The 111,514-nt window shown below is 73.3% G+C and carries 99 protein-coding genes (1 of these 99 cut by a window edge); 48 read left to right on the top strand and 51 right to left on the bottom strand.

The features are described from left to right. Positions 1-264, bottom strand: the beginning of a protein-coding gene (locus FGE12_RS24060) for a M18 family aminopeptidase (RefSeq protein ID WP_153868918.1). The gene continues 1,086 nt to the left of window position 1, outside the view; 264 of the gene's 1,350 nt are visible here — the first part of the coding sequence; its start codon is at positions 262-264; the stop codon falls past the left edge of the window. A 111-nt stretch (positions 265-375) separates the two neighbouring features. Here FGE12_RS24060 and FGE12_RS24055 point away from each other — a divergent pair, with 111 nt between their 5' ends. Beyond that, positions 376-1,842 carry a TIGR02996 domain-containing protein gene (locus FGE12_RS24055; protein ID WP_194798212.1) on the top strand — a complete coding sequence of 489 codons (1,467 nt, stop codon included), beginning with the start codon at positions 376-378 and terminating at the stop codon, positions 1,840-1,842. 106 nt (positions 1,843-1,948) lie between these two features. Then, on the top strand, positions 1,949-3,223 hold the full coding sequence (locus FGE12_RS24050) for an ATP-binding protein (protein ID WP_370459128.1): 1,275 nt from the start codon (positions 1,949-1,951) through the stop codon (positions 3,221-3,223). A gap of 16 nt (positions 3,224-3,239) precedes the next feature. Here FGE12_RS24050 and FGE12_RS24045 read toward each other — a convergent pair whose 3' ends face one another. The 7 genes from FGE12_RS24045 to FGE12_RS24015 all read right to left on the bottom strand — a co-directional run bounded on the left by FGE12_RS24045 (position 3,240) and on the right by FGE12_RS24015 (position 20,543). Beyond that, on the bottom strand, positions 3,240-4,352 hold the full coding sequence (locus FGE12_RS24045; RefSeq protein ID WP_153868916.1) for a HAMP domain-containing sensor histidine kinase: 1,113 nt from the start codon (positions 4,350-4,352) through the stop codon (positions 3,240-3,242). Next, the gene (locus tag FGE12_RS24040; RefSeq protein ID WP_194798211.1) at positions 4,345-6,369 is read right to left on the bottom strand and encodes a PAS domain S-box protein; all 2,025 of its coding nucleotides are present in this window, start codon (positions 6,367-6,369) and stop codon (positions 4,345-4,347) included. The genes FGE12_RS24045 and FGE12_RS24040 overlap by 8 nt, the downstream gene beginning before the upstream one ends. Positions 6,370-6,381: 12 nt before the next feature. Continuing rightward, positions 6,382-13,521 (bottom strand): HAMP domain-containing protein, encoded by a 7,140-nt coding sequence (locus tag FGE12_RS24035; RefSeq protein WP_228531051.1) that lies wholly within the window; start codon positions 13,519-13,521, stop codon positions 6,382-6,384. Positions 13,522-14,050: 529 nt separating this feature from the next. Then, positions 14,051-15,517, bottom strand: a complete 1,467-nt coding sequence (locus FGE12_RS24030) for a PAS domain S-box protein (protein ID WP_153868914.1) — start codon at positions 15,515-15,517, stop codon at positions 14,051-14,053. 3 nt (positions 15,518-15,520) lie between these two features. Beyond that, entirely contained in the window at positions 15,521-17,560 is a 2,040-nt protein-coding gene (locus FGE12_RS24025; RefSeq protein ID WP_153868913.1) for a response regulator, read from the bottom strand. Next, positions 17,557-20,160 carry a response regulator gene (locus FGE12_RS24020; RefSeq protein WP_153868912.1) on the bottom strand — a complete coding sequence of 868 codons (2,604 nt, stop codon included), beginning with the start codon at positions 20,158-20,160 and terminating at the stop codon, positions 17,557-17,559. The genes FGE12_RS24025 and FGE12_RS24020 overlap by 4 nt, the downstream gene beginning before the upstream one ends. Further along, the gene (locus FGE12_RS24015; RefSeq protein WP_153868911.1) at positions 20,157-20,543 is read right to left on the bottom strand and encodes a response regulator; all 387 of its coding nucleotides are present in this window, start codon (positions 20,541-20,543) and stop codon (positions 20,157-20,159) included. The genes FGE12_RS24020 and FGE12_RS24015 overlap by 4 nt, the downstream gene beginning before the upstream one ends. A gap of 167 nt (positions 20,544-20,710) precedes the next feature. Between FGE12_RS24015 and FGE12_RS24010 the strand changes: the two genes are divergently transcribed. Beyond that, the gene (locus FGE12_RS24010) at positions 20,711-21,865 is read left to right on the top strand and encodes a glycosyltransferase family 9 protein (RefSeq protein WP_153868910.1); all 1,155 of its coding nucleotides are present in this window, start codon (positions 20,711-20,713) and stop codon (positions 21,863-21,865) included. A 19-nt stretch (positions 21,866-21,884) separates the two neighbouring features. Here the strand turns inward: FGE12_RS24010 and FGE12_RS24005 are convergent, their stop codons facing one another. Beyond that, positions 21,885-22,289: a hypothetical protein gene (locus FGE12_RS24005; RefSeq protein ID WP_153868909.1), complete on the bottom strand. Its 405-nt coding sequence runs from the start codon at positions 22,287-22,289 to the stop codon at positions 21,885-21,887. 350 nt (positions 22,290-22,639) lie between these two features. Here FGE12_RS24005 and FGE12_RS24000 point away from each other — a divergent pair, with 350 nt between their 5' ends. Continuing rightward, a complete protein-coding gene (locus FGE12_RS24000) occupies positions 22,640-24,010 on the top strand; it encodes an RtcB family protein (protein ID WP_153868908.1) in 1,371 nt (456 codons plus the stop codon). A 55-nt stretch (positions 24,011-24,065) separates the two neighbouring features. Here FGE12_RS24000 and FGE12_RS23995 read toward each other — a convergent pair whose 3' ends face one another. The 7 genes from FGE12_RS23995 to FGE12_RS23965 all read right to left on the bottom strand — a co-directional run bounded on the left by FGE12_RS23995 (position 24,066) and on the right by FGE12_RS23965 (position 30,577). After that, on the bottom strand, positions 24,066-24,959 hold the full coding sequence (locus FGE12_RS23995; RefSeq protein ID WP_228531037.1) for a DUF4142 domain-containing protein: 894 nt from the start codon (positions 24,957-24,959) through the stop codon (positions 24,066-24,068). 182 nt (positions 24,960-25,141) lie between these two features. Next, positions 25,142-26,023, bottom strand: a complete 882-nt coding sequence (locus FGE12_RS23990; protein ID WP_153868907.1) for a formate/nitrite transporter family protein — start codon at positions 26,021-26,023, stop codon at positions 25,142-25,144. Positions 26,024-26,059: 36 nt separating this feature from the next. Further along, positions 26,060-26,326 (bottom strand): hypothetical protein, encoded by a 267-nt coding sequence (locus tag FGE12_RS23985; RefSeq protein ID WP_153868906.1) that lies wholly within the window; start codon positions 26,324-26,326, stop codon positions 26,060-26,062. 8 nt (positions 26,327-26,334) lie between these two features. Further along, positions 26,335-26,739 carry a DUF1622 domain-containing protein gene (locus FGE12_RS23980; RefSeq protein WP_153868905.1) on the bottom strand — a complete coding sequence of 135 codons (405 nt, stop codon included), beginning with the start codon at positions 26,737-26,739 and terminating at the stop codon, positions 26,335-26,337. A 146-nt stretch (positions 26,740-26,885) separates the two neighbouring features. After that, positions 26,886-27,848: a DUF4382 domain-containing protein gene (locus FGE12_RS23975; protein WP_228531036.1), complete on the bottom strand. Its 963-nt coding sequence runs from the start codon at positions 27,846-27,848 to the stop codon at positions 26,886-26,888. 559 nt (positions 27,849-28,407) lie between these two features. Next, positions 28,408-29,973, bottom strand: coding sequence for a M4 family metallopeptidase (locus FGE12_RS23970; protein WP_153868904.1), 1,566 nt, complete (start codon positions 29,971-29,973; stop codon positions 28,408-28,410). A 211-nt stretch (positions 29,974-30,184) separates the two neighbouring features. Beyond that, positions 30,185-30,577, bottom strand: coding sequence for a response regulator (locus FGE12_RS23965; protein WP_153868903.1), 393 nt, complete (start codon positions 30,575-30,577; stop codon positions 30,185-30,187). Between the two features lie 187 nt (positions 30,578-30,764). Here FGE12_RS23965 and FGE12_RS23960 point away from each other — a divergent pair, with 187 nt between their 5' ends. Continuing rightward, complete coding sequence (locus tag FGE12_RS23960; RefSeq protein ID WP_153868902.1) at positions 30,765-31,676, top strand: MBL fold metallo-hydrolase; 912 nt, start codon at positions 30,765-30,767, stop codon at positions 31,674-31,676. 6 nt (positions 31,677-31,682) lie between these two features. On the opposite strand, the gene FGE12_RS23955 is transcribed toward FGE12_RS23960, so the two are convergent. Continuing rightward, positions 31,683-32,030 (bottom strand): hypothetical protein, encoded by a 348-nt coding sequence (locus FGE12_RS23955; RefSeq protein WP_153868901.1) that lies wholly within the window; start codon positions 32,028-32,030, stop codon positions 31,683-31,685. 117 nt (positions 32,031-32,147) lie between these two features. On the opposite strand from FGE12_RS23955, the gene FGE12_RS23950 reads away from it, so the two are divergent. The 3 genes from FGE12_RS23950 to FGE12_RS23940 are packed head-to-tail and all read left to right on the top strand — an operon-like array spanning position 32,148 to position 34,512. Further along, the gene (locus FGE12_RS23950) at positions 32,148-32,909 is read left to right on the top strand and encodes an energy transducer TonB (RefSeq protein ID WP_194798210.1); all 762 of its coding nucleotides are present in this window, start codon (positions 32,148-32,150) and stop codon (positions 32,907-32,909) included. Further along, positions 32,906-33,691, top strand: coding sequence for an energy transducer TonB (locus FGE12_RS23945; RefSeq protein WP_153868899.1), 786 nt, complete (start codon positions 32,906-32,908; stop codon positions 33,689-33,691). The genes FGE12_RS23950 and FGE12_RS23945 overlap by 4 nt, the downstream gene beginning before the upstream one ends. Positions 33,692-33,699: 8 nt before the next feature. Further along, the gene (locus FGE12_RS23940; RefSeq protein ID WP_153868898.1) at positions 33,700-34,512 is read left to right on the top strand and encodes a TonB family protein; all 813 of its coding nucleotides are present in this window, start codon (positions 33,700-33,702) and stop codon (positions 34,510-34,512) included. A 13-nt stretch (positions 34,513-34,525) separates the two neighbouring features. On the opposite strand, the gene FGE12_RS23935 is transcribed toward FGE12_RS23940, so the two are convergent. The 3 genes from FGE12_RS23935 to FGE12_RS23925 are packed head-to-tail and all read right to left on the bottom strand — an operon-like array spanning position 34,526 to position 38,183. Next, on the bottom strand, positions 34,526-36,412 hold the full coding sequence (locus tag FGE12_RS23935; protein ID WP_153868897.1) for a glycoside hydrolase family 15 protein: 1,887 nt from the start codon (positions 36,410-36,412) through the stop codon (positions 34,526-34,528). Beyond that, positions 36,412-37,077 carry a cyclase family protein gene (locus tag FGE12_RS23930; protein ID WP_153868896.1) on the bottom strand — a complete coding sequence of 222 codons (666 nt, stop codon included), beginning with the start codon at positions 37,075-37,077 and terminating at the stop codon, positions 36,412-36,414. Before FGE12_RS23930 ends, FGE12_RS23935 begins: the two co-directional genes overlap by 1 nt. Continuing rightward, complete coding sequence (locus FGE12_RS23925; protein ID WP_153868895.1) at positions 37,074-38,183, bottom strand: glucose 1-dehydrogenase; 1,110 nt, start codon at positions 38,181-38,183, stop codon at positions 37,074-37,076. The genes FGE12_RS23930 and FGE12_RS23925 overlap by 4 nt, the downstream gene beginning before the upstream one ends. 522 nt (positions 38,184-38,705) lie before the next feature. Between FGE12_RS23925 and FGE12_RS23920 the strand changes: the two genes are divergently transcribed. The 3 genes from FGE12_RS23920 (at position 38,706) to FGE12_RS23910 (ending at position 41,972) form a co-directional block, all read left to right on the top strand. Continuing rightward, positions 38,706-39,041: a hypothetical protein gene (locus FGE12_RS23920; RefSeq protein WP_153868894.1), complete on the top strand. Its 336-nt coding sequence runs from the start codon at positions 38,706-38,708 to the stop codon at positions 39,039-39,041. A 481-nt stretch (positions 39,042-39,522) separates the two neighbouring features. Continuing rightward, a complete protein-coding gene (locus FGE12_RS23915) occupies positions 39,523-40,065 on the top strand; it encodes a hypothetical protein (protein WP_153868893.1) in 543 nt (180 codons plus the stop codon). A 953-nt stretch (positions 40,066-41,018) separates the two neighbouring features. After that, the gene (locus FGE12_RS23910; protein ID WP_228531035.1) at positions 41,019-41,972 is read left to right on the top strand and encodes an NYN domain-containing protein; all 954 of its coding nucleotides are present in this window, start codon (positions 41,019-41,021) and stop codon (positions 41,970-41,972) included. Positions 41,973-41,982: 10 nt separating this feature from the next. Here the strand turns inward: FGE12_RS23910 and FGE12_RS23905 are convergent, their stop codons facing one another. The 4 genes from FGE12_RS23905 to FGE12_RS23890 form a co-directional block, all read right to left on the bottom strand. Further along, the gene (locus FGE12_RS23905) at positions 41,983-43,071 is read right to left on the bottom strand and encodes a PAS domain-containing sensor histidine kinase (RefSeq protein WP_153868892.1); all 1,089 of its coding nucleotides are present in this window, start codon (positions 43,069-43,071) and stop codon (positions 41,983-41,985) included. 25 nt (positions 43,072-43,096) lie between these two features. Further along, complete coding sequence (locus FGE12_RS23900; RefSeq protein ID WP_153868891.1) at positions 43,097-43,399, bottom strand: PRC-barrel domain-containing protein; 303 nt, start codon at positions 43,397-43,399, stop codon at positions 43,097-43,099. 124 nt (positions 43,400-43,523) lie between these two features. Beyond that, a complete protein-coding gene (locus FGE12_RS23895) occupies positions 43,524-43,772 on the bottom strand; it encodes a hypothetical protein (protein WP_153868890.1) in 249 nt (82 codons plus the stop codon). After that, a complete protein-coding gene (locus tag FGE12_RS23890; protein ID WP_153868889.1) occupies positions 43,762-44,175 on the bottom strand; it encodes a hypothetical protein in 414 nt (137 codons plus the stop codon). The genes FGE12_RS23895 and FGE12_RS23890 overlap by 11 nt, the downstream gene beginning before the upstream one ends. 531 nt (positions 44,176-44,706) lie before the next feature. On the opposite strand from FGE12_RS23890, the gene FGE12_RS23885 reads away from it, so the two are divergent. From FGE12_RS23885 to FGE12_RS23865, 5 genes are all read left to right on the top strand, one after another. Next, positions 44,707-45,792 (top strand): aldo/keto reductase, encoded by a 1,086-nt coding sequence (locus FGE12_RS23885; protein WP_153868888.1) that lies wholly within the window; start codon positions 44,707-44,709, stop codon positions 45,790-45,792. A 123-nt stretch (positions 45,793-45,915) separates the two neighbouring features. After that, positions 45,916-46,257, top strand: coding sequence for a hypothetical protein (locus tag FGE12_RS23880; RefSeq protein WP_153868887.1), 342 nt, complete (start codon positions 45,916-45,918; stop codon positions 46,255-46,257). 59 nt (positions 46,258-46,316) lie between these two features. Then, positions 46,317-46,634 (top strand): hypothetical protein, encoded by a 318-nt coding sequence (locus FGE12_RS23875; protein WP_153868886.1) that lies wholly within the window; start codon positions 46,317-46,319, stop codon positions 46,632-46,634. A 284-nt stretch (positions 46,635-46,918) separates the two neighbouring features. Beyond that, positions 46,919-47,842 carry a DMT family transporter gene (locus FGE12_RS23870; RefSeq protein ID WP_194798209.1) on the top strand — a complete coding sequence of 308 codons (924 nt, stop codon included), beginning with the start codon at positions 46,919-46,921 and terminating at the stop codon, positions 47,840-47,842. A 105-nt stretch (positions 47,843-47,947) separates the two neighbouring features. Next, positions 47,948-50,206, top strand: a complete 2,259-nt coding sequence (locus FGE12_RS23865; protein ID WP_153868884.1) for a M3 family metallopeptidase — start codon at positions 47,948-47,950, stop codon at positions 50,204-50,206. A gap of 141 nt (positions 50,207-50,347) precedes the next feature. Here the strand turns inward: FGE12_RS23865 and FGE12_RS23860 are convergent, their stop codons facing one another. Beyond that, positions 50,348-51,286, bottom strand: coding sequence for a patatin-like phospholipase family protein (locus FGE12_RS23860; RefSeq protein ID WP_153868883.1), 939 nt, complete (start codon positions 51,284-51,286; stop codon positions 50,348-50,350). Between the two features lie 246 nt (positions 51,287-51,532). On the opposite strand from FGE12_RS23860, the gene gshB reads away from it, so the two are divergent. From gshB to FGE12_RS23825, 7 genes are all read left to right on the top strand, one after another. Then, positions 51,533-52,495, top strand: a complete 963-nt coding sequence (gene gshB / locus FGE12_RS23855) for a glutathione synthase (RefSeq protein WP_153868882.1) — start codon at positions 51,533-51,535, stop codon at positions 52,493-52,495. Positions 52,496-52,505: 10 nt separating this feature from the next. After that, entirely contained in the window at positions 52,506-53,129 is a 624-nt protein-coding gene (locus FGE12_RS23850; RefSeq protein ID WP_153868881.1) for a GNAT family N-acetyltransferase, read from the top strand. Positions 53,130-53,200: 71 nt separating this feature from the next. Further along, positions 53,201-53,971 carry a methyltransferase gene (locus tag FGE12_RS23845; RefSeq protein WP_194798207.1) on the top strand — a complete coding sequence of 257 codons (771 nt, stop codon included), beginning with the start codon at positions 53,201-53,203 and terminating at the stop codon, positions 53,969-53,971. A 53-nt stretch (positions 53,972-54,024) separates the two neighbouring features. Further along, positions 54,025-54,765, top strand: coding sequence for an SDR family NAD(P)-dependent oxidoreductase (locus FGE12_RS23840; RefSeq protein ID WP_153868880.1), 741 nt, complete (start codon positions 54,025-54,027; stop codon positions 54,763-54,765). A 150-nt stretch (positions 54,766-54,915) separates the two neighbouring features. After that, on the top strand, positions 54,916-56,187 hold the full coding sequence (locus tag FGE12_RS23835; RefSeq protein ID WP_194798206.1) for an MFS transporter: 1,272 nt from the start codon (positions 54,916-54,918) through the stop codon (positions 56,185-56,187). 98 nt (positions 56,188-56,285) lie between these two features. After that, on the top strand, positions 56,286-57,083 hold the full coding sequence (locus FGE12_RS23830; RefSeq protein WP_153868879.1) for an SDR family oxidoreductase: 798 nt from the start codon (positions 56,286-56,288) through the stop codon (positions 57,081-57,083). After that, complete coding sequence (locus FGE12_RS23825) at positions 57,083-57,895, top strand: SDR family NAD(P)-dependent oxidoreductase (RefSeq protein ID WP_194798205.1); 813 nt, start codon at positions 57,083-57,085, stop codon at positions 57,893-57,895. Before FGE12_RS23830 ends, FGE12_RS23825 begins: the two co-directional genes overlap by 1 nt. A gap of 477 nt (positions 57,896-58,372) precedes the next feature. Here the strand turns inward: FGE12_RS23825 and FGE12_RS23820 are convergent, their stop codons facing one another. Then, positions 58,373-59,188 carry a hypothetical protein gene (locus FGE12_RS23820; RefSeq protein WP_153868878.1) on the bottom strand — a complete coding sequence of 272 codons (816 nt, stop codon included), beginning with the start codon at positions 59,186-59,188 and terminating at the stop codon, positions 58,373-58,375. A gap of 179 nt (positions 59,189-59,367) precedes the next feature. Here FGE12_RS23820 and FGE12_RS23815 point away from each other — a divergent pair, with 179 nt between their 5' ends. After that, a complete protein-coding gene (locus FGE12_RS23815) occupies positions 59,368-59,718 on the top strand; it encodes a hypothetical protein (protein ID WP_194798204.1) in 351 nt (116 codons plus the stop codon). 49 nt (positions 59,719-59,767) lie between these two features. Here the strand turns inward: FGE12_RS23815 and FGE12_RS23810 are convergent, their stop codons facing one another. Then, positions 59,768-60,181, bottom strand: coding sequence for a hypothetical protein (locus FGE12_RS23810; RefSeq protein ID WP_153868877.1), 414 nt, complete (start codon positions 60,179-60,181; stop codon positions 59,768-59,770). 236 nt (positions 60,182-60,417) lie between these two features. On the opposite strand from FGE12_RS23810, the gene FGE12_RS30100 reads away from it, so the two are divergent. Beyond that, positions 60,418-61,140 (top strand): hypothetical protein, encoded by a 723-nt coding sequence (locus tag FGE12_RS30100; RefSeq protein ID WP_194798203.1) that lies wholly within the window; start codon positions 60,418-60,420, stop codon positions 61,138-61,140. A 143-nt stretch (positions 61,141-61,283) separates the two neighbouring features. Further along, the gene (locus FGE12_RS23805; RefSeq protein WP_153868876.1) at positions 61,284-61,841 is read left to right on the top strand and encodes a DUF2378 family protein; all 558 of its coding nucleotides are present in this window, start codon (positions 61,284-61,286) and stop codon (positions 61,839-61,841) included. Positions 61,842-61,852: 11 nt separating this feature from the next. Here the strand turns inward: FGE12_RS23805 and grxC are convergent, their stop codons facing one another. The 7 genes from grxC to dnaA form a co-directional block, all read right to left on the bottom strand. Beyond that, a complete protein-coding gene (gene grxC / locus FGE12_RS23800; RefSeq protein WP_153868875.1) occupies positions 61,853-62,137 on the bottom strand; it encodes a glutaredoxin 3 in 285 nt (94 codons plus the stop codon). A 171-nt stretch (positions 62,138-62,308) separates the two neighbouring features. Continuing rightward, positions 62,309-63,892, bottom strand: a complete 1,584-nt coding sequence (locus FGE12_RS23795) for a pitrilysin family protein (RefSeq protein ID WP_153868874.1) — start codon at positions 63,890-63,892, stop codon at positions 62,309-62,311. Beyond that, complete coding sequence (locus FGE12_RS23790) at positions 63,892-65,307, bottom strand: pitrilysin family protein (protein ID WP_153868873.1); 1,416 nt, start codon at positions 65,305-65,307, stop codon at positions 63,892-63,894. Before FGE12_RS23790 ends, FGE12_RS23795 begins: the two co-directional genes overlap by 1 nt. Before the next feature lie 175 nt (positions 65,308-65,482). Next, positions 65,483-66,442, bottom strand: coding sequence for a DUF6328 family protein (locus tag FGE12_RS23785; protein ID WP_153868872.1), 960 nt, complete (start codon positions 66,440-66,442; stop codon positions 65,483-65,485). A 125-nt stretch (positions 66,443-66,567) separates the two neighbouring features. Further along, complete coding sequence (locus tag FGE12_RS23780) at positions 66,568-67,740, bottom strand: PD40 domain-containing protein (RefSeq protein ID WP_153868871.1); 1,173 nt, start codon at positions 67,738-67,740, stop codon at positions 66,568-66,570. 7 nt (positions 67,741-67,747) lie between these two features. Further along, entirely contained in the window at positions 67,748-69,352 is a 1,605-nt protein-coding gene (locus tag FGE12_RS23775) for an N-acetylmuramoyl-L-alanine amidase (RefSeq protein ID WP_153868870.1), read from the bottom strand. Positions 69,353-69,789: 437 nt separating this feature from the next. Continuing rightward, positions 69,790-71,157, bottom strand: coding sequence for a chromosomal replication initiator protein DnaA (gene dnaA / locus FGE12_RS23770; protein ID WP_194798202.1), 1,368 nt, complete (start codon positions 71,155-71,157; stop codon positions 69,790-69,792). Between the two features lie 394 nt (positions 71,158-71,551). Here dnaA and rpmH point away from each other — a divergent pair, with 394 nt between their 5' ends. The 7 genes from rpmH (at position 71,552) to FGE12_RS23735 (ending at position 76,734) form a co-directional block, all read left to right on the top strand. Further along, positions 71,552-71,704 carry a 50S ribosomal protein L34 gene (rpmH, locus tag FGE12_RS23765; protein WP_194798201.1) on the top strand — a complete coding sequence of 51 codons (153 nt, stop codon included), beginning with the start codon at positions 71,552-71,554 and terminating at the stop codon, positions 71,702-71,704. A gap of 9 nt (positions 71,705-71,713) precedes the next feature. After that, on the top strand, positions 71,714-72,202 hold the full coding sequence (gene rnpA / locus FGE12_RS23760) for a ribonuclease P protein component (protein WP_194798200.1): 489 nt from the start codon (positions 71,714-71,716) through the stop codon (positions 72,200-72,202). Between the two features lie 25 nt (positions 72,203-72,227). Further along, positions 72,228-72,449, top strand: a complete 222-nt coding sequence (gene yidD / locus FGE12_RS23755; protein WP_153868867.1) for a membrane protein insertion efficiency factor YidD — start codon at positions 72,228-72,230, stop codon at positions 72,447-72,449. A gap of 79 nt (positions 72,450-72,528) precedes the next feature. Further along, complete coding sequence (gene yidC, locus FGE12_RS23750) at positions 72,529-74,307, top strand: membrane protein insertase YidC (protein ID WP_153868866.1); 1,779 nt, start codon at positions 72,529-72,531, stop codon at positions 74,305-74,307. Then, positions 74,304-75,101, top strand: coding sequence for a hypothetical protein (locus FGE12_RS23745; RefSeq protein WP_153868865.1), 798 nt, complete (start codon positions 74,304-74,306; stop codon positions 75,099-75,101). Before yidC ends, FGE12_RS23745 begins: the two co-directional genes overlap by 4 nt. 12 nt (positions 75,102-75,113) lie before the next feature. After that, positions 75,114-75,347, top strand: coding sequence for a hypothetical protein (locus FGE12_RS23740; protein ID WP_153868864.1), 234 nt, complete (start codon positions 75,114-75,116; stop codon positions 75,345-75,347). A 55-nt stretch (positions 75,348-75,402) separates the two neighbouring features. Beyond that, complete coding sequence (locus tag FGE12_RS23735; RefSeq protein WP_153868863.1) at positions 75,403-76,734, top strand: tRNA modification GTPase; 1,332 nt, start codon at positions 75,403-75,405, stop codon at positions 76,732-76,734. Between the two features lie 153 nt (positions 76,735-76,887). Here the strand turns inward: FGE12_RS23735 and FGE12_RS23730 are convergent, their stop codons facing one another. Both FGE12_RS23730 and FGE12_RS23725 read right to left on the bottom strand, forming a co-directional pair. Further along, entirely contained in the window at positions 76,888-77,388 is a 501-nt protein-coding gene (locus FGE12_RS23730; RefSeq protein WP_153868862.1) for a hypothetical protein, read from the bottom strand. Beyond that, complete coding sequence (locus tag FGE12_RS23725) at positions 77,376-77,558, bottom strand: hypothetical protein (protein WP_153868861.1); 183 nt, start codon at positions 77,556-77,558, stop codon at positions 77,376-77,378. Before FGE12_RS23725 ends, FGE12_RS23730 begins: the two co-directional genes overlap by 13 nt. An 84-nt stretch (positions 77,559-77,642) precedes the next feature. On the opposite strand from FGE12_RS23725, the gene FGE12_RS23720 reads away from it, so the two are divergent. Further along, the gene (locus tag FGE12_RS23720) at positions 77,643-78,218 is read left to right on the top strand and encodes a Uma2 family endonuclease (protein ID WP_153868860.1); all 576 of its coding nucleotides are present in this window, start codon (positions 77,643-77,645) and stop codon (positions 78,216-78,218) included. Positions 78,219-78,223: 5 nt separating this feature from the next. On the opposite strand, the gene FGE12_RS23715 is transcribed toward FGE12_RS23720, so the two are convergent. Next, positions 78,224-79,603: a general secretion pathway protein GspE gene (locus FGE12_RS23715; protein ID WP_153868859.1), complete on the bottom strand. Its 1,380-nt coding sequence runs from the start codon at positions 79,601-79,603 to the stop codon at positions 78,224-78,226. 247 nt (positions 79,604-79,850) lie between these two features. Here FGE12_RS23715 and FGE12_RS23710 point away from each other — a divergent pair, with 247 nt between their 5' ends. Together FGE12_RS23710 and FGE12_RS23705 are read left to right on the top strand one after the other, a co-directional pair. Next, positions 79,851-80,462, top strand: coding sequence for a cysteine dioxygenase family protein (locus FGE12_RS23710; protein WP_153868858.1), 612 nt, complete (start codon positions 79,851-79,853; stop codon positions 80,460-80,462). 148 nt (positions 80,463-80,610) lie between these two features. Continuing rightward, positions 80,611-81,771: a VWA domain-containing protein gene (locus tag FGE12_RS23705; RefSeq protein ID WP_153868857.1), complete on the top strand. Its 1,161-nt coding sequence runs from the start codon at positions 80,611-80,613 to the stop codon at positions 81,769-81,771. A 43-nt stretch (positions 81,772-81,814) separates the two neighbouring features. Here FGE12_RS23705 and sppA read toward each other — a convergent pair whose 3' ends face one another. Then, a complete protein-coding gene (sppA, locus tag FGE12_RS23700) occupies positions 81,815-83,608 on the bottom strand; it encodes a signal peptide peptidase SppA (RefSeq protein WP_153868856.1) in 1,794 nt (597 codons plus the stop codon). A gap of 116 nt (positions 83,609-83,724) precedes the next feature. Here sppA and FGE12_RS23695 point away from each other — a divergent pair, with 116 nt between their 5' ends. Further along, the gene (locus tag FGE12_RS23695) at positions 83,725-86,535 is read left to right on the top strand and encodes a pitrilysin family protein (RefSeq protein WP_228531034.1); all 2,811 of its coding nucleotides are present in this window, start codon (positions 83,725-83,727) and stop codon (positions 86,533-86,535) included. Between the two features lie 77 nt (positions 86,536-86,612). On the opposite strand, the gene FGE12_RS23690 is transcribed toward FGE12_RS23695, so the two are convergent. The 3 genes from FGE12_RS23690 to FGE12_RS23680 form a co-directional block, all read right to left on the bottom strand. Further along, entirely contained in the window at positions 86,613-88,307 is a 1,695-nt protein-coding gene (locus FGE12_RS23690; protein ID WP_153868854.1) for a PQQ-binding-like beta-propeller repeat protein, read from the bottom strand. Positions 88,308-88,465: 158 nt separating this feature from the next. Beyond that, positions 88,466-90,418 carry an AAA family ATPase gene (locus tag FGE12_RS23685; RefSeq protein ID WP_194798199.1) on the bottom strand — a complete coding sequence of 651 codons (1,953 nt, stop codon included), beginning with the start codon at positions 90,416-90,418 and terminating at the stop codon, positions 88,466-88,468. A gap of 58 nt (positions 90,419-90,476) precedes the next feature. Continuing rightward, positions 90,477-90,938 (bottom strand): hypothetical protein, encoded by a 462-nt coding sequence (locus tag FGE12_RS23680; RefSeq protein WP_153868852.1) that lies wholly within the window; start codon positions 90,936-90,938, stop codon positions 90,477-90,479. Between the two features lie 428 nt (positions 90,939-91,366). Here FGE12_RS23680 and FGE12_RS23675 point away from each other — a divergent pair, with 428 nt between their 5' ends. From FGE12_RS23675 to FGE12_RS23665, 3 genes are all read left to right on the top strand, one after another. Further along, positions 91,367-93,100: a hypothetical protein gene (locus tag FGE12_RS23675; RefSeq protein ID WP_153868851.1), complete on the top strand. Its 1,734-nt coding sequence runs from the start codon at positions 91,367-91,369 to the stop codon at positions 93,098-93,100. Between the two features lie 81 nt (positions 93,101-93,181). Continuing rightward, entirely contained in the window at positions 93,182-93,811 is a 630-nt protein-coding gene (locus FGE12_RS23670; protein ID WP_153868850.1) for a glutathione S-transferase family protein, read from the top strand. A 65-nt stretch (positions 93,812-93,876) separates the two neighbouring features. Further along, on the top strand, positions 93,877-94,434 hold the full coding sequence (locus FGE12_RS23665; RefSeq protein WP_153868849.1) for a hypothetical protein: 558 nt from the start codon (positions 93,877-93,879) through the stop codon (positions 94,432-94,434). Between the two features lie 17 nt (positions 94,435-94,451). Here FGE12_RS23665 and FGE12_RS23660 read toward each other — a convergent pair whose 3' ends face one another. The 3 genes from FGE12_RS23660 to FGE12_RS23650 form a co-directional block, all read right to left on the bottom strand. Next, entirely contained in the window at positions 94,452-95,240 is a 789-nt protein-coding gene (locus FGE12_RS23660; protein WP_153868848.1) for a DUF4846 domain-containing protein, read from the bottom strand. 52 nt (positions 95,241-95,292) lie between these two features. Next, positions 95,293-95,691 (bottom strand): DUF5063 domain-containing protein, encoded by a 399-nt coding sequence (locus FGE12_RS23655; RefSeq protein ID WP_153868847.1) that lies wholly within the window; start codon positions 95,689-95,691, stop codon positions 95,293-95,295. 76 nt (positions 95,692-95,767) lie between these two features. Beyond that, positions 95,768-96,547 carry an SDR family NAD(P)-dependent oxidoreductase gene (locus tag FGE12_RS23650; RefSeq protein WP_153868846.1) on the bottom strand — a complete coding sequence of 260 codons (780 nt, stop codon included), beginning with the start codon at positions 96,545-96,547 and terminating at the stop codon, positions 95,768-95,770. 141 nt (positions 96,548-96,688) lie between these two features. Here FGE12_RS23650 and FGE12_RS23645 point away from each other — a divergent pair, with 141 nt between their 5' ends. Further along, the gene (locus tag FGE12_RS23645) at positions 96,689-97,747 is read left to right on the top strand and encodes a hypothetical protein (protein ID WP_153868845.1); all 1,059 of its coding nucleotides are present in this window, start codon (positions 96,689-96,691) and stop codon (positions 97,745-97,747) included. Between the two features lie 6 nt (positions 97,748-97,753). Here the strand turns inward: FGE12_RS23645 and FGE12_RS23640 are convergent, their stop codons facing one another. After that, positions 97,754-98,875, bottom strand: coding sequence for a hypothetical protein (locus FGE12_RS23640; protein WP_153868844.1), 1,122 nt, complete (start codon positions 98,873-98,875; stop codon positions 97,754-97,756). A 386-nt stretch (positions 98,876-99,261) separates the two neighbouring features. Here FGE12_RS23640 and FGE12_RS23635 point away from each other — a divergent pair, with 386 nt between their 5' ends. The 3 genes from FGE12_RS23635 to FGE12_RS30465 all read left to right on the top strand — a co-directional run bounded on the left by FGE12_RS23635 (position 99,262) and on the right by FGE12_RS30465 (position 101,378). After that, positions 99,262-99,660 carry a hypothetical protein gene (locus tag FGE12_RS23635; protein ID WP_153868843.1) on the top strand — a complete coding sequence of 133 codons (399 nt, stop codon included), beginning with the start codon at positions 99,262-99,264 and terminating at the stop codon, positions 99,658-99,660. 778 nt (positions 99,661-100,438) lie between these two features. After that, positions 100,439-101,005 (top strand): hypothetical protein, encoded by a 567-nt coding sequence (locus FGE12_RS30470; protein ID WP_228531033.1) that lies wholly within the window; start codon positions 100,439-100,441, stop codon positions 101,003-101,005. Further along, on the top strand, positions 100,998-101,378 hold the full coding sequence (locus FGE12_RS30465) for a GIY-YIG nuclease family protein (RefSeq protein WP_228531032.1): 381 nt from the start codon (positions 100,998-101,000) through the stop codon (positions 101,376-101,378). Before FGE12_RS30470 ends, FGE12_RS30465 begins: the two co-directional genes overlap by 8 nt. A 17-nt stretch (positions 101,379-101,395) precedes the next feature. On the opposite strand, the gene FGE12_RS23625 is transcribed toward FGE12_RS30465, so the two are convergent. After that, entirely contained in the window at positions 101,396-102,172 is a 777-nt protein-coding gene (locus FGE12_RS23625) for an alpha/beta fold hydrolase (RefSeq protein ID WP_194798198.1), read from the bottom strand. 90 nt (positions 102,173-102,262) lie between these two features. On the opposite strand from FGE12_RS23625, the gene FGE12_RS23620 reads away from it, so the two are divergent. After that, complete coding sequence (locus FGE12_RS23620) at positions 102,263-102,991, top strand: phosphatase PAP2 family protein (RefSeq protein ID WP_370459123.1); 729 nt, start codon at positions 102,263-102,265, stop codon at positions 102,989-102,991. A 15-nt stretch (positions 102,992-103,006) separates the two neighbouring features. Here FGE12_RS23620 and FGE12_RS23615 read toward each other — a convergent pair whose 3' ends face one another. Continuing rightward, on the bottom strand, positions 103,007-104,041 hold the full coding sequence (locus FGE12_RS23615; protein ID WP_153868841.1) for a hypothetical protein: 1,035 nt from the start codon (positions 104,039-104,041) through the stop codon (positions 103,007-103,009). Between the two features lie 181 nt (positions 104,042-104,222). Between FGE12_RS23615 and FGE12_RS23610 the strand changes: the two genes are divergently transcribed. The 3 genes from FGE12_RS23610 to rsmG all read left to right on the top strand — a co-directional run bounded on the left by FGE12_RS23610 (position 104,223) and on the right by rsmG (position 107,300). After that, complete coding sequence (locus FGE12_RS23610; RefSeq protein WP_153868840.1) at positions 104,223-104,531, top strand: hypothetical protein; 309 nt, start codon at positions 104,223-104,225, stop codon at positions 104,529-104,531. A gap of 106 nt (positions 104,532-104,637) precedes the next feature. Next, on the top strand, positions 104,638-106,476 hold the full coding sequence (gene mnmG / locus FGE12_RS23605) for a tRNA uridine-5-carboxymethylaminomethyl(34) synthesis enzyme MnmG (protein WP_153868839.1): 1,839 nt from the start codon (positions 104,638-104,640) through the stop codon (positions 106,474-106,476). A 167-nt stretch (positions 106,477-106,643) separates the two neighbouring features. Continuing rightward, positions 106,644-107,300, top strand: a complete 657-nt coding sequence (gene rsmG / locus FGE12_RS23600; protein WP_194798197.1) for a 16S rRNA (guanine(527)-N(7))-methyltransferase RsmG — start codon at positions 106,644-106,646, stop codon at positions 107,298-107,300. A gap of 124 nt (positions 107,301-107,424) precedes the next feature. Here the strand turns inward: rsmG and FGE12_RS23595 are convergent, their stop codons facing one another. The 4 genes from FGE12_RS23595 to FGE12_RS23585 all read right to left on the bottom strand — a co-directional run bounded on the left by FGE12_RS23595 (position 107,425) and on the right by FGE12_RS23585 (position 110,756). After that, positions 107,425-108,333 (bottom strand): hypothetical protein, encoded by a 909-nt coding sequence (locus FGE12_RS23595; protein ID WP_153868838.1) that lies wholly within the window; start codon positions 108,331-108,333, stop codon positions 107,425-107,427. A gap of 252 nt (positions 108,334-108,585) precedes the next feature. Continuing rightward, positions 108,586-108,930 carry an antibiotic biosynthesis monooxygenase gene (locus FGE12_RS30725; protein ID WP_194798196.1) on the bottom strand — a complete coding sequence of 115 codons (345 nt, stop codon included), beginning with the start codon at positions 108,928-108,930 and terminating at the stop codon, positions 108,586-108,588. Beyond that, positions 108,927-110,330, bottom strand: a complete 1,404-nt coding sequence (locus FGE12_RS31050) for a hypothetical protein (RefSeq protein WP_194798195.1) — start codon at positions 110,328-110,330, stop codon at positions 108,927-108,929. The genes FGE12_RS30725 and FGE12_RS31050 overlap by 4 nt, the downstream gene beginning before the upstream one ends. Positions 110,331-110,426: 96 nt before the next feature. Next, positions 110,427-110,756, bottom strand: coding sequence for a hypothetical protein (locus tag FGE12_RS23585; protein ID WP_153868837.1), 330 nt, complete (start codon positions 110,754-110,756; stop codon positions 110,427-110,429). Positions 110,757-111,514 lie beyond the last annotated feature (758 nt).

Genomic DNA, 111,514 nt, shown 5'->3' with positions numbered 1-111,514 from the left:
GAAGCCCGCCCGGGTGAGCGGAGAACGGCCCAGGTGGAATGCGACCACGCTGGTGCCGCCGCGCACCACGTACACCTTGTCTCCTGCGCGCAGCTGCCAAGGTTCACGCTCGTCGAGGTGGCGGTAGCCCTGCAGCTCCAGGCGCCGGACAGTCTCGTTCACCGCGTGGTACGGCGTGGGCGAGGCGTCGATATACCGGAGGAGATCGTCGGCGACGGAGGCCGGAGCGCCCGGAGCAGCCGGGGCAGAAGACGAGGAAGTCATGGCGGCGCAGGCTAGCGCCCACGGGGCGCGGTGGCTCTCAGGATGTGCGGGGGCGCGACGGCTGCGCCCCACCGCTGCCCGCCTGCCCTGCGGCCGGGAGGGCGCGCTGCCGTGAGCCTGCTCCCCCTGCCTCCGCCGCTGCTCTCGGCCGTGCTCGCCGCCCCGGGCGAGGATGCGCCGCGGCTCGCCTGCGCCGCGTGGCTCGAGGCGCACGCGGGGGCGGCGGGGCGCGCGCGCGCGGAGTTCATCCGGGTGCAGCTCGCGCTCGCAGGGGGCGCGGGGCGGCTGGGCGTGCGCGAGCGGCGGGCGCTGGAGGCGCGCGAGGCGCGGCTGCTGCACGCGCACGAGGAGGCGTGGCTCGAGGACGTGCCCGAGCCCCTGCGCTCGGCGGGCTTTCGCCGCGGCTTCGTGGACTTCGTGCTGGCGAGCGGCCGCGCGCTGCTCGCGCACGCGGAGGCGCTGTTCGCGCGCCACCCGGTGCGCCGGCTGCAGCTCGCGGAGATGACGCCCGCGCTCGCGGTGGAGCTCGCCGCCCTGCCCTTCCTCGCGCGCCTCACCCACCTGGAGCTGAGCGACTGGATGGGCACCTACCACAACCGCATCGGGCCGGAGGGCGCGGCGGCGCTCGCGGCGAGCCCGCACATCGGGGGGCTGCGCTCGCTCGAGCTGGACGGCAACCGGGTGGGGCCCGAGGGGGCGCGCGCGCTCGCCGAGAGCCCGGCGCTCGGGCGGCTGGAGGCGCTGCGCCTGCGCGCGAACCGCCTGGGGCCCGCGGGGCTGCGCGCGCTGGTGCAGAGCCGCCCGCTGCGCCGGCTGAAGCGGCTGTGGGTGGGGGACAACGGGCTGGGGGCGGACGGGGTGGCGGCGCTCTCGGGGGCGGGGCGCCCGCTGCCCCTGTGCGACCTCGAGGTGGGCGACAACGCGCTGCCGGTGGAGGCGGTGCGCGCGCTGGTGGAGAGCCCCGCGCTGCCGCGGCTGCGCCTCTTCTGGAGCAGCGGCAACGCGCTGGGCCCGGCGGGGGCGCGCGCGCTCGCGGCGAGCCCGCAGCTGGGACGGCTGCGGGAGCTGGGCCTCGCGCGCTGCGAGCTGGGCCCCGAGGGGGCGCGGGCGCTCTTGCGCTGGGGGCGGCTCGAGCAGCTGCGCTACCTCTTCCTCGGGGAGAACGCGATGGGGCCTGCGGGCGCGCGCGCGCTCGCCGAGAGCCGGCACCTGCTGCGGCTGCGCGCGCTCAACCTGCAGGGCAACGCGCTGGGCCCGGCCGGGGCGCACGCGCTCGCGGCCGCCGCGCCCGAGGTGCTGGGGGGCCTCCTGCGCCTGGACCTCTCCAGCAACGCGCTGGGCCCCGCGGGGCTGCGCGCGCTGCTCGTGAGCCCTGCCGTGCGGCGGGTGAGCGAGCTGGACCTGAGCAACAACGCGCTCGGCGAGGAGGGCGCCCTGCTGCTCGCCCGCTGGCCGAGGCTCGCGCGCGTCGCCCGGCTCTTCGTGGAGGAGAACCACTTCGGGGCGGCGGGCGAGCAGCTGCTCGCGCGCGCCCTGCAGCCCGCCGCGCCCCGCGGCCACCTGCACGCGGTGGAGTAGCAGGCGGGCAGGCGGGCCCGCGGGTGCGGCGTCCTCTCGGGAAGGGTGTGGGCAGGGGTGGGGTTTCTCCCGGCCCCCTTCACCCCGAGAGGATGGAATCCCCAAGGTGCCCAACACGCTCTCCCGCCTGTGGCCGGACCTGACGCTGCCGGGCGACGCGGCGAACGCCGCCCCGCTGCCGCGCGCGCGCATCCTGGTGGTGGACGACGTGCCGAGCAACCTGCTGGCGATGCAGGCGGTGCTCGAGCCGCTGGGCCAGGAGCTGGTGCTCGCGCACTCGGGCGCCGAGGCGCTGAAGCACCTGCTGCAGGGCGACTTCGCGCTCATCGTGATGGACGTGCAGATGCCGGGGCTGGACGGCCTGGAGACGGCCGCGCTCATCCGCTCGCGCGAGCGCACGCGCCACATCCCCATCATCTTCGTCACCGCGCTCAGCCGCGAGGCGGCGCACGTGATGAAGGGCTACCGCCAGGGCGCGGTGGACTACCTGCTCAAGCCGGTGGACCCGGAGATCCTGCGCTCCAAGGTGCAGGTGTTCGTGGACCTGTTCCAGCGCGGGCGCGCGCTCGAGCGCCAGGCGGCGGAGCTCGCCGAGCGGCGCCGCCACGAGGCGGAGCTCACGCGCGCGGCCGAGCTGGAGCAGCAGCTGGTGGCGATCGTGGGGCACGACATCCGCAACCCCCTCTCCGCCATCCTCGCCACCGCGAAGACGCAGCTGGGCGCGGCGCCGCTCGCCCCTGCGCAGCAGAAGGCCTTCGAGCGGGTGGAGCGCTGCGGCGAGCGCATCGAGCAGATCGTCGCGCTGCTGCTGGACTTCACCCGCGCGCGCATCGGCGGCGGGCTGCCGGTGGTGCGCAGCGAGGGCGACCTGCGCGAGCTGGTGCAGCGGGTGATGGACGAGTTCCACGCCTCGCACCCGGCGCGCGCGCTGGTGGCGGAGCTGCCGGCGGCGCCCCTGCGGGGCGCGTGGGACTTCGACCGGCTCGCCCAGGTGCTCGCGAACCTGGTGGACAACGCGCTCAAGTACAGCCCTGCGGACGGCGCCGTGCGGGTGCGGCTGGAGCCCGGGGTGGGCGGCACCGCGCTGCTCGAGGTGCACAACGGCGGAGACCCCATCGCGCCCGCGCTGCTGCCGCAGCTCTTCGAGCCCTTCCGGCTCGGCGAGCAGACGGAGGCCACGGTGAAGAAGAGCCTGGGGCTCGGGCTCTACATCGCGAAGGAGATCGTGCGCGCGCACGCGGGCAGCCTGCAGGTGCGCTCCAGCGCGCAGGAGGGCACCACCTTCCGCGTGTGCCTTCCCTGCGCCGAGCTCCCGGCGAGCGAGGCGAGCCCCTGCGCGGGCACTGGCAGCGCGGACCCGGGCCTGCCGCTCTCGGCCTGAGGGGCCGCGCGCGCCCCTAGCCGCCGGCGAGCACGCTGTGCGAGCCGGTGGCCGCGAGCGGCTCGAGCGGCAGCGCCACGGTGAAGGTGGCGCCCTGTCCGGGGACGCTGTGCGCCTCGAGGCTGCCGCCCATGGCCTCCACCAGCTGGCGGCTGATGTGGAGCCCGAGGCCCAGGCCCCCGTAGTGGCGCACCGGCACCCCGCGCTCGAAGCGGCCGAAGAGGCGCGGCAGCACCTCGGGCGAGATGCCCGGCCCCTCGTCGCGCACCGTCACCAGCGCCCGCAGGCCCTCGCGCCGCACGCCCACGTGCACCGGGCGGCCCGCGCCGTACTTCGCCGCGTTGGCGAGCAGGTTCACCAGCACCTGCTCCACGCGCGCCGCGTCCCACACCCCCTCGAGCGGCTCCGCGGGCAGCGAGAGCCGCACGCTGCTGCCCGCCTCGGTGAACAGGGGCTCGAGCCGCGCGAGCACGTCCTTCAGCAGGGGCCCCAGCTCCAGCCGGCTCGCGGCGAGCTCCAGGCGCCCGGACTCCAGGCGCGCCACGTCCAGCAGGCTCTCCACCAGCGCCTGCAGCCGCAGCGCGGAGCGCTCGGCGGCCGCCACCCGCCCCGCGCCGTGCGCGTCCTCCTCCATCCCGCGCGCGAGGCTGCGCAGCTGCAGGCGCAGCGCGGTGAGCGGGGTGCGCAGCTCGTGCGCCGCCACCTGGAGGAACTCGTCGCGCAGCACCACCGCGGCGCGCGCCTGGGCGAGCAGCGCGTCGCGCTCGCGGTCGCGCCCGCGCAGGCTCGCGTTGAGCAGGCACAGCAGGGTGGACACCGTGAGGAAGAGCCCCAGCGGCAGCAGCGCCCGCAGGGTGAGCCCGAAGGAGGTGACGGGCGTGAGGAAGAAGTAGTCGCCCAGCGCGGCGCTGAGCACCATGGCGACCAGCCCCGGCCGCAAGCCGCCCACCCACGAGGCCGCCGCCACCGCGAGGAAGAAGAGGGTGAAGGGGACCGTGTACACGGCGGGGCCCAGCAGCAGCTGCCCGGCCAGCGCGCAGAGCGGCGCGGCGAGGGCGAAGGCGTAGGCGCCCCGCGCTCCCACGCGCGGGGTGTGCGGCAGGCGGATGTTGCGCAGGCCCTCAGGCACGCTCCGGCACCTCCGGCGGCAACCCCAGCGGAAGCTCCAGGGTGAAGGTGGAGCCCCTGCCCGCCTCGCTCTGCACGGCGATGCTCCCGCCCATGGCCTCGGCGAGCTGGCGGCTGATGTAGAGCCCCAGGCCCAGGCCTCCGTAGTTCCGGTCGGAGACGCCGCGCTCGAAGCGGCCGAAGAGGCGCGGCAGCACCTCGGGCGCGATGCCGATGCCCCCGTCCGTCACGCTCACGCGCACCCGCTCCGCCTCGCACTCGCCCACCCGGTCGATGCGCACCTGCACGGGGCTGCCCGCGCCGTACTTCGCCGCGTTGGAGAGCAGGTTCACCAGCACCTGGTCCACGCGCTGCACGTCCCAGAGGCCCTGCACGGGCCCGGGCGGCAGCTGCAGCTCCACCGGGCAGCCGGCCTCCGCGAACACGGGGGCGAGCCGCTCGAGCGCCTCGCGCACCAGGGCCGAGAGGTCCGCGGGGGCGCGCTGCAATTCGAGCCTTCCCCCGGCGATGCGGCTCACGTCCAGCAGGCTGCCGATGAGCGCCGCGAGGCGCGCCACCTGGCGCTGCGCGGTGCCCAGCCGCTCGGCCTCGGGCGAGCCTGCGACGAGCGCGCGGGCGAGCAGCTGCAGCTGCAGCTGCAGGGAGGTGACGGGCGTGCGCAGCTCGTGGCTCGCCACGCTGAGGAACTCGTCGCGCAGCCGTACGCCCGCCTGCGCCTCCTCCAGCAGCCGCGTGCGCTCCTTCGCGTGGCGCGCCTGCTCGGAGATGTCCGTCACCAGCACGAAGAAGCCCTCCACCGCGCCGGTGGGGGTGCGGTGCGGGATGTACATCGCGCGCACCGTGCGCGAGCCCTGGCGGTAGGGCAGCTCCTGCTCGTACAGCTGAGGCTCGCCCCGCAGCGCCGCCTCGATGTGGTGGCGCACGCGCAGGTAGACCTCGTCCCCGAGCACCTCCTGCATGGTGCGGCCGATGAGGGACGCCGGGTCCAGCCCGAACCAGGCCTCGTAGGTGCGGTTGGCGAGCCGGTAGCGCTGCTCCGCGTCGATGAAGGCCACCACCACCGGCAGCGCGTCCGTGAGCAGGCGCAGCTGCCGCTCGCCCTCCTCGCGCGCCGCCTCGGCCGCCTTGCGCTCGGTGAGGTCCTGCACCACGGCGGCCACGCGCGTGACGCGCCCCTCGGGGTCTCGCAGCAGGTTCGCCGTCACCTCGCCCCACCACGCGCTGCCGTCCTTGCGCAGGTAGCGCTTCTCGGCGGAGTAGGCGGGAATCTCCTCGCGGGCGAGCCGCTCGAAGCGCTGCTGGTCCTGCGCGCGCGCCTCCGGCGGGCTCAGCTCCCAGATGGCGCGGCCCACCAGCTCCTCCTCGCGGTAGCCCAGCGCGCGGCAGAAGGCGGCGTTCACCGCGAGCATGCGCCCGGTGGCCGGCTCCGCCTGCACCAGGGGCACGCCGGCGCCGCCGAAGAAGGAGCGGAACAGCGCCTCGCTCTGGTGCAGCTCCGCCTTGAGCGCCTCGGCGAGTGCGCGCTCCTGGCGCTGGATGACCTCGGCCTGGCGGCGCACCTCCTCGCGCGCCCGGTACAGGTCCACGAAGACGGACACCTTCGAGCGCAGCGCGTGCGGGTCCACCGGCTTGAGCAGGTAGTCCACCGCGCCGTGCGTGTAGCCCTGCGCCACCGACTCCGGCGCGAGCTCCTTGCCGGTGACGAAGATGAGCGGCAGGTGCCGGGTGCGCTCGCGCTCGCGCAGCAGGCGCGCCACCTCGAAGCCGCTCACCCCGCCCGGCATGTGCACATCCAGCACCACCACCGCGAAGTCCTGGTGCAGCAGCAGGCGCAGCGCCTCCAGCCCGTTGGCGGCCGTCTCCAGCTGCACCCCCAGCGGCTCGAGCACCGCCGAGAGCGCGAGCAGATTCGCCGGGCTGTCGTCGACCAGCAGCACGCGCGCCGCCACCGCCCCGTCCCCCGCCTGGGGGCCGGAGTCGGGCGGGACGGCGGTCCTCGCGAGCGAGCTGTCCGTCACGGGAGAGGGCAACTAGCGGCGCCAGAGGCGCAGCAGCTCCGCGAGCCGGTCGGTGTCCACCGGCTTGGGCATGTAGTCGCTGGCGCCGGCCGCGAGGCAGCGCTCGCGGTCGTCCTTCAGCGCCTTGGCGGTGACGGCGATGATCGGCAGGGCGCCGAAGCGCGCGTCCTGGCGGATGGCGCGCATGGTCTCGTAGCCGTCCATCTCCGGCATCATCACGTCCATCAGGATGGCGTCCACGTCCGGGTGGGCGCCGAGCACCTCGATGCCCGCCTTGCCGTTCTCCGCGGTGAGCACCTCCATGCCCTTGCCCTCGAGCGCGCTGGTGAGGGCGAAGATGTTGCGGATGTCGTCGTCCACCACCAGCACCTTGAGGCCGTTGAGGTTCATGGTGGGCGCGGGCACCTGCGGCAGCAGGCGGCGGTCGCCCGCAGTGCTCTCCACCTTGCCGAGGAACAGCGCGGTGTCCGCGGCGAGCTTCTCCGGGCTGCGCAGCCCGCTCTTCACGATGACGCTCTCCGCGTGGCGCTTGAGCTCGCGCTCCTCGGCGAGGCTCAGGTCCTTGCTCGTGTAGACGATGACCGGCAGGTTCTTGAACTTCGGGTCCGCCTTGATGTTCTCGAGCAGCTTGAAGCCGTCCTGGTCCGGCAGGAGCAGGTCGAAGACCATGCAGTCGAACTCCTTCTCCTCGAGCGCCTGGCGCGCCTCGATGCCGGTGGAGACCGCGGTGATCTCCACGCCGGCGTCGTTGCCCAGCAGCTCGCTGATGCTGCTGCGCTGGGCGGCGTCGTCCTCCACCACCAGCAAGAGCTTCACCGGGCGGTCGAGGAAGCTGGAGATGTGGCTGAAGGCCCCCTCGAGCGCCTCCTTGCTCACGGGCTTCTCCAGGTAGGCGAAGGCGCCCATGGTGGCGCCGCGCTGGTGGCGGTCCATCACGCTGATCACGTGCACCGGGATGTGGCGGGTGCGCGGGTTGCGCTTGATGCGGTCCAGCACGCTCCAGCCGTCGAGCACCGGCAGCTGGATGTCCAGGGTGATGGCGTCCGGCAGCAGCTGGCTCGCGAGGCTCAGGCCGGTGTCGCCGCGGTTGGCCACCACCGCCTTGAAGCCGCGCTCGCGCGCCATGTCCACGAGGATGCGCGCGAACTTCGCGTCGTCCTCGATGACCAGCAGCACGCGGTCGCCCTCGCGCAGGTTGTCGTGGTCGTCCTCCACCGCCTCCGGCACCAGGGTGCTGGGCGCGGCGGGCATGTCCAGCAGCGCAGGGCCCCGCTCGTTCAGCGCGCGCAGCCCCTCCTCGATGGTGGGCTCGGGGCTGCGATGGCCGCCGCCGTTGCCGCCACCGCCGTTGCCGTTGCCGCCGCCCTCGTCGCCGTCCGGGCTCACGTACTTCTTGGGCAGGTAGAGGGTGAAGGTGCTGCCCTTGTTCGGCTGGCTCTCCACGCGGATCTCACCGCCCAGCAGGCGCGTGATCTCGCGGCTGATGGACAGGCCCAGGCCGGTGCCGCCGTACTTGCGGCTGGTGCTGCCGTCCGCCTGCTGGAAGGCCTCGAAGATGATCTTCTGCTTCGACTGCGGGATGCCGATGCCCGTGTCGGTGACGCTGAAGGCGAGCACGCGGTCGGCGCGGTTGAGCGCCTCGTTCTCGAAGCGCATGCGCTTGTTGTCCACCGGCAGCACGCGCAGCTCCACGCGGCCCGTGTCGGTGAACTTGAACGCGTTGCTGAGCAGGTTCTTGAGCACCTGCTGCAGGCGCTGCGGGTCCGTGCGGATGCCGTAGGGCAGGCCGCCCGCGAGCGTCACGCTGAAGCCCAGCCCCTTCTGCTCCGCCATGTGCTGGAAGCTGCGCTCCACGAACTCCTTCACCTCGGTGAGGGGCACGTCGCGCGGCTCCACCTGCATCTTGCCGGCCTCCACCTTGCTCAGGTCGAGGATCTCGTTGATGAGGCTGAGCAGGTCCGAGCCCGAGGCCTGGATGGTCTTCGCGAACTCGACCTCCTTGGCGCTCAGGTGCTGCTCCTTGTTCTCGGCCAGCAGCTTCGCGAGGATGAGCAGGCTGTTGAGCGGCGTGCGCAGCTCGTGGCTCATGTTGGCGAGGAACTCGCTCTTGTACTTGGACGCGAGCGCCAGCTGCTCCGCCTTGTCCTCGAGGCTCGCGCGGGCGAGCTCCACCTCGCGGTTCTTCTCTTCCACCTGCTGGTTCTGCTCGGCGAGCAGCTTCGCCTTCTCCTCCAGCTCCACGGCCTGCTTCGCCAGGGCGCTGTTGGTGCGGCGCAGCTCGTCCTGCTGCTGGGTGAGCTCCTTGGACTGGCTCTGCAGCTCCTGCGTGAGGCTCTGCGACTGCTGCAGCAGCTCCTCCGTACGCATGTTCGCGCTGATCATGTTCAGCACGACGCCGATGCTCTCCATCAGCTGGTCGAGGAAGAGCTGGTGGATGGCGCTGAAGGGGTGGAACGAGGCGAGCTCGATCACCGCCATCACCTGGCCCTCGAAGAGCACGGGGAGGACGATGATGTTGAGCGGCGCCGCCTCGCCGAGGCCCGAGTTGATGGTGATGTAGTCGCTCGGGACCTTGGTGAGGAGAATCGTCTTCTTCTCCAGCGCGCACTGGCCCACGAGGCTCTCACCGAGGGCGAAGCGGTTGGAGAGGTGCTTGCGCTCGCGGTACGCGTAGGTGCTGGTCAGCTTCAGGTGCGCGGCGCTCCCGTTGCTGCCCGCGTCCATGAGGAAGAAGGCGCCGTGGTGCGCGGAGACCAGCGGCGTGAGCTCGCTCATGATGAGCCGGCTCACCGCCTCCAGGTTCTTCTGGCCCTGCATCATGCCGCCGAACTTGGCGAGGTTCGTCTTGAGCCAGTCCTGCTCCTGGTTCTTCTGGGTCGTCTCCTTGAGGTTGACGATCATCTGGTTGATGTTGTCCTTCAGCGCCGCGACCTCGCCCTCCGCGTTCACCGTGATGGACCGGGTGAGGTCACCCTTGGTCACCGCAGTGGCCACGTCGGAGATGGCGCGCAGCTGAGAGGTCAGCGTCCCTGCGAGCTGGTTCACGTTGTCCGTGAGCTGCCGCCAGGTGCCCATCGCGCCAGGCACCTTCGCCTGGCCGCCCAGCTTCCCTTCGATACCCACCTCGCGGGCCACCGTCGTCACCTGCTCGGCGAAGGTGCCCAGGGTGTCCGTCATTCCGTTGATGGTGTCCGCGAGGGCCGCGATCTCGCCCTTCGCCTCCACGCCCACCAGCTTCTGCGAGAGGTCACCGTTGGCGACCGCGGTCACCACCTTCACGATCCCGCGCACCTGAGTGGTCAGGTTCGAGGCCATGAAGTTCACGTTGTCGGTGAGGTCCTTCCAGGTGCCAGCGACACCGGGCACGCGAGCCTGGCCGCCCAGCTTCCCCTCCACGCCCACCTCGCGCGCCACCGTGGACACCTGGTCCGCGAAGGTGCTCAGCGTGGTGGTCATGTTGTTGATCGTCTCCGCGAGCGCGGCGACCTCGCCCTTCGCCTCGACGACCAGCTTCTGGCGCAGGTCGCCGTTCGCAACGGCCGTCACCACCTTCACGATGCCGCGCACCTGGGTGGTCAGGTTGGAGGCCATGAAGTTCACGTTGTCCGTCAGGTCCTTCCAGGTACCGGAGACACCGGGCACCTGCGCCTGACCACCGAGCTTGCCCTCCGTGCCCACCTCGCGGGCCACGCGGGTCACCTCGCCTGCGAACGAGTTCAGCTGGTCCACCATCGTGTTGATGGTGTTCTTCAACTCGAGCACCTCGCCCTTCACGTCCACCGTGATCTTCTTGGAGAGGTCACCCTTCGCGACCGAGGTCGTGACCTCGGCGATGTTGCGCACCTGGTTGGTCAGGTTGCCTGCGAGCAGGTTCACGTTGTCGGTGAGGTCCTTCCAGGTGCCGCTCACGCCCTTCACCTGGGCCTGTCCACCGAGCTTGCCCTCCGTGCCCACCTCGCGCGCGACGCGGGTCACCTCGGCGGCGAAGGAGTTCAGCTGGTCCACCATGGTGTTGATGGTGTTCTTGAGCTCGAGCACCTCGCCCTTCACGTCGACCGAGATCTTCTGCGAGAGGTCGCCGTTCGCAACCGCCGTGGTGACCTTCGCGATGTTGCGCACCTGGTCGGTGAGGTTACCGGCCAGCAGGTTCACGTTGTCCGTCAGGTCCTTCCAGGTGCCGCTCACGCCGGGCACCTGCGCCTGACCGCCCAGCTTTCCGTCGGTGCCCACCTCGCGAGCGACGCGGGTCACTTCCGAGGCGAAGGCGCGCAGCTGGTCCACCATCGTGTTGATGGTGTTCTTCAGCTCGAGCACCTCACCCTTCACCGACACCGTGATCTTCTGCGAGAGGTCGCCGTTCGCGACCGCCGTCGTCACGAGCGCGATGTTGCGCACCTGCGCGGTGAGGTTCCCGGCGAGGACGTTCACGTTGTCGGTGAGGTCCTTCCAGGTGCCGGACACGCCCTGCACGTCGGCCTGGCCGCCCAGCTTTCCTTCCGTACCCACCTCCTTCGCGACGCGCGTCACCTCGCCCGCGAAGCTGCGCAGCTGATCCACCATCGTGTTGATGGTGTTCTTCAGCTCGAGCACCTCGCCCTTCACGTCCACGGTGATCTTCTTGGAGAGGTCACCGGTGGCCACCGCGGTGGTCACCTCCGCGATGTTGCGCACCTGCGCCGTGAGGTTGTTCGCGAGCAGGTTCACGTTGTCCGTGAGGTCCTTCCACGTACCGGCGACGCCCGGCACCTCGGCCTGGGCGCCCAGCTTCCCCTCCACGCCCACCGTGCGGGCGACGCTGGTCACCTGCTGGGCGAAGATGGAGAGCGTCTTGGTCATCGCGTTGAGCGTGTCGGCGAGGGCCGCGATCTCACCCTTCGCCTCCACGACGAGCTTCTGCGAGAGGTCACCGCCTGCGACCGCGGTCACCACCTTCACGATGCCGCGCACCTGAGTGGTCAGGTTGGACGCCATGAAGTTCACGTTGTCGGTGAGGTCCTTCCAGACGCCCGACACACCCTGCACGTCGGCCTGACCGCCCAGCTTCCCCTCGGTGCCCACCTCCTTCGCGACGCGGGTCACCTCACCTGCGAAGCTGCGGAGCTGGTCCACCATGATGTTGATGGTGTCCTTGAGCTGGAGCACCTCGCCGCGCGCGTCCACGGTGATCTTCTTGCTGAGGTCACCCTTCGCGACGGCCGTGGTGACCTCCGCGATGTTGCGCACCTGGGCGGTGAGGTTGTTCGCCAGCAGGTTCACGTTGTTGGTGAGGTCCTTCCAGGTACCCGCCACGCCCGGCACCGCGGCCTGGGCGCCCAGCTTCCCCTCCACGCCCACCGTGCGGGCCACGTCCGTCACCTGCTCCGCGAAGGTGCTCAGCGTGTCGGTCATCGCGTTGATGGTGTCGGCGAGCTCCGCCACCTCGCCCTTCGCCTCCACCTTCAGGCGCTGGGTGAGGTCACCGTTGGCGACCGCGGTCACGACCTTGGCAATCCCACGCACCTGCGTGGTGAGGTTGCCGGCCATGAAGTTCACGTTGTCGGTGAGGTCCTTCCAGGTGCCGCTCACGCCCTGCACTTCGGCCTGGCCACCCAGCTTGCCCTCGGTGCCCACCTCGCGCGCGACGCGGGTCACTTCCGAGGCGAACGAGTTCAGCTGGTCCACCATCGTGTTGATGGTGTTCTTGAGCTGCAGCACCTCGCCCTTCACATCCACCGTGATCTTGCGCGACAGGTCGCCCTTCGCGACCGAGGTCGTGACCTCGGCGATGTTGCGCACCTGCGTGGTGAGGTTACCGGCGAGCAGGTTCACGTTGTCCGTGAGGTCCTTCCAGGTACCGGAGACACCGGGCACCTGCGCCTGACCACCGAGCTTCCCTTCCGTGCCCACCTCGCGAGCCACGCGGGTCACTTCCCCCGCGAACGAGTTGAGCTGGTCCACCATCGTGTTGATGGTGTTCTTCAGCTCGAGCACCTCGCCCTTCACGTCCACCGTGATCTTCTTGGAGAGGTCGCCCTTCGCAACGGCCGTGGTCACCTCGGCGATGTTGCGCACCTGGTTGGTCAGGTTGTTCGCCATCAGGTTCACGTTGTCCGTCAGCTGCCGCCACATGCCGGCGGCGCCCGGCACTTCCGCCTGGGCGCCCAGCTTGCCCTCGACACCCACCGTGCGCGCCACGCTGATGACCTGCTGCGCGAACACGCCCAGCGTGTCGGTCATGTTGTTGAGCGTCTTGCCCAGCGCGGCGATCTCGCCCTTGCTCGGGACCTCCAGCTTCTGGCTGAGGTCACCACCGGCGACGGCCGTCACCACCTTCACGATCCCGCGCACCTGGGTGGTCAGGTTCGAGGCCATGAAGTTCACGTTGTCCGTGAGGTCCTTCCACACGCCGGACACGCCCTGCACGTCGGCCTGTCCACCGAGCTTCCCCTCCGTACCCACTTCCTTCGCGACGCGGGTCACTTCCGCGGCGAACGAGTTGAGCTGGTCCACCATGGTGTTGATGGTGTTCTTCAGCTCGAGCACCTCGCCGCGCACGTCCACGGTGATCTTCTGCGAGAGGTCGCCCTTCGCCACCGCGGTGGTCACCTTGGCGATGTTGCGCACCTGCGCGGTGAGGTTGCCTGCAAGGACGTTCACGTTGTCCGTGAGGTCCTTCCACACGCCGCTCACGCCCTGCACTTCCGCCTGACCGCCCAGCTTTCCTTCCGTACCCACTTCCTTCGCGACGCGGGTCACTTCCGCGGCGAACGCGGAGAGCTGATCCACCATCGCGTTCACCGTGGTGCCGATGCGCAGGAACTCGCCCTTCACGGGCTGCCCGTCGATCTCCAGCGCCATCTTCTGGCTGAGGTCGCCCTCTGCCACCGCCACGAGCACGCGGGCCACTTCCGTGGTCGGCTGCACGAGGTCGCCGATGAGCGCGTTGATGGAGTTGACGCTGGTGGCCCAGTCGCCCCTCACGTTGCCCAGGTTCACGCGCTCGGTCATGCGGCCCTCGCGGCCGACCACGCGCTCCACGCGCACCATCTCGTGGGTGAGGGCGGCGTTGAGGCTGACGCCGGTGTTGAAGGCCTCCGCGAGCCGGTCCACCAGCGGGTGGGTGCCGTACACGGGAAGGCGGCGCTTGAAGTCACCGAGGTTCGCGGCCTCCATCGCGTCCAGCAGGGAGCGCAGCTGCAGCTCCTCGCTGGGCGGGGGCAGCAGCTCGTTCACCACCACGCCGGAGGCGCCAGCGGCCACGTTGCGCTTCGCGGGGCGCGCGGCCGCCTTGCGCTCGGGCTTATCGGCAGCGGGCGGAGCGGCATGGACGGTGCCGTTGCCGTTCTTCACGGCAGGGCGCTTGAGGGTGTTCTTCGCGGGGTTCTTCTCGTCCACGGGGGAGGCTCCTTGAGGAGTCGTGCTGCTCGAAGCGGGAGGGGGAGAGAGCTCAGGGGGTGCGCGGTGGGCCCGCGGGGGGTGTCCGGGCTTCGTTCGCCGCGCGCGGCGTGAGGTCATTTTTTCAGGGTCGGGGAGGGGGGAAGGGGGGCCTTCCCTCTGGGAGGGGCAGTCTCACGCACCGCGCCTGAACATTCGAACACGCGCCTTTTTTCAGCCTGCGACCCCGTTCAGTGAACGACTGTCCGCCCTCCAGGCGTACGAGAGACACACGCCATGTCCTAGCGGGGGCTCACCTGGCGGCCTGCTAGCCGGAGCGGGCGAGCGCGCTCGCGGCGGTGGGCACCGTGAAGTGGAAGGTGCTGCCCTCGCCCACGGCGCTCACCACCCAGATGCGCCCCTCGTGCTGGTGCACGATGGCGCGCGCGATGGCGAGCCCCAGCCCGCTGCCGCCCTTCTCGCGCGCGTCCGAGGCGTCCACCTGCACGAAGCGCTCGAAGATGCTCTCCAGGCGGTCCGCGGGGATGCCGCGCCCTGCGTCCTGCACCCAGAAGCGCACGCGCTCGCTCTCCTGCACGGTGCCCAGGCGCACGGTGCTGCCGGCGGGGGAGAACTTCACCGCGTTGGCCAGCAGGTTCACCAGCACCTGGGTGAGGCGGTCCGGGTCCGCCCAGGCCACGGCGCTGCTCGGCTCCACCTCCAGGCGGATGCCCGCGGCGTCCGCGGAGGCGCGGGTGAGCTCGAGCGCGGCGGAGACGACCTCTCGCGCGGGCACCGCGTGGCGCTCGAGCAGGGTGGCGCCGCTCTCCAGCCGCTCCACGTCCAGCACGCCGTTCACCAGGCGCAGCAGGCGGCTGGTGTTGCGCTGGGCCATCTCCAGCAGCTCGCGCTCCTGCGGGCCCAGCGCCCCGATGCCGCCCAGCCCCGAGAGCAGCTGCAGCGAGCCGCGGATGGCGGTGAGCGGGCTGCGCAGCTCGTGGCTCGCGGTGCTGATGAGCTGGTCCTTGAGCGTCTCGGCGCGCTTGCGCTCGCTCACGTCGCGCAGCGCCGCGAGCCGCGCGGTGCGACCGCCCAGCTCCAGCGAGCGGCCGCGCACCTCGAGCGCGAAGCGCGTGCCGTCCTTGCGCACGCCCACCGTCTCGTACGCCTCGCGCGTGTCCGCGCGCGCGAGCGTCGCCACCCGCTCCTGCTCCTCGGGCACCACCATGGCGGTGATGGGCAGGCCCAGGGGCTCGCCGGGCGCGTAGCCGAACATCTGGTCGAAGACCGGGGAGGTGTCGCGGATGTAGCCGCCCATGCTGACGACGATGCCCTCGAAGGAGGCCTCTCCCAGCAGCCGCAGCCGCGCCTCGCTCTCGCGCAGCGCCTCGCGGGTGCGCCGCTCCTCGGTGATGTCCTCCACCACGCCCACGGTGACGCGGGGCTCGCCGGGCCCCGCGGGCGCGAGCGAGGCGGAGACGCGCGCCCACACCCAGCTGCCGTCGCGCCGCCGGTAGCGCTTCTCCACGCGCAGGCCCTCGGCCTCGCCCGCGAGCAGCCGCGGCAGCAGCAGCGCGTGCGGCTCGTCCGGGTGGCTGAGGCTCGCGAGCGTGCGGCCCAGCAGCTCCCCCTCCTCCCCGGGCCCGTAGCCCAGCAGCCGCGCGAAGGCGGCGTTGAAGCGCAGCAGGCGCCCCTCGGCGTCCGCGCTCGTCACGCCGACGAAGGCGTTGTCGAAGAAGGTGCGCAGCTCGCGCAGCTCGCGCGCGTCGCCTGGGGGTGGAGCGGCCTCGCGCATCGCTCAGTCGATCTCGATCCGGTTGCGGCCCAGCGCCTTGGCCCGGTAGAGCCGCGCGTCGGCCGCGCGCAGCAGGTCCTCCGCGGTGGCGCCGTCCGCGGGGAAGGTGGCGATGCCGGCGCTGAAGGTCGCGCTGAAGCGCGCCTCGCCCTCGCCCTCGAAGACGAGCCGGGCGAACTCCGCGCCGCTGCGCGCGAGGATGTCCCGCGCGCGCTCGGGGCCTTCTCCATAGAGCGCCACCACGAACTCCTCGCCGCCCCAGCGCCCGCGCGCGTCCTCCTTGCGGAAGCGCGCGGCGAGCAGGCGCCCGAAGCGCCCGAGCACCTGGTCTCCGGAGAGGTGGCCGTAGGTGTCGTTGATGGCCTTGAAGCGGTCCAGGTCGATGAGCGCCAGGGACACGGGGGTGTTGCTGCGGCCCGCCTCGGCGAGCCGGCCGCGCAGCGTGTCCAGGAAGGGGCGGCGCAGCGGGAGCCCGGTGAGCGCGTCGCGCTCGCGCAGCTCGCGGGCGAGCCGCGCGCGCTCCAGCCGGCCGCGCACGCGCGCGAGCAGCTCCTCGCGCAGCACGGGCTTCGCCAGGTAGTCGTCCGCGCCCGCCTGGAAGGCCGCCACGCGGAAGGCCACGTCCGTCTGCGCGGTGACGAGCAGGATGGGCAGCTCCTGCCACTCGGGCATGGAGCGCAGGATCTTGCAGAGGTCCAGCCCGCCCAGCCCCGGCATCATCACGTCCATCAGCAGCAGGTCCGGGCGCAGGCCGCTGAGCATCTCCAGGAGGCGGTGGGGGTTGCTCAGCGCGCTCACCTCGTGCCCGTCGGCCTGCAGCGCGCCGGTGAGCACGCGCGTGGCGTCCGCGTCGTCGTCCAGCACCACGATGCGCGCCTTGTCGGGGCGGCGCGCGGAGACGAAGCGCTCCACCGCGGAGACCAGCTCGGCCGCGCTGAAGGGGCGGGGCAGGAAGAGGCTGCCGCCCGCGTGCGCCGCCGCCACCCGGTCCTGCAGCGCGGCGCCGTCCGCGTAGAAGGCGAGCGGCAGGCTCGCCAGGCCGTCCTGGCTGCGCAGCCGCTGGGCCACCGCGAAGCCGCCGCCCGGCTGGCCCAGGTGCGCGTGCACCAGCGCCCCGTCCAGCCAGCCGCGGCGCGCCGCCTCCAGCGCCTCCTCCGCGCTGCGCGCGATCACCAGGCGCACCTGGTGGCCCGCCGCGAGCCGCGCCGCGGCCTGCAGCAGCGGCTCGTCGTCGTCCACCACCAGCACCGCGCCCAGCACGTCCCGCTCCCCCCCGGTGCCTGCGCCCATGCCCGTGTCCGCGTCGGGCGTGCCCACGCGCACCAGCTCTTGCAGCAGCCCCTCCGCCTCGCGCCACGCGTCCTCGGTCCCACCGCTGCCGCCTGCGCCCTCCGGGACGCGGCGCAGCAGCGCCTCGAGCCGCCCGGCCACCGCGCTCACCCGGTCGAAGCCGTAGGAGCCCGCGGTGCCGTGCAGCTTGTGCACCAGCACCAGCGCCTCGCGCAGCGCCTCGCCGCCCCCGCCCGAGCGCGCGCGCTCCACGGCCGCGCGCAGCGCCGAGAAGCGCTCGGGCAGCGCGGCGCCGTACTCGGCCGTGAGCGCGGCGAGCGCCTGGGCGAGGCCCCCGTCCGCCGCGGGGGCGGGCGGCTCCTCGGGCGCAACGGCCGCCGGCGCGCGCTCGCCCAGCAGCTCCTGCACCCACATCCACAGCTCGCCCGGGCTGTAGGGCTTGTGCAGCACGCGCTGCACCTTGAGCTGGCGGGTGAGCAGCTCGTAGCTCTTCAGGTCGCGCCAGAAGGCGCTCGCGAAGAGCACCGGCAGCTCGGGGTGGGTGGTGCGCAGCTCGGCGATGAAGTCCGCGCCGGTCATGTCCGGCAGCAGGCCGTCCACCACGGCCGCGTCCAGGCGCACCCGCGCGAGCACGACGCGCGCCTCGGCCGCGGTGCGTGCGACCTCCACGCGCACGCCGCGCTCCTGCAGGAAGCGGGTGACCAGGCTCTGCAGGTCCCGGTCGTCCTCGATGAAGAGCAGGGTGAGGCTCATGACGCAGTGCCCTTGGTTGGCGTTGCCCCGGAAGAGCGCATGTCGGCGCCGAGCAGGCCGTGCAGCAGCGTGCGCACGCTGCCCAGCAGCTCCTCGTCGCTCACGCGCGCCTTGGTGAGGTGGCGGGTGATGCCCAGGGTGAGCTGGCGGCGGTCCTCGGGGCTGAGGTCCTTGCCGCTGTAGACGAGCAGGGGGGTGGTGCGCCCCTTGCCCTGGCGCAGGACGTCCACCACCTCGAAGCCGTCCATGCGCGGCAGCCCCACGTCCAGGATGATGAGGTCCGGAGGCTGCGCGCGCACGGCCGCCAGGGCGCTCACGCCGTCCGCCGCCTGCAGGCAGGTGACGCCGAGGCGCGAGAGGCCCTGGCACAGGGCGCTGCGGGTGGGCTCGTCGTCCTCCACCACCAGCACCCGCGCCTCGCCGGGCTCGCGCACCGCGCGCCGCAGCGCCTGCAGCAGCAGCGCCTCGTCGAAGGGCTTGGTCATCCAGTCCATCAGCAGCGGGAGGCTGCGGCCGCCGCCCTCGGCCGGCGCGCGGCCGCTCACCACCACCACCGGCACGCCCGCCGTGGCGGGCACCGCGCGCAGCTGCGCCACCAGCTCCAGCCCCTCGCCGTCCGGCAGGACCAGATCCATCAGCACCGCGTCCGGGGTGCGCACCGCGAGCAGCGCGCGCGCCTCCGCCAGCGTGTGGGCGCGCAGCACGCGGTAGCCCTCCTGGCTGAGCAGCCGCTGCACCAGGTGGCCCAGGTCCACGTCGTCCTCCACCAGCAGCACGCTGTGGCGGCTCCCGTCGTCGGGCACCTGCGGCAGCGCCTCGGGGAACACGGGCAGCGGGGCGGGCGCGGGCTCGGCGGCCGGCAGCGAGAAGCGGAAGATGGCGCCCTGGCCCGGCTCGCTGTCCACCACGATGCGCCCGCCGTGCTGCTCCATGATGCCCTGGGAGATGGCGAGCCCCAGCCCGGTGCCGCCCTTGGAGCGGGTGTCCGAGCTGTCGAGCTGCTGGAACTTGCCGAAGAGGCGCGCGCGGTGCTCGGGCGCGATGCCCGGGCCCTGGTCGCGCACGCTGAAGCCCACCCGCGTGCCCTCCACGTGCGCCCCGATCAGCACCTCGCCGTCCGGCGGGGAGAACTTCACCGCGTTGGAGACGAGGTTGGTGAGTACCTGCACCAGCCGGTCCGGGTCCCCGCGCACCGCGAGCCCGGGCGTCACCTGCGCGCGCAGCCGCACGCGCGCGAGCTCGGCGGCAGGGGCGAGCGAGCCGAGGGTGCTCTCGACGAGCTCCGCCACTTCGAGCCGCTGCTGGCGCAGCTCCAGCTTGCCCGCCTCCATCTTCTCCAGGTCCAGGATGTCGTTGACCAGGCGCACGAGGCGCTCGCTGTTGTCGCGCGCGATGCGCACCAGCGCGAGCGCCTGCGGGGACAGCTCGCCCATCACCCCGCCCTCGAGCAGCCCGAGCGAGCCGCGGATGGAGGTGAGCGGCGTGCGCAGCTCGTGGCTCACGGTGGAGACGAACTCGTCCTTCATCCGCTCCACCTGCTTGCGGTCGGTGATGTCGCGCAGGAAGGCGGTGAAGCGCGGCGCGCCGTCGGTGCGCTCGCGGCTCACGGTGAGCTCCATGGGGAACACCTCGCCGTTGACGCGCTGGCCCACCACCTCCTGGCGGCTGCCCAGCTCGCCCAGGTCCGCGAGCAGCACGCCGGTGACCAGCTTCTCCCACGCGCGCTCGCGCGCCTCGGGGGGGAACACCGTCTGGGCGAAGTCGCGCCCCAGCACGCTCGCGCGCGCGTGGCCGAAGGTGCGCTCGGCGGCCGGGTTGAACTCCTCGATGCGCCCGTGCTCGTCCAGCGAGACGATGCAGTCCAGCGCCGCCTCGAGCACGGCGGCCTTGCGCGTCTCGGCGGCGCGCAGCTCGGCGTTGGCCTCCTGCAGCGCGCGCGTGCGCTCGGCCACGTGCGCCTCCAGCCCGCTGTTGAGCGCCTCCAGCTGGGCGCTCGCGCGGCTGAGGCGCAGCAGCACGAAGAGCGCGTAGGCGACCAGCAGCAGCCCCGCGACGAAGAGGTAGAGCCGGAAGCGCTCGGCGCGCGCGAGCGCCTCGCCGTAGTGGCGCAGGTAGCTGACGATGAGGCTGTCCGCCTCGCGGCTCAGGGGCTGGGCGGCGATCGCGCGCAGCGCCGCGTCCGCCTGTCCCGGGGGGCCGTCCACCTGGCGGAAGGCCTCGTAGTGGCGCGCGGCCTCGTCCACGCGGGCGTGGTAGCGCTGCAGGCGCTCCTGCAGGTCACGGCGGGCCCCCTCGCGCAGGAAGGCCGGGAAGCGCTCCAGGCCCTGTGCCTCGGCGTGCAGCGCCTGCAGCTGGTCTCGCGAGGCGCTGCCCAGGCCCAGCCGCATCTCGAGCACCTGCATCTCGAAGTCGCTGCTGTGCACGCGCAGCTCGCGCAGCAGGGTGCGGTAGTGGTCGTGCTCCGCCGTGTCCCCGGGGCGCCCGCGCCAGAACAGCACGCACAGCAGCACGAGCGAGCCGGCGGCGAGCAGCGCCCCGCGCCGGCGCAGCGGACGGCGCGGGACGGACTGCGGCGGCGGCGGCACGGGGGCCTCGCTCATGCGCCCCCGGCGGCGGCGAGCAGGCGGCGGATGTCCGCGGGCAGGCCCATGGGGTCGAAGGGCTTGCTGATGACCCCGAGCGCCCCCAGCTCGAGGTAGCGCGCCACCTCGTGCTTCTGCACCTTCGCGGTCATGAAGATGATCGGCACCTCGCGCGTGGGCTCCAGCGCGCGCAGGGCGGCGAAGGTGCTGGGCCCGTCCATGCCCGGCATCATCACGTCCAGCAGCACCAGGTCCGGGCGGAAGCTCTGCGCGAGCTCGAGCGCCACCTGCCCACTGGGTGCGAGCGCGCACTGCCAGCCGCCCACGCGCGCGAGGCTGAGCTGGCCGATGGTGCGGATGTCGTCCTCGTCGTCGACGAGCAGGACCTTCTGGATGGGCATGGGCCGGCAGCTAACCCCGCACCCCGCGTCCCTGCCTAGCCCGAACTCCCGGCGCACTTTCTCCTCCCCCGCGCCTGCCTGCCTCCCGACGGCCCGGGCGCAGGTGCGCTCCGCGTGCCCTGCGGCTTGACCCGCCCGCCGCGCCGGGGCCAAAAGGCCCGCACGCCATGGCCCCTGCCCCGCACCCCGCCCCTCCCACCCCGCTCAAGCGCCTCGAGCTGCTGGCCAAGCAGCTGCTCGCGCTCGTGGGCGCGCTGCTCCTGTGGCGCCCGGGGCGCGCGCGCCGCGCGGCGCAGCTCTCGGCGCGCGCGGGCCCCTGGCGCGTGCTGCTGGTGCGCCCGGACAACCGCGTGGGCGAGGCCCTGCTCACCACGCCGCTGCTCGAGGCGCTGCGCAGCGCAGGCCCGGAGGGCGCGGCGATGGAGGTGGACCTGCTCGTGCACCAGAAGGTGGCGCGCGTGCTGGAGGGCCACCCGGCGGCGCGCCGCGTGCGCCCCTTCGACCGGCGCCGGCTGTGGCTGGGCCCCCTTGCGCCCGGCGTGCGCGCGCTGCGGCGCGAGCGCTACGACGTGGTGGTGGACTGCGCGAACTGGACCGCGCCCTCGGTCACCAGCGCGCTGGTGAGCCGGCTCGTCGCCCCGCGCGCGATGCTGCTGGGCCCCGCGCTGTGGCCGGTGCGCCTGCTGCACGACGTGGCGGTGCCGGCGCGCGCGGGCACCCGCAGCGAGGCGGCGCAGCGGCTGCACCTCCTCAGCGCCCTGCCCGGCCTCGCGGGCCCGGCGGCCGCCGCCCCCCGCCTCTCCTTCCGCGCGCCGCGGCTGCGCGAGGGCTCGCCTGCCGCGGCCCTGCTCGCGGGGCTGCGCGGCCGGCCCTACGCGGTGGTGAACCCGGGCGGGCGCATGGGCTGGCGGCGCGTGGACCCGCGGGTGTTCGCCGCCGGGGCGCGCGCGCTCGCGGCGCACGGGGTGCTCCCGGTGGTGACGTGGGGGCCAGGCGAGGAGGCGGTGGCCGCGGCCGTGCTGGCCGGGGCGCCGGGCGCGCAGCTCGCGCCGCCCACGGACCTGGACGAGCTGGCGGCCCTGATGGGCGGCGCGCGCCTCACGCTGTGCAACAACACCGGCCCGATGCACCTGTCGGTCGCGGTGGGCACGCCCACGCTCGCGCTGTTCCTGCACATGGAGCTGGAGCGCTGGGGGCACCCGGGGGCGCCGCACCGGATGCTGGACCTCACCCCGCTGCCGTCGGCCTCACATGACGACGCGGTGGCCCGGGAAGTGGCGGCGATGCTCGGGACGCAGGGCGGCTCGCGCGAGACGGGCTGAGGCGCGGCGGGCTAGCGGGCTAGCGCTGCGCGAGCGCGTCCGCGAGATCGAGCGGCTCGGTCTGCAGCCAGGGCGCCCCGATGCTCGCGAGCGCCTCGCAGTGCTTGCTGCGGCGGTCCGGGTGGCAGTGGCGCACGCCGTACACGTGGTGGCAGCCGCAGGCATCCACGCGCTTCTTCTTGCACACCGAGGAGGGGTAGCTCATCGCCGCGGCAGCGAGCTCGTCCGCCTGCGCGACCTGTGCCGGGGCCTCCGCCTGGGGCGCAGCGGCCGGCGCGTCGGTCGAAGCATCCACCAGCGCGGCCTCCAGCGCCGCGGTCTCCTGCTGCGAGACCTCGGGCGCGGCGGCCGGCGTCCGCTCCAGCGCCACGGGCGACGCCGCTCCGAGCGCCGCCACCATCACTGCTCCACCAAACCAGCCCATGCTCCTGCCCTCCGTCCCCGCCCCAACTCCCCACGTGCGTCAGGTGTGTGCATGCGCAATGCCGCCGGCAATCCGGCCCGGGGGGCGTAGCCGCGGGGCGGCGGGGGCGGCCGGGGCCGGGGGCGCGCGGGGTCCGGTGGCGGACAGCGGAGGGGCGCGCCACGACTGGCAGCGGACGTCTCCCGCCCCGGAGCGTGCCCGGCCGCCTGGGGGTACGCCGGGCACGCGGGCCCGCAGGGGCGCGGGAGGCGCCGCCCGGGGCCTCCGCGCGCGCGCCCGAGGCTGCAGGTTGTACAGAGGCGGCGGGCAAGACTTACCGCCGGAACCCGAACCTGAACCAAGAGGCGCGCATGGGCTGGAAGGAGACCCTGGAGCGGCAGGGCGAGGGGCACTGGGTGCTGCCGCGCACCAAGACGATGAAGGTGCACGCGGACCTGTTCCTCACCGACAAGCTGCTCTTCGGCGAGGGGCCGGAGGCGCCGGGCCTGCCGGGCCCGCAGGGCTTGGAGGAGAGCGTGTTCGACCAGGTGGTGAACGCGGCCTCCTTCCCGGGTGTCACCCGCGTGGCCGTCACCCCGGACTGCCACCTCGGCTACGGGGTGCCCATCGGCACGGCGGTGGAGACGGAGGGCATCCTGCTGCCCACGGCGGCCGGCTACGACATCGGCTGCGGCATGGTGCAGCTGCGCACCACGCTGATGGCCGAGGACGTGGCGGACGCGCAGAAGCGGCGCCGGTGGATCGACGAGGTGACGAAGCGCATCGCGGTGGGCGTGGGCGCGAGCCGCGTGCAGAAGCAGCGCAGCGTGAGCGCGAAGACCTTCGCCGAGGTGGTGCGCCACGGCGCCAAGGCGCTGGGCCGCACCAACAGCACCACCGAGCGCGACTTCCTCCCGGTGGAGGACGACCGCGTGGACATCCCCGAGCGCGCGGCGGGCAAGCGCGAGCAGCTGGGCTCGCTCGGCGGCGGCAACCACTTCACCGAGATGCAGGTGGACCAGGACGGCCACGTGTGGGTGATGCTGCACACCGGCAGCCGCGGCTTCGGCTGGAACATCGCGAAGCACTTCTTCATCGAGGGCGCGCACGCGCTCGGCCTGCGCCGCCACAGCGAGGACTTCGTGTGGCTGGACGCGGACAGCCGCATGGGCCGCGACTACTGGAACCTGCACAACATGGCCGCGAACTTCGCCGTCGCGAACCGGCTGATCATCGGCGAGGCGGTGGCCGCGGCGCTCGAGGAGGTGTTCGGCGGGACGGCGGACATCTACTACGAGATCTCGCACAACCTCATCCAGAAGGAGGCGGGGCGCTTCGTGGCGCGCAAGGGCAGCACGCGCGCCTTTCCCGCGGGGCACCCGGCGCTGCGCGGCACCACCTGGGCGGGCACCGGCCACCCCATCCTCATCCCCGGCTCCATGGAGACCGGCAGCGCCATCCTCTTCGCCGAAGCTGGCAGCGAGAAGAGCATCCACTCGGTGAACCACGGCGCAGGCCGCCGCATGAGCCGCGCCGAGGCGAAGCGCAGCTTGAGCCAGGGCGAGACCGACCGGCGCATGCAGGAGGCGGGCATCCTGCTCAGCACCCGCACGACGCCGCTCGACGAGAGCGGCCCCTGCTACAAGAACCTCGACGACGTGCTCGAGGCGGTGGAGGCGGCGGGGCTCGCGCGCGTGCACCAGCGCCTGCGCCCCATCGCCTGCATCAAGGGCGCGGACTAGCGCGCCCGTCCCCTCTCCCTCGCGAAGGAGGGAGAGGCGAGAGAGACGTGCAGCACTACTGCGAGTCGCTGGTGCCGCTGCCGCCGGTGCCCGAGGTGTCGCTCATGCTGCTGCCGGTGCTGCTGCCCGTGTCGCTCATGCTGCCCGCGCCGCCGGTGCCCGAGGTGTCGCTCATGGAGCCCGAGCCGCTGCCGCCGGTGCTGGAGGTGTCACTCGCGCTGCCGGAGGAGGAGTCCGAGCCGCTGCCGCCCGTGGCGCCCATCTTCATCTGCGAGCCGAGCTTGCCCAGCGCCGCGTAGGCCATCTGCCGGTGCATCGGCAGCTTCTGCGAGAGCTCGCTGAGCATCTGGGTCATCTGCGCGTCGGCGCTCTTCATCTCGGCCTGCGCGGCCATCACCTTGCCGATCGCCATGTCGTGCGCGGCGACCTGCGTGGCGAGGTACTTGGAGTCGAAGGGCGTGCCCTGCATCGCCTCCAGCTCCTCCATCGTGGCCTTGTGGGCCGCCATGGCCTTCTTCTCCATGTCGTTCATGGGCTTGGGCATGTCCGCGAGCTTCATGCCCTTGCTCTGCGCGTAGGACATGAGCTTCTGGTCCGCCTGGGTGTGCTCCTGCTCCATCTGCTGGGCGTAGCTCTTCACGTCCGCGTTCTGGCTCTTCTGCTGCGCGAGCTTCGCCTCCTTGATCTCGGACTGGTTGGTGAAGTGCAGGCGCTCCATGAAGGCCTTGGCGTCGGTGGGGATCATGAAGCCCATGTGCTCGGCCATGCCCTTCGTGGCGCCCTTCATCTCCTTCATCGACTTGTCCATCGACTTGTCGGCCTTGGATTCCATCTTGTTGGCCTGGCCCTTCATCTGGCCCTGCGCGGAGGCAGAGTCGCTCTGGGCAAAGGCGGAGGTGCCGAGGGCGAGAGAGCCGGCGAGGAGGGCTGCCTGGAGGGAACGCTTCATGGGGTGGTTCTCCTGGAACGGGGTGTGAAAGCCCATACGGGTTTGTACGGGTGGCGGGAGCAAGGTGGGCGCCCGCCACGGCCCACGGAAGGGTGGCCTGCCGACGGGCCTGCTTCCTCCCCTGCCCTGCGGGGGGCAGAGGCAGCAGCGCTCGCTGCGCCTGCCCGCCTGCACGGGGTGTCTCAGCTGGCGCGCGCCGCGCCGCGGATGTGGCCGTACTTGAGCAGCGCCACGAACACCGAGCCGCCCAGGATGTTGCCCAGCGTGGCGAGCAGCAGGAAGCGCCCGTAGCCCGCGAGGCTCGCACCCTCGCCGCTGAACACGCCGAGCAGCACCTCGATGGTGCCGGCGATGCAGTGGTGCAGCCCCAGCAGCCCGATGAAGAAGGTGGCGAGGAAGACGAAGAAGGTCTGGCTCACCGTGTCGCGCCCCGCCGTCACCAGCCAGCTGAGCAGCCCCATGAGCCAGCCGGCCGCCACCGCGCTCGCGAAGAGCACGCCGCTGGTGGGGTGCACCAGCTTCCCGGCGATGTGCCCGAAGGCCTGCGGTTCGGCCACTCCGAGCGCGGGGCCGAGCCAGGCGCCCGCGGCCGCGATGATCGCCGCGCCCACCAGGTTCGCCGCGTAGCACACGCCCCACAGCCGCAGCAGCTGCCCCACGCTCGCGCGCCCCGCGAACACCGGGAGCACCGCGGAGGTGGTGTGCTCGGTGAAGAGCGCCGAGCGCCCGAGCACCACGAACACGAAGCCCAGCGCGTAGAGCGCCGCCGCGCCGAGCTCCACCGTGGGCTCGGGCCACACGCCGCTGAACTTCGTGCGCAGCACCGCCATGGCGAGCGGCCCGAAGCCCAGGTCCAGCCCCGCCGAGAGGCTGGAGAGCGCGAGCGCCAGCACCGGGCGCTGCAGCTCCTCCTCCGCCTGGGAGATGAGCTGCTCGAGCACCGTGTGGTAGCTCTTCTGCGCCGCCTCGCGCGGGTGGTCCTCCTGCGCCTCGCGCTCGGCCGCCTCGTCCGCGTCCGCGGGCTCCTTCGGCTCCTGCGAGCTGCCCTTCTCGTCTTGCGCCATGCGCCCTCGCCGCTCCTTCCGGGGAAGCCCCCGGCTTCAGTGGCCTCCCGGATGCAAGTGGGCCCGCAGCGCCGCGCGGGCCAGTGCCCGCGTGACCAGCTTGCGCACCAGCACCAGCAGCGCGGCGGCGAGCACCCGCCGCCAGTCCGGCGCCCCGGCGAGCCGCAGCAGCCCCGCCGCCACCCACAGGTCCAGCATCATCGCGAGCCCGGCGCGGGGCGCGCGCGCCGCCGTCCCCGCGAGCGCGCAGGCGAGCCCCGCCATCGAGGCGAGCAGCGCGAGCGTGTCGAAGAGCGGGGCCATGGCGCGGCTCACGGAGGCGGGCGCGCGGCGCCGGCGCCAGAGGGCGCCTCTCCGCGGGCGCGCTCGATCTCCGCGCGCTCCTCGCCGATCTCGCGGCTCAGGAAGTAGTTGAGCGCGGTGCGGATGGCCGCCACCGCCGCCAGCTTGCCGATCTCCTCGAAGGTGGGCGCCACGGCGGTGCGCAGCAGGTCCGAGGCGAGCTGGAACTCGAGCCCGAGCGCGAGGAAGCGCCCCACGTCCAGGCGCACCGGGGTGAAGCGCGCGGCGCTGCGGGCGCTCAGGGCCGCCCACACGAAGCGCACGAAGCCCACCGCCGCGCCGCTGAAGATGACCAGCGCGCCGGCCGCCTCCACCAGGCGCACCAGCAGGAACACCGCCTGCCGCAGCCACTCCTCGCTCAGCACCCCGGACATGGGGTGCAAGCTGTGCACGCCCGCCGTGCGAGTCGAGGGACCCCCTGGAACCCTCTCCTGCCCCCCCGAAAACAACAGGGCCCCCGGCACGCAGCGCGCGCCGGGGGCCCCAGGGGAGCTGCCCGCGAGCTCGGAGGGGGGAGTCCTTACAGCGCGGGGAGCTCGAACGAGGTGAGCGTGAAGGCCACGTCCGCCTGGGCGCCGGAGCCCACGGTGGCGCTCGTCGGGTGGCCAGGCGTGGTGCTGAAGGTCGCGCCCGCGGCGGCCTGCAGGTCCACCTGGTAGCTGCCGGGCAGCAGGTACTTGAAGTCCGCGCTCCAGGTGCCGTCCGTGCCGGCGCTGAGGGCGAGCGGCTCGCGCGTCTCGGCGCCGGTGTCCGCGTCCACCGAGACGAGCACCGCCTCGAGCGCGCCCGCCTGCGAGAGCACCACGCCCTGGGCCGGGGTGACGGTGACCTTCACGTTGCCGCTGAGCTGCAGGTCCGCGCCCTTGATCACCGGGTGCATGACCCACTTCTTGTCCACGCCGGCCGCGTGGCCGAAGCTCTGCGCCACGTTGAAGTCCACCAGGATGACCTGCTGGTCACCCTCGCTGGTGACGGACACGTCCGCGTCCTTGTCGAACTTCACCTTGAGGCCGCTGGTGGCCAGGCTGGGCAGCTGCAGCGGGCCGTCCACGTGCGCGCCCGCGGGCAGGCCGGCGTAGTCCGCCGAGCTCGCGTAGATGCGGCTCGCCCCGTCCTCCTTCACCTGCACGTAGGCGCCCGTGATGACGAAGCGCAGCTCCTTGTAGGTGCCGGTCGGCACGCGCGCGTCCTTCACCAGGTCCGCGGTGTCGTTGGCCAGCGTGAGCAGGTCCGTGGTGACGGGCGTGTCGAGCAGCACCACGTCGCCCTTGCTGCCCTTGTCCTCGTCCTTCGCGTTGTCCGAGGCGGAGCCCTCGACGCTGCCCTTCAGGTAGACCTTGGAGATGGTGACGACGGCCTTCTCGAAGGTGTCGCCCGGGGCGTCCGTCAGCTTCACGGTCACCTTCTGCTCCCCGCCGCAAGCGGTGAGGGCGAGTGCGAGCAGCGTGGAGGTGAGGAACTTCGCGGTGCGCAGGTTCAACATGGTGTCGGAGTCCTTGGGGAGGCCCCGGCGGGACCGGCCGTCCGCATCCGGGGCGCTACTGGGTTACCCGCAAAAGACCCCCTTCCCCTCCCGCCGACCACGCGGCGCACGCCGGGCGGGTGGGAGGGGGAAGGTGCAGGTGAGGAGGGGGCGGCAGGCGCGCGCAGCGGGCGCGGAAAGGGCGGAGGCGGCCTGAAAAAGCAGAGGGCCGGTCCCCCCTCCCGGGAGCCCGGCCCTCCAGACATCGTCTCTCTCACCCGTGAACCCTGGCTGGAGCCCGCCCGCTTCTCCCGCGCCACGCGGGGCCCGCACCAGGCGGCCACCCCACGCGCGCATGAATGGGAGCTGCGAAGCGCGCCCCGCGGCAGGCTGCCCCGCGAGTGCCGCGACCCTTGAGCAGGAAGCCTGCCAAGGCGCGAAACCCAATCCTTCCAGCCACTTGCAAAGGCTGTCGGAGGGTTCTGTCCGGAATTCGGACAGGGAGCATGGGACATCCATGCTCCACTGTCCCCGTTTCGGACGGGCCCCCTGGGGCAGAGCTCCCCAGGGGAGGACGGCGCTAGTTCACGCTGACGGCGCTCCAGGCGGCGGCCACCGAGGCGTACTGGCTGCTCGAGGCGCCGAAGAGGTCCGCGGCCGCCTTGAGGGTGGCCTGGCGCGCGCCCGCGTAGTTGGTGGACGAGGTCATGTACACGGTGAGGGCGCGGTACCAGATCTTGGCCGCCGCATCGCGGCCCACGCCGGTGACGGTGCTGCCGTTGCAGGTGGGGCTGGCGGGGCCGCTGGCGGGGTTGGAGCCCTCGGCGATGAGGTAGAAGGCGTGGTTGGCCACGCCGCTCGAGTAGTGCACGTCCAGCGAGCCGATGGTGGAGACGTAGCAGTCCGGCGAGGACCCATCGAGGCTGGGCTTGTACATGTAGCGCAGCGCGTCCCCGGCGCGGCTCGGCGTGTAGGTCTGCTCGCCGATGAGGTAGTTCGGGTTGTTGCCGGCGTAGTACTCGACCATGGCGCCGAAGATGTCGCTGGTGCCCTCGTTGAGGCCGCCGCTCTCGCCGGAGTAGGTGAGGTTCGCCGAGCGGCTGGTCACGCCGTGGCTCATCTCGTGGCCCGCGATGTCCAGCGAGACGAGCGAGACGAAGGAGCTGCCGTCGCCGTCGCCGTAGGTCATGCAGAAGCAGCTGTCGGACCAGAAGGCGTTGTTGTAGCGGCGGCTGTAGTGCACGCGGCTGTAGCCCACGCCGCCCGCGTTATCGATGCCGTTGCGGCCGAGCACGTTCTTGTAGAAGTCGTAGGTCTTCGCCTGGCCGTAGTGCGCGTCCACCGCGGCGCTCGCGGCGTCCGCCGTGGTGCCGCTGCCCCAGGCGTTGTCCGCGTCGGTGAAGATGCTGCCGCCGCTGGTGCGGCTGTTCATGTTGAGGGTGTAGAAGCCGTTGCCGCGCGTGGTGTCGCGCAGCTCGAAGCCGCCCGTGATGCTGTTGGTGTTGAGCGACACGGTGCCCGAGTAGAGCGACTTGCCCGTGCCCACCGCGCCCGCGGTGTGGATGTCGTCCCACTGCTCCTGCACGCGGCCGGTGAGCGCATCCACCAGGATGTGGCGCTCGCTCGGGGTGCCGTCCTCGCGGAAGCCGTCCACGCGCACCTCGTACGCGAGCGTGGGCGCCGGCGTGCGCGCGTTCACCACCAGCTCCGCGCTGGAGCTGCCCACCTGGCCCGCGCCGAAGGCGGCCTCGGCGGTGACGGTGGCCGCGGCCGCGTCCACCTTGGGCTCGAGCGAGAGCGGCGCGAGGTTCACGTCGTTGCCCGAGAGCTCCTCGAGCGTGCCGCCCGCCGAGAGGTGCAGCACCACGTCACCGCCGATGACGCGCAGCCCGCGGTGGGCGCGCGCGAAGCGCACGTGCTCGCGGCCCGAGTCGTCCGCCACCGCGGCGCTCACGTCCAGGTCCGCCGCGTCGAAGCGCGAGGCCAGGCCCAGCCCCTTCACGCTCTGCAGCGCGCGCGTGGCGGCCGCGGTGCGCTCCGCGCCCATCAGCTCGCGGGACGAGGAGAGGGTGGCGCTGCTGCTGCCGGCGTCGCCGCAACCGGCGAGCAGGAGGGTGGTGAGGGCTGCGAGGAGGGAACGCTTCATGCGGGCAGGCTCCGATGCAGAGGTGAGCGCTGCCCCTGAGCAAGAAGCCGGCCCGTTTCCGCGAGCCAGGAGTTCTGCGGCGTTACGAAAATTCTCCGCGAGCACTGACCGAAGTTCGGACAGCGGAGCGGGACACGCGCACTCCACCGTCCGCCTCCAGGGCAGGCCCTCTATGCATTCGAGGACATCTCCCTACACGGGCTGCCCTGTTTCAGGTCGCGGAGTCGAGGCGGGGGCGGCGCGCGTCGAGGCCCTGCAGGGTGTGCAGCAGCTCGCCGGGGCCCCAGGGCTTGCGCAGCAGGGCGTGCATCAGGCCCGCGGCCTGGGCGCTCTCGAAGGGGCTGAGGTCCAGGTGGGCGCTGACGAGGATGCGGCGGCAGCGCGGCCAGCGGCCCGCCACCTCGCGCAGCAGGTCCACGCCGTTGCCGTCCGCGAGAAGGAAGTCGGCCACCACGAAGTCGAAGTCCTGCGCCTCCAGCAGGGGCAGGGCGTCGCTGCGGCCCAGGGCCACCTGGCACTCGAAGTGGCCGCGCAGCTCGCGCTGGACCGCCCGGGCGAGCAGCGCCTCGTCGTTCACGAAGAGCACCGAGCTGCGCACCGGCATCAGCCGCCTCCTGGGTCACGGTTGTCCAGAGTTCGTCCCATCCCCTCTCTTCTAATGGCCATCCCCCCCGGGTGCGTCGCCCGCGCGGATGGGCGCTCCCTCGGTGTCGGGGCAGGGATGGGGGCGGTGGGTGGGGGGGTTGGGGAGGCCGGATGCCCGGGCGCGCGTGCCTGCCCACCTTCGGGGCATGCGCATCCACCACCTCGACTGCATCACGATGTGCCCTCCCGGGGGGCGGCTGATGGACGGGCGCCCCGGGGCGCACGGGCCCGCGGAGCTCGCCTGCCACTGCCTCCTGCTGGAGCTGCCGGACCGGCTCGTGCTGGTGGACACCGGCTTCGGGCTGCAGGACGTGCTGCGCCCGCGGCCGCGGCTCGCGCCGGTGTTCCTCTACAGCCTGTGCCGCCCGCGGCTGGTGGAGGAGGACACGGCGGTGCGGCAGCTGCAGCGGCTGGGCTTCGCGCCCGAGGACGTGACGGACATCGTGCTCACGCACCTGGACTTCGACCACGCGGGCGGCCTGGACGACTTCCCGCGCGCCCGCGTGCACCTGCTGGAGCAGGAGGCGCGCAGCGCGGTGGCGCAGGGCACGCCCCTGGACCGGCGCCGCTTCCGCCCGCAGCAGTGGCAGAGCGTGGGGCGCTGGCTGCCCTACCCCGAGCAGGGTGAGCGCTGGTTCGACTTCGAGGCGGTGCGCGACCTGCAGGGGCTGCCGCCGGAGATCCTCCTGGTGCCGCTGCCCGGGCACACGCAGGGCCACGCGGGCGTGGCGGTGAAGCGCGGCGACGACTGGCTGCTGCACGCGGGCGACGCGTACTTCTTCCGCGAGGAGATGAACCCCACCCACCCGCGCTGCACGCCGGGCCTGCGCTTCTACCAGCGCCTGATGGAGAAGGACCGCGCCCTGCGGCTGGGCAACCAGGAGCGGCTGCGCGAGCTGGTGCGCCGCCACGGCGAGGAGGTCACGGTGTTCTGCGCCCACGACAAGGTGGAGCTGGAGCTGCTGCAGCGCGAGGAGGCGAGGAGCGAGCTCCTGCTGCACCCGCCCACGCGCGCCCCGCTCGGCTGGACCGCGCCGGGGCCGCACCTGCACTCCTAGGGCGTCCTACCCGCGCTCGAGCCGCTGCGCCTCGCCCTCCAGCTGCGCGGCGAGCGACATGCGCGCGTCCGCGGCCACGGAGTCGCCCAGCCCCTCGAGCGCGAAGGCGTCCTCGTGCACGAGCTGCGCGAGCGCGCGCACGCGGGCGGGGTGGCCGAGCAGCTCGGCGGCGCTGCGCGGGTCCACGGAGGTGAGCACCTCGTACTCCATGCCCAGCAGCTCGCGGCAGCTGTCTCCCACCAGGGCGCGCGCCTCGGCGTGCTGCTTCGCGCGCCGCTTCTTGAGCAGGGACGCGAGCGCGTCCGCGAGCTGCTCGATGAGGCGCTGGATGTAGTCTTTCTGCTGGATGCTCATGTGGCGCAGCTCCCCCCGGGTCGGCTACCGGAGCCCACGTTATGCGCTCGGGCGCGCATGTCACGTGCGGGGTGGGCTTTTCGTGCGCTGGCGCGCGGTGGTATCCGCTTCGCTCCCATGCGCCCCCTCCACGTTCTCTCCGGCCTCCTGCTGCTCACCGCCGCCTGTAGCCACGCGCCCAAGCAGAGAGCACTCCCTTCCGACCCCGAGGTCCCCTACGTGGAGCGCGTGCGCGAGGCGCTGCGGGCGCGCCGCGAGGAGCTGCACGCGTGCGCGGCCACTGCGCGCGGTCAGGCCACGCCGGATGCCGCGCTCATCACCAGCCCGCTCTACGTGTCGCCGCTGTTCGCCTATGTCCCGCGCAGCTCTCGCTCGCCCTTCTTGAAGGCCTTCGAGCAGTGCGTGGTGGAGCGGCTGCGCAGCCAGCCCCCGCCTGCGCCGACGGGCGAGTACGCGGCGGCCTGGGTGCGCTTCCAGTTCGCAGCGGGGGGGCAGCAGCCCGTGCTCGAGGTGAGCGGCACCGCGCCGGAGCGGGTGAACGCGGAGCTGCAGCCCGGCACCCTCCCCGACCCCGCCCGCGACGTCTTTGCCTACTCGAAGGAGGTGTCGGTCAGGCACCTCAGCGGCGAGCCCATCCGGTACACGCAGGAGGCGATGGTGCGCGGCGTGGAAGGGGTGATGGTCGTGAAGTGCGTGGTCACGTGGACGGGCACCCTCGAGGACTGCCGCATCGTGAAGCCGCTGGCCTACATGGAAGAGCCCGTGCTGCGCTCCCTGGCCACCACGCGCTTCGCGCCGGCCACCTTCGAGGGGACGCCCATCAACGTGGACTACACCCTCACCATCCAGCTGCGCCTGACGCGCGGAACCCCTCCATGAACCGACCCCTGCTCCGTTCCGCGCTCGCCGCGCTGCTGCTCGGCGCCGCGTGCAGCCATGCGCCCGCGCCGGCGCGCGCGGGGTGGGTGCCGCCCGCGGTCTCGTTGGACCTCGACCCCGCCTACGCGCAGCACGTGCGCCAGGTGCTAGGCGGGCGCAGCGACGAGCTGCAGGCGTGTGAGGCGCAGGCGCGCAGCCAGGGCGCTCCCGAAGAGGCGCTCGCCACCAGCCCGCTCTACGTGTCGCCCGGGATCGCCTACTTCCCACGCAGGTCGAGCTCGCCCTTCCTGAGCGCCTTCGAGCAGTGCCTTCTCGAGCGCCTGCGCCGCGAGCCGCTGCCGGCCCAGGTCAGCCTGGAGTACGCGGCCGCCTGGGTGCGCGTCCGCTTCACGCCCGGAGGCCCGCCGCCTTCGATCGAGGTGAGCAACCGCGCGCCCGATCGCGTGAACGCGACGACACTGGCGCCCGGCACCGTCCCCGACCGGACCCGCGACGTCTACGCCTTCCGGGAGCAGCTCGGACGGCCCCGCCGCCTCAGCGGTGAGCGCATCCAGTACACCCAGGAGGCGCTGGTGCACGGCGTGGAGGGCGTGATGGTGGTGAAGTGCGTGCTCACCTGGGCGGGGACCCTGGAGGACTGCCGCATCGCGAAGCCGCTGCCAGACATGGAGGAGGCCGTGCTGCGCACCCTGGCCGGCTCGCGCTACACCCCGCTCACCTTCGAGGGCACGCCCCTCAACGTGGACTACACCTTCGTCATCCAGCTCAAGCATCCCCGGTGAGCGCCCCCATGACCCGACTCCCGCTCCGCTCCGCCCTCGGCCTCTTGCTGCTCACCGCTGCGTGCAGCAGCCTCGCCCCCGCCGTGCGCCTGCCGTCGGGCCCGCAGCAGTTCGACGAGCCTCCGTACTCGGCCGACGTGCGTGCGCGCATCGTGAGGCACAACGGGGACGTGTACGCCTGCTACCAGGAGGCCGCCGCGCAGAGCGCGCCGCAGGGCCCCGACGCGCCGTCCGCCGTCCGCTACGACCGCGCCCGCAACCGCTTCCTCTTCGCCGGTCCTCCGGACGCCGCGGACGAGAAGGCGCGGCCGCTCTCGCCCTTCGCCCTCGCCTTCGAGCGCTGCCTGGGTGCGCGCCTCTCGGGGTGGATCCCCTTCAGTCCCCCGGACGGCGTGAGCGTCAGCGCCTACTTCTACTTCCTGCCTCCCGGCAGCGCGCTCCCGCCCCCGTCGGAGGCTCCGGCACGTGAGCGGCCGCCGTCCATGGATCCCGCCTGGAACAGCCCCCTCTTCGACGAGGGCGGGGCTCGCGGCTTCGTGGACGTGGCGGAGATGACCACGCCGCGCAAGCTGGCCGGCCGGCCCATGCAGTACACCCAGGAGGCTCTCGCGAAGCACGTCGCGGGTGTCATGCAGGTGCGCTGCCGCATCACCGTCGAGGGCACCCTGCGCGACTGCGCCGTGCTGCGCTCGATTCCCGAGCTGGACCAGATGGCGCTCGACGCCTTCGCCACCCACCGCTACACGCCCGTGCTCTACCGCGGCAAGCCGCTGGAGGTGGACTACACCTTCACGGTGCAGTTCAACGTGCCCAAGGGCTGAAGCCCCCGCCCCCTCAGTCGCGGTGCCCCAGCGCGCGGTCCAGGTTGAACGCCGCGCTGATGAGCGAGAGGTGGGTGAGGGCCTGGGGGAAGTTGCCCAGCGCCTCGCCCGAGGGGCCGATCTGCTCGGCGTAGAGCCCCAGGTGGTTCGCGTAGCCGAGCATGCGCTCGAACATCAGGCGCGCGTGGCCCAGGTACTTGCGCTCGGCCACGCCGGCGCGGGTCATCGCCTCCACGAGCCAGAAGGTGCACAGGTTGAAGGTGCCCTCCACGCCCTCCAGCCCGTCCGGGGTGCGGTCCAGGTCGTAGCGGTACACGAGGCTGTCGGACACGAGGCCGCCGTCCTTGGGCATGCGCAGCGTGGCCTCGAGCGTCTTGAGCAGGCGCGGGTCGCCGGGGCTGATGAAGAACACCAGCGGCATGATCAGGTTCGCCGCGTCCAGGGAGTCCACGCCGTACGCCTGCAGGAAGGCGCCGCGCTCCTCGCTCCAGCCCAGTTCGAGCACCTCCTCGTAGATCTGGTCGCGCACCTCGAGCCAGCGCCGCCGGTCCGCCGGGAAGCTGCGCTTGTCCGCGAGCCGCAGCGCGCGGTCCAGCGCCACCCAGCACATCACCTTCGAGTACACGAAGTGCTTGCGCCCGCCGCGCACCTCCCAGATGCCGTCGTCCTGCTCGCGCCAGTGGTCGCACACCCAGTTCACCAGCCTGCGCAGGTGGCGCCACAGGTCGTAGCTGATGGGCACGCCGTGCTTGTTGTACAGGTACACCGAGTCCATCAGCTCGCCGTAGATGTCGAGCTGCAGCTGCTTGTACGCGTCGTTGCCCACGCGCACGGGGGCACTTCCCTTGTGGCCGCTCAGGTGCGTGAGGTGCTCCTCGTCCAGCACGTGGCGGCCGTCCAGGCCGTACATGATCTGCAGCGAGCCATCCGGCCCCAGCTCCTTGCAGCGCTCCTCGAGCCAGCCCATGAAGCGCCCCGCCTCGCGCGTGAAGCCGATGCGCAAGAGCCCGTACACGGTGAAGGCCGCGTCGCGGATCCACGTGTAGCGGTAGTCCCAGTTGCGCTTGCCGCCCATCGCCTCGGGCAGGCTGCAGGTGGGCGCGGCGACGATGGCCCCCGTGGGCTCGAAGGTGAGCAGCTTGAGCGCCAGCGCCGAGCGGTGCACCACCTCGCGCCAGCGCCCCGTGTACGTGCAGCCGCCCACCCAGTGGCGCCAGTAGGCCACCGTCTCCTGGAACATGGCCTCGCCCTTGGCCTTGTCGAAGGCGCTCGCGTGGCAGGTGTCGCGGTCGCTCTCCTCGAGCGAGAACACCGCCACCTCGCCCGCCTCCAGGCTGAAGCGCGCGACCGCCGCGCGGCCCTCCACCTTCAGGGGCACCTGGCTCGCGAGCGCGAGGCACAGGGACTCGCACTTGAAGCGCACGCCGCCGGGGATGCGCTCCGCACGGTGGGGGTCGCGGGCGAAGTCGCACGCGGGCTCGCAGTGCAGCCGGAAGCTCATGCTGCCGCGCACCACCCGCACCGCGCGCACCACGCGCCGCTGCTGCTTCAGCTCCGCGTCCAGCACCATGAAGTCGTAGAGCTCGCCCACGCCCTCCTCGGAGAGGAAGCGGGTGACGAGCACGTTCGTCTCCGGCCAGTAGAACTGCTTGCGCACGTGCCCGCGCTGCTCGGGCGCGATGCGGTACAGCCCTCCCTTCACCGGATCCAGCAGGTGCGCGAACACCGCCGGGCTGTCGAAGTGCGGGTAGCACAGCCAGTCCAGCGTCCCGTCCGTGCTCACCAGCGCGCAGGTGCGCAGGTCGCCGATGACGCCGTGGTCCTCGATGGCCGCGCTCTTTCGCGGGACCCAGTCGTCCTCCGCGCTCGCCACGTCGCGCTCTTGTCTCGGAGCATCCATCAGCGCGCGCCCTCCGGCAGCGGCCGCGCGAGCGCGCGCACGGGCGAGCCGTCCGCCCCCACCAGCCGCAGGGGCAGGCACAGCAGCTCCACCTCCCTCGCCTCGCGCGGGAGCGCTGCGAGCGCGAGCCCCTCGATGACCACCACGCCTGCCTCCAGCAGTGTGCGATGCACCGCCGCGCCATCCGCGTGAAAGCCGGCCACGGAGAGGTAGTCCACCCCCACGCACGCCACCCCCGCCTCCGCGAGCACGCGCGCCGCGTCCAGCGACAGCCCGATGAAGTCCTCTTTGAAGGGCTGCTCCCACCAGGGTCCCTCGCTGTTGCGCGTTCGCAAGAGCAGGCGCTCGCCGCGCTTCGGCGCCGCCTCCTGCAGCGAGCGCGCGCGCACCTCCGGCGCATCGTCCAGGTGCAGCACGCGCGCAGGGCCCAGCAGCGCGCGCAGGTCCAGCGCGTCCACCGCACGGGCCCCGGGGATGAAGTGCAGCGGCGCGTCCACGTGCGTGCCGCAGTGCGCGCTCATCCGCAGCTCGGTGACGTTCGCGGGGTCGCCTTGGTGGATGTTCGCGGTGCGCGCGTTGCGCAGCGGCGGATCCTCCGGCCACACCGGTAACCGCGGCGAGATGGGCACCGAGAGGTCCACCCAGCCCTCGGAGAGCGCGCTCATCTCCCGGCCTCCGTGAAAGTGAGGACGTGCTTGATGCCGCCTCCGAGCCCCTTGCGCAGCAGCTCGGGGGCCTCCTCGGGGCGGTGGCGGTGGGTGATGAGCTTCGCGAGCTCGCCGGGCCAGCGCGCCTCGAAGCGCCCGAGGTCCGCCACCGCGGCCGCGAAGGCATCCGGCCCCGCGTTCACCGTGCCCAGCGCGAGCTGGTTCTTCATCACCAGCCCGCGCATCAGCTCCGCGCCGGCCAGCTTCAGCGGCTCCTTGCGCCCGGGCACGCCGGTGAAGACGAAGACGCCGTTGGGCCCGAGCACCTTCAGCACCTCGAAGGCCGTGCTCGAGGCCCCCGCCGCCTCGTACACCAGGTCCAGGGGCCCTGCGCGCGCGGGCAGCTGCGAGGCCGGCACCTCCTGGCTCGAGAGGTAGCGCGCGCCCACGCGAGAGGCGGCCTCCGCCTTCGGGTTGGGCGCGGGCGTGCGCGCGTACACGTGCACGGAGTAGCCCGCGCGCAGGAGCGCCATCGCGCCCAGCAGGCCCACCGGCCCGCTGCCCAGCACCAGCGCGCGCCGGCCGCTGCGCATGTCGCGCGGGCCCGGAAGGCGCGCCTGCACCGTGTCGACCGTGAGCAGCGCCTTCTCCGCGATGGTGAGCGGCTCGGTGAGCACGCCCACCGGGCGCAGGGTGCGCTCCACCTTGTGCAGGTACTGCGCGTCCTCCACCCACTGCTCGCACGCGAAGCCGTGTGCCCCCGCGATGCCGCGCTCCGTGTAGTCGCCCGTGACGCAGTAGTCGCTGCGGCCCTGGCGGCAGGGGAGGCAGCCGGTGTGCGGGCAGGGCCTGCGCACGCGCGGGACGACGAGGTCTCCCTTCGCGAAGCCCTGCACGCCCGCCCCTGCCTCCAGCACCTCGCCGAGGCACTCGTGGCCCATGATGAGGAAGTCGCTGCCGCGCGGCGGGGTGCCGTAGAGGAAGGAGGCGATCTCCTTGTCCGTGCCGCAGATGCCCACCTCGTGCGTGCGCACCCGCACCTGCCCCGGCGCGAGCGGCCCCGGCTCCGGCGCATCCACCATCTTCAGCGTGCGCTGCTGCGGAAACACGGCGAGCGCCTTCATCACGGGCCTCCTTCATCCCCAGTTACGCAGCCCGGGGACACAAGGGATTCAGATGGGGACGCGGGGCGCGGGGCCGCAGCGCTCGGACCATGGAGGGCCCGCACGCCTGCTCGCTCGAGGCCTCAGCCGCTGTTCGCCCAGGTGATGGCGCCCACCCCGGGATGTCCTCCAGGTCTCAGGCTGCTGGGCTTCTGCAAAGTTCCTCTCGGTCGCACATGACGGCCCCTCTTCGGGAACGCGAGACTCCGGCCCGAGATGAGAGCCCTCCCAAATCACCTGTGCCTCACGGCGTCGCTGCTTCTCGGTTGCGCGACGACGCGGACGGAAGCCCCACCCCGGCCGGTGTGGCCCTCGCCGCGGGACCTCGTCCGCGTGGAGCCTGTGCCAGGACTCAGCCTTCTCGCGCCGCCGATCCTCGCGGAGGGTGAGGCCCACGGGACCGCCTCGAGCGGAGGGTGGTGCCGCCCCGCGCATACGATGCCGTCGGCACCGTGGCCCATCAACACCGTCAGCTACAGCTGCATGTGGGATCAAACCGGGGCCAGCAGATATCTGTCGTTCGTGTGGCATGCGAGCGCCTTCGAGGCGACAGCGACGCCGGCCGAGAAGCTCGAAAGGCTCAAGCAAGACCTCGTCAAAGGCATACCGGTGGAGGAGCTCAGGCCGTTGCCCGCGCCCTGGTCTGGCTGGGAGTGGCGAAGTCGAGCGCAGGGAGACATGCTCCGCGACCGCTGGGTCATCGCGGGCACCGGCCTCGTGATGCTCCAGGCGGTATCGCTCGAAGCGGATCCCTTCCCTGAGGCCGAGTGGTTCCTCGACTCCCTCGTGGTGCAGGGCACGACCGCAGAAGATCTCTAGCTGGCACAGGTCTCAGCACCGCTAGAGACAGAAGCCCACGATGCCTGCGTCGCAGCACGAACGCTCCGTGTAGCAGCCACGCGGAGCGGGACAGCGGAGATCGTCGAAGACACCGGGCGAGACTTCGCAGGGGATCTCACAGAACGAGCCCGCCACCTGAGGGGATGGCTGGCACTTCTGGAACTCGTTGCAGTCCCGGTTGCTCGTGCACGGCGCATGGAGGCGCTCGAGGCTCTCCTGCGGAACGCGGCGCGCTCCAATGTAGGTGAGATGCCGGATGCACCCGAGGAGGCCCACCAAGCAAAGCGCCAGCACCGAAGCCTTCGTCCGCAGCGAGCCTCGCGCCCAGAGGCTCCGTGGATCCAGGATCATGGAAGGCAAATTAAGCGAGATGGATGACTCAAAGCACTTCGGGGATCGCCCGCACACGCCGCACGCAGACTTCACGCGACCGCGCGACTAGGCTGCGCGCGCCTCTGCCATGCGCCCCGTTCCCTCCGACGCTCCGCCTCCGCGCAACGCCGCCCTCGTGGGCGCCGCTGCGTTCACGCTCATTGCGCTGCCCTTCCTCTTCTTCGGGCCCTGGCTCCTCAACGGAAAAGGCCTCGTGCAGCTGCAGTGCGCGTCCGGTGGGCCCTGCGAGCTCACGCGCTCGGGCTACCTTACGACGGAGGAGGTGACGCGCTTCACCGTCGCGGAGCTGAAGGGCGCGCACGTGGAGCGCGGCCGCTCCTCGCGCAGCGCGGGCAACAGCATCTTCCGCGCGAACGTGGACACGAGCGCCGGCTCCTTCCCGCTCGCGTACCAGTGGGCCGTGGACTCGGATGAGGCGCCGCAGCAGGACGTCTCGCGCGTGCTCGCGTTCCAGCGCGATCCCCGGCAGGGACTGAGCCTCCGTCACGACGACCGCGAACCCTTCGCGCGCGTGGGAGGTGCGTTCACCGGCGTGGGCGTGGTGTCGTTGGTGGGCGCGATCTACCTGCTGGTGCGCGGACTGCGGGCGCGGCGCGTTCAGTCGCCCTGAGCCGGGTGACGCACCATCGGAATCCCGCGACGGGTGGGCGATGCGTCTCGAGTGGAAGGACCCTGAGGTGGGCACGCGGCAGTGCCCCCACCCGTGCCCGCTGCCCTGGCCTGAGGGGGGGACGGGAGAAACGGAGGAGAGGCCGTAGAGCTCCGCACGGCGCCAAGCGCTGCCGGCACGCCACGCCGCCCCGTGTGCCCAGGTGGGCTACCCTCGGCACCCCTCCTCGGGGCAAGAGGCCGCGCCGGACGAAGCGTTCCGTCCAGCCCCCAGCCGGTCCCGGGTGGGCGCTGGAATGAAGCCTCCTTCCACGCCCGGCGTCCCCCCGACAGCACCCTGGAATGAAGCTTCCATCCAGGCCTTCCGTGCGCCGGAGGGGGGCCTAACCCCTGTAGATTGTTCCGGAAAACCCCCGACATCTCAGAACAGGAGCGCGCGACCTCGCGCCCGGGAGGCCCCTCTCCAGGTCCCCCGGAGCGCCGCGCAGGCCGGCGCCCGCCCGCGCTCGGCCGCCCCGACAGTGCCCGTCCCATCCCTCCTTCCGCCAGGAGCCCGCGGCGTGCGGAGGTAGGGCATCCGTTGCGTGGAGTGCCGTGAATCTCCGTGACGCGGAGGTGCCGAGTCCACGCACCTCCTTCCTGGACGAGGCCACTCGCGCCAGCTCCTGCGCCGGCGGGAGCTCGACTGCGTGTGGAGCGACTCAGGTGGGGACGAAGCGCTTCGGGACAGGCTCGACGTCGTTGCTGCTTCGCAGAGCGCGCGACGCGGAGCAGCCCTGCAGAGGGGCGCCTGCCGGGGAACAATCCGACGATTCGTGGAAGCATCCGGGGGCTGTAGGGATTACAAGGGTCTGACCGGGAGCCGGGGTGGACATGCCACGCCCGCCGCTGCCCGCCGTTCGAGCTGCTCGCCTCTGTGGGGTGCGCGGCCCCTCCTCACCCCCGAAGGTCCTTTTGCCCGAGAAGACTGAACGCCGTATCGCCCTGTTCCTCGACTTCGAGAACCTCGTGACCAACACGGGGCTCAGCGCGAGCAACTTCGACCTCCAGGCGCCGATGGACCGCCTGCTGGAGAAGGGCAAGGTGGTGTTCCGCCGCGCCTACTGCGACTGGAGCCGCTTCCGCGACGCCACCCGCACGCTGCACGACCACGGCGTCGAGCTCATCGACGTGCCGCCCAGCACCCGCGCGGGCAAGAACGGCGCGGACATGCGCCTGGTCATCGATGCGCTCGAGCTCTGCTACGCGCGCGAGAGCATCGATACGTTCGTCATCGCCTCGGGCGACAGCGACTTCTGCCCCCTCGCGTACAAGCTGCGCGAGAACGGCCGCACGGTCATCGGGCTCGCGGTGCGCGACAGCACGAGTCCCCTCTTCGTGAAGGCCTGCGACGAGTTCATCTACCTCACGGGCCGCGCGGGCGAGGGCGGCCGGCGCGGCGGCGGCAGCAGCCGGCGCGGGGGAGGCCGGGAGCGCGAGCGCGGCGAGAAGGACAAGGCCGAGGCGGGCAGCAGCGCGAAGGGCTCCGAGAAGGGCGGCGAGAAGGAGAAGAGCAGCAAGGGCCAGGTGCCGCGCCACGTGCGCGACGTGGTGGCCAACCTGCTCGCGCGCGCCACGGGCCCGCTCAACCCCTCCATCATCAAGGAGACGCTGGTGCGCAAGGAGCCGGACTTCGATCCGCGCGACTACGGCTTCAGCACCTTCGTGAAGCTGCTCGGCGCGCTCGAGCGCGACGGCCTGCTCAAGATGCAGCAGCTCAAGGGCAAGCAGTGGTACGTGCTGCCCGGCGAGCACATGCCGGACTCGAAGCACGACGCCGAGAGCAGCTCCGGCCACGACGAGCCCGAGGGCAGCGCCGGCGCCGAGGACGACGAGGAGTCGTACCCGGATCCGGAAGACGACCTCTAGGCTCTGGCCTCTAGGTCGCGGCGCGCGGCAGGTGGACCTCGAAGGTGGTCCCCTCCTGCGCCGTGGAGTGCACCGCCACGCGGCCCCCGTGCGCCGCGGCGATCCGCTCCACGATGTACAGCCCCAGCCCGAGGCTCTTCGCCTCGGGCTTCTCCTCGGCTCCGCGGCGGAACGCCTTGAACAGGTGGGGCAGCAGCTGCGCCGGGATGGGGGCGCCCGGGTTGTGCACGCTCACGCACAGCTCGTCCGGTCCGCCGCGCACGCAGACCTCCACCGCGCTGCCCGGCGTGCCGTAGGTCAGCGCGTTCTTCAGGAGATTGGCGAGGACCTGCATCATGCGTGCGGCGTCGAAGTGCCCCACCGTGTCACCCTCGCGGCGCAGGATGAGCTCTCGCTCGGGGAAGGTGCCGCGGTGCTCGTCCATCACCCGCGCGGCCGTGGTGTAGAGGTCTCCGCGCGCGCGCGTCACCGGGATGCCGCTGCCCAGCTGGGCCTGGGAGAGGTCCAGCAGGTCGCTCACGATGCGGCTGGCCCGCTCCGAGGCGCTCGAGATGCGCGCCGCGGTGGTCTGCACGGCCTCGTCGGGGCTCTGCGCGCGCAGCCGCCGCGCCGCCATCTGCACGGCGTTGAGCGGGTTCTGCAGGTCGTGGCTCACGATGGCCGCGAGCAGCTTCTGGAACTCCTGGGCGCGCTCCGCGCCGTGCTGCAGACGCTTGCGCTCGGTGATGTCCTCGGTGACCTTCACGAAGCCGATGGGGGTGCCCTGGTCGTCGTGCAGCACGTGCAGGGAGACCTCCGCGTCGAAGGCGCTGCCGTCCTTGCGCCGTCGCACCCCCTCGCCGGTGTAGCAGCCCTGCTCGAGCGCCTGGCGCATCTCCTGCTCGGGGCGCCCGCGCTCCTGGTCCTCGGGGAGGAAGAGCATCCGGAAGTGCTGCCCCACGGCCTCCTCGGTCGTGTAGCCCTTGATGCGCCGGGCGCCCTCGTTCCAGCTGGTGATGCGCCCCTCGAGGTCCATGCCGAAGATGGCGTAGGTGCGCGCGCTCTCGACGAGGTGTCGGAAGTGCGCGTCCACCTCCTGCCTGGATCCGAAGCGGCTCACGCGCAGCTCCCGGTCGGTGCACCGTTCAAGGAGGAGACGCGGCCGGGGACTCGCCTGCCTGGAGCCGGCCCAGCTCGTCGACCGAGGCCGAGAGCAGCACGCTGTCGCTCACCGAGGAGACGAGGCGCGTGGGAACCTCGAGCCTCCCGGCGTGGAAGTAGTTCCAGTACGCCCCGACGCGGTCCGCCGTCTCCGAGGCGAGCTTCAGCTGCAGCGCCTCCACCTTCCAGCTCTCGGAGTCGATGACCAGCCCCTCCACGGTGCCCAGCGACTCTCCGCCCGCCGCCACGACCGTGCGGCCCGCATGGATGCGCTCGGTGAAACGCATGTGCCTGCTCCTTCCCGCCCCGCGAGGACCCCTCTCCTGAACGTAGTGCCTCCACCTCTGCCGGGACAGCGCGTGCCGAGCGCTCTGGCGCCCTGACGCCAGGCGTACGAGCGCTCGCGCCGGGCTAGCGCGCGGACACGGGGACGAGCGCGAGCCAGCAGTACCCGCAGCGGGTCGCCGCGCGCATCCCGGTATGGCCGCAGTGCGGGCACTCGCGCTGCTCGGGCTCGGGCCCCAGCCCGAGCCCCTCCACCAGCGCGGCCCAGGCCGTGAGCAGCCGCTGCGGCTCTTCCAGGACCGGGTCCGCGGAGGCGGCCGGGAGCTGCCGCTGCACGGCGGCGAGGAGCTGGCGGATGCGGGTGTCATCGAACATGGGAGCCTCCCTCCACTGCGTGCAGGTCTCGCGACCGGGCGACGGTGGAGGCCGGGGATCCGCCGCCCCGGGGTCGGTCGTGGCGGCGGGGGGCGCGCAGCGGCGGCAGCGGCGCGACGCGCGAGGTGAGGCTCGCATCGCCGAAGTCCAGCAGTTCCAGCTCGCCGTCCAGCGGCGCCACGAAGTAGCTCAGCCAGAGCTCGCCGAAGAGCTGGCGGTGGTCGCCGGCGTCGAGCCCGGCCAGGTTGCTCCAGGGCGTCTCGCCCTCGCCGATTTCGTGCACGGCGGCCGCCGCCTCGGCGAGGCAGAGCAGGTGCATCCCCACGCCCAGGCGCATCTCCTTGGGGAGCCGCTGGTAGGCCGGGGAGAGGTGGGCGGGAACGACGACGCGGTACGAGAGCATGGCGGACCTCGGATGGCCCGCCTCGCTCGTCGCAGGGGAGGTCAGCTGAAAGGGGAGCTTACCCCCACAGGATAACCACCCCGGCCGTGCGCCGCCGCGGCCCTATGGAGCACACGCGCTCCAATGCTCCACCCTACTGGAGCAGCCACGCTCCACCCCGGGCCCGGCCCTTCCCCGCAAGCCCGCGGACTTGCGGGCCCGCGGAGGCTGGCGCGGCGGTTGCTCTGGCGAGCGCCCGCGCTGGAAGCAAAAGGTCTTGGCGCAGTCGCTTCACCGTCTCTCCCTCGCCCCGCCCGAACCCGCGGACGCATCCACACCCCGAAGCCCGACACAGCGCCCTCCCTCCTCGGAGGGCCCGCGCTTCGGGTGGGTGCGAGGTCAGTTTCGAGAGAGGGCTCGCAGGGACGGCCGGGTCCCCGAGGGCCTGTCAGGCTCCAGCGAACACGCGGTGCGCCTGCACCGCAGTGCGAGGTGCGCGCGGGGCGTGGGGCCCTTACACCCCGCTGCACCCCTCACACCCGGAGCCCCTCCATGCCGCTCAACGACTACGTCACCCTCGGCCGCTCGGGCCTGCGGGTGAGTCCCTTCTGCCTCGGCGCGATGACCTTCGGCGAGGACCTGGGCTGGGGCAGCAGCGTCGCCGACTCGGTGCGGATCATCGACCGCTACCTCGAGCGCGGCGGCAACTTCATCGACACCGCGAACGTCTACACCTTCGGCCACTCGGAGAAGATCATCGGCGACCACCTGGGCCGCTACCCGAGCCGCCGCGAGCGCGTGGTCCTCGCGACCAAGTTCTACGGCAACCTCTTCCCCGGTGACCCCAACGGCGGCGGCGCGGGCCGCAAGAGCCTGATGGCCGCGTGCGACGAGTCGCTGCGCCGGCTGCAGACGGACCACATCGACCTGTACTGGATGCACGCGTGGGACCGGCACACGCCCATCGAGGAGACGCTGCGCGCGCTGGACGACCTCGTGCGCGCGGGCAAGGTGCGCTACGTGGGCTTCTCGGACACGCCGGCGTGGAAGGTGGCGCAGGCGCAGCTGCTCGCGCAGACGCGCGGCTGGACGCCGCTGGTGGGCCTGCAGATCGAGTACTCGCTGCTGCAGCGCACGGTGGAGGGCGAGCTCATCCCCATGGCGCAGGAGCTGGGCCTGGGCGTGACGCCGTGGAGCCCGCTCAAGAGCGGCGTGCTCAGCGGCAAGTACACGCGCGAGAACCGCACCACCCAGAAGGCGAGCCGCGGCCCCTGGGTGGAGAGCGCGCTCAACGAGCAGACCTACCGCGTGCTGGACGTGCTCAAGAAGGTGGCGGGCGAACTGGACGTGCCCCCGGCGCACGTGGCGCTCGCGTGGGTGCAGAGCCGCCCCGGCGTCTCCTCCACCATCATCGGCGCGCGCACGCAGGAGCAGCTCGAGCAGAACCTCGCGGCGCTCGACGTCCGGCTGCGCCCCGAGCAGCTGAAGGCGCTCGACGAGGTGAGCCGCCCCGCGCTCAACTTCCCCGCCGAGTTCCTCGAGCGCGCCGGCAGCTTCATGCACGGCGGCCTCACGGTGAACGGCGACGCGGCGCCCCCCTCCCCCGTGGGCCGCAAGCTGGACAGCCCCAGCTACTGAGCACCCACATGTCACCCTGACACCCTCGCCGGTACTTCCTACCGGCGCACCCGCTCCCACCTCGCGCAAGCGTGGGAAAACATTTGCCCACGCGCGGTGCCGCGCTTGCAGAAGAAGCGGCGCATGACGAGCGAGACCCTTCCGCAGGCCTACCGTGTGCGCATCCCGGAGGAGCTGCAGCCCGCGCTGGACGCCCTTCCCGAGGAAGCGCGCACGGCGCTGCTCGCGGCGCTCTTCGAGCGGGCGATGCAGCCGGCGGCGTCCGGCGCCACCACGCCCCACCTCGAGCCGCTCCAGGTGAGCGGGCTGCAGGCCGAGCTCGAGCGCGACCCGGTGCACGCGCGGCTCACCCTGGTGGCCCTGCGCGCGGCCTTCGCGACGGCAGCCGCCTCCACCCCCTCCGCCCCTGCGCTCGTCGTCCAGGAGAGCGCCCAGGCCGCCTGGGAGCGGGCCGGGGCGCTGTAGGGCGTCCGCCGAAATCCGTTCGCACGGGCGAGGCCCCTGGTAGGAAGATCGCTACACCCATGTCGCGCTCCGTGGACTACGAGGTCGATGTCCAGCTCAGCGAGCTCATCGAGCGGCTGCGCGTGGGGCTCGAGCGTCACCCGACGGCGGGAGCTGCGCTCGCGGCCGAGGTGGAGCAGGCGATGGCGCTGCTCACGGCCCGCAACCAGCGCCGCCGCGTGCTGCAGCGCATGCAGGCGCAGGGGCTGATGGACGGGCGCCCGGAGCAGGCGCGCCTGGACCTCGAGGCCCAGGATGCGCAGCTGCGCGAGCGGCTGAGCGGGCTGCTCGCGCGCCTGGAGCCGCGAAGCGCGGACGAGGATCCACAGGCCAGCTGAGCCCACAGCGCTGCGTGCTTCTCCCCAAAGGGAAATATCTTCTTTATTGATCCGTGGTGAAAGTAGAGGCGCCGGAGTTGGGGACAACTCTGCAAGGCCGCGCCGCACCACGGCAATCCCGCAGCTGCTACATGTGGGCAACCGAGGCGTTCTCCCCACGGGTCCACAGGGGTGGGATGCGCCCCCGGCCTCTCCACAGCCGCAGGCCCGCCATCCACACCCAATCCACAGCCCTGTGTGGAGGCGGGCTACAGGCCTGCAGTGATATGGGGCGCGCGCTCTCCATGCGCACCAAGACCCTGCTCGTGTACGCGACGTGCTGCCTGCTCTGGGGCTCCACCTGGCTCGTGATCAAGCTGGGGCTCACCGAGCTGCCCCCCTTCCTCTTCGGCGGGGTGCGCATGCTCATCGCGTTCGCGATGCTCACCCCGCTCGCGCTGCGCGAGCCGCTGCGGCACCATTCGCGCGCCACATGGCGCAACATCGTGATGATGGGCGCGCTGCAGCTGGGCTTGAGCTACGCGCTCACCTTCTATGCGCAGGGGCACCTCGACTCGGGGCTCGCCGCGGTGCTGTTCTCCACCTACCCCATCTGGGCGGCGCTCTTCGCGCACGCGCTCCTGCCCGCGGAGCCGCTCTCCGTGCGCAAGGGCGTGGCCACGGCGCTGGGGGTGGGCGGCATCCTGGTGCTCGAGGCGCCGGCGCTGCGCGCGCTCGCCTCCGGCGGGGACGTGGGCCGCGGCGGCGTGCCGCCGGTGGCGCTGCTGGTGGTGCTCTCCGCGATGGTGTCGGCCTTCGGCAACGTGCTGCAGAAGAAGCGGCTCGCCGACGTCACGCCCGCGGTGAACCTGTGGGTGCAGACGCTGGTGGGCGGGCTGCTGCTGCTCTCGCTGCACGGGGTCTTCCAGCCGCACGCGCCCGCGCACTTCAGCCTCAAGGCGGTGGGGTGCCTCCTGTACCTCGCGGCCTTCGGCACGGTGGCGACCTTCCTGTGCCTCTTCTGGCTGCTCAAGCGCGTGTCGATGGTGGCCATCGGCGTCATCCCGCTTGCGGACACGATGATCGCGGTGTGTCTGGGGACGGCCGTACTGGGAGAGCAGCTCGGCTGGCGGCAGGCGGCCGGCGCGGTGCTGGTGTTCCTCGGCGCGGCGGCGGCGAACCTGGAGCCCGCGCCGAAGCCCGCTCCCGCCTGTGCGCCCGGGGAATGAGCAGGCGGGCTGGCTGTTGGGGCCGGCCTCTCTCAATCTTCGACATCGGGCGCCGGGCCTCTAAGGTCCGGCTCCGCTGTCCTACCTCTCTGGAGGAAGTCCTTGATGCGTAAGTCCCTGATCGCCGGCGCGAGCGCCGCGGCCCTCATGTCCGCAGCGTGCGCGACCTCTGCCAAGACGGAGGTCAAGACCGAGGCGCAGGCCCCGCTGGTCCAAGCCCCTGCCGCGGCGCAGACCGCTGCGCCCGCGCCGAAGCCGAAGATGGAGGCGCCCGTGAACAACCCGCTCATCGCGAAGTGGACCGGCCCCTATGGCGGCGTGCCGCCGCTGGACCAGGTGAAGGTGGAGCACTTCAAGCCCGCGCTCGAGTGGGGCATGGAGCTCAACCGCCGCGAGCTCGCCGCCATCGCGAGCAACCCCGCGCCCGCCACCTTCGAGAACACCATCGCCGCGATGGACAACTCGGGCCGCGTGCTCAACGACGTGTCCACCGTGTACGGCATCTGGGGCTCCACGCTGAGCAGCCCCGAGTTCCAGGCGGTGGAGAAGGAGATGGACGCGAAGCTCGCCGCCTTCTCCGACGAGGTGACCCAGAACGCGCCGCTCTTCGCGCGCATCGAGCAGGTCTACAACTCTCCCGAGAAGAGCAAGCTCACCCCCGAGCAGCAGCGCCTCACCTGGCTCACGTACACGAACTTCGTGCGCGCGGGCGCGAAGCTGGACGCGGCCGGCAAGAAGCGCATGGCGGAGATCAACCTGCGCCTCGCCTCGCTCTACACGGACTTCAGCCAGCACCTGCTGCACGACGAGGAGAGCTACGCCACGGTGCTCGAGAGCGAGCAGGAGCTCGCGGGCCTGCCGGACAGCGTGCGCGCGGGCGCCGCGGCGGCCGCCGAGGACCTGGGCCAGAAGGGCAAGTGGGCCATCACCAACACCCGCTCCAGCATGGAGCCCTTCCTCACCTACTCCTCGCGCCGCGACCTGCGCGAGAAGGTCTGGAAGAACTACGTGAACCGCGGCGACAACGGTGACGCGAACGACAACAACGCGCTCATCACCGAGATCCTCCAGCTGCGCGCCGAGCGCGCGAAGCTGCTCGGCTACAAGACGCACGCGCACTGGCGCCTGGAGAACTCCATGGCCAAGACGCCCGAGCGCGCCGTGCAGCTGATGGAGGCCGTGTGGCCGGCGGCCGTCGCGCGCGTGCACGAGGAGGTCGCCGACATGCAGAAGGTGGCCGACGCCGAGAGCGCGAAGAGCCACTCGGAGAAGATCACCATCGCGCCGTGGGACTACCGCTACTACGCCGAGAAGGTGCGCAAGGCGAAGTACGACCTGGACGAGAACGAGGTGAAGCCCTACCTGCAGCTCGAGAAGCTGCGCGAGGGCATGTTCTGGGTCGCCGGCGAGCTGCTCAACTTCTCCTTCACCCCCGTGACCAACGTGCCCGTGCCGCACCCGGACGTGCGCGTGTGGGAGGTGAAGGACAAGACCAGCGGCAAGCACGTGGGGCTCTGGTACTTCGACCCCTACGCGCGCAAGGGCAAGCGCTCGGGCGCGTGGATGAACGCGTACCGCAACCAGGAGCGGCTCGCGGGTGACGTGACCACCATCGTGAGCAACAACTCCAACTTCGTGAAGGGCAAGCCCGGCGAGCCCGTGCTCGTGAGCTGGACCGACGCGGAGACCCTGTTCCACGAGTTCGGCCACGCGCTGCACGGCCTGTCCAGCAACGTGACCTACCCGAGCCTCTCGGGCACCAGCGTCGCGCGCGACTACGTGGAGTTCCCCAGCCAGATGCTCGAGAACTGGCTGCCCACGCCCCAGGTGCTCAACCGCTTCGCGCTCCACTACAAGACCGGCAAGCCGCTGCCCCAGGCGCTGGTGAAGAAGATCGAGAAGGCGCGCACCTTCAACCAGGGCTTCGCCACCGTGGAGTACCTGGCCAGCGCGCTCGTGGACATGAAGCTGCACCTGGCCGGCAGCCAGAAGATCGATCCGGACCAGTTCGAGAAGGAGACGCTCGAGAAGCTCGGCATGCCGAAGGAGATCGTCATGCGCCACCGCACGCCGCAGTTCGGGCACGTGTTCTCGGGCGACGGGTACTCGGCCGGCTACTACAGCTACCTGTGGGCGGACACGCTGAGCACGGACGCGTTCGAGACCTTCCTCGAGGGCAAGGGGCCCTACGACCACACCGTGGCCGAGCGGCTGCGCAAGAACGTGCTGAGCGTGGGCAACACCGTGGACCCGGCGGACGCGTACCGCGCCTTCCGCGGCCACGACGCGGGCATCGGCGCGCTGATGCGCAAGCGCGGCTTCCCGGTGCCGGCGGCCTCCGCAGAGAAGAAGACCGTGCAGTAAGGAGTCCTCCCTCTCCCTCCGGGAGAGGGCCGGGGTGAGGGATCCTGACTCACCGCTGCGTCACTCGAGGGCCCGCTCCGTAAGGCGCGGGCCCTCCGTGTTTTCGGAGAGGCGCAGGGGCTTCTTCACTCGCTGCCTTCGTCACACGCCCAGAAGCTGTCGCGTGTGCTCGAGTGCGACGCGCGCCGCCTCGCGCAGCACCGGCGCGCGGCGCTCGAGGCGGCTCACGCTCGGCGTCCCCGAAGGCAACCGCACTCCGAGCACGTACGGCCCAGTGCCGCGCTCGCTCTCCCGGAGCGCCACCTCGTCCGAGGCCTCGTCGTACGCGCGGCCTCGCGCCCGGTAGCGCTCCACCAGCGCGGGGTTCAGCGCGCGCAGCCGCGCCTCCACGATGCGCTCCGCGAAGCCCTCGCTCGCCGGATAGCGCAGGCCCTCGGGGCGTGTCTGCAGCACCAGCACGTGCGTGGCACCGAGCTTCAGTGCGCTACGCAGCGGAATCGCCTCCACCAGGCCGCCGTCGAGGTACTGCCGTCCGCGGAAGGTCACTGGACCGCCGCCCACCCAGGGCAGCCGGCTCGAGGCGAGCAGCGCATGGCGCAGCTCCTTCAGGTCCGTGAAGCCGGTGAGGTCCTCTCCCTCCGCGCTGTCCACCGCGGTGGCGATGCAGTGCAGCGGGATGGGGCTCGCGAGGGTGCGCGCGTGGCGGGCGGCGTCCAGGTGATCGCCTGCGTGGTCGAGCACGTACTCCACGTCCACCGCGGGGCGGCCCAGCAGCAGGCGCGCGGGGTTGATGAAGCGCCGGCTCGCGAAGGCGCCCGCGTACTCGACGGTGCAGCCCTTCGCCACGCCTGCGAGCAGGGCCGCCGCATTCAGCGCCCCCGCCGAGCAGCCCACCGCGAAGTCGAAAGACGCGGTGAGCCCCGCCTCCTCCAGCGCCTGGGTCATCGCGCTGGAGACCACGCCGCGCATCCCGCCTCCCTCTACGACGAGGGCAATGCGCGCGCCGTCCGTTCGGGCACCGGGCTCGCTCCTCTGGGCGCGGCGGGCGTGAAGGATCTCGAGGACGGGGTGCACGGACATACGGAGGCTCCCGGCACGTCCCTCACCCCGACCCTCTCCCAGGGGGAGAGGGAGGACACGGTGGAGAAGCGACGCGAGGAAGGTGGTTTCGTGGAGGGTATCTCCCCCCTGCGGCCCGTGCAGCCCTTCGCTCCCCTGCCCCACTGCCTGGAGTGAACAGCCCCCTGCCGTTTTCGCGGGCGAAAGCGCCCGGCCCGACGCACATTCCCGCCTGGTCCCCCTGTCCACTGGAGCGCCTTGTCCGCCATGCCCCTGACCCTCGGCTTCCTCATGGACCCCCTCGAAGGCGTGGTGGTGAACCACGACTCCACCTTCGCGCTGATGCTCGAGGCCCAGGCGCGCGGCCACACCGTGCGCTACTTCGAGCAGGGCTGGCTGCACTTCGCCGGCGGCTGCGCGCGCAGCCGCATGCGCACCGTGCGGGTGCGGCGCGAGGCGGGCCGGCACTTCGAGGTGCTCGAGGAGTCGGTGCAGCCGGTGCACGGCCTGGACGCGCTCTTCCTGCGCAAGGACCCGCCGGTGGACACGGAGTACCTGCACGCGACGCAGCTGGTGGAGCTCAGCGGCGGCCACCCGCCCCCGCTGTTCGTGAACAGCCCCGCGGGCATCCGGGACGCGAACGAGAAGCTCTTCGCCCTGCGCTACAGCGACCTGATGCCCGAGACCCTCATCGCGCGCGACTTCGCCACGCTGCGCGAGTTCATCGCGCGCCAGCCGCAGGGCACCATCCTCAAGCCGGTGGACGGCTTCGGAGGCCTCGGCGTGGTGTTCCTGACCCCGCAGGACCGCAACGCGCGCAGCCTCGTGGAGCTGCTCACGCGCGGTGGGCGCGAGGCGGTGGTGGCGCAGGCCTACGTGCCGCAGAGCCGCGCGGGCGACAAGCGCATCATCCTGGTGGAGGGCGAGCCGGTGGGCGCGGTGCTGCGCGTGCCGGCGGCGGACGACAACCGCGGCAACATGGCGGCCGGCGGCAAGCCGGTGAAGACCGAGCTCACGGCGCGCGAGCAGGAGATCTGCCGCCGCCTCAAGCCGGAGCTGCTCGCGCGGGGCCTCTTGCTGGTGGGCATCGACGTGCTCGGCGACTTCCTCACCGAGGTGAACGTCACCAGCCCCACGGGGCTCGTGGAGATCGACCAGCTGGATCACATCTCCGTGGAGGCGCGGGTGCTGGACATGACCGAGCGGCTCGCGCGCTCGCGGAGAGCCTGACGAGAGACCGATGAGCCGACCGCCGCGTCTCGAGACCCACGAGGCCCACCAGCCCCCCTTCAGCCCCACGCTGCTGGAGACGCCGCGTGTGCGCCTGTGTCTGCCGGGGCCGGACGCGGCGCTGCGCGCGCTCACCTACGTGAAGGAGAACCGCGAGCACCTCTCCCCCTTCGAGCCCGAGCGCCCGCCGGACTTCTACACGCTCGACTACTGGAGGATGCGGCTGGAGCAGGACCGCGAGGACTTCGTGGAGGACCGCGCGCTGAGGATGGTCCTGATGCCGCGCGGGGCGGCGCCGGCGCTCGCGCCGATCATCGGCAGCGTGAGCTTCACGCAGTTCCGCCGCGGGCCGCTGCAGATCTGCGAGCTGGGCTACGGGCTGGACCACCGTTGGCAGGGACAGGGCATCATGACCGAGGCGCTGCAGGCGGCGATCCCCTTCGTCTTCGACCGCCTCGGCTTCCACCGCATCCAGGCGAACCACCTGCCGGAGAACAAGCGCAGCGCGGCGACGCTGCGGCGCCTGGGCTTCAGCGTGGAGGGCTACGCGCGCGACTTCCTGCGCATCCACGGGCAGTGGAGAGACCACGTGCTCACCGCGCTCATCGCGCCCGAGAAGCCGTCGCGGCGTTAGAGGCGGGCGCCGTGCTCGCGCGCTGTTCACAACTTCTCCACAAGTCCGGTGGCGCTAAGCTCGAGAGCATCGTGAGCGACGACGCGCCAGGCCCCGACGAGACGCTGGACTCCATCGGCACCTCGGGGGTGTGCGTGCTGCAGCGGCGGGGCGGCTACCGCTTCACGCTGGACGCGCTGCTGCTCGCGCACTTCGCCGCGACGGAAGGGCCTGCCCCCGAGACCCCGGTGCTCGAGCTGGGCGCGGGCAGCGGCGTGGTCTCCCTGCTCCTCGCGCGCCAGTTCGGCCGCGCGCGGGTGACGGCGCTGGAGCTGCAGCCCGCGGTGCACGCCCGGATGGTGCGCAGCGTGGCGCTCAACGGGTGCGAGGGGCGCGTCGTCCCGCTGCTCGGAGACCTGCGCGAGGCGCGCGCGCTGCTCTCTGCGGGAGCCTTCGGCCACGTGGTGAGCAACCCACCCTACCGGCGCGCGGAGGCAGGCGTGCAGAGCCCCGACCCCGAGCGCGCGCTCTCCAAACAGGAGCTCGCCTGCAGCGTGGACGCGGTGTGCGCGGCGGCGCGCCATGCACTCGCTCCCGGAGGGGCGCTGAGCCTCGTGTACCCGGCCTTCCGGCTCGCCGAGGTGCTCGGCGCGCTCACGGCTGCCCGCCTGCACCCGCGCGCGCTGCGCCTCGTGCACGCGCGGGTGCACGCGCCCGCCACGCGCTTCCTCGTGCACGCGGTGCGCGACCGGGTGGGCGCGCTCGAGGTGCGCCCGCCGCTCATCGTCCATGGCGAGGGCCCCGGCGGCTACGCGCCCGAGCTCGAGGCCCTGCTCGAGCCGCCGCGCCGCACTCCCGTGTGAAACCCGCCCCGCCCTCGTGCATCGGCCCTCGCGAGACGAGAGGAGGGCCGCCCATGACGACCGCCCCACCGCAGCAGCTGGCCCTGGTCACCGGCGCGAGCCGCGCCGAGGGCCTCGGCTACGAGACCTGCCGCCAGCTCGCCCAGCGCGGGCTGCGCGTCCTGCTCACCGCAAGAGACCTCACGCGCGCGCAGGACCTCGCCGCGCGCCTCCAGGGCGACGGCCTCGAGGTGCAGGCGCTCGCGCTGGACGTGACGAGCGACGCGAGCGTACAGGGAGTCGCCGCGCAGCTGGAGGCGCAGCACGGACACCTCGACGTGCTGGTGAACAACGCCGGCAGCAACTTCGACTTCCGCGTGCGCACGGTGGACGTGGACGAGCCGCAGCTGCTCGCCGCGCTGGGGACCAACCTCATCGGCCCCTGGCGCGTGAGCAGCGCGCTGCTGCCCCTGCTGAGGCGCAGCCCGCACGCGCGCATCGTCAACGTGTCGAGCGAGGCCGGCTCCTTCGGGGCGCCGTACGGCATGGCGTCGCGCGGCGAGACGCTCGGGGCCTACGGCGTGTCCAAGGCGGCGCTCAACGCCTTCACGCTGAAGCTCGCCGAGGCGCTGCGCGCCGAGCGCATCCTGGTCAATGCCGTGTGCCCAGGCTTCATCGCCTCGCATCCGGGGACGGCGGAGCTGGGCGCGCGGCCGGTGTCCGAGGGGGCCGCGGGCGTGGTGTGGGCCGCGATGCTCCCTCCCGGTGGACCGACGGGAGGCTTCTTCCGGGACGGGCAGCCGATGGCGTGGTGACGGTGACGCATGCCTCGCCGCGGGTGGGTGCGCGGCGCACTGCAAGAGGTACAGGCTGCGCCTGGCCGGGATGCAGGGTGTCGAGCACTGGAGGTGGGCGCACGCGGTTGAGGCGGCCTCCCGGGGGAAGCGCTACAAGCGCACCCCGCCGTGCCCCTCTCCGAGCCCCCTCCCGCTTCCGCTCCCGCCTCTCGCCTCCAGCGCCTCTCCTCGCTGCGCGCCTTCCGCCACCGCAGCTACGTGGCGCTGTGGCTCGGCGCGCTGGTGAGCAACATCGGCACCTGGATGGAGACGGTGGCGGTGGGCGTGTACGTCACCGAGACCACGGGGCGCGCGGCGGCCACGGGCGCGGTGGCCGCGGTGATGTACCTGCCGGCGGTGGTGCTCAGCCCCATCGGCGGCGCGCTCGCGGACCGCTTCGACCGGCGCCGCTACCTCGCGGTGATGACCTCCGCGCAGGCCGTGGTGGCCAGCGCGCTCGCGGTGCTCGCCTTCCTGCACCGGCTCACCGTGCCGAGCGTGGCGCTGCTCGCGTTCCTCACCGGCTGCCTCAACACGCTGCTCAACCCGGCCTTCACCGCGCTGCTCGCGGAGCTGGTGCCGGCCGAGGACCTGCACAGCGCGCTGAGCCTCAACTCGGCGCAGTTCAACCTCGGGCGCATCATCGGCCCGGCGCTCGCCGCGGCGGTGCTCGCGACGGGCGGGGCGCAGTGGGCCTTCGGCGTGAACGCCCTCTCCTTCTTCGCGGTGCTCGCCGCGCTCACCCAGGTGCGCACCGAGGTGCTCGAGCGCCTCGGCCAGCGCACGAGCCTCTGGGGCGGCGTGCGCGAGGGGCTGCGCTACACGTGGGCGGACCCGGGCCTGCGGCTCGCGCTCTCGCTCACCTTCTTCGTCTCGGCGCTCATCTCGCCCTTCATCGGCCTGGTGCCGGTGTTCGCCATCCGCGTGTTCCACCAGGGCGCGGCCACCGCCTCGCTCTTCACCACCTGCCAGGGTGTGGGCGCCGTCACCTGCGCGCTCGGGGTGGGCACGCTCAACGACTACCTGGGCCGCCGGCGCCTGCTGGTGGGCGGCAGCCTGCTGCTCGGGCCGGTGGCGGCGCTGTACTGGCTCAGCCCCACGCCGGCCCTCGCCGCCGCGAGCATCTTCGTGCTGGGCGGCGTGTACCTGGTGGTGGTGACCGGCACGAACACCTACTGCCAGAGCCGCGTGCCGCGCACGATGCAGGCGCGCGTGAGCTCGCTGTTCAGCACGCTGCTGGGCGGCGGCTACGCGCTGGGGCTGGTGGCGCTCGGCCTGCTGAGCGACCACGTGGGGGTGCGCATCGCCACGGTGGGCGCGGCGCTGCTCTTCCTCGCGCTGGTGGCCTGGGTGCGCGTGGGCTCGCCCGAGCGCATGCGCGTGTTCGAAGACCGGCGCTAGCCTGCTTCCCGGGCAGCGGGGGGAGCGCGGCGCTGGTGCGCTCCGCGCGCCGTCTCCATGTTGAGGCTCCGTCCAACCCCCCGCTCTGGAGAGCCCCCATGTCCAAGCCCCTTGCCGTCGTCACCGGTGCCTCGAGCGGCATCGGCCTCGAGCTCGCGAAGCAGTTCGCGCAGAACGGCTTCGACCTGCTCGTCACCGCGGAGAGCGACGCGCTGCAGGCCGCGACGCGCGAGCTGGAGGGGCTGGGTGTCCAGGTGGAGAGCGTGCAGGCGGACCTCGCGACCTGCGAGGGCGTGGAGGCGCTGTACGCGCGCATCCAGTCGCTCGGCCGGCCCGTGGCGGCCGCCGCACTCAACGCCGGCGTGGGCGTGGGCGGAGACTTCGCGCGCGAGACCGACCTGAAGGCCGAGCTCAACCTCATCGCGCTCAACGTCACCTCCTCGGTGCACCTGGCCAAGCGCCTCGCGCGCGACATGGTGGCACGCAAGGAGGGGCGCCTGCTCTTCACCTCCTCCATCGCCGCCACCATGCCCTCGCCGCTCGAGGCGGTGTACGGCGCCTCCAAGGCCTTCCTCTCCTCCTTCGCGGCCTCCTTGCGCAACGAGCTCGCGGACGCGGGCATCACCGTCACCGCGCTGATGCCGGGTCCCACCGAGACCAACTTCTTCCACCGCGCCGGCATGGACGACACGCGCGTGGGCCAGGACGAGAAGGACGACCCGGCACAGGTGGCGCGCCAGGGCTTCGAGGCGCTGATGGGCGGTGAGGCCAAGGCCGTGGCCGGCTCCACCACCAACAAGGTGATGGCGGCGGCGAACAAGGTCCTGCCGGACGCGGCGAAGGCGAAGATGCACCGCCACATGTCCGAGAAGGACCCGAAGGCGAAGGGGCACTAGTGGGCGACGCGAACGAGCGGCCCCTCGCCGTGGTCACGGGCGCCTCGCGCGGCATCGGGCTGGAGCTGGCGCGGGAGCTCGCGCGGCGCGGCTTCGACCTGCTGCTCGCCGCGCGCGGCGAGGCGCTCACCCAGGTCGCGGCCGAGCTCGCGGCCTCCACGGGCGCGCAGGTGGAGGGCGTGCGGGTGGACCTCGCCACGCACGAGGGTGTGGAGGCGCTGTGGGAGAGCCTCGAAGCGCGGGGGCGTCCCGTGGAGGTGCTCGCGCTCAACGCAGGCGCCGGCGTGGGCGGAGACTTCGCGCGCGAGACGGAGCTCGAGCAGGAGCTGCAGCTCATCGCGCTCAACGTGCGCTCCAGCGTGCACCTCGCCAAGCGCGTGCTGCCGGGCATGGTGGCGCGGGGGCAGGGGCGGCTGCTCGTGGTCTCCTCCGTCGCCGCCGTCACGCCCGCGCCGCTCGAGGCGGTGTACGCGGCGTCCAAGGCCTTCCTCTCCTCGTTCGCGGCCTCCCTGCGCGAGGAGCTGAAGGACACCGGCGTGAGCGTCACCGCGCTGCTGCCCGCGCCCACGGAGACGGGCATCTTCGAGGACGCGGGGATGGGCGACACGCGCGTGGCACAGCGGCGCAAGGACGACCCGGCGGAGGTCGCGCGCCAGGGCGTGGAGGCGCTGCTCGCAGGGAAGGCGAAGGTGGTGGGCGGCAACGTCGGCCACACGCTGGCCATCGCCGCGAGCGGGCTCGTGCCGGATGCGGTGAAGGCGCGCGTGCACCGCTACCTCGCCTCGACCGACCCCAAGGCCGAGGAGGGCTGAAGATCGGACACGCGAGAGTGGCGCGAGGGGCACGGCCTCGAGAAGGAGAGGCCGGGAGGGAACGGGGCTTCTCCGAGTGGCAGAGGCCGTCCACGACGCGTGGGACGGCTGTCCCGAAAGGAGACGCCCTCCCGGGCGCGGAAAGGCGCGTGATGCAAAAAGGTAAAATCCTATTTTACGTTTTTGCGCGACGCAGGCCGCCGCTCCCGAGCGGGGACACACGCTGAGTGAAGCGCGACCTCGAGCTGGAGGGCTCGCGCGTGGAACGGACGTTTCGTTCCAGGCGAAGGAGGGCCGACGGCGCGGGTGCGAGCGAGGACGGAAGCTTCATCCCGCGCAGCGCCGTGGACGCGAACACATGGACGCTAGCGTGTCACCCCTGAGCGACGCACAGCTGGCGACGCCCCGCCGCGAGCGGCCGCAGCGCTCCGTCACCCTTCCGGTCCGGGTGTCCTCAGAGCAGCGGCATGGGTGCGCCTACTGCTGCACGTCCACGACGAGGCGCGTGGGCGCCTTCAGCTCCAGCACGCGGAAGCGATTGGGGTGCTGCAGTCCGAGCACCCATGTCACCTCGCCCTCGAAGTCACAGGTCTGCTCCAGCTCGCGCAGCACGCCGAGCGACTCCTTGCGCTCGCGCGGGCCCACCGTGGGCTTTCCCGCGTCCGTGTGCGCCTGCGCGCCGGTGAGCCGTACCTGCAGCCAGGCCTGTCCCGCCACCTGCGTGGGCTCGCCCGAGCCGCAGCGCACGATGGGCCGGTCCACGTACTCGAGATGGTAGCCAGGCAGCGCATCCCCGGAGAGCTCGAACACCACGCGGTCGTAGCCGGGCTGCTTCGCCGCACGCACCGCCGCGAGCTGCACCGAGCCCGCCTGCGCCTTGGAGCGCGCCTTCTCGACGACTCCGGCCGTCCACGTGCCCGTGCTGCCCGAAGCCGCGCCAGACGCGGTGCCGGCATCGGCTGCGGTCGCGCTCACGCTGCCCGCACTCGTCGCGTTCGTGCTCCCCGACGCCGCGCTGCCACCGTCGGTAGCGATGGTGCCTCCGTCCGCGGCAGGAATCCCTGCATCCGTGGGCACCGCGAGACCCGGGCCCGCGACGCCCGGCGTGTCGGGCCGCGCCGCGGTGCCGGGCGGCAGCGGGCGCTTCTGCGCGGGCACGCTCTCGCTGCCGGCGTCGGGGCCGCCGGGGGACGCGGCGTGGGGCGCTTGCGCGGCGGGAGGCTCTTCTCGCTTGCACGCTGCGGAGGCGAGGGCTGCGAGGGTGAGCAGGGCGAGTCCGGGGGTGCGGCGCATGCGGAGTCCTCCAGCGGGTCGGGCCACCCTCCACCCTAGCCCTCCGCGGGCGGACGCGGCACACGCTCGCTCCGGAGACGTGCGAGCGGCCGACACCGCGCAGCGCCCGGGAAGCTTGTGTGTGGGCGGCGCGCGCAGAGCTTTGAGCCAGACACCTTTTTTCCGGAGGCAGGCTCCCCATGGCAGGCAAGGGCAAGAAGAGCAGCGGGCGCAGCGACGAGGATCGGCCGAACGTGGACCAGGTGGATGGCCAGGAGGCGGACACCACGCGTCCGCTCTACGCAGCGGAGTCCATCCACTCGACGAGCGAGAACAAGTTCGCCTTCGACAGCGACGCGCCGGTGGGCGGCAACAACCCCGAGGTGCACACCGTCATCGAGGACGCGGACATCGAGGCGCGCGTGGCGCGCGGCCGCGAGGAGTCCGAGCGCAGGTTCGCGAGCGATAGCGGCGGCACCTCGGACGACGAGCCCACGGACCCGCGGCTCGCGCGGCGCGCCGTGGCGAACATGATGGGCGAGGACTCCTGAGCGCGTCCCTCTCCCCGCGGGAGAGGGAGCAGCGCAGGGTGCGGCGCGCTCAGTGCGCCGCCGCGCCCTCGCCCGCGTGGGCCTGTGCCTTCTGCTCGCGGTACTCCTGGATGTGCGCGTACACCTCGTCCGGGAACTGCAGGTCCTTGTAGACGTTGCCCGCGTCCGGGTCCTCTGCGTCCGGGAGGATGGGGAAGGCCTGCTGCTGCTGGAACTGCAGCACCTTCTCGCGGCGCGGCGGCGAGTAGTCGCGCCCCTTCACCTGCTCCACCAGCGCGAGCGCCTCGGGCTCCTCCACGCCCGCGCCCTCGCACAGCTTCTGCACCAGCTCCTCGTCGCTCACGAAGTGGCGCGCCACCATCGCGAACACCAGGCGCCCGTAGTGGCCGATGTCCTCTCCCGCCTCGAGCGAGGAGAGCAGGTGCGCCATCATCCCGTTGCGCTTCAGATCGTCGAAAGCCATTCGCGTCCGTGCTCCTGTGTGGGGGTCCGCGCTGAACCTGTGTTCAGTGTCGGCGCGGTGCCAGCGTCGAGATCCCCCGTGGGCGTGCCCGTGCGCGCAGCAGGCGGCGCACCGGGGGCGTCGACCTCACGCCTGCCGTCCGGCCAGGTGCAGTGACGATCGTCCCCATTGCACTCCCCATCCGACCGGCCCGGCTCAACCCTTCAGAACAGGACACCCTGACGGGAGGAATCTGCATGTCGATGAAGCGTATGAAGCGGTGGGTTGCGGTGGGCCTGGTGGGCTCAGCGGTGGCCGTCGCGCCGGCAGCGCTGGCACAGACGACGGGTGGGACGGGAAGCACGGGGAGCACGGGGAGCGCCGACAGCACCAGCGGCAAGACCGGCGACTCCGGCTCTACGTCCAGCACCACGACGAAGAAGACGACGACCACGACGAGCAAGCACTCGTCCAAGCATGCCAAGAGCCACACCGGCAGCAGCGCGGCGATGGACGGCGGCACCGGCGGCAGCGGCATGGAGGACAGCAGCTCGGGCAGCATGAGCGACACCTCCGGCACGGGCGGCTCGGGCTCCATGAGCGACGACACCAGCGGCACCGGTGGCTCCGGCTCCATGAGTGACACGAGCGGCACCGGCGGCTCGGGCTCGTACCAGAGCGACACCTCCGGCACCGGCGGCTCGGGCAGCATGAGCGACACGAGCGGCACGGGGGGTTCGGGCTCGATGAGCGACACGTCCGGCACCGGCGGCTCGGGCTCCATGAGCGACACGAGCAGCACCGGCGGCTCGGGCAGCAGCATGAGCGACACGAGCGGCACCGGCGGCTCGGGCTCCTCGTCGAGCAGCTCCTCCAGCTCCACCCAGGACTCCTCGTCGTCGAGCACGACGAGCGACACGTCCAGCAGCACCGGTGGCTCGGGCAGCGCGAGCGACACGAGCGGCAGCACCACCCGCTAGCGCGGCGCGGGAGCAGCACCCCTCGAGGGCGTGATGGCACGGCTCACCCAGGGCCGGGCGGTCGCGCCCTCGCTGCGTGGAGGGTGCGGAGTGCCCCAGGTGACGCGCCTCGGGAGGTGTCCCTACACTTCGGGCCGCTCCCCATGTCCACGCCCCTGCCCGCCGAGTCCGTCACCCGCGGTACCGCCTTCGAGGGGATGTTCGTGCGCGCGCTGCAGCCCACGGGGCGCTTCGCCGAGCAGCTGCGCGCGGCGGGCTACGACCCGGCGCAGCCGGCGCGCGCGGACTACCCCACGCGCGTGTGGCAGGCCTGCCTGGACGTGGCGCGCCAGCACACCTTCCCGCAGCTCTCCCGCGCGGCGGGCGAGCACCGGCTCGGGCAGCTCTTCATCGAGGGCTTCTTCCAGACGCTGGCGGGCAAGATGCTCGGCGCCACGCTGCCCATGCTGGGGCCGGACACGGTGATGCAGAAGCTCAAGCGCGCGTGGGCCTCCTCGCAGCCGAACGTGGAGGTCACGCCGGTGCAGCTGGGCGAGCGCCACTGGTCGGTGACGCTGCGCGAGCGCGGCATCCTCGCGGACTTCTGCGGCGGGCTCATCGCGGGCATCCTGCTGCGCACGCGCGTGCAGCCCGAGGTCACCGTCACCGAGCGCGCCGAGACCCACTGCGTGCTCTCGGTGCGCTGGACCGCGAAGCCCTGAGCGGAGGCGCGCTAGGAGGGGCTGGGCACGCTGCTGTCGCCGCGGCCGAGCATCGCGTCCAGCTTCCGCTCGCGCTCGAGCTGCTCGAGCTCGCTGCAGCCGCCGATGTGCTGCCCGCCGATGAAGATCTGCGGCACGGTGAGCGCGCCGTGCGCCCGCTTGGCCATCTCCGTGAAGCGCTGGTCGCTGTCCGTCACGTCGATGTTCTCGTAGAGCACCCCCTTCGAATCCAGCAGCGCGAGCGCCCGCTTCGAGAACGCGCAGTAGGTCTTCGTGTACAGCGTCACCGGGTACATGGGGGTGGAGCCTCCAGGGCTGGCGATGAGGTGATGGGTTCAACCTAGCCATCGCCCCCGGAGCCGCCGGGGCCTGCCTGCCCCCCGGGCTGCCCGAAAAAGGACGCGGGCGCCGGGCTCCCGGGAGGAGCACCGACGCCCGCGTCTGAACAGCAGCCCGGAGAGCGGGCGCTAGGGCTTGCTCTTGCCCGCGGTGCCCTGAGGCGCACCGGCCGCGCCACCCGAGGGCAGCCCCGGCACGGGCCGCGCCTGCAGCTTGCCCAGGCGCATCGGCTCCACGGCCTCGGAGATGACCTGCGGGTCCCCCACGAGGACGATCTGCATCAGCTCCGGCTTGAAGTAGAGCTCGGCCACGCGCTGCACCTCCGCGGCGCTCGCCTCCTGCAGCCCCTGCACGGTGCGGTTGAACTCGTCCATGGGGCGGTCCTGCTGGAACAGCGCCGCGGCGCTGCCCGCGAGCCCCTCCACGCTGTCGAAGGCGCCCGGGAACGCGGCGACGAGGCCCTCGCGCGCGCTCTCCAGCTCCTTGTCGGTGATGGGGTGCTCCTGCAGGCCCTCCAGCTCGTTCATCACCTCGAGCAGCGCGGGGCCGGTGACGTCCGCGCGCACGGCGCTGCTCGCGCTCAGCGGTCCCACGCCGTAGCGCGCGCTGCTGCTCGCGTTGGCGCCGTAGGTGTAGCCCTTGGCCTCGCGCAGGTTCATGTTGAGCCGGCTGCCGAAGAAGCCGCCGAACACGGTGGAGGCGAGCTCGAGCGCGTACTCGTCCGGGTGGCCCGTCTGCAGGCCCGGGCGGCCCACGGTGATCAGCGTCTGCTGCAGGCCCGGCTTGGGCACGTAGAGCACCGCCTGGCGCGGGGGCACGGGCGGCGCGGGCGGCGGCTTCGGGCGCACGGCGCCGCCCTTCCAGCCACCGAAGTACTTCTGCGCGAGCGCCTGCGCGTCCGCGAGCGTGATGTCACCGGCGAACACCAGCGCGGCGGCGCGCGGACCGGTGTGCGAGCGGTACCAGTTGCGCGCATCCGCCAGGCTCACGCTCTGCACGGTCGCGGGCGTGCCGCCGGAGACGTGCCCGTAGGGGTGGTTCTCCCCGTAGATCTGCGCGAGGTAGGCCTGCTGCGCGAGGAAGCCCGGGCTGCCGAGCCGCTGCACCAGCCCCTTGAGGTGCTGCTTCTTGCGCCGGTCGAAGTCCTTGGGCGCGAAGGTGGGCTGCTGGGTCACGCGGCTGAGCAGCTGCAGCGCGGGCTCCAGGTTGCGGGTGAGCACGCGCGTGGAGAGGAAGGCGCCGTCCGCGCCCACGTTGAGCGAGGGGCTCGCGCCCAGGTCCGAGAAGGCGTTGTCCAGCGCGATGGCGTCCAGCCCGCCGGCGCCCTCGAGCAGCATCGCGTACGCGAGGTCGCTGATCCCCGCCTTGCCGCGCGTGTCCTGCGCGCCGCCGTCCGCGAAGGCCACGCCCATGGAGACCAGCGGCAGCTCCTTGCGCGTGCTCACGATCACCGTGAGCCCGTTGGAGAGCTTCGCCTGCTCGAACCTGGGCAGCACCAGCTCCGGCTTCTGGCCGGGCGCGGGCGCGTGCGCGCGGAAGGGCTCGTCCGCGGCGGAGCCCACGGTGTTGTCTCCGGCCGGCGCGGGCTGCGGCTTGGCGGCGGCGGCCGCGGGTGCGGGGGCGGGGGCCGGCGCGGGCTGCGGCTTGGGAGCAGAGGCGCAGGCGCTGGCGAGCGCGGCGGCGCAGAGCAGGGCAGCTGAGAGGCGGCGCATCACTTCTTCTCCTGGGAGACGGTGGGGGCGGCCGCGCCGGGAGGCACGGCGTGCACGACGACGCGCGCGTCGGGGGCGAGCACCTGGGTGGCGAAGGCCTTCACCTTGGCGCCGTCCACGTGGTTGTAGCGGTCGAGGTCCTGGGCGAGGAAGTCGGGGTTGCCGAGGAAGTGGTTGTAGCCCTGCAGGGTGTCCGCCTTGCCGCCGAAGCCGCCGATGGACTGCAGCCCCGAGAGCGTGCGCGTCTCGTAGCGGTTGCGCGCGCGGGCGATCTCCTCGGGCGTCACGCCGTCGCGGCGCACCTCGTCGAGCACCGCGTCGATCTCCTTCTTCAGCGTGTCGGTGGAGACGCCGGGGCTCGCCACCGCCTGGATGGCGAACACGCTCTGCGCGCCGAGGCTCTGCTGGCTCGCGCTCACGCTCACCGCGAGCTGCTTCTCGTACACGAGCCGCCGGTAGAGCCGGCTCGCCTTGCCGTCGCTGAGCACGGTGGCGAGCACGTCCGCCGTGGCGTCGCCCTCCTTGTAGAAGGCGGGGCTGTGCCACGCGATGTACACGAGCGGCAGCGTGGCCACCTGCTCGTCGTGGCGGATCTCCACCTCCTTCGTGAGCTTCACGGGCGCGATGGTGGGCTGCTTCGGCTTGGGCCCGCTGGGCAGCGAGCCGAAGTACTTCTCGATGAGCGCCTTGGTCTTCTCCACGTCGAAGTCACCGACGATGGCGAGGGTCGCGTTGGCGGGCGCGTACCAGGTGCGGAAGAAGGCCTTCACGTCGTCCACGCTCGCCGCGTCCAGGTCCTCCATCGAGCCGATGACCGAGCCGTAGTAGGGGTGCGGCTGGGGGAAGAGCGCGTGCCAGAGCTTCTCGCGCGCGAGCCCGTAGGGCGCGGTCTCGTAGCCCTGGCGCCGCTCGTTCTTCACCACCTCCTGCTGCGTCTTGAGCTTCTCCGGGGTGAGCGTGTCCAGCAGGAAGCCCATCCGGTCGCTCTCCAGCCACAGCGCCGTCTCCAGGTGGTTGCTGGGCACGGTCTCGAAGTAGTTGGTGCGGTCGAAGTTGGTGGTGCCGTTGAGGTCGTTGGCGCCCAGCTGCTCGAGCATCGAGATGTGCACGTCGTCGCCCACGTGCTTCGAGCCCTGGAACATCATGTGCTCGAAGAGGTGCGCGAAGCCGGTGCGCCCCGGCTGCTCGTCGATGGCGCCCACGTGGTACCAGATGTTGACGGCGACCACCGGCAGCTTGCGGTCCACGCTGAGGATGACCTCGAGGCCGTTCTTCAGCGTGTACTTCTGGAAGGGGATGTCGAGGCCGGGCTGCTGCTGCTTCTGCGGGGCCGAGGCCGGCGTCGGGGCCTGCGGTGCCTGCGCGAGCGCGGGCACGGCGAGGCCGAGGACGACGGCAGCGAGGATCGCTCTCATGAGGCGGCTTTCTCCTGCTCCAGGGAAGGGGTGCGGCTTACCACGGCGCACCGGGCGCCGGGCCGGCCTCGTGGGGTACCTGCCTCCTGGGTCCCTTATTCCGGAAACTGTCCCCGCTCCCTTTGTCCTGGAGGCAGAGGGTCGGGGTGAGGGATGTCCGCAGTTGCCGTGCGCCCTACGCCGCCGCCTGCTGCAGCTCCCGCCCGCGCTGCCGCCGCGCCCGCGCCACCAGCGTGAACCCGAACCACAGCCCGAGGCATAGCACCAGGTTCCCACCGCCTGCCCACAGGCCCGCCGTCGTGGACCCGAGCACCTTGCGCACGACGACGAAGGCGTCCCCGCTCAAGCCCAGCGCGAGCGGCACGGTGGAGGCGAGCACGAGCGCGCTCGCCACGCGGTGGAAGTGCTGCGTCTCCTCGCCCTGCTCCACGATGCGGTGGTAGGCGGCCGGGGTGAGCAGCAGGAGCACGCTGAGGGCCACGCAGCCGAGGCTCGCGAGGTGCACCACGCGCGAGCCCCAGGGCAGCTGGTCGAAGGTCTTCATCAGCAGGATGGCCATCTGGAAGCCGAGCAGCGCCTGAGCGCCGGGCAGCACCATTCGGCTCTCCTGCAGCGCGTGGTCGATCTTGTCCTTCAGCTCGGTGCCCTTGCCGCCCTGCTCCTGCTGCGGGTCCATGGCCTTCTTCCTCTCGATCTCGGGGGCGCGCCGGCGCTGCTGCACGGCGGGGAAGGCGATGAAGAGCAGCAGCCCCACCGCGCCGCCGCTCACGCCGAGGGCGAGCCCGGCGCCGCGCCCCAGCACCTTCTCCGCGGAGGCGTAGAGGTCCAGCCCGATGCCCACCGCGAACAGCGGCAGCACCCAGCACATGAGGCGCCCGGTGAGGTGGTGCAGCCGGTGCGAGTCCTCTCCGCCCTCCACGATGCGGTGGAAGGAGGGCACGGTGATGAGCAGCGCGAAGGTGAGCAGCAGCAGCCCGAGCGACAGCAGCTCCAGGTGCTGGGTCGCGCGCGGCAGCTCGCTGAAGCCCTCCTCGAAGGCAGCGCGGAAGCTGAAGCCCAGCAGCACCTGGGTGCCCAGCACGAGGATGCGGTTCTCCTGCAGGGCCTTCTTCAGCTTGTCCTTCAGCTCCGCCACGCAGCCTCCTGTGGACAAGCTGTGGGTCGCGCGCGGAGGTCGCAAGCAGGCAGGCGAGCGCGCAGGGGCGTAGCGACCGGCCCCTTCCCCCACCCTTTCCCCTCCCAGGGGAGAGGGGCCACTGCTCACGGCGAGGAAGCAGAGACGCGAGGTTGCGCCGGCAGCACCCAGCGCGGCAGCCAGTCCGCGCCCTTCGCGTGGGTGAGCTGCGTGGGGGCGCTGCCATCCGCGCGCATGAGGAAGAGCTCGTCGTCCCCGGTGCGGCTGGACACGAACGCGAGGTAGCGCCCGTCCGGGCTCCACGCCGGGCTGTCGTCGCGCGACTTGCCATCCGTGAGCTGCGTGGGCACGCCGCCCTCGAGAGGCGCGAGCCACAGCCGCGTCGTGTCCGCGCTGGTGCGCTCGGCGAAGGCAATCGCGCGCGAGTCCGGACGCCACGCGAGGTCGCGCTCGTCCCCGTGCGTCTGCGCGCCGCTCGCCGCGCGCAGGTCCGTACCGTCCGGGCGCACCACGAAGACGCGGTCGCGCCCCTCGCGGTTGCTGAGGAACGCGAGCCAGCGCCCGTCCGGGCTCCACGCCGGAGACACGTCCTCCAGGTGGAAGAACGTGAGGCGGCGCGGTGGGCCGCCCGCGAGGTCCATCACGTACAGCTCGGGGTCTCCCTCGTGGCTGGAGACGAACGCGAGCTGCTTTCCAGCCGGGCTCACCGCCGGCTCGAAGGCGCCCTCGCGCACCTCGGTGAGGCGGCGCGGCGCAGGCGTGCTCCCCCCCGCGATCCCCTCCCCGGGGCTCCCCACGCGCAGCTGCACCAGGTCGCTGAAGCCCGTGGCATCCGACTCGGCCACGAGCCAGGTGCCATCCGGCCCCCAGCTGGGCGCGCGCGAGCGGGCGCTGGGGCGCGAGAGCGGCTCGGGCTCGTGCGTCGCGCCGGGCTCGAGCGAGAGCAGCATCAGCTGCTCCAGGTGCACGCCCTTCTCCTCGCGCGCGGCGGCAATGGCGAGCGCGCGTCCATCCGGGCGCACCGCCGCGGGGTACTCGTCCGCGGGGCCGCGGGTGAGCGGGCGCTCCTCGCCCGCGGGGGTGACGAGCCACACGTCCTTGTTCCCGCCGCGCTCGGAGACGAAGGCGAGGGCGCCGGGGATGGCCCGGCGCTCGGCGAGGGGGAGCGCCTCCACGGACGGGCCTGCTCCGCCGCAGCCGCGCTGCGTGCAGCCGCCGGCCACGGTGAGCACGAGGGCGAGCAGCGCGCCCGGGCGCACGGTGCGGCGGAGCGGCCTGTCCGGGGAGGCAGTATGCATGAGACTCCTAGCGGATGCGCACCGCGTCCGCGATGACCACCGAGCCGTCCGTGGTCCAGCGGCTCAGCTGCACCTTGTTCCAGCCCGCGCTGAAGCTCCAGGTGCCCAGCGCGTTCCACTGGCTGCCGTTGACGCGCTGGTCCTTGCTCACGGTGGCCAGCTTGGTGCCCGCCGCATTGTAGATGATGAAGGGCGCGGCCGCGGCGCGGTTGGTCCCGGCGGTCCACCACGCATCGATGGTCTTCGTCCCGGCGGCCGGCAGGTAGAACCAGAAGGTGGCCGGGTCGCTGATGGCTGCGGTGCTCGCGTAGTAGTAGCCGCTGCCGTAGTAGCCCGCGGTGCTCGAGGTGCTGGTCCAGTTGCCCGAGACCTCGATGCGCGCCTTGGCGCTGTCGTTGTTCGCGTTGTTGCTGTCCACCACGAACGAGGTGGAGGTGGTGCTGCCGCAGTAGCTGTTGATGCGGTTGAGGTAGTCCGTCCACGGCCAGTTGGGGCCCGGGTCGGTGCGGCTCGCGGGCTGCAGCTTGCCGTGGCCCACGATGTGGTAGCGGTCGCGGGGAATCGCCTGGCCCTTGGAGATGTCGCAGGAGAGCTTCGCGCTCGCGTCGATCTGCCCCGCGGGGAAGGAGGTCTGGCTCGCGTAGCCGCCGTGCTCGATGCCCACCGCGAAGTGGTTCACCGAGTAGCCGTTGCGCCAGCACTCCACGCTGGAGTTGAGGCTGCAGTCGTAGCTCGCGCCCACGTGCCAGGCGCGGTTCGCCTCGCGCACCAGCTGGCTGATCTCCGAGCCGCTCTCGTTCACCACGTAGTGCGCGCTCACCTGGGAGGCCGAGTTGACGAGCCAGCTCCAGCAGCTCGAGTAGCTGCCCTCGCAGGTGTGGATGACGATGAACGCCGGGTCGCCGATGTCACCGGCCGGGCGGCTGTTGTAGTTGGGGCTGGGGCGCCAGATGGAGGCCGCGTAGTCGGGGCCCGCGGTCATCGCGCGCACGCTGCGCTCGTACTTCGCCTGCACCTCGCGCGGCAGCAGGCTCACCGCCACCTCGCCCGCGGGGGTGGTGGCCATCGCTCCGTCGCGCAGCGCGCGGTACACCTCGTTGTGCACGTACTCGGAGCGCGCCTCCTCGTTCTCGATGCCGCTCAGGCGCACCGCCGCGGGCGCCCACGCGCCCAGGTCCGCGCGGTCCACGCCCAGCTCGTCCGCATACGCGCTCAGCAGCGCGGCGCCGGCGCGCAGGTGCGAGAGCGCGTCCGTCTTCGCCGCCTCCACGCTGACGCCCGCGAGCGCGGCGCCCTTCTCCAGCTGCTCGCCGCGCAGCGCGAGGATGCCGAAGGCCGCAGGGCGCCCCTCGAACTCCACCTCGCCCCTCACCATCTCCCAGCGCGTCTCCGCGTAGCCGATGGCCTTGAGCAGCTCCGAGGGCACGTTGTACTCGGCCGCCGCGCTCTCGAAGAGCGGGTCCAGCGCCTGCGGGGTGCGGCCCGCCTCGGGGTTCACGGCGGTGGGGGTGGCAGTGTCCTCGGCAGGAGCGGAGTCCTCGGGGTCCCCGCACGCCGCGAGGGCGAGCGCCGCAGCGGCGGCGGCAGCAAGGGTGGAGCGCGACAGATTCATGGGACGGTCCTTCGGCAGCGGGTGGGGAGCATCACGTCAGGGCGTCCACCACGTGCGGTTTGGAGGCCCGCGCGCAGCACGCCGGGGGCGGGGCCTGAGCAGCGTCCGTGCCATTGCGCGTCATGAGGCCTCCGTCAGAGGACGACGCGGCGCGTGAGCGACCCGCACCCACAGCGGCGCCTGACCGAAAGCAGTTCAACGGCGGGAGGGGCCGCGGCGCGTGTCCCGCACCGTGGGGCGAGCGGAAGTTGCGAGATTGACTGGCGAGTCAATCCGGCGGAGCGGAAAGGGCCGCTGCAGGTGTGGGCGGAGCGCGCACGCCGCAGGGTGACCGAATTTCGGCGAGCCGCGCGTAAAGGCGCTTTGCGGGGGCGCGCAGCGGGGAACCCGGCACCCTCACCCCGACCCTCTCCCTGGGGGAGAGGGAGGACACGGACTCAGTGCGAGCCGAGCTTGCCCTCGAGCTCGTCGAGCTCGCGCTTCACCGCGGGGTCGGTGTCGCGCAGGCGCTCCACCTTGCGCACCGCGGAGATGACGGTGGAGTGGTCCTTGGCGAAGTGCACGCCGATCTCCGGGAAGCTGCACTTGGTGAGGCGGCGGCTCAGGTACATGGCCACCTGGCGCGCATGGGCGAGCGCCTTGTGCCGCCGGTCCTCCTTCAGCGCCTCCGCGGCCACGCGGTAGTAGCGGGCCACCTCGCGCTGGATGGTCTCCACGTCCAGCGGGCGGTTCGCGGGCAGCAGGTCCTTGAGCACGTGCGCGGCGAACTCCTCCGTGACGGCCTGACCCGTGAGCGAGTGCACCGCGCTCACCTTGACGAGCGCGCCCTCCAGCTCGCGCACGTTCTTGTGCACGTTCTTGGCGATGAAGTGGCACACCCCGTCCGGGACGCGGAAGCCGTCCGCCTCGGCCTTCTTCTTGAGGATGGCGACGCGCGTCTCGTAGTTGGGCTCCTGGATGTCCGTGATGAGGCCCATCGCGAAGCGGCTGCGCAGCCGGTCCTCGAGGCCTGGGATCTCCGCGGGCACCGTGTCGCTGGTGAGCACGATGCCCTTGCCCATCTCGTGCAGGGTGTTGAAGGTGTAGAAGAACTCCTTCTGCGTCTCCTCGCGCTTGCCGAGGAACTGCACGTCGTCGATGAGGAGCAGGTCGCACTCCTCGCGGAACTTGCGCCGGAAGTCCGTCATCCGGTGGTCGCGCACGCTCTCCACGAACTCGTTCGTGAACTGCTCGCTGGAGAGGTAGACGATGCGCGCGCTCGGGTCGCGCTCGAACACGCGGTTGCCCACCGCGTGCAAGAGGTGCGTCTTGCCCAGGCCGGTGCCGCCGTAGATGAAGAGCGGGTTGTAGGCCCGCCCCGGCGCATCCGCCACGGCGGCCGCGGCGGCCGCGGGCAGCTGGTTGCTGTCCGCCACCACGTAGGTAGAGAAGGTGAAGCGCGGGTTGAGCCGCGGAGGCCGCGCGAGCGGCGCGCCGCGGGCTGCGCCTTGAACTCCCGGTGCGGGTACGAGCGCCTCGGGCACGGCCGCCACCTCCACCACCTCGTAGGCCACGCGCTGCAGCCCCTCGGCGACGCGCGCGAGCGTGCCCTCGAGCAGCGCGCGGTAGTGGTCGTCCACCCAGTCGCGGAAGAAGCGGTCCGGGACGCCGAGCACGAGCGCGTTCTCGCGCACCTCCAGCGGGCGCATCCGCTCCAGCCAGGTGAGCGCGTAGGTCTTGCCCTCGTGGCGGATCGAATCCAGGGCGAGAGCCCAGGTATTCTCTGCACTTAGGGGCATGGAGGCGGCTTCGGCGAGGGCGGTCACGGGAGGGGTACGCGGGCGCGGCGGGTGGCTCTGCGGGCGAGCGGCCGTGCTAACAAACGCCTCCTGGGCGATCAAGTTCCCGGCCGGAAGCACAGGACTTTCGCCCACTTCGCCCCCTGTTTTCGATCGGCAACGGGCGTGCCGCGCGGAAGGGGTTGTGGCCCCGGCCGGCCCGCCCCCCAAGCCCTAGTGACGGTGCGGAGAACTTGACTCCGCGTGCGGGTGATCCAGACCGATCTGCCAGGCAGGCAGGAAGGGCGGCTCCGGCGCCCCGCGTGCGGCAGGACGTTGACTTGAGTGGGAGATCGGGTTACGAGCGCCGCCTTTTCTTTGATGGGTGTTCGCGCGCGCAGTTCCGCGGGCGTTGGGCACCTTGCCGTCAGGAGCATTCGCCGTGTCCAAGCGCACGTACCAGCCGTCGAAGATCAAGCGCAACCGCAAGCACGGGTTCCGCAAGCGGAACTCCACCCGGGCCGGGCAGGACGTCCTCAAGCGCCGCCGGGCGAAGGGCCGCAAGCGGCTCGTGGTCTCCGCCGCCAAGAAGTAGGCCCGCAGCGTGTCGGCCGAGGAGCTCCCGCAGGCCCGGCCGTCCGAGCGCTTCCCGAAGGCGCAGCGCCTGCGCAAGCGGCGCGAGTTCCTCCAGGTGCAGGAGGGGGGGCAGAAGGTGTCCGCGGACCCGCTGCTCGCCCTCGTGCGCCGCAATGGCCGCCCCTACACCCGCATCGGCCTCACCGTGAGCAGCAAGGTGGGCAATGCGGTGGTGCGGGCGCGGCTGCGGCGCCTCATGCGCGAGCTGTACCGCAAGCGCCGCGCGCGCTGGCCCCTCGGAGTGGACGTGGTGCTCGTGGCGCGCACCTCCGCGAAGGACGCGGGGCTCGCCGAGCTCACGCGCGCCTTCGACCAGCTCGAGCGCCGCATCCCGAAGCTGCCCGGCATGCCCCGCGCCGCCGGCAGCGCCAGCAACGCCGCTCGAAGCAGCAGCAGCAACGCCAGCAGCAGCAGTGCGCCGCCGCCGCCCTCCCCGGAGGACGGGACCCCGCGCTAGGCCTCGCGCCCGGAGCCCTGTGTGCATGAGCCCGCTCGCCTTCCTCCTCGCGCTGCCCATCCGGCTCTACCGGGCGACGCTCTCGCGCCTGCTGCCGCCCAACACCTGCCGCTTCCACCCCACCTGCTCCGCGTACGCGCTGCAGGCGCTCGAGCGCCACGGCGGCCTGCGCGGCCTCTGGCTCACCGTGCGCCGCCTGCTGCGCTGCCACCCCTTCCACCCCGGTGGGCTCGACCCGGTGCCCTGACGGGCGCCTGACCCCGCCTCCCCTCCCCCGCCGCCCGCGCGCGCAGCCCGCGCCGGGAGGCCCCCCGAGACCCGAGACCATGAACGACCCGCTGAACCCCCAGTCCAACGAGTCGCAGCGGCGCCTGATGACCGCGCTCGCGCTGTCCTTCGCCGTCATCGCCGCCTGGCAGCTGTTCGGGCCCAAGCCGCCCGCGCCCACGCCCGGCGCGACGAGCGCCACCGCCACCGCCGATGCCGGCACCGCCGCCCCGGCCGCGACCGCCGCCGTGCCCGCTCCGGGCACGGGCGCCCAGGTGGCCGCGCCCTCCGCCGACGCGCCCCCGGTGCGCACGGTGGAGCGCGCCCGCGAGACCGCCCGCTACCGCTTCAGCTCGGAGGGCGCGGGGCTCACCTTCGCGGAGCTCGAGGGCCCCAAGATGCGCGAGCAGCAGAACACCAGCGTGCGCGAGGGCTTCGGGCTGCTGTTCGGCACCCACAAGATCGACGCGCCGCAGATGAACCTCGCCCACCCGGTCGCCGGCGAGCCCCTGCCCTTCAGCGTCTCCATCACCGGCGCCCAGCCCTTCCCCGCCCAGACGCGCTACGCGGTGCAGGAGGACGCGGGCGGCAACGGCGTGACCTTCGTCGGCCGCAGCGGGCCGTGGGAGCTGACCAAGCGCCTCACCTGGCCGAAGGAGGGCTTCGAGCTCTCGTACGTGGTGACGGTGAAGAACGTCTCCGCGCAGCCGCAGCAGGGCGAGCTGGTGATGCACCACAACCGCGCCATCGACCCGGAGTTCGAGCACGCCCCCTCCTTCTTCGGCGGCGTGGGCAACCAGAGCCTGCCCACCTGCTTCGTCGGTGACGACGCGCACGACCTGCACCCGGGCAAGGAGTTCAAGCCCGCGGACGGCGTGGGCAAGGTGGCCTACTTCGGCATCAACCAGCAGTACTTCCTCTCCGCGCTCTACCCCACCGGCGGCGCGCGCGACGGGCGCTGCGTGCTGAGCGCCACGGCGGACAAGCGCACGGTGGAGGTGGCCTTCCCGCTCAGCGTGGCACCGGGCCAGGAGGTGCAGCTGCCCTTCGGCGCCTACCTCGGGCCCAAGGACCCGGACCTGCTCAAGGCCGTGGGCCTGGGCGTCGCCGGGGCCGCGGGCAGCGTGCACCCGCCGCTCGAGAAGACCATCAACCTGGGCCTCTGGGCGGTCATCGCCAACCTGCTGCTCATCATCCTCAAGTTCTTCCACGGCATCGCCGGCAACTGGGGCGTCGCCATCATCCTGCTCACCGTGCTGGTGAAGCTCGTGCTGCTGCCGCTCACCCACAAGTCCATGGTCGCCATGGAGGGGATGAAGAAGCTGCAGCCGCGCATGGACGAGATCCGCAAGAAGTACGCGAGCGACCGCGAGCGGCAGAACCTGGAGATGATGAAGCTCTACCAGGAGGGCAAGGTGAACCCCCTGGGCGGCTGCCTCCCGATGCTTATCCAGATGCCGGTGTGGATCGCGCTCTTCACCGCCCTGCGCAACAGCTTCGACATCTACTGGGAGCCCTTCGTCGGCCCGGTGTGGCGCGACCTCACCTACAAGGACCCCACCTACCTGCTGCCGCTCGCGCTCGGCGTGACGATGATCATCACCCAGAAGCTGCAGCCGCAGATGATGGACGCGGCCCAGGCGCGGATCATGACCTGGGTGGTCCCCATCGTCTTCACCTTCTCGCTGATGCAGTACCCCGCGGGCCTCTCGCTCTACATCTTCACCAACAACCTGCTCACCATCGTGCAGCAGTGGGGCCTCAAGCGGTGGATCGCCCGGCGCGCGCCCGCGCTCGAGCCGGCCACCGCAGTGAGCGCCGGAGGCAAGCGCAAGTGAGCGCGCCCCTGCCTCCCGCGCCTGGAGCGCCTGCTCCGGCGGACGCCGCCGCCGCGCTCGCGCAGCTACGCGAGCGCACCGTGCGGCTGCTCGCGGACATCCTCGGGATGATGGGCTGCCCCGCGAGCCTCGACGTGAAGGACACCGAGGCGGGCGGCCTCTCGGTCGCGCTGCACTTCGAGGGCGCGCCGCCCCCGGGCGTCGAGGTGGGCAAGCGCAGCCAGGTGATGGACGCGCTGCAGTTCCTCCTCAACAAGATGCTGCAGCGTCCCGGGCAGGAGCGCCGCCACGTGGCGCTCGGCTGCGGCGCACACCCCGAGCCGCGCCCCGCCCAGCCGCCGCGCGCGGCCCAGGCCCCCGCCGCGGCGCCCGCGCCCGCGCCCGCCCGGACGCCCGCCGCTCCCGCCGCCGCTGCCGCCGCGAAGCCCGCCGCGCCGCAGAAGGGCGCCGCGCCTGCGCAGAAGCCCGCGCCGGCGGCGGCCGCTGCCCCCGCCCGCCCGCGCGAGCAGGATGAGCGCACCCTGGAGGTGGCGGAGGACGCCGCGCTGCAGGCTGCCGCGCGCCTGCTCGCCCAGAAGTCCAGCGGCCTGGGGCGCTTCTACGCCCTGGCGGCGATGTATCCGGAGGACCGCGCGCGCGTCTTGAAGGGTGTGGAGGGCGTGGCCGGCGTGCGCGTGGCGTGCGAGGGCGAGGGCCGCAACCGCCGGGTGGTGTTCACCCCGGAGAAGCCCGCGCCGCTCCCGCGCCGCAGCAGTGCGCTGCCGGTGGACGACGACGAGGACCTCGAGGACTAGAGGCAGGGGCACATGGGCAAGGCGAAGGGTCTCAAGGACAAGCTGTTCGGCGCGGCGGTGCTCAAGATGAGCTTCCGGCTGCGCGGCGACGAGGACTCTCCCGCCTTCCAGGTGGTGTACCCGGGCGTGCTGCGCGACCTCGAGCTGCAGGACGCCGCCGTCGAGCAGTACATCGTCGAGCACCGCGACGCGGTGGAGAAGGCCGCGCGCGGCTCCAACCCGCCGCCCCCGCCCGCCTCGCGCTAGCGTGTCCTCCCTCTCCCTCTGGGAGAGGGTCGGGGTGAGGGACGTGAGCGAAGCCATGCAACCCATGACCCTCGCCGCGCTCGCCACGCCCCCCGTGCCCGGCGCGGTGGGCATCCTGCGCCTGAGCGGCCCCGCGGCGCTGGAGGTGGGCCGCAGGCTCGCGCCGCAGGTCCCGCAGTCCCCTGCCCCGCGCCACGCGTACCTCTCGGCCTTCGTGGACGCGGGCGGGCAGCGACTCGACGAGGGGCTGTTCCTCTACTTCCAGGCACCGCGCTCCTTCACCGGTGAGGACGTGGTGGAGCTGCACGCGCATGGCAGCCCGCGCCTCTTGCGCATGCTGCTCGCGCGGGCGCTCGAGGATCCGCGCGTGCGCCCCGCGGGGCCCGGCGAGTTCACCCGGCGCGCGCTCGCGAGCGGGCGGCTGGATCTCGCGCGCGCCGAGGCCGTGGCGGACCTGGTGGAGGCGGACTCGGAGGCGGCGGTGCGCGCGGCCGCCGCGGGGCTCGCCGGGGCGCTGTCCTCGCGGGTGCGCGCGCTCGAGGAGCCGCTGCGCGCGCTGCACGCGGATCTGGAAGGCGCGCTCGACTTCCCGGACGAGGCGGAGGGCGCGGAGGCGGGTGCGGCCGAGCGCGTGGCGGCGCTCGCTGCGCAGGCGCGCGCGCTGGGGGCGGAGCTCGCGCGTGGGCGGCTCGTGCGCCGCGGGGCGCGCGTGGTGCTCTACGGGCCGGTGAATGCGGGCAAGAGCACGCTGTTCAACCGCCTGCTCGGCGAGGAGCGCGCGCTCGTGGATGCAGAGCCCGGCACGACGCGCGACGTGCTCGAGGCGCGCGTGGAGTGGGAGGGGCTCGGGCTCACCCTGCTGGACACCGCGGGCCTGCGCGAGGAGCCCGGTCGCCTCGAGGCCCTGGGCATCGCGCGCACCCGCGAGGCGTTGCGCGGTGCGGACCTCGCCGTGCTCGTGCTGCCCCCGGGCGTGAGCGCGCGCGAGGCCGAGGCGTGGCGCGCGGAGGCGGCGGATGGGGTGCTCGTGGTGTACGGGAAGGCGGACACGGCCTGGCGGCCTCCTCACGCGGATGGAGAGGGGACGTTGCGCGTGAGTGGGCTCACGGGTGAGGGCGTGGAGCGGCTGCGCGGGGAGGTGCTCGCGCGGCTGTGGGGCGGGGGCATGCCGGGCGCGGTGCTGCTCGCCTCGGAGCGGCACGCGGATGCGCTGCGGCGCTGCAGCGAGGCGCTCGCGCGCGCCGAGGAGGCCGCCGCGCTCGCGCCCCTCGAGGTGGTCTCGGGTGAGGTCGGCCTCGCGCTCGAGGCGCTCGGCGAGGTCTCGGGCACGAACGTCTCCGAGGCGCTGCTCGACACCCTCTTCGCCCGCTTCTGCATCGGCAAGTAGCGCGGTCGATGAGCGGCAGGCGTCGCGCGCGCTGCCCGATGCGTCCTCCCTCTCCCCCTGGGAGAAGGGCGGGGTGAGGGACGTGAGCGCAGCCTGCGGTCCTGTCAGCTGCTTCGCTGCACGCGCGCGCTGGGCTGCGCGGCGCGCACCGCCTCAGCGGCAGGGCTCCGGCTCGATGCGCGGAGCGAGCCCGTACGCGTCCACCCACCGGCCCTCGCGCAGCTCGAGCACCAGCGGCTGGGGGAAGGCGAGCGCGGTCGCGTCCGCGCAGCTCAGGGACACGGTGAGCTCGGCGCGGCGCTGGTCCTCGCTGAACTGCACGCGCGACAGGCTGAGGCGGACGGGTGCTGCACTGGAGCTCGCGGGCGCGAGCGCGGGCATCGCGGGGAGGCTGGCGAGGCATGCGGCGCGCTGCGTGTGGGGCGCGGGCGGAGGTGGGGGCGCATCCTCCGTGGAGACGGAGAGGCGGTGCGTGAGCGGCAGCACGCGCGGCTCGAGGTGCAGCGGCACGCCCCGGTAGAGGAGCGGGAGCGCGACCGCGTACACGGCCTTCTCCTGCGCGCTGGGCTCTGGGTCGAGGCAGGCCTCCGGCGTGAAACGCACGGGCGCGGCTGCGCAGGCGCACAGCGGTAACAGGAAGATCAGTCGCCGCATGCGTCTTCCCCGTGGAAGAGGGACGTGAGCGCCGCCCGCGGCCTGCGCAGCCATACGACGACCCCCATGAGTGCCACTGCACCGAGCACCGCCGCTGCGACGAGCAGCCACTCCGGCTCCGCCGCAGCAAGACCCACCCGATCGCTGCTCTTCTCGAAGAAGGGGGTCACGAGGTCTCCGTCAGCCGCTTCGCTACACTGGTGCGCGGGACTGTACGGCGGGCGCTGCGGGGTTGCAGCAGGGGGTGGTGACGCATGGACGTGAAGACGAAGAAGCCGGCGACGTACGCGGACATCGAGGCGCTGCCCGTCGGCTGGGTGGGAGAGATCGTCGAGGACGGGCTGTTCGCCACGCCGCGCCCGGCGTTCGGGCACGCGCGCGTCGCGTCCATGTTGGGCGGGGAGTTGAGCGGGCCCTTCGACCGCGGGCGCAACGGCCCCGGCGGCTGGTGGATCCTGGACGAGCCCGAGCTGCACCTGGGCCGCGACATCCTCGTGCCCGACCTCGCGGGCTGGCGGCGCGACCGGATGGTGAAGCCGCCTGCGCCGAGCGAGCCCTTCGTCACGCTCGCGCCCGACTGGGTGTGCGAGGTGCTCTCGCCCTCCATCGCGCTGCACGACCGCGGGCGCAAACTCACGGCCTATGCGCGCGAGGGTGTCGCGCACGCGTGGCTCATCGATCCGCTCGAGCGCTCGCTGGAGGTGTTCCGCCACTCGCCCGAGGGTTGGGTGCTGCGCGGCGTGTTCGGACGCGACGAGGTGTGCCGGCCCGAGCCCTTCGACGCCGTGCCCCTCGAGCTCGCGGTGCTCTGGCTCCCGCAGGAGGGCTAGGCCTCTCAGCCCTTCGCGGCCTCTTCCTCGAGCGCCTTGCGCAGCCGGCGCACCGCGCGCAGCAGCAGGTCCGCATCGAGCGGCGCGGCGAGGAAGCCCTTCGCCCCGAGCGCCTGGGCGCGCACGAGGTCCACCTCGGGTGCCTTGCCCGCCACGATGAGCTGGGCGCGCACGCGCTGGCCCACACCCTCCATCGCCGGCAGCGGGGCGATGACGACGGTGCGCGCGTCCGCGGCGAGCACGTCCGCGGTGCTCGCCACCTGCATCGGCAGGCCCTCGGCCGCGAGCGCGCGCAGCAGCCCCGCCGTCGCCTCGGTGCCCCAGCCGTAGAAGAGGACGCGCACGCCGGTGGGCGCGACCGAGGGGACCGCGGCATGGACCCCGCTGGGGCGGGCCGCAGGGGCGGGCGGGGCCGCCGCGGATGCAGGGGGCTCGTGCGCCAGCGGAGCGCGGCTCGCGGCGGCGGAGGGTGGGGCGGCGGAGGCGCGGTTCGCCGAAGCGCCCTCGTGCGCCGGCGCGGCGCCAGCGCTCGTCACGGCCGGGAAGGAGCCGGTGGGGCGGCGTGCGCTGGGCAGGGGCGGCGGGGTGGCGCCCGCGGGTGGGCGGACGGCTGTGCCCTGCTCGGGGCGGAAGGGGAGCGGCGTCGCGCCGGGCGCGGGGCGGTGGGCGGCGGGCTCGGGGCGGAAGGGGAGCGGCGTCGCGCCGGGGGCCGGGCGCGGGGCGGCAGGGGCCGGAGCGGGTGGGCGGAAGGGCGTGGGGGTGACCCCCGAGGGGCGCGCCGCGGGCGGGCCGCCGGGGGTGCCGGGCTGGCGCAGCGCGCGCACGTCCATGCCGTGCACGGGGGTGTTCACCGTCGCGGCCCAGGACTCCACCTCGAAGGGCATGTCCGCCTCGGCCTCGGGGAGGCTGATGGGCGTCATCGGCACGGCGCTCGCCGGAGCCGCCTCCTCGGGGTGGAAGATGCGCTGGATGGCCCGCTGGATGGCGGCGTCCGTGGCGAGGTGCGGCGTCACGCGCCCCTTGCCCGACACGCTCTTCACCGCGTCCAGCGAGGTGAGGGTGGCCGGGGCGGCGATGGCCACCACGAGCACGGTGTCGCGCGGGCCCTCCACGCGCAGCGGGACGACGCGGTGGGCCTCGGCCACCTTCAGCGGCACGAGCCGCCCGAGCGCCGGGTCCAGGGGCTGTGCGTCCAGGTCCACGGCGGGCAGCCCCGTCTGGGTGGCGAGCGCCTGCAGCACCTGGCCGGCGGAGCAGAAGCGCTGGTCCACCACCACCTGACCGAGGGGAACCCCCCACGTGCGCTGGTACGCGAGCGCCGCCTGCAGCTGCAGCGGATCGAGCGCTCCCTGCGCCACGAGGATGTCACCCAGTCGCCGCTTCATCGTCCCTCGCTGCTCTCCTGCCCTGCCGAACGCCTACCGCGCTGCAACCGCCCGGACCTGCTCGCATTTCCCGATCCCGAGGCTCGCCCGGAGGGTAGCCGGACCGCCACCGCCCGTGTCCGTGACGGTGGGACACTCTGCTTCATTCTTCCCGCTTGCCCTCAAACGTACTGTCCGACTGTTGGGCCGTCCAACTCTCCGCTGGTGGGATGTAGGCGCAGTGCGCACGTTCGCCCCCGTGGAGCGCATGACCCTGGAAGCCCTGCTGGCGCGCCTGCGCGACCGGCTGCAGCCCTCGTCCCCGGACGCGGGGACGGTGGCCGTGTCCGCACCGGAGCTCGATTCGGAGCTCGCCGGCGTGCGCATCGAGGTCGAGAGCCTCGGGCCCTACCTCTTCTTCCGCCCCGGGCACTACACGCGCAACCTCGTCTACCGGGACGACGCCTTCGAGCTGGTGCTCAACTGCTGGGACGCCGGGGCGGTGAGCCCCGTGCACGAGCACGCGGGGCAGGAGTGCTGGTTCTCCATCCAGGCCGGCGCCTTCCTCCTGGAGAACTTCCCGCTGCTCGCGGGCGGGCGGGTGCCGGGGCACGCGCGGCTGGGTCCGCCCGAGTGCGTGGGTCCGGTGGGCGTGGGCCACGTGGACCACCGCACCCCGAGCGCCTCGGTGCACCGGGTGCGCGCACTGGACGGCCCCGCGGTGAGCCTCCACGTCTACGCGCGGCCCATCGACAGCTGCCTCGTGTTCGACCTCGCGCGCCAGCGCTGTCACCTGCGCCAGCTGCGCTACGACTCCGTGTTCGGCCGCGTGGTGCGCCCGCTGCCCGAGCGGCCCCAGGGTGTGGACGCGCGGCACTAGCGCGCGGCCGTAGACCTTTTTCGCGCGCGGCGCGTTCACCTCGCTGGGCCTGCTGCCACCGGCCCGCGTCCCCGTCGCTGCGTCCCACCCTGCCCTCCTGCCGGAGCCTGCGCCCCCGTGCGCGCCTCCGGCGGAAGAGAGGAAAGCCATGTCCCGCGTCCGCCCTGCCCTGCTCTCTGCCCTGGTGTTCCTCGCCGCTCCCGCGCTCGCCGCTGCGCCCACGCCTCCGGTGCGCGTGGGAGAGCCTTCCCCGGAGGCCGCGGCCGCGGCGCCGCGGGTGCAGATCGCCCTGCTGCTGGACACCTCCGGCAGCATGGACGGGCTCATCCACCAGGCGCGCGAGCAGCTGTGGAAGGTGGTCAATACCTTCGCCCACGCGCGGCGCGAGGGCGTGCGGCCCACGCTGGAGATCGCGCTCTACGAGTACGGCAACGACTCGCTCAGCGCGGAGGGGGGCTACATCCGCCAGGTGCTGCCCTTCACGCGCGACCTGGACCGCGTGTCCGAGGCGCTCTTCGGGCTCACCACGAACGGCGGCAGCGAGTACTGCGGCCAGGTCATCCAGCGCGCGACGCAGCAGCTCGCGTGGAGCACGCGCAAGGGCGACCTGAAGCTGCTCTACATCGCGGGCAACGAGCCCTTCAGCCAGGGGCCCGTGGCATGGAAGACGGCGGTGGCGGCGGCGAAGGAGCACGGGGTGCGCGTGAACACGCTGCACTGCGGAGACGCGGACGAGGGCGCGCGCACGGGCTGGAAGGAGGCGGCGCTCGCGGGTGGCGGGCGCTACCTCGCCTTCGACCACACGCGCGCGGTGGCGCAGGTGGCGGCGCCGCAGGACGCGGAGATTGCCCAGCTGGGTGAGGCGCTCAACCGCACCTACGTGGGCTACGGCGCGCAGGCGCCGGCGGCCGCAGCGCGCCAGGGCATGCAGGATGCGAACGCGAAGAGCGCGTCTCCGAGCGCCGCGGCCGAGCGCGCGGTGAGCAAGGCCTCGGGCGCGTACGACAACTCGAGCTGGGACCTGGTGGACCGCAAGCGCAAGGGAGAGTCGGTCGCGGCGGCAGCGCCCGTTGCACAGCTGCCCGCGGAGCTGCGCGCGCTCTCGGAGCCCGAGCGCGAGGCGTACGTGGAGAAGAAGTCGAAGGAGCGCGAGCAGCTGCAGCAGCGCATCGCGAAGCTCGCCGCCGAGCGCCAGGCCTTCCTCGCCGCGGAGGAGAAGAAGAGCGCCGCGGCCGGCGCCGCCACGCTCGACAGCGCCGTGCTCCAGAGCGCGAAGGCCGAGGCTGCGGAAGAGGGCTACGCGTTCTAGGGCGTCCTCCCTCTCCCCGTGGGAGAGGGAGGACGCAGCGGCCCTAGTTCATCGGGTCCGCAATGGGCGCGAGCACGTGCTGCTCCTGCTGCGTGCCCACGCCCAGCTGCTGCGCGAGGCGCGAGAGGGTGCGCGCGCTCTGGCGCAGCGGCTGGAGCGAGACGCTCGCCTCGCCCACCTCCTCGTCGCTGTTGTCCTCCTGGCCGCCGCCGAGCAGCTCGGCGATCAGCTCGCCCGGGCTCTTGGTGCGCGGGAACAGCTCCACGCGGACCTCCTTGTCCGCGGCCAGCTTCGCCTCCTCCTTGGCGAGCTTCAGCGCGGTGGGCAGGCCGCCCAGCGCGTCCACCAGGCCCAGCGCCTTCGCGTCCTCGCCCGTCCACACGCGCCCGCGGGCAATCGCCTGCAGCTTCTCGAGCGGCAGCTTGCGCCCGGCGGCCGCGCGCGTGGTGAAGTCCAGGTAGATGCGGTCCATCATCGCCTCGATGCGCGCCTGCTGCTCGGGCGTGTACGGCGCGTCCGAGCTGGTCAGCGTGGCCATCTTCCCCAGCGCGATGGTGTCCCAGTTCACGCCCAGCTTCTCCCACAGCCCGGCCGTCACGAACTTGCCGCCGAACACGCCGATGCTCCCGGTGAGCGTGCCCGGCTGCGCCACGATGCGGGTCGCGTCCATGGACACCAGGTAGCCGCCGCTCGCCGCGAGGCCGCCCATGCTCACGATGACCGGCTTGCCCGCCTCCTTCGCGCGCTGCACCTCGCGGCGGATGGTGTCGCTCGCCACGTAGGAGCCGCCCGGGCTGTCCACCCGGAACACGATCGCCTTCACCGCGTCGTCCTCGATCGCCTTGCGCAGCGCCCCGGCCACCGTGTCCGCGCCCATGCTGCCGTCACCGGAGAGCGGGTTGCCGTGGCTCTTGCCGCGCTCCACCCCGCCCACCCCGTACACCAGCGCCACCTTGTCGCGGCCCGACTCGTGCGGGCGCCCCGCGCGCTTGAGGTACTTGCTCAGGTAGAGCAGCTCCGCGTCGTGGCCCGCCGCCTTCTTCACCTTCTCGATCACCTCGTCGCGGTACGCGAGCCCGTCCACCAGCTTCGCCTGCAGTGCCTCGCTCGCCATCAGGGGCGCGCGGTCCACCAGCGCCTGCACGCCCTCCACCGTGAGCTTGCGGTCCTCGGCGATGCCCCGGAGCATCTGTCCCTGCAGGCTGCCCAGGTACTTCTCCGTCGCCTCGCGGTGCGGCGCCGTGTAGCCCTTCTCCGTGTAGGTGTTGGGCGCGTTCTTGTACTCGTAGCGCTTGGAGATCTGCGGCTGGATGCCGAGCTTGTCGAAGGCCTCGCGCGCGAAGGGCGTCTCCTGCGAGAGCCCCACCAGCCCGATGTCCCCGCTCTGCTGCACGTAGACCTCGTCGAAGGCGCTCGCCAGGTAGTACGCGCCGTTCGCGCCGCTGAACTCCCCGAAGGTGTCCGCGTACGCCACCGCCTTCTTGCCGCTCTTGCGGAAGGCCTTCACCGCGTCGCGCAGCTCCTGCACCGCCGCGAAGGAGCCCGGGCTGCCGCTGATGCGCACCACCAGCGCCTTCACCCGCCCGTCCTTCGCGCCCTTCTCCAGTGCGTCCACCACGTCGCGCACCGTGGTCTTGCTCCCGCCGAACGCGGAGGCCAGGTCCCCCTCCGGCGCGCTCTCCGGCAGGGGCGCTTCGATCTGCAGCTCGAGCACCGTGGCCGAGGGCACCGTGGGCTTGCGCGAGGCGCCCACGAACACCAGCGCGATCAGGCCGAAGAAGAGGAGCAGGCTGAGCACGCCGATGGCGGCGAGCAGGCCGATGAGGAAGCGCTTCATGGGGGGGTGGACTCCTTCCAGAGAAGACCTCCACGCTGACCGCTCGCGCCCGCACACGCAAGCGAGAGCCGCCATCCGGGATGTGGGCTGCGGGGCGGTGGGTTAGAAGCTCTACGATGCTCACCCGCCTCGCGCTCGCCCTCCTCCTCGTCGCCTTCAGCAGCCAGGCAGCCGGCCCTGCCCCGGCGCCCGCCGCCTCCGCCGCGCCGCCCCCCGCCGCTGCGGCCCCGGCGCTGCCCGCGCCCGTGGCCAGCGTGGAGGGCATCCGCGAGTACCGGCTCGCGAACGGGATGCGCGTGCTGCTCTTTCCCGACCCCACCAAGGCCACCGTCACGGTGAACGTGACCTACTTCGTGGGCAGCAAGCACGAGGGCTACGGCGAGACGGGCATGGCGCACCTGCTCGAGCACCTGCTCTTCAAGGGCACGCCCACCACGCCCGACGTGCCCCAGGCGCTCACCGAGCGCGGCGCGCGCCCCAACGGCACCACCTGGCTGGACCGCACCAACTACTTCGAGACCCTGCCCGCCTCCGAGGCCAACCTCCAGTGGGCGCTCGGGTTCGAAGCGGACCGGATGGTGAACAGCTTCGTGCGCGCCTCCGACCTCGCGAGCGAGATGACCGTGGTGCGCAACGAGCTGGAGCGCGGCGAGAACGACCCGCACGGCGTGCTCTTCGAGCGGATGATGAGCAGCGCCTTCCTCTGGCACAACTACGGCAAGAGCACGATCGGCGCGCGCGCGGACCTGGAGCACGTGCCCATCGAGCGGCTGCAGGCCTTCTACCGGACCTACTACCAGCCGGACAACGCGATGCTCGTGGTGGCCGGGCGCTTCGAGCCGCAGCGCGCGCTCGAGCTCGCGCAGGCCACCTTCGGCAAGCTGCCCCGCCCCAAGCGCGCCCTGCCCCACAGCTACACCGAGGAGCCGGTGCAGGACGGCGAGCGCGAGGTGACCCTGCGGCGCGTGGGCGAGGTGGGGCTCGTGGGCGCCGTCTACCACGTGCCCGAGGGCGCCCACCCGGACTTCGCCGCCATCGACGTGCTCACGGAGATCATGGGCTCGGCGCCCAGCGGCCGCCTCTACAAGGCGCTGGTGGAGACGAAGAAGGCGGCGAGCGCGGGCGCCTTCAACTACCAGCTGCAGGACCCCGGCGTGCTCGCCTTCAGCGCGGAGCTGCGCGCGGGCGCCCCGCTCGCCCCCGCGCGCGCGGCGCTGCTCGAGACCGTGGAGGGCGCGGCGAAGGCGCCCTTCACCGCCGAGGAGGTCTCGCGTGCGAAGACCACGCTGCTCAAGGGCATCGAGCTCACGCTCAACAACTCCGAGCGCGCCGCCATCCTCATGTCCGAGTGGGCGGCGATCGGCGACTGGCGCATGCTCTTCCTGCACCGCGACCGCATCGAGGCCGTGAAGCCCGAGGACGTGACGCGCGTGGCGCAGGACTACCTGAAGCAGAGCAACCGCACCCTGGGCGAGTTCGTGCCCACGCCGAAGCCCGACCGCGCGCCGCAGCCCCCGCACGTGGACGTGGCGAAGATGCTCGAGGGCTACAAGGGCCGCGCCGAGGTCGCGCAGGGCGAGGCCTTCGATCCCAGCCCCGCGAGCGTGGAGGCGCGCGTGAAGCGCTCGCAGCTGCCCGGCGGGCTCAAGCTCGCGCTGCTCAGCAAGAGGACGCGCGGCCAGATGGTGAACGTGCAGCTGTCCCTGCACTTCGGCACCCTGGAGGCGGTGAAGGGCAAGAGCGACGCGGCCGACTACGCCGGTGCCATGCTCATGCGCGGCACGCAGAAGCACAGCCGCCAGGAGCTCAAGGATCTCTTCGACAAGCTCAAGGCGCGCGTGGGCGTGGGCGGCGGCGCGCTCGGCGCGAGCGCCTTCATCGAGACCACCCGCGAGAACCTCCCCGCCGTGCTGCGCCTGGTGGCCGAGGTGCTGCAGCAGCCCGCCTTCGACCCCAAGGAGTTCGGCGAGCTGCAGCAGGCCTGGCTCGCCTCCGCCGAGTCCCAGCGCTCGGAGCCGGATGCGCAGGGCTACACCGCCTACCGCCGCACCCTGCTGCCCTACCCCAAGGGCCACCCCTTCTACGTGCCCACCCTGCAGGAGAACATCGACAACCTGCAGCGCACCCCGCTCGCCGAGGCGCGCGCCTTCTACAAGGAGTTCTACGGCGCGGACCACGCCGAGCTCGCCGCCGTGGGCGACTTCGACGAGAAGGCGCTCGCGCAGCTCGCCGGCGAGCTCTTCGGCCGCTGGAAGAGCCCGCGTCCCTACGTGCGCGTGCCCGGCGAGTTCAAGGACGTGCCCGCGCAGACGAAGGTGCTGGAGACGCCGGACAAGGCGAACGCCGTGTTCCTCGCGGGCCAGAACCTGCGCCTGCGCGACGACGACCCGGACTACCCCGCGCTCGTGCTGGGCAACTTCCTGCTCGGCGGCGGCTTCCTCAACTCGCGCCTCGCCACCCGCGTGCGCCAGAAGGAGGGCCTGAGCTACGGGGTGAGCAGCTCCCTGACCGCGAGCGCGCTGGACCCCGTGGGCGCCTTCTTCACCAACGCCATCTACGCCCCCGAGAACGCCCAGCGCCTGGAGACCGCCGTGCGCGAGGAGCTGCAGCGCGTGCTCGACGCGGGCTTCACGAAGGAGGAGCTGGAGAAGGGGCGCGCGGGGCTGCTCGAGTACCGCCAGTCGGGCCGCGCCCAGGACGCAGGGCTCGCGCGCCAGCTGAGCGGCTACCTGTTCCTCGGACGCACGCTGCAGTGGGACGCGGAGCTGGAGCGGAGGATCGCGCAGCTCACCCCCAAGGACGTGCAGGAGGCGCTGCGCCGGCACATCGACCCCGCGAAGCTCACCGTCGTGCGGGCGGGGGACTTTGCCGGGGCCAAGGCGCGCAGCGCCGAGGGGACGCCGGTGCCGGCGGCGGGGCGGAAGTAGCGCGGCGCAGGTCCCTCTCCCAGGGGGAGAGGGGACGGCTTCGCTCGCGAGCTTCCGCTGGGTGAAGCTCCAGGCGGTCAGCGCGCGGTGCTCGCGCGGGTGACCGTGCCCCGCTCCACCGCCCAGCCGCGCTCGGCGGGCTCCACCCGCTGCGGCAGGTCGTAGGCGCGCACCTGCGGCGTGCCGCCGGGCGCGGTGGCGAGCGCGAAGACGCGCCCCGCGTGCAGCGCCCAGTCCCCCTGCACCGTCTCCTGCTCACACAGTGCGGGCGCCTGCAGCGTCTGCCCCTCCGCCGACACCTCCCGCAGCTCACTCCTGCCGTCGCCCGGGCGCACGGGCAGGAGCACGCTGCCGCGCGCGGTGTACAGCGCGCGGCTCGGCTGCGGCGTCACCACGCTCCAGCGGGGCAGCCCCGTGCGCACGTCCAGCGCCGAGAGCTGCGTGCGGCCCTCCGTCGCGTTCGTCCAGGCGAAGGCCAGCGCATCGCCGCCCACCGGGCTGGGCATCCAGGCCGCTCCGCGACTGCCATAGAGCAGCGCGCCCGTCTGCGCGTCCAGCACCTGGCCCCCGTCGGTCCACACCCGCACGCCCCACGCCGCGCGGGGGGTGCCCACCTGCGGGGCGCGCCAGCGCAGGTTGCCCTGCGCATCCAGCGCGCGCAGCTCGTGCAGCGCCTCGTCTCCCACGTACACCCAGCCCCCCTCGTCCAGCAGCAGGCGGGTGGGGGCGTAGCCCTGCTCGAAGCGCGTCAGCACGTGCACCGCGCGCTGCGCGGGCTGCAGCCGCAGCAGCAGTGAGGCGGGGGCTTGCTGGGTCGCGGTGTGCACCAGGGCGTAGACGTCCCCGTTGCTGCGCGCCGCGAGCCCCCACACCGCCGTGCCCTGCAGCGCGCTGCCCGGGACCCCGAGGGCAAACCCCAGCGTATCCGCCAGCTCCGGGCGCCAGCGCAGGCTGCCGTCCTCCCGCCTGCGCCACTCTGGCGGACCGTTTACGCCGAGCACCACGTCGTCACCGGACACCAGCAGCGTGCCCTGTGCGGTGCTCGCGCAGTCGCCCTTGCCCAGCGCCACCCGGTAGCGCGGCAGCCCCTGCCGGCTCGCCGACACCAGCTCGCAGTCCGCGCCCGCGCTGAGGCGCACGTACTCGAACCAGTACACGTTGCCCTCGGCGTCCACGAGCCCGGGGAAGTTCAGCTTCTTGCCCTCTGGCTGCGCGTAGCGCCACGCAGCGCTCAGCTCGCCGCTGTCCGTCACGCAGGTGCCCGCCGCGCAGACCCCCGCGCACGCGTTCGCCCCGCACGCCGTTCCGTCCGGCGCCAGCGCGTGCGTGCACACGCCCGCCTCCACATCCAGGTGCGCCGTGCGGCAGGGGCCCAGCGCCTCGCAGCGGGGCGCCGGGGCTGCGCGCCCCTCGAGCTCCACCTCCACGGCCTCGCCGCCCTCGCCCTCCACGCGCAGCCGCCCCGCGAAGAGCCCTACCGCCTCCGGCGCGAACTGCACCTGCACCTCGCGGTAGCCGAGCGACGGCAGCTCCAGGGGCTCGGGCGCCGTGAAGGCCGGGGAGTCGGAGCGGAAGGTCACCCGCAGTGGGCGCTCTCCCGCGTTGAGCACCCGCACCATGCCCTCGCGCCGCTGCCCCACGAAGGCCGGCTCGAAGCGCAGGGCCGCGGCGCTCGCCTGCAGCCGCGTCGTGGCGAGCCCCCCGCCCCCCTCCGTCCCCCCGCAGCCCGCCGCGAGCAGCCCCAGCGCCAGCAGCGCACCCAGCGCGTGCACTCCCCTGCTCCCCGCCATCGCCTCCCCCTCCCCACCCTGCCCCGCCAGCGCCCGAGGTAGGAACGCGGGGAGGCTCGGGGAAGGGGGCCGCGGCCCGGACGTCCGCCAGTGCGCAGGCGCTCAGGGGCGGGTGGGCGGTGGTGTACGGCGGGGGTCGCTCAGTGGGCGCGCTCCACCTCGCCGGCCTCGTGCCAGTGCGGCGCGATGCGGGAAGGCGGCAGGGCGCGGGCCTCCAGGGCCTCGGCGACGCGGCGGTGGAACCAGCGGCGCACGGGCGCGGGCATCTCGCGCAGCACGGCCTCGTAGAGCAGGTCGTGCGTGAACCAGCGCTCGCGCATGAACTGCCCGTCCAGCAGCTCCTGCCAGTAGCCCGCCACGTCCAGCGGGGCCACGCCGAGCACCTCCTCGGCGAGCTCCGGGCTGAAGTCGTCCTTCGCCACCGCCACCAGCCGCGCGAGCTGCAGCGCCGGAAGGCTGAGGCGCTTGAGGCGGCGGCTGAGCACCGGCTCCACCCGGCTGCTGAGCGGCAGGCGCTCCGGGAGCCGCGCGGAGAGCTCCCCGCTCTCCATGAGGCTCTTGAGCGTCTCCACCACGAAGAGGGGATTTCCGCCGGTGTGGCGCGTGAGCAGCGGCGCGAGCGCGTCCGCGTCCCCGAACGCGGGGCCGAGGCCGCGCACCATCTCCACGACCTCCTCGGCCGTGAGCGGCTCCACGTGCAGGCGCACCGCGAGCCCCGCGTCCACCAGGCGCTGCACCTGCGCCTCCATCTCCGGGGCGAGCTCGTGCGAGCGGATGCCGGTCATGAAGCGCGGCAGCTCCATCCCCTCTGCCTGGCGCGCGAGCAGGTAGCCCGCGGTCTCCATGCTGCTGGTGTCGATGTACTGCAGGTCGTCCGTGACGATGGCGCCGAGCCCGTCCGCCGTGTGGCGCATCAGCTCCACCAGGCTCTCGAAGAGGCGCGCCTTGTCCGTCTCGCCGCCGCGCGAGGGCACCTCCTCGCTCAGCTCGGGCACCAGCTGCGCGAGCTCGCGGCGCGCCCACGAGGGAAGGGCCGCCCCGGGCCTGCGCGCGAGCAGCTTTCGCCACAGGCGCACGGAGGTGGAGTAGGGCACCAGCGCGTCGCCGGGGCGGCCGGGGACGAGCAGCGTGTCCTCGCCGCGGGAGGCGAGGAACTCGGTGAGCAGGCGCGTCTTGCCCGAGCCCGGCTCGCCGTAGAGGAAGACGGACTGGCGCGCCTCCCACGCGGCGTTGAGCTGCGCCCACACCCGCGCGCGCCCTGCGAGCACCGGCGGGCGGAGGATGGCGGTGGGCAGCAGGGCCGCGCGGGGGGCCGCGGGGGCGGCGGCCGGGGCGCCCGGGTCGCTGCGCCCGGCGCGGCCGCGCTCGATGTCGCGCGCGAGCGCCCGCGTCTCCTCGGAGGGCTCCAGGTCCAGCTCGCGCTGCAGCGCGAGGCGGCAGCGGTCGAAGGCGCGCAGCGCGGCGGCGCGGTCGCCCAGCGCCGCGTGCAGGCGCATGCTGCGCCGGTGCGCCGCCTCCTGCGCCGGGGCGAGCTCCAGCAGGCGCGCGTTCCACTCGAGCGCCGGGTGCAGCGCCCCCGCGCGCTCGAGCCGCGCCGCCTCCTGCTCCAGGGCGCCGGCGCGCACGCCGCGCAGGTGCTCGCGCTGGGCGTGCACCCAGTCGCCCAGCTCGGGCAGGGCGTCGTAGTCGAGGCCCCACAGGAGCTCGCCCTCCTGGCGCGCGACGTCCGCGTAGCGCCCGGCGGTGGCGTGCAGCTCCAGCTCGGCGGCGTCCACCGCCACCTGCGGGGAGAGCCGCAGCCGGCCCTCCACGTCCTCCACCAGCTCCTCGCCCGCCGCCTGGCGCAGCCGCCGCAGCAGCTGGCGCAGGTTGTTGCGCGCGGTGGTCTCGGGGGAGGCGGGCCAGAGCAGGCTCGCGAGCCGGGCGCGCGGCTGCGGCCCCTCCAGGGTGAGCAGCGCGAGCAGCGCCGCGGGGCGCAGGTCCAGCGGCAGGCGCACGGCCTCCGCGCCCCCCGCGGCCACGCCCTGCAGCGCAGCGCCTCCGAGCAACTCCAGCCGCCAGCGCGGCGCCGCCCCTTCGCCCGATGAGCTCACAGTGCACCCTGGTACCACAGCCGGGGTGGGCGGGGCACGGCCACCGGGGCGCGGAGCGCTACCAGCGCCCATCGTCCTGCCAGACGGGAGCCGGGGGGGTGAGGCACTTCTCGCGGCGCGGGTCGCAGGCGTCCTCGGCCGAGTGGCGGGTCGCCAGCTGCAGCGCGAGCGCCGCGAGCCGCTCGCGCACCTCGGCGGGGGCGATGGGGGGCACGAGCGGGTGCAGGGCGAGGCCCAGCAGCACGGAGAGGCCCAGGATGAGCGCGCCGCGGCCGGGCCGGTTGAAGCGCCGCACGTCCTCGCCCTGGTTGTGGCGCCACACCGCGTGCACGCCGCCCAGCAGGTCCAGCGCCCAGAGGGTGAGCACGGCCACGAGCGCGACGCGGGCCGTCCGGTGGCCGCGGTCCACCAGGTACACGCCGAGGCACTGGCCTGCCGAGAGGATCAGGCCCACGCCCGGCAGGTCTGCCCGCCAGTGCGCCGAGCCCGGAAGGAAGAGCCCGTAGCCGACGAAGAGCACCAGCCGCTGCCGCAGCCCGGGGGCGCGTCCTGTCGCTGGAGCGGTCAGCCTTCCCTCCCGGAGTGCCTCGCTGGGGAGCCCAGACTCGCACGGAGGCGGGCGGCGGCGCTCGCCGCAGCCGGAGCGGGGGTTGCCCACGGACAGCCGGTGCGGGGCGGGCGGAAGGGGGGCGGCGCTCCGTGCGTTGCGCGAGGGGGCGGGTGCGCCGGCCCGCTGCACCTTCGTCCGAGTCGCCCGGGGGGTCGAGCGCTGCACCCTGCGGCCGGACGTGCACCAGCGCACGCAGCGCCCGCACCGCGCGGCTGCTGCGCGCGCGCCACGGGGTGCGCAGTGTTGCGGGCGGTCCGTGCGTCCACCTGCGCGCGCGCCCGACGTGCGGCCCCGCGCCGGCCCCCTCCGTCGAAGTCGAACGCCTCCGGAGGTCCGCCATGCGCCCTGCCCTGCTCGCCCTCGCCGCCCTCGGTCTGCTGCTGTGCGCGGGCACGCCGCCGCCGCCCTCGCACGCCACCCCGCCGCACGCCGCGGCGCACGGCGCCGCACCCGGCTCGCTGGAGGCGCTCGCCCAGGGCGCCCTGTTGCTGCCGGACCTCGGCTCGCTGCACTACCCGGCCACACAGAACGCCCAGGCGCAGGCCTTCTTCGACCAGGGCCTGAGGCTCGTGTACGGCTTCAACCACGACGAGGCCGCGCGCTCCTTCGCCCGCGCCGCGCAGCTGGACCCCCGGTGCGCGCTCTGCTTCTGGGGCGCCGCGCTCGCGCTGGGGCCCAACTACAACGTGCCCATGCTGCCGGACCGCGCGCAGGCGGCGTGGGAGGGCGTGCAGCGCGCGCAGGCGCTCGCGCCCAGCGCGAGCCCCGTGCAGCGCGCGCTCATCGGCGCCATCGCGAAGCGCTACCCCGGCCCCGAGCCGAAGGACCCGCCCGCGATGCAGCCCTACAGCGAGGCCTACGCGCGCGCCATGGAGGCCGTGGCCCAGCAGTTCCCGGACGACCTGGACGTGCAGGTGCTCACCGCGGAGGCGCAGATGAACCTGCGCCCGTGGAAGCTGTGGGGCCTGGACGGCACGCCCGCACCCGGCACCGAGGCCATCGTCGCGCGGCTCGAGCGCGTGCTCGCGCGCGACCCGGACCACCCGGGCGCGAACCACTACTACATCCACGTGGTGGAGGCCTCGCCCACCCCGGACCGCGCGCTGCCGTCCGCCGAGCGGCTCGCGGGCCTCATGCCCGGCGCAGGCCACGTGGTGCACATGCCCGCCCACATCTTCCAGCGCGTGGGGCGCTACGCGGACGCGAGCGAGGCGAACCGCCGCGCGGTGAAGGCCGACGACGCGTACCTCGCGCGCACGAAGCCGCCCGGCTACTACCCCATGTACCTCGCGCACAACTGGGGCTTCCTCGCCTTCAGCGCGAGCATGCAGGGGCGCGCCGAGGAGGCCGTGCACGCGGCGCGCGAGAGCGCCAGGGCCGCGCCGCCCGAGATGCTGAAGATGATGCCGGGCATGGACTTCTTCATCTCCGAGCCCCTGCTCGCGATGGTGCGCTTCGGCCGCTACGACGCGCTCTTGCGCGAGCCGCGCCCGGACCCCAAGTACCCGGTGATGACGGGGCTGTGGCTGCACGCGCACGGGCTCGCGCTCGCGGCGAAGGGGCGCCTGCCCGAGGCGCGCCAGGCGGCTGCGGAGCTCGCGAAGCTCGCGCGCACCGTGCCCGCGGACATGCCCGCCGGCAACAACACCGCGCGCGACGTGCTGGGCGTGGCCTCGCAGGTGCTCGAGGCGGGCATCGCCGAGCGCGCGCGCGCCCCGGACGCGCTGGAGCGCTGGGCGGCCGCGGTGAAGGCGGCGGACGGGCTCGCGTACTCGGAGCCCGCGGACTGGTTCTACCCGGTGCGCCACTTCCAGGGCGCGGCCTTGATCGACGCGAAGCGCTTCCCCGAGGCCGAGGCCGTGTTCCGCGAGGACCTGCGGCGAAACCCGAAGAACGGCTGGGCGCTGTTCGGGCTCGCGCAGGCGCTGCAGGGCGAGGGCCACGCCCCCGAGGCCGAGGCCGTGCGCGCCCAGTTCCGCGAGGCCTGGGCGCAGGCGGACACGCCCCTCACCCGCGCGGCGCTGTGGCGCGAGGCGTCCGGGGCCCAGGCGCGCCCGTCGCCTTCGCGATAGGGGCGCAAGAAGCGGAGCGCGGCGCGGGGGCGGGCGGCGTTAGACAGGAGCTCGCATCCCTCTCTCGAAGGAGCCCTGCCCATGCTGCGCCTGCACGACTGCGCTGCCTCTGCCAACGGTTACAAGGTCCGCCTGCTGCTCGCGCAGCTGCGCCGCCCCTACGAGCTCGTGGAGGTGGACATCTTCCGCGGCGAGAGCCGCACGCCCGCGTTCCTCGAGGGCAATCCCTCCGGACAGATTCCGGTGCTGCAGCTGGAGGGCGGGCAGTGGCTGCCCGAGTCCAACGCCATCCTCTTCTACCTCGCGCAGGGCACGGTGCTGCTCAGTGACGACCCGGCGATTCGCGCGCGCACGCTGGGGTGGATGTTCTTCGAGCAGAACGCCGTGGAGCCGAAGCTGGGCAGCGCGCGCTTCTGGATCCTCTCCGGGCGGGACAAGGGGCGCGAGGCGGCGCTCGCATACCTGAAGGAGGCGGGGAAGGGCGCGCTCGAGACGATGGAGCGCCACCTGCAGCGCTACAGCTTCTTCGTGGAGGAGCACTACAGCGTCGCGGACATCGCGCTGTACGCGTACAGCCACCTGGCGCCGGAGGCCGGCGTGTCGCTCGGGCCCTTCCCCGCGGTGCGCGCGTGGATTGCGCGCGTGGAGGCGCAGCCGGACTTCTTCCCCGGCCCTGCGCCCTACCCCGCCAACGCTCGCGTGGACCTGTGACGAGAGGGCCTGCGTGAGGGTGCCGGGCGGAGCTGCGTTCCCGAGACTGCGATAAGGAGCAGCCCATGTCCCCGGCGAGCGAGCACTCCGATCCGATGTCCCTGGTGCAGCGCGCCCGAGACGTGCGAGCGCCGGAGGAGCGCGAGCGGCTCGTCGCGGCCTCCCTCGCGGGGCTGCCCTCCGGAGGCGACGCGCGGGACCGCGCCCTCTTCGAGGTGGCGCTGGCGCTGTGGCGGAACTGGAGGCCCGAGGACCTCGCGCTGACGCGGCTGCTGGTCCGGCACGAGACGCAGGCGATGCGTCGGGAGCACAGGTGCGGTGATGCCCCGCGCGCGCTGTGCTTCCTGCTGCACCTGAAGGGTGAGGCGCGCGACGCCACGCTCATCTACGAGGCGAAGACGTCGAGCTTCGACGCGGCATGCAGCATCGAGGTGGAGATGCTCTCGATGCACCGCACGCGCGAGGAGATGGGGGCCTTCCTGGACGGGCTCGCGCTCGATCCCACGGTGGACCCGAAGTGGCTGTCGCAGCTGCGTGAGTGGGTGCTCCGCCCCTTCGATGCGTCGGACTACGAGAGCCACGTGTCCTACTGCGAGGGGCTGCGCGAGTACTTCGGCATGTGATGCGCGGGCGCGCCGGGTCACTCGAAGCGCCACAGGTCCTTGGGCGTGAAGGTCCACTCCGGCGTGCGCAGCTGCTCCCCGAAGTCGAGCGCGTACCAGGCGCCGAGAAGGGGCTGCTCGAGGTTTCGCAGTACGTGCACGTCCTGCGCGGGCATGTAGCCCTGTGCGAGGAGGAAGAGGCGCGCGCCCGTGCGCGGCTGCACCGCCGTGTCCACCACCAGCACCGCGTGGCCCGGAGCGCCCGGCTGCAGGAAGACGTCTCCGGCCTGCAGGTGTGTCACGTCCACGCGCCGCAGCTCCTGCGCGAGCGACTGCGTGCCCGCGTACGTGAACACCACGTCCAGGTAGGCGCGCAGGTTCGCGCGGTCCGTCCCCGCGCGCCCGCCCTGCGTCCACGTCACGTGCCGGCCGCGCACCTGCGGCCGCTCGCCCGCGGCCCAGCGCGCGAAGGGAAGCGGCTCGCCGGAGGTGGTGCGGAAGTGGAGCTCGGAGAGCCTCCCTCGCGCGTAGAGGTACTCCGCGCGCAGGCGGATGACGGCGTCCGCGCACTGCTGCAGGTCGCGCGTCCCGGTGTCCAGCGCGAGCACCCCGGCGTGCACGTCCTGCCGGCGCTTGAGCGCGCCCGTGTACAGGCGCACGGGGCTGCCCGCGGGGCGCAGGGGGAGTGCGCGCAGCCAGGTGGCGAAGCTCGAGGGTGCGGCATCTTCGCGCACGTAGCCCGCGGGAGGTGGGAAGCGCTGGGCGAGCGTGTCCTGCGGGGATGAGGCGAGGACGGCGAGGGTCAGGAAGAGCGCGGCGGGGAGCATGGGATGCTCGAACGCGTGACGTGGGGCGCGCGGTCTATGGCGCTCATCCGCGTCAGCGCGCGCGCCGGTGCAGGTACAGCTGCAGGCTGCGCAGATGCTTTCCCCAGTGGGAGTCGAAACCGAAGCGGAGGTGCCAGAGGGCGTCGGCCTCGCTCGTGGACTCCCAGCGCAGGAGGACGCCCTCCAGCTCGCGCGCGATGTCGATGAGGTCATCGAGCGCATCCCCGATGCCGAGTTCGGGCTCGCCGAGGTGCTCGGTGGACTCGAGCACCGCGTCGTAGAGGCCGAGCCCGGGGAAGAGCGGGCCGAGTCGTGCGCGCAGGGCGTCGTGGGGAGTGAGCGCGGGCTCGGGGAAGCGCCGCTCATCGCCAGGACCGTGAGCGAAGTGCTGTGCGAGCGCGAGTCGATCGAGTGCCAGGCGCAGGGCGGCCTCACGCTCGGCGTCGCCCATCGGCTGCTCGAGGACGTCGAAGAGGGCGCTCGCAGCAGCGCGGATCTCGGCGGGCGTCGAGATGGGGCCTCCCGGTCTACACCGCGCTCGACAGGCCGCCGTCCAGGTTGATGGCCGTGCCGCTGAGGTAGGCGGCGCGCGGGGAGAGGAGGAAGGCGACGAGGTCCGCGAACTCCGCCGTGCGCCCCACCCGGCCCAGGGGGATGCCGCTGTCGCGCGCGAGCTGCCCGTAGAGCGCCTCCACGCTCTGGCCGGCCGCCTTCGCCTTGCGCTCCCACTGCCCGCTCTCCACCAGGCCGATCAGCACCGCGTTCACGCGGATGCCCTCCGGCCCCAGTTCCTTGGAGAGCGCCTTGGTGAGCGCCATGCCGGCCGCGCGCGACACGCTGCTGGGAGCCGAGCGGGCGCCGGGGGCCTTGGCCGCCATGGCGAGCACGTTGAGGATGCTGCCCCCGCCGGCCGCGCGCAGGTGCGGCAGCGCGCCGCGGATGAGGCGCACGGCCGCCATCAGCTTGAGGTCCAGGTCCGCGGCCCAGGCCGCGTCGTCCACGGACTCGAAGGGGCGCGCGGCCGCCGTGCCCGCGTTGTTCACGAGTGCGTCCACCCGGCCGAAGGCGCGCACGCTCTCCGCGAGGAAGCGCTCGCAGTCCTCCGCGCGCGTGATGTCCGCCCTCACCGCGAGCCCCTCGCCGCCGGCGGCCTTCACGGCGGCGCGCGTGCGCTCGAGGCGCTCGGCATCGCGGCCGCAGAAGGCCACCCGCGCCCCCTCCTCCGCGAGCCGCACGCAGGCGGCCGCGCCCAGCCCGTCCGAGCCACCGGTGACGAGGACGACCTTGTTCGCGAGCTCGAGGTTCATGGGCAGGCTCCCGTGCGAGGGGGTTCAGGTGCGCTCCCCGTCCTCTCACAGAGCGCCGCCGCGGCCGCAACCCCTTCCACGGTGTGGGGCGCACCGGGCGCGGGAACTTGACGAATTGCAGCATTTGCATGAAGAGGCGCCATGCTGCGCATCGACCTGCACCGGCACCTGGAGGGGAGCCACTCGCCGGCGGCCCTGGCCGAGGTGGCCCGCCACTTCCCCATCCCCGCGCTGCGCGATGCCTCCGGCGCGCCCCTGCTGCCGCCCGCCATCGCCGAGGGGCTGGTGATGCAGGGCCCGGGCACCTTCGACGACTTCTACCGCTGCGTCCTCTTCGCGCGCCGCGCCTACGCGTCCCTGGACGTGGTGCGCGAGCTCACCCGGCTCGCCTGCGTGGAGGTGGCGGCGGAGATGGACCGCTGCGAGCTGCGCTTCGGCCTCTACTCCATGACGCGCGACTACCTGGCGAACGTGGGGACGAGGGTGGAGACCCTGGCCCCCGTCCCCTTCGCGGACGTGCACGCGCGCGGCGTGCTGGAGGCGGTGCTCGCGGGGCGCGACGCCGCCGAGCGCGAGACGGGCCGCCGCGTGCGCCTGCGCCTGGGCTTCAGCCGAACCTTCGAGAGCGAGCCGCGCTACGCCGCCATGGCGGACATGGTGCAGGAGTACACGGGCGCGCTGGTGGGCATGGACGTGCAGGGCAAGCCCGCGCGCGGCTTCGCGGAGCCGCTGCCCGAGGGGCTGGTGCGCATCCTCGAGCGCCTGCGCCCGCAGCTGCTGGACCTCACCCTGCACGCGGGCGAGCTCGAGGGCGCGGAGTCCATCGAGCAGGCGCTCGCGCTGCGCCCGGACGGCCTGGGCCACGGCGTGCGCGCGGTGGAGAGCGAGCCGCTGATGCGCAGGCTCGCGGAGCTGGGCACCACGCTGGAGGTGTGCCCCACGAGCAACGCGCTGCTCATCGGGCCCACGCTCGCCGAGCTCTCGGCGCGCCACGGCGGACTCCACCCGCTCGCGGTGCTGCTGCAGCACGGGGTGCGCTGCGCCGTCGCGACGGACGATCCGGCGAACTTCGGCACGGACCTCTCGCGCGAGCACGCGCTCGCACGCGGGCTCGGCGTGGACGTGGCGCAGCTCGCGGCGAACGCCCTGCGGCGCTGGGAGCAGGTGGGCGCCAATGCGCGGCTTGCGGACGCGGCGTAGCGCCGCTCAGGGGGTGCAGTCGAAGCGGTACTGGGTCCAGTAGTAGCTGTTGGCCTGGCGCTCCGCGATCGTGCGCGTGAGCGGGTCCCAGGTCCACGTGGTCACCTCGCCTACGGAGCCGTCCACGCTGCTGCTCGTCTCGAGGCGCACGGGGTCCGGGGCGCCGCAGGCGTAGGTCCAGCGCTGTGCCTGGCGGAGCCCTCCAGAGGCGTTGCGCGCGGTGGTCCACGCGAGCGCCTGTCGGCCCTCCGGGTCGTAGGCGAAGCGGGTGAGGTAGGACGTGTTCCCGCTGTACGTGTGGAGCTGGCGGCGCACCGCCACGCGGCCCTGCGCGTCGCGCTCGTCCCAGGTCCAGGTCGTGGCTTCGCCCATGTTCCCGCTGAAGGTGTAGAGGCTCGCCAGCTCCGCCCCCGCCGCGTCGAAGTAGCGCCGGGTCGAGGTGGTGGTGTTGGAGGTGAGGATGGCCTCCTCCTCGGCCCGCAGGTGTCCCGAGGCATCCCAGGCGCGCGCGACGCTGCGCAGGGGGGTGAGCTCGAGGGTGCGGTGGCCGCGTGCGTCGTAGGTCAGCTCACGGCGCTCGACCGGGCGGGAGGGCGAATCGGGGTAGGAGACCTCGTAGTGGGCAGGCCTCCCGTCGCACGCGCGGTGCAGTTGCCAGCGGGTGTGGCCGACCGCACCGAGGTGCGAGCTCTCCTCGAGGAAGGTCTCCAGCAGTCCGTCCGGGCTCCACTGCCACAGCTCGTGGATGACGCTGTCGCGGCCCCAGTCCCAGTAGGAGCGCTCGAGGGGCCGCTCCTGCGGGTCGTACTGCAACTCGTTCGGGGGATGGGTGCAGGGCTCCGAAGGGCTGCAGCCGTGCGTCTGCGTCCAGTGGGTGCCGGTGGCCGAGCGGGTGGTGCGCTCGATGAGGACGCCGTCGTTGTAATAGAGCGCCCGCTCACACCAGCTCGCGAGAGAAGGACGACCGTCAGAGGGAACGCACGCCGCGGGTTCCGTGAGGCCGAAGGGCGCGTCGTCGGCCGGGGGCTGGTAGGCCGCGGAAGGCCGGCTCACGGCTTCCCAGCCGCCCTCGGGCTCGGGGATCGCCTCGGCGAGCTTCACGGTGGGGGCGCACTCCGCGTCGGCCACCGGCGGCACGCCCGCGTCGGGGAGGTGCTCCCCCTGCCCGGCGTCCGGCGGGTCCGCGTGTGGGGCGGTCCCCTCTTCGCCAGGGAGGGAGGTCCCTGGGGCGGGCGTTGCCTCCGCGCCGCACGCGCCTTCGCACGGTGCCGCCGTCTGCGGGGGCGACCCGCAGGCGCTGAGCCACAATGCCACCACCGCTCCACGCAGCCACTTTGCCTTCATCCCCGTCTCCCGCCCCGGTGCTCCGGCGCAAGCTGCCCATCCCTCCCTTTCCCGCAAGGCCCGCGCATCCGGACGTTGTGGGGTGACGGACGCTCCACCGGCGGGGGCTGTCGGCGGATGAGCCCCGGGATGAGCATCTGGCGCGGGACGACCGAGGGAGGAAGGTCGCGATGCAGGACGTGGAGGCGCGGAGTGCTCGCGAGGCGCGCTGGGGCTGGCGCCTGCTGGGGCTGTTCACGCTCGCGCTGCTCGTGACGCTCGTCGCGGTGTTCTTCTGGAACCTGCGCCCGGTGCGCCGCCACGACGGGCAGTGGACGTGGGTGCGGGTCTTGCGGATTCGCTGGCCGACGAGCGGGCTCCGCACGCGCGAGTACGAGGACTTCGAGGACACGCTGCTGCGCCGCGAGTGGGACCTGGATGGCGATGGACGCTACGAGTGCCGCGAGGAGCCCTGCCCCGAGCGCAGCGCCCAGCCCGAGGCCCGCTGTGTCTCGCGACTCCAGGAGGGGCGCTGGGTGGAGGCGCCGGAGCTCGCGAGCTGCACGGAGCTCACGCGGCCCCGTGAGTGAGGCAGGCCAGGGGCGCTTCGTGCCGTCCCCTACCCGAAGCGTTCCGTCCAGGGAGCCTCCGGGCCCGGCGGAGCGCTGGACGGAAGCTTCATTCCAGCCTCGGTCGGGCGACGGGCGGAGGCTTGGATGGAAGCTTCATTCCAGGGGTGCTCGGGGGCGGCAGGGGTCTCAAGCGCTGAAAATTGTTCAGCAAAACCCCCGACATCCCAGAACAGGTGCGCGCACCACCCCGCCGGACACCCTCCCCTTCGTCACCCCCGAGCGCCGCGCAGGCCGACGCCCCACGGGCTCGGCGGCCACGGGAGGCCCCCTGCCCTTCCCGCCTTTCCTCCAGGCGCGGGCGCCGTGCTGGGCAGGGGACGGCACGAAGCGACCCTGTGCATCCGGCTTCCTCAGGATGAAGTCCTCCACTGCGTTCTGGGCGCCCCGCGTGGACTCGTCGTGCACGGCGAGGAAGGTGACCGGCGGGTCCTTCAGCGCGCGCGCCACCGCGAGCAGCTCGGGGGAGCTCGTTGCGGCAGGGCCCGCACCCGTGCGCCCCGTCGTCGAGCACCCCCCCTGCCCTTTCAGGCTCTCCAGGGTGACGCGGGCGCCGGGGCGCGGCGGATGAAAGCCCTTGCCCTGCCCCGCCGGCCACCGGTACTCCTCGCGGTCACAGGTGCCGAGGGGCGCCTGCCCGAAAAGACGACGTCACCCTCGCCTCACCCGCTGCTCCAGTTCTCGCTGAAGTTCCTTCCACGGTCCCCGAACGGGTGCGGGCCGACGTCGAGGGAGCCTCATGAGAACTTCCACCCCGTTGCCGCTGTCCGAGTGCCGGGTGCGCGCCTCGCTGCTGCTCAAGGCGCTGCACGGCCCGGACGCCGCGCGCGCCCGCGAGGCTGCGCTGCGCCTGCGCACCCTGCCCGGCTTCGCCTCCGTCCCACTCGAGCAGTTGCTGCAGCACCGCGAGGACGTGCAGCGCAAGCACGCGCTCGCGTGCATCGCCCACGAGCAGGGCTTCGCCTCCTGGGCCCAGCTCAAGGCGGCGCGCGAGGCGGAAGCCCCCGCGCTCGACACGCGCACGCTGTTCCGGGGCAACCTGCACGGCTTCCTCAACCGCTGGTTCTCGTCGTACGAGGAGGCGCGCGCCTCGCTGCAGGCGGCGCCCGGGATGCTCTTCCCCTACGGCCCGCGCCAGTTCGTCGTGTGCGAGCCGGGCTTCGTGCGCGCGCTGGGGCTGGACCCCTCGGACCCGGACTGGGAGCGCATCGGGCACGACTGGGCGCGGCCGAAGGACCCCGCTGCGCGCGCCCGGCTCGAGCAGCGCCTGCGGCAGCTCGGCTACGGGGAGGTGGCCCATGGCTGAGTCCAGGGCGAGCCGTGCCGAGCTCAAGCGCCAGTACCGCGAGGCCGCGCCGCCCGCGGGTGTTTGGGCGGTGCGCAACCTGCGCAGCGGCAAGGTGCTGCTGGGCGCGAGCCCCAACGTGCCCGGCATGCTCAACCGGCTGCGCTTCGAGCTGCAGCAGCGCCTGCACCGGGTCGCCCCGGCGCTGCAGGCGGACTGGGAGCAGCTGGGCCCGGAGGCCTTTGCCTTCGAGACGCTGGACCTGCTGCCCGAGCCGAAGGACGGCACGCGCCTGGACCCGGCCGCCCTGCGCGAGGAGCTGAAGGTGCTCGAGGCGCTGTGGCTCGAGCGGCTGCGGCCCTGGGGCGAGGCGGGCTACCACCCGGCGCCGTGAGCGCGCCTCCGGGCGCTTCAGCCGAGCGGCTGGAGGAAGCGCCCGAGCTGCGCGGCCACCTGCCCGGGCGCATCCAGCATCGGCCAGTGGCTCACCTGCGCGAGCGTCACGTGCGGAAGGCGCGATGCGGCCTGGAGGTGCAGGGAGTCCGGGCCCGCGAGCGCCTCGCTCACGAGCGCGAGGCGCGGGCCGCCGTAGCGCGCGAGCGCGGCGCACGGGTCGAAGTGCAGGCTGCTCTCGAGGCAGGCCGCGAAGACGGCGGGCGCGGTGGCGCGCAGCGAGCCGAGCACCCGCGCGCGCGTGGTGGCGCGCGCGTGGACGAGGAGCCCCTCGAACCAGGTCTCGGTGAAGGCGCGGAAGCGCCCGGGTGAGAGCCCCTCGTGCAGCGCCTGCCGCTGCGGCGCGGACAGGTGGCGTGGGTCGGACGCCGGGTCCACCAGCACCAGGCCCGCGAGGCGCGCGGGGTGGCGCGCCGCGTACGCGAGCGCCACCGCGGCGCCGAAGCTGTGCCCCACGAGGCAGAAGGGCTGGGGCAGCAGGGCCTCGGCCACGCGGGCCACGTCCTCCGCGGCGGGCTCCACGCCGTAGCGGCCGTCGGCGGGTGGGGCGCTCTCGCCCATGCCGCGCAGGTCGAGCGCGAGGCTGCGGGTGGGCAGCAGCTGCTGCAGCGGCTCCCAGTGGCCGCGGTCCGCGCCGCCGCCGTGCACGAGGAGCGCGGGCACACCGCCCTCCCCCGCCTCGCTCAGCGCGAGCGCGCCCTCGGGGCCCGGCAGCGTGCGGGAGCTGTGCCTCACGTCCCCCTCATAAGCGGGCAGCCTGCCGGGGGCCGGACATTCGCGCGCGCGGCGCCTCCCTGCGCGCCGCCGAGGACCTAGCTTCGTCCCGTGCGCCCCTCTCCCCTCTCGCTCCTGCGCCGCGCCCCCGTGGGCAGCCCGCTCTTCTTCACCCTGCTGCTGCTGGTCGCTGCGCTCTGGGTCTTCCTGCAGATCGCCGACGAGGTGCACGAGGGCGAGACGCAGCACCTGGACCGCGAGGTGGTGCGCGCGCTGCGAGACCCCGCGGACCCGGCGCGCCCGCTGGGCCCCCTGTGGCTGCCGGAGACGGCGCGCGACGCGACGGCGCTGGGTGGAGTGCCGGTGCTCGCGTTCATCACGCTCACGGTGGCGGGCTTCCTCGCGCTCTCGGGCAAGGGCCGCTCGCTCTGGCTGGTGCTGGGCACCACGCTGGGGGGCCTCGCGCTGAGCCTGCTGCTGAAGGAGGGCTTCGCGCGCCCGCGCCCGGACGTGGTGCCGCACCTGACGCAGACGCTCACCGCGAGCTTCCCCAGCGGCCACTCGATGCTCTCGGCGGTGGTGTACCTCACGCTCGCGCTGCAGGTGTCCGCGCTGGTGCCGAAGCGGCGGCTGAAGGTGTACGTCATCTGCATCGCGCTGCTGCTCACGGTGCTGATCGGCCTGAGCCGGGTGTACCTCGGGGTGCACTACCCCACGGACGTGCTCGCGGGCTGGGCGGCGGGGCTCGCCTGGGCGCTCCTCAGTGCGCTCGTCGCGCGCGCCCTGCGCCGCCGCAGCCCGGAGCTCGCGCAGGAGGCCGCGCACCCGGATGCGGAGTGAGGGATCTTCGACGCCTCACCGCGCGCAGCGCGCCGCGTGCAGCCGCTGCTTCTTCCCCTCGCCTCCGGTGAGGAAGCCGCGCCCGTCCGCGGCGTAGGTCACGGCCTCGCCCTGCGGCTCGTCGGGGGCGGAGAGCTCGCGCGGTTTCGCGTGGAACACGGCCTCGAAGGGGGCGCCGGGTGGGGCGCGCAGCTCGTAGAGGTGGGCGGTGGTGCGCAGCAACACGCGCGGCGCGCAGGGGTGGACGGCGCCGCCGGTGATGGGGCGCTCGCCCGGGGGCGGGAGGTCGAGCCGGGCGACGAAGCGCGCCGAGCCGCCGGCCGCGGGCACGGCGAAGACCTCCGTGGCCTCCGCGCCGCGGCGCTTCGTGACGACATACAGGGCGTCGCGGTGTACCAGCAGCGCCTCCGCGTTGCGCGCGCGGCCGTCCGGGTAGGTGAAGGGAACGCGGACGAAGGGGAGCGCGACGGGCGGGCTGCCGCTCGGGGGGAGCGAGGGGGGCTCGGGGACGCGGTAGAGCGCGTAGCCGGTGCGAGCGCGCGCGTTGTCCCCGATGTCCGCGAGGTAGAGGCAGGTCCCCTCGGGGCAGGGGCCGAGCGCGAGGTCCTCGACATCCCGCACGTGCGCGTCCGGGAGGACGAACTGGGCGAGCTGCGCGCCGCTCACGTCGAGCGCGAAGAAGCGCGCGGCGTCCCCCGAGTCGTTGAGGGCGTAGAGCGCGCCCGGGTGGCGGGGGCTCGCGGCGAGGCCGGAGAGCTCGCGCAGCGCGTGCGGCACCTTGTGCCCGCTGCGCTGGGGAGGCGCGTAGTCCTCGCAGACGCCGCAGGCCGCCGGGGTGGGGGCAGGCGCCGCAGGAGGAGCAGGGGCCTGGGCGGCGGGGTCGCCCGATGCCGGGACGGCGGCGCGCTCCGGTGGGGGCGAGGCCGCAGCCGCCGCGGCGCTCGCCGAGGCCGGCGCGCCGTGCGCGGCGGCGCAGGCGGCGCAGGCGGCGAGCAGCAGCGCTCGCAGCTGCGGAGCAAGAGGGTGGGAAGGAAGGCGTGCCGGGCGCATGGGCTGGCAAGGTAGGCCCCGCGCAGGCGAAGGGCAGGGCCGCGGTTCGGCGGGCGTCCGGTGGGCGATGTGTGCACCCCGCGCCGCAGGCGTCTCGGCCGCCGCGGCCGGGTCTGCGCCTTGCGCGAGGCCGGGCACATGCGCGAGCCTCCGCCCCCCGGGCTTTCCCGTGCGAGGGTCGATGCCGCTGGATTTCACCGTGCTGGAGGACGATCGCCGCCGCGGCGCCATCTCGTCGCTGGGGGTGCGCCAGCACGCGGCGCTGATCGGCCAGGCGAGGGCGCTGGGGCTGCCGCTGCTGATGCGCTTCGCGGACTTCAACGCGGACGCGGAGCTCTCGCATGCGGAGCTGCCGGGGCTCGCGCGGGAGCTGGACCGGGTGGCGAGCGCCGCGGCGGACGCGGACGTGGTGGCGGCGCTGCACGTGGTGCGCGCGGCGCTCGAGCGGGCGGCGCACCTCGGCCAGCCGCTCGTCGCGCTCGCAGACTAGGGCAGGGCGGCATTCGCAACCCGGTTGCAACAGGGGGCAGGGCCCTCTGCCGGGCTTGCACTCGAGGCCCGCGCGCGACATAGGAGCGCCCGGAAGGACTCCTCCCATGTCTGCGTCGCAGCGCTACGACATCATCGTGGTGGGCCTGGGCCACGCCGGCAGCGAGGCGGCGCTGGCGTGTGCGCGCATGGGGCTCTCCACGCTCGCGCTCACCCTCAAGCGCGAGCGCGCGGCGGTGATGAGCTGCAACCCGGCGGTGGGCGGCTCGGCGAAGGGCCACCTGGTGCGCGAGCTGGACGCGCTGGGCGGGGAGATGGGGCGCGCGGCGGACCTCGCCGGCACGCACTTCAAGACGCTCAACGCCTCCAAGGGCCCCGCGGTGCAGGCCACGCGCGTGCTCTGCGACCGCGACGCGTATGCCTCCATCGTGCAGCGCGCCCTCTTCGGCCAGCCGGGGCTCACGGTGCGCGAGGGGGAGGTGGCGGCGCTGCGGGTGGAGGGCGGGCGCATCGCGGGGGTGGAGCTCGCGGGCGGCGAGCAGCTGCAGGCGAGGGCCGTGCTGCTCACCACCGGCACCTTCCTGCAGGCGCTGATGCACGTGGGCGAGCGCAAGGAGGTGGGCGGGCGGCTGGGGGACGAGGCGGCGCGGGGGCTGAGCGACTCGCTGCGCGCGCTCGGCTTCACGTTGGGCCGCTTCAAGACGGGCACCCCGGCGCGGCTCGCGCGAGCGAGTATCGACTGGGAGCGGGTGGAGCGGCAGCCCGGGGACTTCCCTCCGCGCCCCCTCTCCTGGCGCACGCGCTGGGCGCAGGAGGCCGGGGCAGGGGAGTGCTTCCCGCAGCAGCCGCGCGTCGTCTGCGGCGTGACGTACACCACGCAGGCCACGCACGCGCTGCTGCGCGAGAACCTGCACCGCTCGCCGCTCTACGCCGGGGAGATCGTGGGCCGCGGCCCGCGCTACTGCCCGAGCCTCGAGGACAAGGTGGTGCGCTTCGCCGCGCGCGAGCGCCACCAGGTGTTCCTCGAGCCGGAGGGGCCCGAGAGCCCGCTGGTGTACCCGGCGGGGCTGTCCACGAGCCTGCCCGCGGACGTGCAGCTCGCCATCCTGCGCACCATCCCCGGGCTCGAGCGGGTGGAGGTGGTGCGCTACGGCTACGCGGTCGAGTACGACTACGCGCCGCCCACGCAGCTGCGCGCCACGCTGGAGACGCGCGCGGTGGCGGGGCTCTTCTTCGCGGGGCAGCTCAACGGCACCTCGGGCTACGAGGAGGCGGCGTTCCAGGGGCTGTACGCGGGCATCAACGCGGGCCTCCAGGTCCGCGGCGAGCCACCGCTCCTGCTCGGCCGGGACGAGGCGCACGGCGCGGTGCTGGTGGACGAGCTCGTCACGCGCGGCGTGGACGAGCCCTTCCGCATGCTCACGGGGCGCTCGGAGCACCGGCTGCGGCTGCGCGAGGGCAACGCGGACCTGCGCCTCGCGCACCACGGGCACCGGGTGGGGCTGCTGCCGCGCGAGGCGCTGGAGCGGGTGGAGGCGCGCGCCCGCGCCGTGTCCGAGGAGGTGGCGCGGCTCGCGCGCACCGGCGCGGCCGCGCGGCTCAAGCGCCCGGAGGTCACGTACGCGCAGCTCGCGCAGGAGGGGCAGGGGAGGGCGGAGCTGCCCGGCCACGTGCAGGAGGAGGTGGAGGTGGAGGTGAAGTACGCGGGCTACATCGCCCAGGCCGAGCGCGCGGCGGCGCGCGAGCGCGAGGCGTGGGACGCGTGGCGCATCCCCCCGGGCTTCGCCTTCGAAGGCGTGCCCGGCTTGAGCCGCGAGGCGGCGGACAAGCTGCGCAGCTACCGGCCCGAGACGCTGGGCCACGCGCGGCGCATCCCCGGCCTCACCCCCGCGGCCCTCAGCCTGCTGGTGGGGGCGCTGCGGCGTGTCGGCCCGGGCGCGGGGTGAGCCACGCCTGTAGCGCAGTGGCGGTGTGGGGACAGTGCAGGTGTGGGAAATCGCTGGGGTCGGGCCCTGATCCCACAGGGGCTGTGGACAACGTGTGGGCAACTGGGGCCCGGACCAGGGTATGAGTGTTTCCGGGGGTTTAGGGTTCCCGGGTCGGAGGAGGCGCTGTGGATAAGATGCGGTTCGGAGATCGCCTGGCGGAGGGTGCGCAGGCGCTGGGCTTGAGCCTGCCGGCGGGGCTGGACGCGGCGCTCTTCCAGCTCATGGGCGAGTTGCTCAAGTGGAACGCGAAGGTGAACCTCACGGCGATCACCGCGCCGGAGGAGGTGCTGGAGAAGCACTTCCTCGACTCGCTCGCGGTGCTGCCCGAGGTCTCCGGCGCGGCGAGCCTCATGGACCTGGGCGCGGGCGCGGGCTTCCCGGGGCTGCCCCTGAAGCTCGCGCTCCCCCCGCTCGCGGTGACGCTGGTGGACGCGGTGGGCAAGAAGGTGGCGTTCATCAAGGCGGCGGCCGGCGCGCTGCGCCTCACCGAGGTGCGCGGGGTGCACGCGCGCGCCGAGGGCAAGCCGGAGGCGGAGGGGCTGCCGCGCGCGGAGGTGCTCATCGCGCGCGCGTTCCGGGACCTGCCGGACTGGTTGGACCTCGCGCCGGCCTACGTGGCTCCCGGCGGACGCGTGGTGGCGATGCTCGGCAAGGCCGCGACGGACGCGGAGCTCGCGGCGGAGGGCAGCGCGCGCGGGCTGCAGGTGCGCTCGGCCCGCGCCTACCGGCTGCCGTTCTCGGGTGCCGAGCGCCAGGTGGCGGTGTTCGCGAAGGCGCCGTAGCGCCCCGTGTCTTCCCTCGGGGTGAGGGAGCCGGGCGAGGCCGCGTCCGTGCGAGGAAGTGCCGGAGCGGGAGCGTGCCCATGCCCCCACGCTCCACATGGAACACGGGGCGCGAGCCGCGCGCCTACGCCGCGCGCGCAGGCTGCGGCGCGGTGTGCGCGCCGCCGGGCGACCACAGCAACTCCCACGTCGGTGCAGGCGGCGGCCCCTCCACGGTGGGGGAGCCGAAGCGCACCGGGAGCGGGACGCGCCAGCCGCCGCGCCAGCTCAGCTGGCCACTGCCGGCGAGCAGCACCTTGAGCAGCGTGGGGGTGCCCTCGGCGTAGCCGCGCGGGCGCCAGTGGCGCAGGCGCTGCGCGGGCGGACCGGAGATGTCCGGGCGCAGGTGCAGCCGCTCGCCGGCGGTGAGCTGTGCGCGCGGGTGGAGGGTGACGCGCAGCAGCCCGACTTCCGCGGGGCCGAGGCGGGCCTCCACGCGAGTGGGGTAGCTGAGCCGGTCGGCGGCGGGCCCGCGCAGCCGCAGCGCGAGGTGGCGCTCGCGGTCCACGCAGCTCTGCACGGCGACGCGCAGCTCGAAGGCCCCGCTGCTCAGCTGCGCCACCTGGGCGCAGAGCTGCAGGCCGTCGCGCTCGACGATGTGCCCCGGCGGGGCGAGCTCGAGCAGCACGTTGGGCAGGCGCTCCGGACGCCGCAGCTCGCGCCACAGGCCGTAGGCGGGCCCCGCCGCGAGCAGCAGCAGGAGCAGCGCGAGGTTCGCCGCGGTCGGGTTCTCTCCGGGAGTGGCGAGCGCGAAGGCGGTGAGGACGAGCGCGGGGGTGAGGGCGCAGAAGAGCAGCAGCTGCAGCAGGCCCGCGAGGTTGCGCTGTCCCAGGGCCCACCCGCTCGCGCCGCAGAGGGCGAGTCCGCCGGGCAGCCACAGCGGGCCCGGCCCACCCTGCGTGCGCAGCTCGAGCAGCGCCGCGAAGAGGCTCACCCCGAGTCCCACGAGGAAGAGGAGGCCGAGCAGGGCGTGGCCGCGGGAGGCGCGAGGCATGTGCGCGACGATAGCAGGACGCGCGCGGGAGCCGGCAGGGGGGGTGGGAGCGACGGGGGCGCCTGCGCGCGGCTCGCGGGCGATGCGCGCGCGGCCGTGGCGGAGGGGCGCGCCTCCCGTGGGCGACGGGCCCCCCGGTGGAGGCGGGGACCCGTGTCGAGCCCGATGGAGTTCGAGGGTGCCGCGTGCGCTCCCCGCGTGCGCGCCCCGCGTGCGCGCCCCGCGTGCGCTCCCGTCGATGAGGCAGGCCCCTCAGCCGTGGCGCTCGCGGCTGTCGCGCGGCGCCTCTTCGCGCGCGTCCATCCCGTAGTCGCGCAGCACCGCGGCCACCCGCAGCCGGTAGTCGGTGAAGACCTCGCTGCGCCCCCGGGCCTGCGCGGCGCGGTGCGCGTCCTGGGCTCGCCACTGCGCGACCGCCGCCTCGTCGCGCCAGAAGGAGAGCGAGAGCAGCTTGCCCGGGGTGGTGAGGCTCTCGAAGCGCTCGATGGAGAGGAAGCCGTCGATGTGCTCGAGCCGGGCGCGCAGCGCGGCGGCGATTGCCAGGTACTCGTCGCGCCGGCCCTCGGCGGGCCACACCTCGAAGATGACCGCGATCACCGCTGCACCTCCGCGCCGAGCCGGCCCGTGAAGCGCGGGATGCGCCCGTTGAGCGAGGGGCGGAGGGAGGCCGCGGAGGCGAGTCCCCCGAGCTCGAGCCCCACCTCCAGCAGGTGCAGCAGCGCGGCCCGCGCGAGCGTGAGCGCGAGCGTCGCGCCCGGGCAGGCGTGCGCGCCGAGGCCGAAGGCGTGGCCCGGGACGTCCGGGCGAGGATGCGCCGGTGCGGCGGGGTCCTGGTTCGCCGCCGCGAGCAGCACCAGCACCAGCTGGCCTGCGCGCACCGGGGTGCCGAGCAGGGTGAGGTCCTCGGCCGCGTAACGCCGCGTGTTCTGCACCGGGGGCGTCTCGAGCAGTGCGTGGGTGAGCGCGGCATCGACCCGCGCCTGATCGACCCCGAGCACCGAGCGGGGGAGGCCCTCGGCTGCGGAGCGTCGCGCGTTCTGCACCCGGGGGTCCTGAAGGAGCGCATGCGTGAGTGCGGCGTCGACCCGCGCCGAGCCGGCCTGGACCGGTGCGTGGTCTTGTGCTCCATCGCCGCGGGCCTCCGTGTTCCGGCGCCGGTCGGGCGGTGCCGGGGGGAGCTCGGTGCGCTTCGCCATGGCGGGGTGGGGGACAGGGAGAGCGCCGTCGGGGTGCGCCTCCGGAAGCGCTGCCGAAGCGTCCGTGCCCAGCGCGAGGAGGCCCTGGCCGATGAGCCCCGCCGTGGCCTCGCAGGTCTGGACCAGGAGTCCCACGGCATTGGCGAGCGCGACCTCCTCGGACACGCCGGGCGCGCGCCGGAGCGCCTGCAGCAGGGGGCCTCCTCCGGCAGTGCGCAGCCGGGTCTCGAGCGCGTGCGCCGCGCGCTCTCCGGAGGCGCGCTCCCCGGAGGTGGCCAGGGGCGAGAGCGCGGCGACGAGGAGCTGTGCCTCCGGCACCGCGTCCTCGAGCTCCGCCTCGCCGAGGCCCAGCAGCACCCCCACGCACCCGAGCGGGAGCGCGAAGGTGAAGGCCGTGAGCGCCGCGCCCTCCCGGGGTGCGGCGGGCACCAGGGCGGCGGCGCGATGGCGGGCGAGCGCGTGCGCCGTCGCGGGCTCGAGCGCGCCGAGTGCCTCGGCCACCGCGCGGCGCACCGGCTCGCGCGCGGGCCCGTCCGTCATCCGGATGAGCCGGGCGTAGAGCGCCGCGAGCCCGGGGTGCTCGAGGAGGGGAGGGGGTACGGGTTCGTGCGGGGGGCGCACCCGCAGTCCCGGATGGTGCAGGGCGGCGCACACCGCTCCGGCGCCCGCCGCGATCCACGCCTCGCGGCGCGGGTCCCAGGTGAGCGCGGGCTGCGCCGCGAGCGCTGCGTAGTAGGCGCGCGGGTCGGGGTGGGTGGCGGCTTCGAGCGGGTCGGCAGGGGGCGGCGGCGCGGCGGTCACGGTCGGCTCCGGGGGCGAGAGGGGATGGCAGGAGCCATCCTCGGCGCCCGGGCGGGGGCGATGTTTCGCCGCGGAGCGAAGGGTGCTTTTGACGGCTCAGCGCGGAGCGAGCAGGTCGATCGAGGCGACGCGGCCCTCGAGATCGAAGGTCACCCGCTCGTGCAGCTCCCCCCGGGCGCAGCACAGGGGCACGTCCACCACCACCGTGGTGGGGTCCTCCCCGAGGTGCAGCGCTGGCTCCTCCACCGCGACGAGCTCGCCGAGTCGGCCGAGCGCGTCTGCCCAGGCGTCGGCGAGCCGGTCCACCTGGAGCGGGGCGGCCGGCTCGAGCTGGGCGCGCAGCGCCGCCCAGTCGCCCTGGAGCTGGTGGTGGACGAGGTGGAGTGCGCGCACGCCCGCATCGTCGAGCGAAGGGGAGGAGAGCATGGAGAGGTCTCGCTGTGGGAAGGGGCGGCGGGGTGAAGGCCTGCCCGGGTGACGAGTGTTTATGTCGTCGCCCCGGGCGCGTGCCCGTGTCCGGGGGCCGCAGGGGGAGGGTGGATGGTGGACGTTCGGAATGCCGGGTGGGGAGGCGCGGGACCGCCAGAGGCCCGGTGGGGCGGCTGCCGTGTTCCACGTGGAACGTTCATGGGGACGGGGCCGACCCGAAGCGGCCTGCCCGATCGCACGGGCGATCGGGGCGGGGGTGGCGGGGCGCTGATGGACAGCGCGGCGCGTGTCGTGTTCCACGTGGAACATCCCGAGGAGGAGGTGTCCCGCCCGCATGGCGGAGGGGGCAGCGGGCGGTTGCCGGAATGCCAGCAGGGGAGGCGGCGCCGTGCGTGGGGCGCCCGCCTCGGTCGCAGCGAGCGGCTCGCCGGCCGGGCCGCCCGACATGCGCTCGGGCGGCCAGATGGGCAGCAGCGGGTGGGGCGGCAGTGCGGGCCTCGGCCGCTCGGATCGGGCTCGGGCTTCCAGCATAACGTGGGTCTGGAGGCAGGAGGTGTTCCACGTGGAACGCCCACGCCCATGCCCGGCGGTTGCGGCTGGGCAGGCAGGCAGCCGGGGTCTCCGGAGAGAGCCGCGGCAGAGACGGTCCGGCGTGCGGTGAGAGCGGGGGACCGGTGATCGCGATGCCTCTGCCGCCCACGCGGGGCTCGCCGCCAACCGCTCGGAGGGCGCCCGTGAAAGACGCCCGTGACGTT

The sequence above is a fragment of the Aggregicoccus sp. 17bor-14 genome, assembly GCF_009659535.1.
In the GTDB taxonomy this organism is placed as follows: Bacteria; Myxococcota; Myxococcia; order Myxococcales; family Myxococcaceae; genus Aggregicoccus.
Note: the sequence above shows the minus strand (reverse complement) of the source record. Positions and strands in the feature narration are given on the sequence as shown.

What these genes read in the sequence shown, in the direction of transcription:
- FGE12_RS24035 (WP_228531051.1), bottom strand. Translation starts at nt 13,521, where the DNA reads ATGGAGGCCGCGAACCTCGGTGACTTCAAGCGCCGCCTTCCCGTGTAC.
- FGE12_RS24030 (WP_153868914.1), bottom strand. Translation starts at nt 15,517, where the DNA reads ATGCGCGAGGCCGCTCCACCCCCAGGCGACGCGCGCGAGCTGCGCGAG.
- FGE12_RS24025 (WP_153868913.1), bottom strand. Translation starts at nt 17,560, where the DNA reads ATGAGCCTCACCCTGCTCTTCATCGAGGACGACCGGGACCTGCAGAGC.
- FGE12_RS24020 (WP_153868912.1), bottom strand. Translation starts at nt 20,160, where the DNA reads ATGAGCGAGGCCCCCGTGCCGCCGCCGCCGCAGTCCGTCCCGCGCCGT.
- FGE12_RS24015 (WP_153868911.1), bottom strand. Translation starts at nt 20,543, where the DNA reads ATGCCCATCCAGAAGGTCCTGCTCGTCGACGACGAGGACGACATCCGC.
- FGE12_RS24010 (WP_153868910.1), top strand. Translation starts at nt 20,711, where the DNA reads ATGGCCCCTGCCCCGCACCCCGCCCCTCCCACCCCGCTCAAGCGCCTC.
- FGE12_RS24005 (WP_153868909.1), bottom strand. Translation starts at nt 22,289, where the DNA reads ATGGGCTGGTTTGGTGGAGCAGTGATGGTGGCGGCGCTCGGAGCGGCG.
- FGE12_RS24000 (WP_153868908.1), top strand. Translation starts at nt 22,640, where the DNA reads ATGGGCTGGAAGGAGACCCTGGAGCGGCAGGGCGAGGGGCACTGGGTG.
- FGE12_RS23995 (WP_228531037.1), bottom strand. Translation starts at nt 24,959, where the DNA reads ATGAAGCGTTCCCTCCAGGCAGCCCTCCTCGCCGGCTCTCTCGCCCTC.
- FGE12_RS23990 (WP_153868907.1), bottom strand. Translation starts at nt 26,023, where the DNA reads ATGGCGCAAGACGAGAAGGGCAGCTCGCAGGAGCCGAAGGAGCCCGCG.
- FGE12_RS23985 (WP_153868906.1), bottom strand. Translation starts at nt 26,326, where the DNA reads ATGGCCCCGCTCTTCGACACGCTCGCGCTGCTCGCCTCGATGGCGGGG.
- FGE12_RS23980 (WP_153868905.1), bottom strand. Translation starts at nt 26,739, where the DNA reads ATGTCCGGGGTGCTGAGCGAGGAGTGGCTGCGGCAGGCGGTGTTCCTG.
- FGE12_RS23975 (WP_228531036.1), bottom strand. Translation starts at nt 27,848, where the DNA reads ATGTTGAACCTGCGCACCGCGAAGTTCCTCACCTCCACGCTGCTCGCA.
- FGE12_RS23970 (WP_153868904.1), bottom strand. Translation starts at nt 29,973, where the DNA reads ATGAAGCGTTCCCTCCTCGCAGCCCTCACCACCCTCCTGCTCGCCGGT.
- FGE12_RS23965 (WP_153868903.1), bottom strand. Translation starts at nt 30,577, where the DNA reads ATGCCGGTGCGCAGCTCGGTGCTCTTCGTGAACGACGAGGCGCTGCTC.
- FGE12_RS23960 (WP_153868902.1), top strand. Translation starts at nt 30,765, where the DNA reads ATGCGCATCCACCACCTCGACTGCATCACGATGTGCCCTCCCGGGGGG.
- FGE12_RS23955 (WP_153868901.1), bottom strand. Translation starts at nt 32,030, where the DNA reads ATGAGCATCCAGCAGAAAGACTACATCCAGCGCCTCATCGAGCAGCTC.
- FGE12_RS23950 (WP_194798210.1), top strand. Translation starts at nt 32,148, where the DNA reads ATGCGCCCCCTCCACGTTCTCTCCGGCCTCCTGCTGCTCACCGCCGCC.
- FGE12_RS23945 (WP_153868899.1), top strand. Translation starts at nt 32,906, where the DNA reads ATGAACCGACCCCTGCTCCGTTCCGCGCTCGCCGCGCTGCTGCTCGGC.
- FGE12_RS23940 (WP_153868898.1), top strand. Translation starts at nt 33,700, where the DNA reads ATGACCCGACTCCCGCTCCGCTCCGCCCTCGGCCTCTTGCTGCTCACC.
- FGE12_RS23935 (WP_153868897.1), bottom strand. Translation starts at nt 36,412, where the DNA reads ATGGATGCTCCGAGACAAGAGCGCGACGTGGCGAGCGCGGAGGACGAC.
- FGE12_RS23930 (WP_153868896.1), bottom strand. Translation starts at nt 37,077, where the DNA reads ATGAGCGCGCTCTCCGAGGGCTGGGTGGACCTCTCGGTGCCCATCTCG.
- FGE12_RS23925 (WP_153868895.1), bottom strand. Translation starts at nt 38,183, where the DNA reads ATGAAGGCGCTCGCCGTGTTTCCGCAGCAGCGCACGCTGAAGATGGTG.
- FGE12_RS23920 (WP_153868894.1), top strand. Translation starts at nt 38,706, where the DNA reads ATGTGGGATCAAACCGGGGCCAGCAGATATCTGTCGTTCGTGTGGCAT.
- FGE12_RS23915 (WP_153868893.1), top strand. Translation starts at nt 39,523, where the DNA reads ATGCGCCCCGTTCCCTCCGACGCTCCGCCTCCGCGCAACGCCGCCCTC.
- FGE12_RS23900 (WP_153868891.1), bottom strand. Translation starts at nt 43,399, where the DNA reads ATGCGTTTCACCGAGCGCATCCATGCGGGCCGCACGGTCGTGGCGGCG.
- FGE12_RS23895 (WP_153868890.1), bottom strand. Translation starts at nt 43,772, where the DNA reads ATGTTCGATGACACCCGCATCCGCCAGCTCCTCGCCGCCGTGCAGCGG.
- FGE12_RS23890 (WP_153868889.1), bottom strand. Translation starts at nt 44,175, where the DNA reads ATGCTCTCGTACCGCGTCGTCGTTCCCGCCCACCTCTCCCCGGCCTAC.
- FGE12_RS23885 (WP_153868888.1), top strand. Translation starts at nt 44,707, where the DNA reads ATGCCGCTCAACGACTACGTCACCCTCGGCCGCTCGGGCCTGCGGGTG.
- FGE12_RS23880 (WP_153868887.1), top strand. Translation starts at nt 45,916, where the DNA reads ATGACGAGCGAGACCCTTCCGCAGGCCTACCGTGTGCGCATCCCGGAG.
- FGE12_RS23875 (WP_153868886.1), top strand. Translation starts at nt 46,317, where the DNA reads ATGTCGCGCTCCGTGGACTACGAGGTCGATGTCCAGCTCAGCGAGCTC.
- FGE12_RS23870 (WP_194798209.1), top strand. Translation starts at nt 46,919, where the DNA reads ATGCGCACCAAGACCCTGCTCGTGTACGCGACGTGCTGCCTGCTCTGG.
- FGE12_RS23865 (WP_153868884.1), top strand. Translation starts at nt 47,948, where the DNA reads ATGCGTAAGTCCCTGATCGCCGGCGCGAGCGCCGCGGCCCTCATGTCC.
- FGE12_RS23860 (WP_153868883.1), bottom strand. Translation starts at nt 51,286, where the DNA reads ATGTCCGTGCACCCCGTCCTCGAGATCCTTCACGCCCGCCGCGCCCAG.
- gshB (WP_153868882.1), top strand. Translation starts at nt 51,533, where the DNA reads ATGCCCCTGACCCTCGGCTTCCTCATGGACCCCCTCGAAGGCGTGGTG.
- FGE12_RS23850 (WP_153868881.1), top strand. Translation starts at nt 52,506, where the DNA reads ATGAGCCGACCGCCGCGTCTCGAGACCCACGAGGCCCACCAGCCCCCC.
- FGE12_RS23840 (WP_153868880.1), top strand. Translation starts at nt 54,025, where the DNA reads ATGACGACCGCCCCACCGCAGCAGCTGGCCCTGGTCACCGGCGCGAGC.
- FGE12_RS23830 (WP_153868879.1), top strand. Translation starts at nt 56,286, where the DNA reads ATGTCCAAGCCCCTTGCCGTCGTCACCGGTGCCTCGAGCGGCATCGGC.
- FGE12_RS23820 (WP_153868878.1), bottom strand. Translation starts at nt 59,188, where the DNA reads ATGCGCCGCACCCCCGGACTCGCCCTGCTCACCCTCGCAGCCCTCGCC.
- FGE12_RS23815 (WP_194798204.1), top strand. Translation starts at nt 59,368, where the DNA reads ATGGCAGGCAAGGGCAAGAAGAGCAGCGGGCGCAGCGACGAGGATCGG.
- FGE12_RS23810 (WP_153868877.1), bottom strand. Translation starts at nt 60,181, where the DNA reads ATGGCTTTCGACGATCTGAAGCGCAACGGGATGATGGCGCACCTGCTC.
- FGE12_RS30100 (WP_194798203.1), top strand. Translation starts at nt 60,418, where the DNA reads ATGTCGATGAAGCGTATGAAGCGGTGGGTTGCGGTGGGCCTGGTGGGC.
- FGE12_RS23805 (WP_153868876.1), top strand. Translation starts at nt 61,284, where the DNA reads ATGTCCACGCCCCTGCCCGCCGAGTCCGTCACCCGCGGTACCGCCTTC.
- grxC (WP_153868875.1), bottom strand. Translation starts at nt 62,137, where the DNA reads ATGTACCCGGTGACGCTGTACACGAAGACCTACTGCGCGTTCTCGAAG.
- FGE12_RS23795 (WP_153868874.1), bottom strand. Translation starts at nt 63,892, where the DNA reads ATGCGCCGCCTCTCAGCTGCCCTGCTCTGCGCCGCCGCGCTCGCCAGC.
- FGE12_RS23790 (WP_153868873.1), bottom strand. Translation starts at nt 65,307, where the DNA reads ATGAGAGCGATCCTCGCTGCCGTCGTCCTCGGCCTCGCCGTGCCCGCG.
- FGE12_RS23780 (WP_153868871.1), bottom strand. Translation starts at nt 67,740, where the DNA reads ATGCATACTGCCTCCCCGGACAGGCCGCTCCGCCGCACCGTGCGCCCG.
- FGE12_RS23775 (WP_153868870.1), bottom strand. Translation starts at nt 69,352, where the DNA reads ATGAATCTGTCGCGCTCCACCCTTGCTGCCGCCGCCGCTGCGGCGCTC.
- yidD (WP_153868867.1), top strand. Translation starts at nt 72,228, where the DNA reads ATGAGCCCGCTCGCCTTCCTCCTCGCGCTGCCCATCCGGCTCTACCGG.
- yidC (WP_153868866.1), top strand. Translation starts at nt 72,529, where the DNA reads ATGAACGACCCGCTGAACCCCCAGTCCAACGAGTCGCAGCGGCGCCTG.
- FGE12_RS23740 (WP_153868864.1), top strand. Translation starts at nt 75,114, where the DNA reads ATGGGCAAGGCGAAGGGTCTCAAGGACAAGCTGTTCGGCGCGGCGGTG.
- FGE12_RS23735 (WP_153868863.1), top strand. Translation starts at nt 75,403, where the DNA reads ATGCAACCCATGACCCTCGCCGCGCTCGCCACGCCCCCCGTGCCCGGC.
- FGE12_RS23730 (WP_153868862.1), bottom strand. Translation starts at nt 77,388, where the DNA reads ATGCGGCGACTGATCTTCCTGTTACCGCTGTGCGCCTGCGCAGCCGCG.
- FGE12_RS23720 (WP_153868860.1), top strand. Translation starts at nt 77,643, where the DNA reads ATGGACGTGAAGACGAAGAAGCCGGCGACGTACGCGGACATCGAGGCG.
- FGE12_RS23715 (WP_153868859.1), bottom strand. Translation starts at nt 79,603, where the DNA reads ATGAAGCGGCGACTGGGTGACATCCTCGTGGCGCAGGGAGCGCTCGAT.
- FGE12_RS23710 (WP_153868858.1), top strand. Translation starts at nt 79,851, where the DNA reads ATGACCCTGGAAGCCCTGCTGGCGCGCCTGCGCGACCGGCTGCAGCCC.
- FGE12_RS23705 (WP_153868857.1), top strand. Translation starts at nt 80,611, where the DNA reads ATGTCCCGCGTCCGCCCTGCCCTGCTCTCTGCCCTGGTGTTCCTCGCC.
- sppA (WP_153868856.1), bottom strand. Translation starts at nt 83,608, where the DNA reads ATGAAGCGCTTCCTCATCGGCCTGCTCGCCGCCATCGGCGTGCTCAGC.
- FGE12_RS23695 (WP_228531034.1), top strand. Translation starts at nt 83,725, where the DNA reads ATGCTCACCCGCCTCGCGCTCGCCCTCCTCCTCGTCGCCTTCAGCAGC.
- FGE12_RS23675 (WP_153868851.1), top strand. Translation starts at nt 91,367, where the DNA reads ATGCGCCCTGCCCTGCTCGCCCTCGCCGCCCTCGGTCTGCTGCTGTGC.
- FGE12_RS23670 (WP_153868850.1), top strand. Translation starts at nt 93,182, where the DNA reads ATGCTGCGCCTGCACGACTGCGCTGCCTCTGCCAACGGTTACAAGGTC.
- FGE12_RS23665 (WP_153868849.1), top strand. Translation starts at nt 93,877, where the DNA reads ATGTCCCCGGCGAGCGAGCACTCCGATCCGATGTCCCTGGTGCAGCGC.
- FGE12_RS23660 (WP_153868848.1), bottom strand. Translation starts at nt 95,240, where the DNA reads ATGCTCCCCGCCGCGCTCTTCCTGACCCTCGCCGTCCTCGCCTCATCC.
- FGE12_RS23655 (WP_153868847.1), bottom strand. Translation starts at nt 95,691, where the DNA reads ATGGGCGACGCCGAGCGTGAGGCCGCCCTGCGCCTGGCACTCGATCGA.
- FGE12_RS23650 (WP_153868846.1), bottom strand. Translation starts at nt 96,547, where the DNA reads ATGAACCTCGAGCTCGCGAACAAGGTCGTCCTCGTCACCGGTGGCTCG.
- FGE12_RS23645 (WP_153868845.1), top strand. Translation starts at nt 96,689, where the DNA reads ATGCTGCGCATCGACCTGCACCGGCACCTGGAGGGGAGCCACTCGCCG.
- FGE12_RS23635 (WP_153868843.1), top strand. Translation starts at nt 99,262, where the DNA reads ATGCAGGACGTGGAGGCGCGGAGTGCTCGCGAGGCGCGCTGGGGCTGG.
- FGE12_RS30470 (WP_228531033.1), top strand. Translation starts at nt 100,439, where the DNA reads ATGAGAACTTCCACCCCGTTGCCGCTGTCCGAGTGCCGGGTGCGCGCC.
- FGE12_RS30465 (WP_228531032.1), top strand. Translation starts at nt 100,998, where the DNA reads ATGGCTGAGTCCAGGGCGAGCCGTGCCGAGCTCAAGCGCCAGTACCGC.
- FGE12_RS23615 (WP_153868841.1), bottom strand. Translation starts at nt 104,041, where the DNA reads ATGCGCCCGGCACGCCTTCCTTCCCACCCTCTTGCTCCGCAGCTGCGA.
- FGE12_RS23610 (WP_153868840.1), top strand. Translation starts at nt 104,223, where the DNA reads ATGCCGCTGGATTTCACCGTGCTGGAGGACGATCGCCGCCGCGGCGCC.
- mnmG (WP_153868839.1), top strand. Translation starts at nt 104,638, where the DNA reads ATGTCTGCGTCGCAGCGCTACGACATCATCGTGGTGGGCCTGGGCCAC.
- FGE12_RS23595 (WP_153868838.1), bottom strand. Translation starts at nt 108,333, where the DNA reads ATGCCTCGCGCCTCCCGCGGCCACGCCCTGCTCGGCCTCCTCTTCCTC.
- FGE12_RS23585 (WP_153868837.1), bottom strand. Translation starts at nt 110,756, where the DNA reads ATGCTCTCCTCCCCTTCGCTCGACGATGCGGGCGTGCGCGCACTCCAC.